112 protein-coding genes, 2 tRNA genes, 1 other RNA gene and 1 pseudogene (2 of these 116 cut by a window edge) are annotated in these 109,542 nt (G+C 72.4%); 69 read left to right on the forward strand and 47 right to left on the reverse strand.

What is annotated here, in order from left to right; genetic code table 11:
* On the reverse strand, positions 1-975 hold the 5' portion of the coding sequence (locus tag ACWD4U_RS06540) for a high frequency lysogenization protein HflD (RefSeq protein WP_363461071.1). Its footprint begins 681 nt before the window's first position; the window shows 975 of its 1,656 coding nt (coding positions 1-975); its start codon is at positions 973-975; its stop codon lies off the left edge, out of view.
* A 322-nt stretch (positions 976-1,297) separates the two neighbouring features.
* Here ACWD4U_RS06540 and ACWD4U_RS06545 point away from each other — a divergent pair, with 322 nt between their 5' ends.
* The 3 genes from ACWD4U_RS06545 to ACWD4U_RS06555 all read left to right on the forward strand — a co-directional run bounded on the left by ACWD4U_RS06545 (position 1,298) and on the right by ACWD4U_RS06555 (position 5,444).
* Positions 1,298-2,743, forward strand: a complete 1,446-nt coding sequence (locus ACWD4U_RS06545) for a DUF4331 domain-containing protein (RefSeq protein ID WP_363461069.1) — start codon at positions 1,298-1,300, stop codon at positions 2,741-2,743.
* A gap of 62 nt (positions 2,744-2,805) precedes the next feature.
* On the forward strand, positions 2,806-4,104 hold the full coding sequence (locus tag ACWD4U_RS06550) for a tetratricopeptide repeat protein (RefSeq protein ID WP_363461067.1): 1,299 nt from the start codon (positions 2,806-2,808) through the stop codon (positions 4,102-4,104).
* Between the two features lie 131 nt (positions 4,105-4,235).
* Positions 4,236-5,444 carry a PP2C family protein-serine/threonine phosphatase gene (locus tag ACWD4U_RS06555; protein ID WP_363461065.1) on the forward strand — a complete coding sequence of 403 codons (1,209 nt, stop codon included), beginning with the start codon at positions 4,236-4,238 and terminating at the stop codon, positions 5,442-5,444.
* 49 nt (positions 5,445-5,493) lie between these two features.
* Here the strand turns inward: ACWD4U_RS06555 and ACWD4U_RS06560 are convergent, their stop codons facing one another.
* The 4 genes from ACWD4U_RS06560 to ACWD4U_RS06575 form a co-directional block, all read right to left on the reverse strand.
* Positions 5,494-5,982, reverse strand: a complete 489-nt coding sequence (locus ACWD4U_RS06560) for a DUF5994 family protein (RefSeq protein ID WP_363461063.1) — start codon at positions 5,980-5,982, stop codon at positions 5,494-5,496.
* A 133-nt stretch (positions 5,983-6,115) separates the two neighbouring features.
* Positions 6,116-6,688 carry a DUF5994 family protein gene (locus ACWD4U_RS06565; protein WP_363461061.1) on the reverse strand — a complete coding sequence of 191 codons (573 nt, stop codon included), beginning with the start codon at positions 6,686-6,688 and terminating at the stop codon, positions 6,116-6,118.
* A gap of 246 nt (positions 6,689-6,934) precedes the next feature.
* Entirely contained in the window at positions 6,935-8,362 is a 1,428-nt protein-coding gene (locus ACWD4U_RS06570; RefSeq protein WP_363461059.1) for a DEAD/DEAH box helicase, read from the reverse strand.
* 93 nt (positions 8,363-8,455) lie between these two features.
* Positions 8,456-8,659 (reverse strand): cold-shock protein, encoded by a 204-nt coding sequence (locus ACWD4U_RS06575; protein WP_030918248.1) that lies wholly within the window; start codon positions 8,657-8,659, stop codon positions 8,456-8,458.
* A 448-nt stretch (positions 8,660-9,107) separates the two neighbouring features.
* Here ACWD4U_RS06575 and ACWD4U_RS06580 point away from each other — a divergent pair, with 448 nt between their 5' ends.
* On the forward strand, positions 9,108-9,329 hold the full coding sequence (locus tag ACWD4U_RS06580; protein WP_363461057.1) for a hypothetical protein: 222 nt from the start codon (positions 9,108-9,110) through the stop codon (positions 9,327-9,329).
* Between the two features lie 96 nt (positions 9,330-9,425).
* On the opposite strand, the gene ACWD4U_RS06585 is transcribed toward ACWD4U_RS06580, so the two are convergent.
* Positions 9,426-10,124 (reverse strand): GntR family transcriptional regulator, encoded by a 699-nt coding sequence (locus ACWD4U_RS06585; protein ID WP_363461056.1) that lies wholly within the window; start codon positions 10,122-10,124, stop codon positions 9,426-9,428.
* A 138-nt stretch (positions 10,125-10,262) separates the two neighbouring features.
* Between ACWD4U_RS06585 and ACWD4U_RS06590 the strand changes: the two genes are divergently transcribed.
* Complete coding sequence (locus ACWD4U_RS06590; protein ID WP_363461054.1) at positions 10,263-10,802, forward strand: YbhB/YbcL family Raf kinase inhibitor-like protein; 540 nt, start codon at positions 10,263-10,265, stop codon at positions 10,800-10,802.
* Between the two features lie 78 nt (positions 10,803-10,880).
* On the opposite strand, the gene ACWD4U_RS06595 is transcribed toward ACWD4U_RS06590, so the two are convergent.
* Positions 10,881-11,726, reverse strand: coding sequence for a helix-turn-helix transcriptional regulator (locus ACWD4U_RS06595; protein ID WP_363461052.1), 846 nt, complete (start codon positions 11,724-11,726; stop codon positions 10,881-10,883).
* Positions 11,727-11,913: 187 nt separating this feature from the next.
* Here ACWD4U_RS06595 and ACWD4U_RS06600 point away from each other — a divergent pair, with 187 nt between their 5' ends.
* Complete coding sequence (locus tag ACWD4U_RS06600) at positions 11,914-12,675, forward strand: SDR family oxidoreductase (protein WP_363461050.1); 762 nt, start codon at positions 11,914-11,916, stop codon at positions 12,673-12,675.
* A 51-nt stretch (positions 12,676-12,726) separates the two neighbouring features.
* Here ACWD4U_RS06600 and ACWD4U_RS06605 read toward each other — a convergent pair whose 3' ends face one another.
* The gene (locus tag ACWD4U_RS06605; RefSeq protein WP_363461048.1) at positions 12,727-13,692 is read right to left on the reverse strand and encodes an NADP-dependent oxidoreductase; all 966 of its coding nucleotides are present in this window, start codon (positions 13,690-13,692) and stop codon (positions 12,727-12,729) included.
* Between the two features lie 125 nt (positions 13,693-13,817).
* Here ACWD4U_RS06605 and ACWD4U_RS06610 point away from each other — a divergent pair, with 125 nt between their 5' ends.
* A complete protein-coding gene (locus tag ACWD4U_RS06610; protein ID WP_363461046.1) occupies positions 13,818-14,798 on the forward strand; it encodes a GlxA family transcriptional regulator in 981 nt (326 codons plus the stop codon).
* Between the two features lie 62 nt (positions 14,799-14,860).
* On the opposite strand, the gene ACWD4U_RS06615 is transcribed toward ACWD4U_RS06610, so the two are convergent.
* Positions 14,861-15,178: a DoxX family protein gene (locus tag ACWD4U_RS06615; RefSeq protein WP_363461044.1), complete on the reverse strand. Its 318-nt coding sequence runs from the start codon at positions 15,176-15,178 to the stop codon at positions 14,861-14,863.
* A 129-nt stretch (positions 15,179-15,307) separates the two neighbouring features.
* On the opposite strand from ACWD4U_RS06615, the gene ACWD4U_RS06620 reads away from it, so the two are divergent.
* Both ACWD4U_RS06620 and ACWD4U_RS06625 read left to right on the forward strand, forming a co-directional pair.
* A complete protein-coding gene (locus tag ACWD4U_RS06620) occupies positions 15,308-15,679 on the forward strand; it encodes a winged helix-turn-helix transcriptional regulator (RefSeq protein WP_363461042.1) in 372 nt (123 codons plus the stop codon).
* 287 nt (positions 15,680-15,966) lie between these two features.
* Positions 15,967-17,010 carry a zinc-dependent alcohol dehydrogenase family protein gene (locus tag ACWD4U_RS06625; RefSeq protein WP_363461040.1) on the forward strand — a complete coding sequence of 348 codons (1,044 nt, stop codon included), beginning with the start codon at positions 15,967-15,969 and terminating at the stop codon, positions 17,008-17,010.
* 219 nt (positions 17,011-17,229) lie between these two features.
* Here the strand turns inward: ACWD4U_RS06625 and ACWD4U_RS06630 are convergent.
* Positions 17,230-17,314 (reverse strand) — tRNA-Ser (locus ACWD4U_RS06630).
* A gap of 129 nt (positions 17,315-17,443) precedes the next feature.
* On the opposite strand from ACWD4U_RS06630, the gene ffs reads away from it, so the two are divergent.
* The 9 genes from ffs (at position 17,444) to ACWD4U_RS06675 (ending at position 25,953) form a co-directional block, all read left to right on the forward strand.
* An RNA gene (gene ffs / locus ACWD4U_RS06635) (signal recognition particle sRNA small type) lies at positions 17,444-17,540 on the forward strand.
* A 68-nt stretch (positions 17,541-17,608) separates the two neighbouring features.
* Positions 17,609-19,804 (forward strand): DNA polymerase III subunit gamma and tau, encoded by a 2,196-nt coding sequence (locus ACWD4U_RS06640; protein ID WP_363461038.1) that lies wholly within the window; start codon positions 17,609-17,611, stop codon positions 19,802-19,804.
* A gap of 106 nt (positions 19,805-19,910) precedes the next feature.
* Positions 19,911-20,249 carry a YbaB/EbfC family nucleoid-associated protein gene (locus tag ACWD4U_RS06645; protein WP_363461036.1) on the forward strand — a complete coding sequence of 113 codons (339 nt, stop codon included), beginning with the start codon at positions 19,911-19,913 and terminating at the stop codon, positions 20,247-20,249.
* A gap of 193 nt (positions 20,250-20,442) precedes the next feature.
* Positions 20,443-21,042: a recombination mediator RecR gene (gene recR / locus ACWD4U_RS06650; protein WP_363461077.1), complete on the forward strand. Its 600-nt coding sequence runs from the start codon at positions 20,443-20,445 to the stop codon at positions 21,040-21,042.
* The gene (locus ACWD4U_RS06655) at positions 21,035-21,778 is read left to right on the forward strand and encodes a DUF5063 domain-containing protein (protein ID WP_363461034.1); all 744 of its coding nucleotides are present in this window, start codon (positions 21,035-21,037) and stop codon (positions 21,776-21,778) included. Before recR ends, ACWD4U_RS06655 begins: the two co-directional genes overlap by 8 nt.
* 236 nt (positions 21,779-22,014) lie before the next feature.
* Positions 22,015-23,295: an aspartate kinase gene (locus tag ACWD4U_RS06660; protein ID WP_363461032.1), complete on the forward strand. Its 1,281-nt coding sequence runs from the start codon at positions 22,015-22,017 to the stop codon at positions 23,293-23,295.
* A gap of 242 nt (positions 23,296-23,537) precedes the next feature.
* Entirely contained in the window at positions 23,538-24,065 is a 528-nt protein-coding gene (locus ACWD4U_RS06665; protein WP_363461075.1) for a SigE family RNA polymerase sigma factor, read from the forward strand.
* Complete coding sequence (locus ACWD4U_RS06670) at positions 24,058-25,080, forward strand: hypothetical protein (protein WP_363461030.1); 1,023 nt, start codon at positions 24,058-24,060, stop codon at positions 25,078-25,080. The genes ACWD4U_RS06665 and ACWD4U_RS06670 overlap by 8 nt, the downstream gene beginning before the upstream one ends.
* Before the next feature lie 90 nt (positions 25,081-25,170).
* Positions 25,171-25,953, forward strand: coding sequence for an SURF1 family protein (locus tag ACWD4U_RS06675; protein ID WP_363461028.1), 783 nt, complete (start codon positions 25,171-25,173; stop codon positions 25,951-25,953).
* Positions 25,954-25,974: 21 nt separating this feature from the next.
* Here ACWD4U_RS06675 and ACWD4U_RS06680 read toward each other — a convergent pair whose 3' ends face one another.
* Together ACWD4U_RS06680 and ACWD4U_RS06685 are read right to left on the reverse strand one after the other, a co-directional pair.
* A complete protein-coding gene (locus ACWD4U_RS06680; protein WP_449787124.1) occupies positions 25,975-26,571 on the reverse strand; it encodes a hypothetical protein in 597 nt (198 codons plus the stop codon).
* A 31-nt stretch (positions 26,572-26,602) separates the two neighbouring features.
* Positions 26,603-28,426: a S9 family peptidase gene (locus ACWD4U_RS06685; RefSeq protein WP_363454433.1), complete on the reverse strand. Its 1,824-nt coding sequence runs from the start codon at positions 28,424-28,426 to the stop codon at positions 26,603-26,605.
* Between the two features lie 164 nt (positions 28,427-28,590).
* Here ACWD4U_RS06685 and ACWD4U_RS06690 point away from each other — a divergent pair, with 164 nt between their 5' ends.
* From ACWD4U_RS06690 to ACWD4U_RS06700, 3 genes are read left to right on the forward strand one after another with little or no spacing between them, the layout of a single operon-like run.
* On the forward strand, positions 28,591-29,154 hold the full coding sequence (locus ACWD4U_RS06690; protein WP_363454435.1) for a DUF6197 family protein: 564 nt from the start codon (positions 28,591-28,593) through the stop codon (positions 29,152-29,154).
* Between the two features lie 44 nt (positions 29,155-29,198).
* A complete protein-coding gene (locus ACWD4U_RS06695; protein ID WP_363454437.1) occupies positions 29,199-29,774 on the forward strand; it encodes a helix-turn-helix domain-containing protein in 576 nt (191 codons plus the stop codon).
* 52 nt (positions 29,775-29,826) lie between these two features.
* A complete protein-coding gene (locus ACWD4U_RS06700; RefSeq protein WP_363454439.1) occupies positions 29,827-30,360 on the forward strand; it encodes a GNAT family N-acetyltransferase in 534 nt (177 codons plus the stop codon).
* A 59-nt stretch (positions 30,361-30,419) separates the two neighbouring features.
* On the opposite strand, the gene ACWD4U_RS06705 is transcribed toward ACWD4U_RS06700, so the two are convergent.
* The gene (locus ACWD4U_RS06705; RefSeq protein WP_363454440.1) at positions 30,420-30,785 is read right to left on the reverse strand and encodes a YybH family protein; all 366 of its coding nucleotides are present in this window, start codon (positions 30,783-30,785) and stop codon (positions 30,420-30,422) included.
* 99 nt (positions 30,786-30,884) lie between these two features.
* On the opposite strand from ACWD4U_RS06705, the gene ACWD4U_RS06710 reads away from it, so the two are divergent.
* The 8 genes from ACWD4U_RS06710 to ACWD4U_RS06745 all read left to right on the forward strand — a co-directional run bounded on the left by ACWD4U_RS06710 (position 30,885) and on the right by ACWD4U_RS06745 (position 39,805).
* Positions 30,885-31,772, forward strand: coding sequence for a LysR family transcriptional regulator (locus tag ACWD4U_RS06710; protein ID WP_363454442.1), 888 nt, complete (start codon positions 30,885-30,887; stop codon positions 31,770-31,772).
* A gap of 153 nt (positions 31,773-31,925) precedes the next feature.
* Complete coding sequence (locus tag ACWD4U_RS06715; RefSeq protein ID WP_363454444.1) at positions 31,926-32,822, forward strand: ADP-ribosylglycohydrolase family protein; 897 nt, start codon at positions 31,926-31,928, stop codon at positions 32,820-32,822.
* 137 nt (positions 32,823-32,959) lie between these two features.
* Positions 32,960-34,435: an APC family permease gene (locus tag ACWD4U_RS06720; RefSeq protein ID WP_363454446.1), complete on the forward strand. Its 1,476-nt coding sequence runs from the start codon at positions 32,960-32,962 to the stop codon at positions 34,433-34,435.
* A complete protein-coding gene (locus ACWD4U_RS06725) occupies positions 34,432-34,869 on the forward strand; it encodes a hypothetical protein (RefSeq protein ID WP_363454448.1) in 438 nt (145 codons plus the stop codon). Before ACWD4U_RS06720 ends, ACWD4U_RS06725 begins: the two co-directional genes overlap by 4 nt.
* A 20-nt stretch (positions 34,870-34,889) precedes the next feature.
* On the forward strand, positions 34,890-36,248 hold the full coding sequence (locus ACWD4U_RS06730) for a dipeptidase (protein ID WP_363454450.1): 1,359 nt from the start codon (positions 34,890-34,892) through the stop codon (positions 36,246-36,248).
* A gap of 23 nt (positions 36,249-36,271) precedes the next feature.
* Positions 36,272-37,441, forward strand: a complete 1,170-nt coding sequence (locus ACWD4U_RS06735) for a M24 family metallopeptidase (RefSeq protein ID WP_363454452.1) — start codon at positions 36,272-36,274, stop codon at positions 37,439-37,441.
* Between the two features lie 210 nt (positions 37,442-37,651).
* The gene (locus tag ACWD4U_RS06740) at positions 37,652-39,178 is read left to right on the forward strand and encodes an alkaline phosphatase (protein WP_363454454.1); all 1,527 of its coding nucleotides are present in this window, start codon (positions 37,652-37,654) and stop codon (positions 39,176-39,178) included.
* A 108-nt stretch (positions 39,179-39,286) separates the two neighbouring features.
* A complete protein-coding gene (locus ACWD4U_RS06745; protein WP_363454456.1) occupies positions 39,287-39,805 on the forward strand; it encodes a hypothetical protein in 519 nt (172 codons plus the stop codon).
* A gap of 39 nt (positions 39,806-39,844) precedes the next feature.
* Here ACWD4U_RS06745 and ACWD4U_RS06750 read toward each other — a convergent pair whose 3' ends face one another.
* Positions 39,845-40,126 (reverse strand): hypothetical protein, encoded by a 282-nt coding sequence (locus ACWD4U_RS06750; RefSeq protein WP_363454458.1) that lies wholly within the window; start codon positions 40,124-40,126, stop codon positions 39,845-39,847.
* A 740-nt stretch (positions 40,127-40,866) separates the two neighbouring features.
* Here ACWD4U_RS06750 and ACWD4U_RS06755 point away from each other — a divergent pair.
* From ACWD4U_RS06755 to ACWD4U_RS06770, 4 genes are all read left to right on the forward strand, one after another.
* The gene (locus ACWD4U_RS06755; RefSeq protein WP_363454460.1) at positions 40,867-42,129 is read left to right on the forward strand and encodes a hypothetical protein; all 1,263 of its coding nucleotides are present in this window, start codon (positions 40,867-40,869) and stop codon (positions 42,127-42,129) included.
* Between the two features lie 2 nt (positions 42,130-42,131).
* Complete coding sequence (locus tag ACWD4U_RS06760; RefSeq protein WP_363454462.1) at positions 42,132-43,271, forward strand: DUF262 domain-containing protein; 1,140 nt, start codon at positions 42,132-42,134, stop codon at positions 43,269-43,271.
* 11 nt (positions 43,272-43,282) lie between these two features.
* A complete protein-coding gene (locus ACWD4U_RS06765; RefSeq protein ID WP_363454464.1) occupies positions 43,283-44,017 on the forward strand; it encodes an MAE_28990/MAE_18760 family HEPN-like nuclease in 735 nt (244 codons plus the stop codon).
* A gap of 460 nt (positions 44,018-44,477) precedes the next feature.
* On the forward strand, positions 44,478-45,041 hold the full coding sequence (locus tag ACWD4U_RS06770) for a hypothetical protein (protein WP_363454466.1): 564 nt from the start codon (positions 44,478-44,480) through the stop codon (positions 45,039-45,041).
* Positions 45,042-45,117: 76 nt separating this feature from the next.
* Here the strand turns inward: ACWD4U_RS06770 and ACWD4U_RS06775 are convergent, their stop codons facing one another.
* Both ACWD4U_RS06775 and ACWD4U_RS06780 read right to left on the reverse strand, forming a co-directional pair.
* A complete protein-coding gene (locus ACWD4U_RS06775; protein ID WP_363454468.1) occupies positions 45,118-45,876 on the reverse strand; it encodes a glycosyltransferase family 2 protein in 759 nt (252 codons plus the stop codon).
* A 2-nt stretch (positions 45,877-45,878) separates the two neighbouring features.
* Complete coding sequence (locus tag ACWD4U_RS06780; protein ID WP_363454470.1) at positions 45,879-46,667, reverse strand: GntR family transcriptional regulator; 789 nt, start codon at positions 46,665-46,667, stop codon at positions 45,879-45,881.
* Positions 46,668-46,869: 202 nt separating this feature from the next.
* Here ACWD4U_RS06780 and ACWD4U_RS06785 point away from each other — a divergent pair, with 202 nt between their 5' ends.
* From ACWD4U_RS06785 to ACWD4U_RS06840, 12 genes are all read left to right on the forward strand, one after another.
* Positions 46,870-47,223: an SCO3933 family regulatory protein gene (locus ACWD4U_RS06785; RefSeq protein WP_363454472.1), complete on the forward strand. Its 354-nt coding sequence runs from the start codon at positions 46,870-46,872 to the stop codon at positions 47,221-47,223.
* A 6-nt stretch (positions 47,224-47,229) separates the two neighbouring features.
* Complete coding sequence (locus ACWD4U_RS06790) at positions 47,230-48,639, forward strand: FtsK/SpoIIIE domain-containing protein (RefSeq protein WP_363454474.1); 1,410 nt, start codon at positions 47,230-47,232, stop codon at positions 48,637-48,639.
* A 76-nt stretch (positions 48,640-48,715) separates the two neighbouring features.
* The gene (locus ACWD4U_RS06795) at positions 48,716-48,916 is read left to right on the forward strand and encodes a hypothetical protein (RefSeq protein ID WP_363454476.1); all 201 of its coding nucleotides are present in this window, start codon (positions 48,716-48,718) and stop codon (positions 48,914-48,916) included.
* Between the two features lie 4 nt (positions 48,917-48,920).
* On the forward strand, positions 48,921-49,106 hold the full coding sequence (locus tag ACWD4U_RS06800) for a hypothetical protein (protein WP_363454478.1): 186 nt from the start codon (positions 48,921-48,923) through the stop codon (positions 49,104-49,106).
* Positions 49,107-49,110: 4 nt separating this feature from the next.
* Complete coding sequence (locus ACWD4U_RS06805; RefSeq protein ID WP_363454480.1) at positions 49,111-49,815, forward strand: DUF2637 domain-containing protein; 705 nt, start codon at positions 49,111-49,113, stop codon at positions 49,813-49,815.
* Positions 49,816-49,827: 12 nt separating this feature from the next.
* Positions 49,828-50,025: a hypothetical protein gene (locus ACWD4U_RS06810; RefSeq protein ID WP_363454482.1), complete on the forward strand. Its 198-nt coding sequence runs from the start codon at positions 49,828-49,830 to the stop codon at positions 50,023-50,025.
* A gap of 10 nt (positions 50,026-50,035) precedes the next feature.
* Positions 50,036-50,569 (forward strand): DUF6197 family protein, encoded by a 534-nt coding sequence (locus tag ACWD4U_RS06815; RefSeq protein ID WP_363454484.1) that lies wholly within the window; start codon positions 50,036-50,038, stop codon positions 50,567-50,569.
* Between the two features lie 76 nt (positions 50,570-50,645).
* Positions 50,646-51,185: a GGDEF domain-containing protein gene (locus ACWD4U_RS06820; protein WP_363454486.1), complete on the forward strand. Its 540-nt coding sequence runs from the start codon at positions 50,646-50,648 to the stop codon at positions 51,183-51,185.
* A 278-nt stretch (positions 51,186-51,463) separates the two neighbouring features.
* Positions 51,464-51,631 carry a hypothetical protein gene (locus tag ACWD4U_RS06825; protein ID WP_363454488.1) on the forward strand — a complete coding sequence of 56 codons (168 nt, stop codon included), beginning with the start codon at positions 51,464-51,466 and terminating at the stop codon, positions 51,629-51,631.
* A 61-nt stretch (positions 51,632-51,692) separates the two neighbouring features.
* Positions 51,693-53,033: a replication initiator gene (locus tag ACWD4U_RS06830; RefSeq protein ID WP_363454490.1), complete on the forward strand. Its 1,341-nt coding sequence runs from the start codon at positions 51,693-51,695 to the stop codon at positions 53,031-53,033.
* Complete coding sequence (locus ACWD4U_RS06835) at positions 53,026-53,208, forward strand: helix-turn-helix domain-containing protein (RefSeq protein ID WP_363454492.1); 183 nt, start codon at positions 53,026-53,028, stop codon at positions 53,206-53,208. Before ACWD4U_RS06830 ends, ACWD4U_RS06835 begins: the two co-directional genes overlap by 8 nt.
* Positions 53,208-54,374, forward strand: a complete 1,167-nt coding sequence (locus ACWD4U_RS06840; protein WP_363454494.1) for a tyrosine-type recombinase/integrase — start codon at positions 53,208-53,210, stop codon at positions 54,372-54,374. The genes ACWD4U_RS06835 and ACWD4U_RS06840 overlap by 1 nt, the downstream gene beginning before the upstream one ends.
* 77 nt (positions 54,375-54,451) lie before the next feature.
* Here ACWD4U_RS06840 and ACWD4U_RS06845 read toward each other — a convergent pair.
* From ACWD4U_RS06845 to ACWD4U_RS06860, 4 genes are all read right to left on the reverse strand, one after another.
* Positions 54,452-54,525 (reverse strand) — tRNA-Pro (locus tag ACWD4U_RS06845).
* 87 nt (positions 54,526-54,612) lie between these two features.
* A complete protein-coding gene (locus tag ACWD4U_RS06850) occupies positions 54,613-55,557 on the reverse strand; it encodes a metallophosphoesterase (protein WP_363454496.1) in 945 nt (314 codons plus the stop codon).
* A gap of 176 nt (positions 55,558-55,733) precedes the next feature.
* Entirely contained in the window at positions 55,734-56,336 is a 603-nt protein-coding gene (locus tag ACWD4U_RS06855) for an O-methyltransferase (protein WP_363454498.1), read from the reverse strand.
* A gap of 190 nt (positions 56,337-56,526) precedes the next feature.
* On the reverse strand, positions 56,527-57,714 hold the full coding sequence (locus tag ACWD4U_RS06860; RefSeq protein ID WP_363454500.1) for an LPXTG cell wall anchor domain-containing protein: 1,188 nt from the start codon (positions 57,712-57,714) through the stop codon (positions 56,527-56,529).
* A 225-nt stretch (positions 57,715-57,939) separates the two neighbouring features.
* Here ACWD4U_RS06860 and ACWD4U_RS06865 point away from each other — a divergent pair, with 225 nt between their 5' ends.
* On the forward strand, positions 57,940-58,395 hold the full coding sequence (locus tag ACWD4U_RS06865; RefSeq protein ID WP_363454502.1) for a GatB/YqeY domain-containing protein: 456 nt from the start codon (positions 57,940-57,942) through the stop codon (positions 58,393-58,395).
* Between the two features lie 113 nt (positions 58,396-58,508).
* Here ACWD4U_RS06865 and ACWD4U_RS06870 read toward each other — a convergent pair whose 3' ends face one another.
* Positions 58,509-60,737 (reverse strand): transglycosylase domain-containing protein, encoded by a 2,229-nt coding sequence (locus ACWD4U_RS06870; protein ID WP_363454504.1) that lies wholly within the window; start codon positions 60,735-60,737, stop codon positions 58,509-58,511.
* 400 nt (positions 60,738-61,137) lie between these two features.
* Here ACWD4U_RS06870 and ACWD4U_RS06875 point away from each other — a divergent pair, with 400 nt between their 5' ends.
* Positions 61,138-61,461, forward strand: coding sequence for a WhiB family transcriptional regulator (locus ACWD4U_RS06875; RefSeq protein WP_363454506.1), 324 nt, complete (start codon positions 61,138-61,140; stop codon positions 61,459-61,461).
* A 51-nt stretch (positions 61,462-61,512) separates the two neighbouring features.
* On the opposite strand, the gene ACWD4U_RS06880 is transcribed toward ACWD4U_RS06875, so the two are convergent.
* Entirely contained in the window at positions 61,513-62,658 is a 1,146-nt protein-coding gene (locus ACWD4U_RS06880; RefSeq protein ID WP_363454508.1) for an ArsA family ATPase, read from the reverse strand.
* Positions 62,655-63,665: an ArsA-related P-loop ATPase gene (locus tag ACWD4U_RS06885; protein WP_363454651.1), complete on the reverse strand. Its 1,011-nt coding sequence runs from the start codon at positions 63,663-63,665 to the stop codon at positions 62,655-62,657. The genes ACWD4U_RS06880 and ACWD4U_RS06885 overlap by 4 nt, the downstream gene beginning before the upstream one ends.
* 235 nt (positions 63,666-63,900) lie before the next feature.
* Between ACWD4U_RS06885 and ACWD4U_RS06890 the strand changes: the two genes are divergently transcribed.
* From ACWD4U_RS06890 to ACWD4U_RS06910, 5 genes are all read left to right on the forward strand, one after another.
* Positions 63,901-64,056, forward strand: coding sequence for a DUF4177 domain-containing protein (locus ACWD4U_RS06890; RefSeq protein WP_014136749.1), 156 nt, complete (start codon positions 63,901-63,903; stop codon positions 64,054-64,056).
* 2 nt (positions 64,057-64,058) lie between these two features.
* A complete protein-coding gene (locus ACWD4U_RS06895) occupies positions 64,059-64,523 on the forward strand; it encodes a RidA family protein (protein ID WP_363454510.1) in 465 nt (154 codons plus the stop codon).
* Positions 64,524-64,616: 93 nt separating this feature from the next.
* Positions 64,617-65,453 carry an NUDIX hydrolase gene (locus tag ACWD4U_RS06900; RefSeq protein WP_363454512.1) on the forward strand — a complete coding sequence of 279 codons (837 nt, stop codon included), beginning with the start codon at positions 64,617-64,619 and terminating at the stop codon, positions 65,451-65,453.
* An 86-nt stretch (positions 65,454-65,539) separates the two neighbouring features.
* Entirely contained in the window at positions 65,540-65,731 is a 192-nt protein-coding gene (locus ACWD4U_RS06905) for a hypothetical protein (protein ID WP_363454514.1), read from the forward strand.
* A gap of 28 nt (positions 65,732-65,759) precedes the next feature.
* Complete coding sequence (locus tag ACWD4U_RS06910) at positions 65,760-66,581, forward strand: MBL fold metallo-hydrolase (protein WP_363454516.1); 822 nt, start codon at positions 65,760-65,762, stop codon at positions 66,579-66,581.
* An 88-nt stretch (positions 66,582-66,669) separates the two neighbouring features.
* Here ACWD4U_RS06910 and ACWD4U_RS06915 read toward each other — a convergent pair whose 3' ends face one another.
* The 3 genes from ACWD4U_RS06915 to ACWD4U_RS06925 are packed head-to-tail and all read right to left on the reverse strand — an operon-like array spanning position 66,670 to position 70,832.
* Entirely contained in the window at positions 66,670-67,344 is a 675-nt protein-coding gene (locus tag ACWD4U_RS06915; RefSeq protein WP_073807417.1) for a Crp/Fnr family transcriptional regulator, read from the reverse strand.
* A 30-nt stretch (positions 67,345-67,374) separates the two neighbouring features.
* Positions 67,375-69,738 (reverse strand): MFS transporter, encoded by a 2,364-nt coding sequence (locus ACWD4U_RS06920; protein ID WP_363454518.1) that lies wholly within the window; start codon positions 69,736-69,738, stop codon positions 67,375-67,377.
* Positions 69,739-69,773: 35 nt separating this feature from the next.
* Entirely contained in the window at positions 69,774-70,832 is a 1,059-nt protein-coding gene (locus ACWD4U_RS06925) for an ROK family transcriptional regulator (RefSeq protein WP_363454520.1), read from the reverse strand.
* Positions 70,833-71,136: 304 nt separating this feature from the next.
* Here ACWD4U_RS06925 and ACWD4U_RS06930 point away from each other — a divergent pair, with 304 nt between their 5' ends.
* On the forward strand, positions 71,137-71,715 hold the full coding sequence (locus tag ACWD4U_RS06930) for a universal stress protein (protein WP_363454522.1): 579 nt from the start codon (positions 71,137-71,139) through the stop codon (positions 71,713-71,715).
* Between the two features lie 37 nt (positions 71,716-71,752).
* Positions 71,753-72,604 carry an NAD-dependent protein deacetylase gene (locus ACWD4U_RS06935; RefSeq protein ID WP_363454524.1) on the forward strand — a complete coding sequence of 284 codons (852 nt, stop codon included), beginning with the start codon at positions 71,753-71,755 and terminating at the stop codon, positions 72,602-72,604.
* Positions 72,605-72,712: 108 nt separating this feature from the next.
* On the opposite strand, the gene ACWD4U_RS06940 is transcribed toward ACWD4U_RS06935, so the two are convergent.
* The 3 genes from ACWD4U_RS06940 to serS form a co-directional block, all read right to left on the reverse strand.
* Positions 72,713-73,300, reverse strand: a complete 588-nt coding sequence (locus ACWD4U_RS06940) for a phosphatase PAP2 family protein (RefSeq protein ID WP_363454526.1) — start codon at positions 73,298-73,300, stop codon at positions 72,713-72,715.
* A complete protein-coding gene (locus ACWD4U_RS06945) occupies positions 73,297-74,607 on the reverse strand; it encodes a diacylglycerol/lipid kinase family protein (protein WP_363454528.1) in 1,311 nt (436 codons plus the stop codon). Before ACWD4U_RS06945 ends, ACWD4U_RS06940 begins: the two co-directional genes overlap by 4 nt.
* Before the next feature lie 102 nt (positions 74,608-74,709).
* Positions 74,710-76,002, reverse strand: coding sequence for a serine--tRNA ligase (gene serS / locus ACWD4U_RS06950; protein ID WP_363454530.1), 1,293 nt, complete (start codon positions 76,000-76,002; stop codon positions 74,710-74,712).
* Between the two features lie 174 nt (positions 76,003-76,176).
* On the opposite strand from serS, the gene ACWD4U_RS06955 reads away from it, so the two are divergent.
* Together ACWD4U_RS06955 and ACWD4U_RS06960 are read left to right on the forward strand one after the other, a co-directional pair.
* The gene (locus tag ACWD4U_RS06955) at positions 76,177-76,599 is read left to right on the forward strand and encodes an SRPBCC family protein (protein ID WP_363454532.1); all 423 of its coding nucleotides are present in this window, start codon (positions 76,177-76,179) and stop codon (positions 76,597-76,599) included.
* Entirely contained in the window at positions 76,599-77,075 is a 477-nt protein-coding gene (locus ACWD4U_RS06960; RefSeq protein ID WP_363454534.1) for a MarR family winged helix-turn-helix transcriptional regulator, read from the forward strand. The genes ACWD4U_RS06955 and ACWD4U_RS06960 overlap by 1 nt, the downstream gene beginning before the upstream one ends.
* 29 nt (positions 77,076-77,104) lie before the next feature.
* On the opposite strand, the gene ACWD4U_RS06965 is transcribed toward ACWD4U_RS06960, so the two are convergent.
* Positions 77,105-77,941 carry an alpha/beta fold hydrolase gene (locus ACWD4U_RS06965; protein WP_363454536.1) on the reverse strand — a complete coding sequence of 279 codons (837 nt, stop codon included), beginning with the start codon at positions 77,939-77,941 and terminating at the stop codon, positions 77,105-77,107.
* 31 nt (positions 77,942-77,972) lie between these two features.
* Complete coding sequence (locus tag ACWD4U_RS06970; protein ID WP_363454538.1) at positions 77,973-78,173, reverse strand: DUF4287 domain-containing protein; 201 nt, start codon at positions 78,171-78,173, stop codon at positions 77,973-77,975.
* A gap of 155 nt (positions 78,174-78,328) precedes the next feature.
* On the opposite strand from ACWD4U_RS06970, the gene ACWD4U_RS06975 reads away from it, so the two are divergent.
* The gene (locus ACWD4U_RS06975) at positions 78,329-79,243 is read left to right on the forward strand and encodes a hypothetical protein (RefSeq protein ID WP_363454540.1); all 915 of its coding nucleotides are present in this window, start codon (positions 78,329-78,331) and stop codon (positions 79,241-79,243) included.
* A gap of 75 nt (positions 79,244-79,318) precedes the next feature.
* Here ACWD4U_RS06975 and ACWD4U_RS06980 read toward each other — a convergent pair whose 3' ends face one another.
* The 6 genes from ACWD4U_RS06980 to ACWD4U_RS07005 all read right to left on the reverse strand — a co-directional run bounded on the left by ACWD4U_RS06980 (position 79,319) and on the right by ACWD4U_RS07005 (position 84,605).
* The gene (locus ACWD4U_RS06980; protein ID WP_363454542.1) at positions 79,319-80,107 is read right to left on the reverse strand and encodes an ABC transporter permease; all 789 of its coding nucleotides are present in this window, start codon (positions 80,105-80,107) and stop codon (positions 79,319-79,321) included.
* A complete protein-coding gene (locus ACWD4U_RS06985; RefSeq protein ID WP_449787125.1) occupies positions 80,104-81,105 on the reverse strand; it encodes an ATP-binding cassette domain-containing protein in 1,002 nt (333 codons plus the stop codon). Before ACWD4U_RS06985 ends, ACWD4U_RS06980 begins: the two co-directional genes overlap by 4 nt.
* A gap of 65 nt (positions 81,106-81,170) precedes the next feature.
* Entirely contained in the window at positions 81,171-82,016 is an 846-nt protein-coding gene (locus ACWD4U_RS06990) for a DUF4097 family beta strand repeat-containing protein (RefSeq protein WP_363454544.1), read from the reverse strand.
* An 82-nt stretch (positions 82,017-82,098) separates the two neighbouring features.
* Positions 82,099-82,614: a hypothetical protein gene (locus ACWD4U_RS06995; RefSeq protein WP_363454546.1), complete on the reverse strand. Its 516-nt coding sequence runs from the start codon at positions 82,612-82,614 to the stop codon at positions 82,099-82,101.
* Positions 82,615-82,803: 189 nt separating this feature from the next.
* Complete coding sequence (locus tag ACWD4U_RS07000; RefSeq protein WP_363454548.1) at positions 82,804-83,553, reverse strand: helix-turn-helix domain-containing protein; 750 nt, start codon at positions 83,551-83,553, stop codon at positions 82,804-82,806.
* Positions 83,554-83,594: 41 nt separating this feature from the next.
* Entirely contained in the window at positions 83,595-84,605 is a 1,011-nt protein-coding gene (locus ACWD4U_RS07005; RefSeq protein WP_363454550.1) for an ArsR/SmtB family transcription factor, read from the reverse strand.
* Positions 84,606-84,717: 112 nt separating this feature from the next.
* On the opposite strand from ACWD4U_RS07005, the gene ACWD4U_RS07010 reads away from it, so the two are divergent.
* Positions 84,718-85,557 (forward strand): isocitrate lyase/PEP mutase family protein, encoded by an 840-nt coding sequence (locus ACWD4U_RS07010; protein WP_363454552.1) that lies wholly within the window; start codon positions 84,718-84,720, stop codon positions 85,555-85,557.
* A gap of 51 nt (positions 85,558-85,608) precedes the next feature.
* Here the strand turns inward: ACWD4U_RS07010 and ACWD4U_RS07015 are convergent, their stop codons facing one another.
* Complete coding sequence (locus ACWD4U_RS07015) at positions 85,609-86,058, reverse strand: iron chaperone (protein WP_363454554.1); 450 nt, start codon at positions 86,056-86,058, stop codon at positions 85,609-85,611.
* Between the two features lie 145 nt (positions 86,059-86,203).
* Here ACWD4U_RS07015 and nth point away from each other — a divergent pair.
* Both nth and ACWD4U_RS07025 read left to right on the forward strand, forming a co-directional pair.
* Positions 86,204-86,998, forward strand: a pseudogene (gene nth, locus ACWD4U_RS07020) (endonuclease III); the annotation flags it as partial.
* 218 nt (positions 86,999-87,216) lie between these two features.
* On the forward strand, positions 87,217-87,912 hold the full coding sequence (locus tag ACWD4U_RS07025; protein ID WP_363454556.1) for an NUDIX hydrolase: 696 nt from the start codon (positions 87,217-87,219) through the stop codon (positions 87,910-87,912).
* 7 nt (positions 87,913-87,919) lie between these two features.
* Here ACWD4U_RS07025 and ACWD4U_RS07030 read toward each other — a convergent pair whose 3' ends face one another.
* Positions 87,920-88,720 (reverse strand): DUF4389 domain-containing protein, encoded by an 801-nt coding sequence (locus ACWD4U_RS07030; RefSeq protein WP_363454558.1) that lies wholly within the window; start codon positions 88,718-88,720, stop codon positions 87,920-87,922.
* Between the two features lie 132 nt (positions 88,721-88,852).
* Here ACWD4U_RS07030 and ACWD4U_RS07035 point away from each other — a divergent pair, with 132 nt between their 5' ends.
* Together ACWD4U_RS07035 and ACWD4U_RS07040 are read left to right on the forward strand one after the other, a co-directional pair.
* Positions 88,853-90,037: a MarP family serine protease gene (locus ACWD4U_RS07035; protein ID WP_363454560.1), complete on the forward strand. Its 1,185-nt coding sequence runs from the start codon at positions 88,853-88,855 to the stop codon at positions 90,035-90,037.
* Between the two features lie 125 nt (positions 90,038-90,162).
* Positions 90,163-90,861 carry a metal-dependent hydrolase gene (locus ACWD4U_RS07040; protein ID WP_363454562.1) on the forward strand — a complete coding sequence of 233 codons (699 nt, stop codon included), beginning with the start codon at positions 90,163-90,165 and terminating at the stop codon, positions 90,859-90,861.
* 63 nt (positions 90,862-90,924) lie between these two features.
* Here ACWD4U_RS07040 and ACWD4U_RS07045 read toward each other — a convergent pair whose 3' ends face one another.
* The 4 genes from ACWD4U_RS07045 to nhaA form a co-directional block, all read right to left on the reverse strand.
* Positions 90,925-91,128, reverse strand: a complete 204-nt coding sequence (locus tag ACWD4U_RS07045) for a hypothetical protein (protein WP_363454564.1) — start codon at positions 91,126-91,128, stop codon at positions 90,925-90,927.
* A 125-nt stretch (positions 91,129-91,253) separates the two neighbouring features.
* Positions 91,254-92,222 (reverse strand): alpha/beta fold hydrolase, encoded by a 969-nt coding sequence (locus tag ACWD4U_RS07050; RefSeq protein ID WP_363454566.1) that lies wholly within the window; start codon positions 92,220-92,222, stop codon positions 91,254-91,256.
* A 77-nt stretch (positions 92,223-92,299) separates the two neighbouring features.
* The gene (locus ACWD4U_RS07055) at positions 92,300-92,776 is read right to left on the reverse strand and encodes a phage holin family protein (protein ID WP_363454568.1); all 477 of its coding nucleotides are present in this window, start codon (positions 92,774-92,776) and stop codon (positions 92,300-92,302) included.
* Between the two features lie 100 nt (positions 92,777-92,876).
* Positions 92,877-94,169, reverse strand: coding sequence for a Na+/H+ antiporter NhaA (gene nhaA / locus ACWD4U_RS07060; RefSeq protein WP_363454570.1), 1,293 nt, complete (start codon positions 94,167-94,169; stop codon positions 92,877-92,879).
* Between the two features lie 336 nt (positions 94,170-94,505).
* On the opposite strand from nhaA, the gene ACWD4U_RS07065 reads away from it, so the two are divergent.
* Positions 94,506-95,594 (forward strand): serine hydrolase domain-containing protein, encoded by a 1,089-nt coding sequence (locus tag ACWD4U_RS07065; protein ID WP_363454572.1) that lies wholly within the window; start codon positions 94,506-94,508, stop codon positions 95,592-95,594.
* Positions 95,595-95,672: 78 nt separating this feature from the next.
* Here ACWD4U_RS07065 and acs read toward each other — a convergent pair whose 3' ends face one another.
* A complete protein-coding gene (gene acs / locus ACWD4U_RS07070) occupies positions 95,673-97,652 on the reverse strand; it encodes an acetate--CoA ligase (RefSeq protein WP_363454574.1) in 1,980 nt (659 codons plus the stop codon).
* A 287-nt stretch (positions 97,653-97,939) separates the two neighbouring features.
* Here acs and ACWD4U_RS07075 point away from each other — a divergent pair, with 287 nt between their 5' ends.
* Positions 97,940-98,491, forward strand: coding sequence for a C40 family peptidase (locus tag ACWD4U_RS07075; protein ID WP_363454576.1), 552 nt, complete (start codon positions 97,940-97,942; stop codon positions 98,489-98,491).
* A gap of 18 nt (positions 98,492-98,509) precedes the next feature.
* On the opposite strand, the gene ACWD4U_RS07080 is transcribed toward ACWD4U_RS07075, so the two are convergent.
* Positions 98,510-100,846: a SulP family inorganic anion transporter gene (locus ACWD4U_RS07080; RefSeq protein ID WP_363454578.1), complete on the reverse strand. Its 2,337-nt coding sequence runs from the start codon at positions 100,844-100,846 to the stop codon at positions 98,510-98,512.
* Positions 100,847-101,161: 315 nt separating this feature from the next.
* On the reverse strand, positions 101,162-102,148 hold the full coding sequence (locus ACWD4U_RS07085) for an ATP-binding protein (RefSeq protein WP_363454580.1): 987 nt from the start codon (positions 102,146-102,148) through the stop codon (positions 101,162-101,164).
* A gap of 188 nt (positions 102,149-102,336) precedes the next feature.
* On the opposite strand from ACWD4U_RS07085, the gene ACWD4U_RS07090 reads away from it, so the two are divergent.
* A complete protein-coding gene (locus tag ACWD4U_RS07090) occupies positions 102,337-103,218 on the forward strand; it encodes a Fic family protein (protein ID WP_363454582.1) in 882 nt (293 codons plus the stop codon).
* Between the two features lie 384 nt (positions 103,219-103,602).
* Here ACWD4U_RS07090 and ACWD4U_RS07095 read toward each other — a convergent pair whose 3' ends face one another.
* Complete coding sequence (locus ACWD4U_RS07095) at positions 103,603-104,442, reverse strand: HAD family hydrolase (protein WP_449787131.1); 840 nt, start codon at positions 104,440-104,442, stop codon at positions 103,603-103,605.
* Between the two features lie 640 nt (positions 104,443-105,082).
* On the opposite strand from ACWD4U_RS07095, the gene ssd reads away from it, so the two are divergent.
* The 4 genes from ssd to ACWD4U_RS07115 all read left to right on the forward strand — a co-directional run.
* Positions 105,083-106,180, forward strand: coding sequence for a septum site-determining protein Ssd (gene ssd, locus ACWD4U_RS07100; RefSeq protein ID WP_363454584.1), 1,098 nt, complete (start codon positions 105,083-105,085; stop codon positions 106,178-106,180).
* 307 nt (positions 106,181-106,487) lie between these two features.
* A complete protein-coding gene (locus ACWD4U_RS07105) occupies positions 106,488-107,822 on the forward strand; it encodes a TadA family conjugal transfer-associated ATPase (protein WP_449787132.1) in 1,335 nt (444 codons plus the stop codon).
* 94 nt (positions 107,823-107,916) lie between these two features.
* A complete protein-coding gene (locus ACWD4U_RS07110) occupies positions 107,917-108,993 on the forward strand; it encodes a type II secretion system F family protein (protein ID WP_363454586.1) in 1,077 nt (358 codons plus the stop codon).
* A gap of 94 nt (positions 108,994-109,087) precedes the next feature.
* Positions 109,088-109,542: the 5' portion of a type II secretion system F family protein gene (locus ACWD4U_RS07115; RefSeq protein ID WP_363454588.1), read on the forward strand. Its footprint extends 331 nt past the window's final position; 455 of the gene's 786 nt are visible here — the first part of the coding sequence; its start codon is at positions 109,088-109,090; its stop codon lies beyond the right edge, outside the window.

Below are 109,542 nucleotides of genomic sequence, written 5' to 3' on the forward strand. Positions count from 1 at the left end.
GCCGGCGAGTGCGGAGAACGTGGTCAGCAGCAGTCCGGTGACCAGGACGCCCGCGGTGTGCGTGACGGTGACGGTGGCGCCCACCGTGACGGCGTCGCGCGGGCGGCCCCGCTTCCCGGCGAGGTAGGCGGCCATGACGGTCTTGCCGTGGCCGGGCAGCAGGGCGTGGCCCGCGCCGAGGACGACCGAGAGCAGGACGGCGAGCAGACCCAGGGGCAGGGTCAGGTGCCGGGCGGTGCCGAGGGCGGCCAGCCGGGCGTCGAGCGCGGCCAGCCAGGCGTTCGCGCCGGTGGCGGTCGCACCCCAGGCGCGTGCGGCGGCTCCCGGACCTGCGCCGGGACGGGCGTGGAAGGCGGCGGTCGTGACGCCCGCGGGTGTGTCCAGCAAGTCCCGCGGGTAGTCGCGCAGTTCACGGCTGACGGACGCGGCCGGGACGTCGGAGCGGTCCACGGTGACGCCGTCACCCGCGGCGGTGATCTCGTTCCAGCCGACCCGCGACGGGTCCGCCCCGGTCTCGACGCGGAAGTCCGTGCCGTCCTGCGCGGGGTGCCGGTCGGTGTGCAGCCGGCATTCGAGGCGGCTGGTGCGCAGGCCCGCCGCGCCGTCCTGGTAGGTGAACGAGGCCGCGGTGACGGTCCACGGTGCGGGGTCGCCGCCGGCGGTGAGGCGGATCCGGTGGGCGGCATCCTCGCACTGACGGGTGGCGTGGGCGGCGCGTTCGCCGTCGTCGACGGTGCCGTCGCGGTCGGTGTCGGTGGCGTCCTGCGCCTGCAGGGTGGGGATCTCGGCCAGGTCGGTGACGGCGAGGGCGTCGACGCCCTCGGCGGCGACGGTGAGCCCGAGGTAGTGGTTGACCGAGAAGTTGCCGAGCGGGTGGGCCAGCGCGGCGGGGGCGGACAGCGCGGTCACGGCGAGGGCGGCGGCGAGGGCCGCGCCGGTTCGGGCGAGGGTGCGACGGGTTCGGCGGACTGCCACGCAAGGCCTCCGGGAGCGGAACGGCGGTGGGCGCGGGTGCCCCGTGCGGGCCGGCGGCGCGGCAGGGTTTCGGCGCTGGGCCCGCACACTGTCGCGGCCGGGCGATCACCGTGTCCACCGGCGCGGCCGGGCCACGCGGCCGGACGGGTGATCGAAGTGGGCCGTAAGGGTGGCCGGGCCCGACCGGCGCCCCGTCTGCGACGAACCGCGAACGACGGCGGAGGACAGTACGAGTCGGCCGACCGCCGGACGACACCCCCACCCACCGCATCCCGTACGGACACGGACCACCGTTCCGTGTCAAGGAAATCGGAGACTCCTGATGAGCCTTCTTGGCCGATCCGCCCGCCGCCGCCCGGCGGCCCGCGGGGCAGCGATCCTCACCGCCCTCGCCCTCGGCATGGCCGGCACCGCCCTGCTCGGCGCGGGCGCCGGCACCTCGTCGGCGTCCAGCCACCGCGAGGCCCCGCTGATCGCCGCCGACCCGCAGGTCGACAACACCGACGTGTACGCCTTCACCAGCCCGGACAACCCCGACACCGTCACGCTGATCGCCAACTGGCTGCCGTTCCAGGAGCCCAACGGCGGCCCGAACTTCTACCCCTGGGCGGACGGCGCGCACTACGACGTCAACATCGACTCCCAGGGCACCGGCCACCCGGACCTGACCTACCGGTGGACCTTCCACACCGAGGACCTCCGCGGCACCGACACCTTCCTCTACGACAACGGGCCGGTGAACAACCTCTCCGACCCGACCCTGCGCTTCCACCAGTACTACACGCTCCAGGAACTGCGGCCCGACTGCGAACCGGTCACCCTCGTCGAGCACGGCCAGGCCGCGCCGTCCGACACCGGCCGAGCCTCGATGCCCGACTACGGCCGGCTGCGCCAGCAGGCCACCGTCCAACTCCCGGGCGGCGGGCAGACCGTGGCCACCCAGGCCGCCGACCCGTTCTTCCTCGACCTGCGGGTCTTCGACCTGCTGTACGGCGGCAACCTCTCCGAGGTCGGCCAGAACACGCTGGCCGGATACAACGTCAACTCCGTTGCCCTGCAGATCCCCAAGACCCGCCTCGCCTACAAGGGCGACCCGAACCGCAACCCCGTCATCGGCATCTGGTCGAGCACCGAGAAGCAGACCCTGAAGCTCAGCCCCGGCAAAGCCGACCCGGCCGGCAAGTACGTGCAGGTCTCCCGCCTCGGCAACCCGCTGGTCAACGAGGTCGTCCTCCCGGCCGGGCTGAAGGACGCCTTCAACGCGCTGCCCCCGTCCGAGGACCACAACCAGCCCGCCGTCGTCGCCAAAGTCCTCGACCCCGAGGTGCCCAAGCTGGTCCAGGCGATCTACGGGCTGCCCGCGCCCGCCACGCCGCGCACCGACCTGCAGGAGATCTTCCTGACCGGCATCGCCAAGGCCGCGAACGGCCCGTTCGCCGTCGACCTGAACTCCCAGCTGATGAACCAGGACATCGACCCGAAGCGGTTCGTCCCCGCCGAGGAGCTGCGCCTCAACCTGACCACCCCGGTGACGCCGAACCCGGACCGCCTCGGCATCCTCAACGGCGACTTCCAGGGCTTCCCCAACGGCCGCCGCCTCACCGACGACGTCCTCGACATCGCGCTGCAGGTCGTCGAAGGCGCCACTCCGGGCCACCTGATCGCCGCACTCGCCGCCGGGGACAAGGTCGACACCACCGACAAGCCGTTCGGCGCGACCTTCCCCTACCTCGCCCTGCCCTACGACAAGGCCGTCAACCAGAAGTGACACCCCAGTGCGGCGGCCCGCCCCGGGGCCGCCGCCCGCTCCTCGCCCGAGGGAAACCCGCCGTGCGCCGCCTGCCCCTGCTGCTGACCGCCGCCGCCCTGTGCGCCGGCCTCGCCTACGCCGGCACCCTCACCGGCCGGCCGACGCCCGCCCGCGTGCCCACCGCACCGCACGCCGCACCGCCCGCGAGGTCCACCCTGAGCGCGGCGATCGACGCCGACCAGCGGCACCTGCGCTCCCGCCCGGAGGACGCCCCGGTCTGGGCGAGGCTCGGCGGCGAGTACGTCGAGCAGGCCCGGCTGACCGCGGACGCCTCGTACTACCCGAAGGCCGACGAAGCGCTGCACCGCTCGCTCACCCTCGCCCCCACGGACAACACCGACGCACTCACCGGCCTCGGCGCGCTCGCCAACGCCCGCCACCGCTTCGCCGACGCCGCCGACTACGCCCAGCGGGCCCTCACCGCCGCGCCGCTGCACTGGCCGGCCTGGGCCGTCCTCACCGACGCCCGCACCCAGCTCGGCGACGACACCGGCGCCACCGAAGCCGCCCAGCACCTCCTCGACCTCCACCCGGGCACCGCGTCCTTCACCCGCGCCGCCTACGACCTGGAGCAGCGCGGCCGCCCCGAGGACGCCCAGAACGCCCTGCGCCAGGCCCTCGCCGGCGCCTACGACCCCGCTGACCAGGCGTTCTGCCGGTACCAGATCGCCGAACTCGACCGGAACGCCGGCCGCCCGGCCGACGCCCTCGACGGCTACCGGCGCGCCCTGGCCGCCGACCCGGCGTACACCGCCGCCCTGGCCGGCCAGGCCCGCGCCGAAGCGGCGCTAGGCCGCACCGACGACGCCCTCGCGCACTACGCACAGGCCACGGCCAAGGTGCCCCTGCCCCAGTACCTCCTCGAACTCGGCGAACTCCAGGAGTCCCTCGGTCACCGCGAGCAGGCCCAGGAGCAGTACCGGCTGCTGCGCGCCGAGTCCGACCTGGCCGCCGCGAGCGGCGTCGTCGACGACCTGACCCTCGGTCAGTTCGAGGCCGACCACGGCGACCCCGCCGCGGCCGTCCGGCTGCTCCGGGCCGAATGGGACCGCCGCCACAACGTCCTGGTCGCCGACGCCCTCGCCTGGGCCCTGCACCGCACCGGCGCCGACCACGAGGCACTCGGCTACACCGACCTGGCGCTGGCCCACGGCTGGCACAACGCCCTGTTCCTCTACCACCGCGGCGCGATCGAACAAGCCCTCGGCCGCACCGCCGACGCCCGCACGCACCTGTCCCAAGCCCTCGCCACCGACCCGCAGTTCAACCCGCTCCAGGCCCCGGCGGCGCGCACCGCCCTCGCCGCGCGGACGCCCTGAGCGCCACCGGAACGAACCCGGCCGGTCACGGCCCGGGGGCGTGCCGGGCCGATCTCGGGCGTAATGGAGAGGACCGGCCCCCGCGACGGGCCGGGGACGGGCCCGGAGCGGTTCGGAGAGGCGGGCATGTGGTGAGCGGCGACGGCGGACGGCGACCCGCGACGGTGCCGGACCGGACGACGGCGCCCGGGGAACACCTGCTGGGCGTGCTGCTCGACCTGGCGGGGGAGTTCGCGCCGCCGCTGATCCCCCCGCTGGTCGTGGCGGCGGTGGCCGGGCTGGGCGGCCGGGAGCCGGCGTTGCTGCTGCAGGACTACGGCCAGCTGGTGCTGGTCCCGCTCCCCGGCGACGGCCTGGCCGAGGGTCCGCCGGTGCCGATCGCGGACTCCGCGGCGGGCGAGGCGTTCCTGCGCGGCGTCCCGGTGGAGGTGCCGCAGGCCGACGGGGTGCGGGTGTACCTGCCGCTGCTGGACATCGGTGCCGAGGCGGGGGTGCTGGCCCTCACCCTGGACGCGGTCGGTGACGACGCCCGGCTGCTGTTGCGGCGGCTGTCGGTCCTGGTGGCGGACCTGCTGATCACCAGGAGCGGCTACACCGACCTGGTCTTCCAGGCCCGGCGGCTGGAGCCGATGAGCGTGGCCGCCGAGATCCAGTGGTCGCTGCTGCCACCGCTGTCGATGTCCGTCCCCCGGGTCGCGGTGGCCGGCATCCTGGAGCCCGCCTACCAGGTGGCCGGCGACAGCTTCGACTACGCGCTCAACGGCGACGTGCTGCACGTGGCCACCCTCGACGCCATGGGCCACGGCCTGGACGCCGCCACCATGGCGACGGTGGCCATCGGCGCGTACCGGCACGCCCGCCGCGCCGACGTCGGACTCGCCGAGGTCTACGCCTTCATGGACCGGGCCATCGCCGAGCAGTTCGGCCCCGACCACTTCGTCACCGCGCAGATGATGCGGCTCGACACCGTGACCGGCCGCCTCCAATGGGTCAACGCCGGTCACCCGAAGCCGCTGCTGATCCGCGACCACGCGGTCGTCGAGCGGCTGGAGAGCGCCACCACGCTGCCGGTCGGCTTCGGCGGCGAGCAGCCGGTGATCAGCGAGCGGCAACTCCGGCACGGGGACCGGGTGCTGTGCTTCACCGACGGCCTGGTCGAGGAACGGGGCGCGAGCGGCGAGCAGTTCGGCGAGGAGCAGCTGATCGACTGGGTCAACCGCATCGAGCGCGCCCGCTCGGGCGTGCGGGCCACGGTGCGCGCCCTCTCGCACGCGCTGAAGGCCCGCCGGGGCGGGCGTACCAGCGACGACGCCACGCTGTTCCTGATCGAGTGGCGCTGAGCGGCCCGAGGACCGCTCGCCCGGGCCGCCGGTCCGGCGTCAACTCACGTCATCCGAGCAGGAGTTCCTCCGCCGACGCGCGGTTGCCGGTCGCGGAGGCCCCGGCCATCGCGGCCGCGGCCGTCCCGGGTGAGGTGTCCGGCGGCACCACCAGGAGCAGGAAGTGGTCCTGGAAACCCCGGGTGACCCTGATCGTGGCGGCGCTGCCGTCGAACCAGTTGATCCTGATCATGACGCCGTTGACCGCGACGGAGCGGGGCACGCCGTCCCAGGCCAGGGCGTCCAGGCCCACCCGGACGATCCGGCCCAGGTGGGCGCCCAACGCGGTGACCAGGTCGGGAAGTTCGGTCACGATCCGGGTCGAGCGGGGCCACCACGCGCCGTCGAAGACACCCTCCCTGAACATCGTCGGCTCCAGCGCCAGGCGCGGCAGCAGGGGAACTCCGGGCACCGACCACCGGCCGGGGGAGGAGGGAACGGGAAGGGGGATCGACGTCACGGCGGGCCGCCCGTCCGGTCCCGTTGAGGGACCACTCATGACCCAGGGCGACGCCGGCGCGGATGCCGGTGTGCGAAATGTCCTCGGTTGTACGTCCCACGGTACTCCGCACACTCCGTATTCGGGTGCGTACCCGCGACTCGCTGCGTACCGGAGCTGACGCTCCGTCCGCCTACCGGGCCGCCGTCCAGTACGCGGCCCGCTGCTGCGCGGAAGCCGCTCGCCGACCGGCCCCGGGGACGCCGTCGAAGCGCGCGGCCGCCGCCGACAACGAGCCGGAGCGTACCCGCGGACCCTCCCTGCGGCGGACCGGCTCGCCGGCGAGCAACTCGCTCGCGGTCCTGGTGTTCCGCGGGTCGGACGCCTCGGCCATGAGCCTGGCCGTGTCGATCACGTCCGTCTGCGGCGGGACGACCATGAGGTCCAACCGCCGACGGTACGAGCAGAGCATGATCACGTGCTTGTCCTGCTCGGTCGTGTACCAGCCCGCGTGGATGACGTGGCCCGCGACCGGAATCCGCCGCGGGATGATCGGCCACTGCGCGGGATTCACGGTGATCCGCGTGACCCGGCCCCATCGCTCGTCCATCTCGGCTGCCAGCGAAGGGAGTTCGAGGAGGAGATCACCGGACCGGGGCCACCAGGCGCCGTCCAGTCGGCCCGGCTTCACCCCCGCGGGCGCGAGCAGGAGGCGCAGGGCGAGGCCGGTCGTGGTCGGTGCATCGCGATCGACGATCGCATTCATGGTCGAAGACCCGTCTCCGAGCCCGGCCTTGCCGGATCCGGGATAGCCGTTCGCCGGAGACGACGCCAGTGTCCGGTGCCGGCATGCGGAACGTCTCCGGTGGCTTCCACACTACTCCCGACCTGACCGGGGCCGGTCCCTCGCGTGCTCGCCGCCGACCGGCACTTCGTTCCCCGGATCCACCGGCCCGCACCTCACTGACCGTCAGCTCGCCGAGAGACACCGCCGGTCGTCGGTCGTTCGCGACTATCCGTTGTACGACCGGCGCGAGGTGCCGTGCGAGGCGTCAGCGGTCTGCCGGGTGCGGGCGGTGGAGCCGGGGCTGCCGGACCGGTTCCGGCCGGTCGGCCGGCTGTGGCGCGGGCGCTCGACGACGGGGTCGGGGACCACCACGGGCACGCCGGTGGGCACCCGGGCGCCGGTGATCCGGGCCAGTTCCGCACTGCCGGCGACGACCCTGGTGGTGACGGGGGTGATGCCGGCCGTGCTCATCATCCGGTCCATCCCGCGCCGCTGGTTGGGGAGGACCAGGGTGACGACGGTGCCGGACTCGCCGGCCCGGGCGGTGCGTCCGCCGCGGTGCAGGTAGTCCTTGTGGTCGGCGGGCGGGTCGAGGTTGACCACCAGGTCGAGGCCGTCGACGTGGATGCCGCGGGCGGCGACGTCGGTCGCGACGAGCGCGGCCACCTGCCCGGTGCGGAACTGCTCCAGGGTGCGGGTGCGCTGCGGCTGGGACTTGCCGCCGTGCAGGGCCGCGGCCTTCACCCCGTTCGCCAGCAGCTTCTCGACCAGGCGGTCCGCGCCGTGCTTGGTGTCGATGAACATGATCACCCTGCCGTCCCGGGAGGCGATGTGGGTGATCGTGGCGTTCTTGTCCGCGTTCTGCACGTGCAGCACGTGGTGCTCCATGGTGCTGACCGCTCCCGCCGACGGATCCACCGCGTGCGTGACCGGGTCCTGCAGGAAACGCCGCACCAGGCGGTCGACGTTGCGGTCCAGCGTGGCGGAGAACAGCATCGTCTGGCCGCCGTCGGCGACCTGTTCGAGGAACTCGGTGACCGTCGGCAGGAAGCCCATGTCGGCCATCTGGTCGGCCTCGTCGAGGACGGTCACCTCGACCCGGTCCAGTCGGCAGAGCCGACGCTCGATCAGGTCCGTGAGCCGGCCGGGCGTGGCCACCACGACCTCCGCCCCGCGGTTCAGCATCTGCGCCTGCCGGCGGACCGGCATCCCGCCGACCACCGTGGCCATCCGTACGCCCGTCGTCTGGGCGTACGGGGTGAGTGCCTCGGTGACCTGCTGCGCGAGCTCGCGGGTGGGGACCAGGATCAGCGCCAACGGGCAGCGCGGCTCGGCCTCCCGCCCGGCGGTGCGGGCCAGCACGGGGAGACCGAACGCGAGGGTCTTGCCGGAGCCGGTGCGGCCCCGCCCCAGCACGTCGCGGCCCGCCAGCGAGCTCGGCAGCGTCGCCGCCTGGATCGGGAACGGCGAGGTGACGCCCTTCCGACCCAGCATCGACAGCAGTTCCTTCGGCAGGTCCAGTTCCTCGAAGGACTCGACGGCCGGCAGCGCGGGCACGGTGCTCACCGGTACGGCGAACTCCCGTCCGGAGCCGTCGACCGGAGCGGACCGGGAGCCGGTGTTCTGGTGCGGCGAGCGACTGGAACGGTTCATGGGAAAGCCTTCCAAAAGCCGAGGGGCCCGCACCGGGCGATATACACGCGGTGCGGGCCCCTCGCTGCCAGGCGATTGCCGCGGCAGTGCGAACTACAGCGGGCGGATGTTCTCGGCCTGCGGGCCCTTCTGGCCCTGCGTGACGTCGAACTCGACCTTCTGGCCCTCGAGCAGCTCGCGGAAGCCGTTGGCGTTGATGTTCGAGTAGTGGGCGAAGACGTCCGGGCCGCCACCCTCCTGCTCGATGAAGCCGAAGCCCTTTTCCGCGTTGAACCACTTCACGGTGCCATTAGCCATGTAAGAAATCTCCTTCAAGGGACTTTCCGGCGGCCGCACGTTGCGAACGCCGAGTCACCGCGATGAGAACCCGCCCGGAAAACACCCGGAAAACAAAAATGCGCCCGCGATACAAGAGCAGGCGCACACAAAGTTAATGGGAACCACTACTGCAACTACGCTCGACTGTAGCAGCCCCGAGCCCGCAGCGGGCGGAAATCTCCCCCCGAGTTTTTGGCGGGTTTTCGCCGGTGGTATCGGTTTCAAGTCGCCTTGTCGGTCAACGGGCCTTTCATGAAGGGCAGTTGATCGGGTTGTATGCCCTGCTCCGGTCCGCCGGTCGACCCGCGGCGGTCCTCCGGGCCCGCGCCCCGAGGGTGCCGTTCGACACACCCGGCATTTCGGACTCCACGGAATTCGGGCGCTCCGGACGTCCCCACCCCGCTCCCCGCGGCGCATACTGGCCCGGATGAGAAAACCTGAGCCAGTCCGTCGGCACCTGCCCACCAGTCCCTTCAAAGCCAGGACCGAAGCACCGCGCAAGCACTTCGCCGTCGGCGACCGCGTCACCCATGACTCCTACGGCCTCGGCCGGGTCATCGGCGTCGAGGGCGACACCGCGGTACTGGTCGACTTCGGATCACGACAGGAGCGCATCATCCAGCCGTACACCGGGATGTTCAACCTCTGACCCGCCCACCGCAGACCGCCCGCCCACCGCAGGCCGCCCTCGCCGAACTCCCCGCCGCCCACGACGCCAGGCGGCCACCGGCTCGGCGACGGGCGGTCACGTCTGTCCGGTCTCGGGCGAGGAGTCGGCCAGCCCGGCTGCGGTCAGCGTGAGGTGCCGGACCAGCGCCGCGGCCGCCGTGTCGGCGTCGCGGGCCAGTGCCGCCTCCTCCAGCAGACGGTGCTCCTGGGCACCGTCGCGGTCGGGGACGCGCTGCGCCGACCAGCGGCGGGCGAGCTCGCTCGCGGTCCACATCCGGTCGAAGGTCTCCAGCAGGACGGGGTTGCCGCACCCCTCCAACAGGGTCCGGTGGAAGACCCGGTGCGCCTCGGACCACGCGGCGCTGTAGTACTCGCCATCCTCGGGGACGTACGCGGGAGTGCGGGCCAGGCGGTGGTGGGCCGCTCGTACGCGCGCCTCCCAGTCGATGTCGCCGCGCGCGATGGACATCCGCAGCATGGCCGGTTCGATGGTCCGCCGCGCCTCCCCGATCTCCTGCCAGCGGCGGTCGGAGAAGGCCGGCACGGCGAAGCCGCGGTTGGGCAGCCGGTCGGCGAGGCCCTCGCCCACCACCCGCAGGAGCGCCTCCCGCACGACGGCCAGGCTGACGCCCTGTCGCTTGGCGAGCTCCTGCGGTTTGAGGGCGACGCCCGGGCCGTAGTCCCCGCGCATGATCGCGTCCCGAAGGCTCGCGTAGACCTGCTCGGAGAGCATCTGCTTCCCCGCCGAGGTGGGGGTGTGGGCCGCCTGAGTCATGGCCCTCAGCATAGACGGCCGAGCAGATAATCGATTATCAGTGATATCGTCGATCACATGAACAGTCGAGGGCGACAGGTGCTCCGCGCCTCCTCGGCTGACCGCACCACCACCCCACAGCCCGAAAGGAACGACGCTTTGAGTGCCAACGACCCCTTTGCGCGTCTCCCCGAGGCGGCCTCCTTCACCGTCACCAGCGGCACCGTCACCGACGGCGGCGCGTGGTCGCCCGAGCAGTTCTCCGGCATCTTCGGCGTCCCGGGCGGGAAGGACGTCTCCCCGCAGCTGTCCTGGAGCGGCGCGCCTGACGGCACCAAGGGCTACGCCGTCACCGTCTACGACCCCGACGCCCCGACCGGCTCCGGTTTCTGGCACTGGGCGGTCGCCGACATCCCCGCCACCGTCACCGAACTGCCCGAGGGCGCCGGCGACGACACCGGCTCGGGCCTGCCCGAGGGGGCCTTCCAGCTTCCCAACGACGCCCGCGCCGCCCGCTACATCGGCGCCGCCCCGCCGCCCGGGCACGGCCCGCACCGCTACTTCGTCGTCGTGCACGCCCTCGACGTCGAGTCCATCGGCGTGGCGGCCGACGCCACCCCGGCCGTGCTCGGCTTCACCATGGCCGGCCACACCCTCGGCCGCGCGGTCCTCACCGCCACCGCCGAGACCCCCGCCTGACCGGCGGCATGTCCCCGCTCAGAGACCCCGTCAGCCTCACCGCCGCCCACGTCTTCGTGGACGAGCGCTGACACCCACTCAAGGAGACAACGACGCCGTGTCGGTGGACCCGGGGAGCGAGAGTGCGGCGAGGAGCCGCAGCTTCTCGTCGCTGTCGCTGTCCTTGTCGGGGTAGTAGACGACGAGGATGACGTCCTCGATGGCGAGTTTGTCGCGGTGGAGGCGCAGGTCACCGACGACGGGGTGGTGGACCGTGGTGGTGCCTCCGTCGAGGGTGCGGACGTCGTGGCGGGCCCACAGGGTACGGAACCGCTGACTGGACAGGGCGAGTTCGCCGACGAGTTCGACGAACCGGGGGTTGTCGGTGTCCTCGCCGATCGTGGTGCGGAGGGCGGCGACGAAATCGGCGGTGGCTCTGGCCCAGTCCTGGTGGAAGGCCTGTTCCTCGGGATCGAGGAGGAGGGAACGCAGCCGGTTCTGGCCGGGCCGCAGGCGCGGCGAGAGCGCGACCGCCATGCGGTTGGAGGCCAGCACGTCGAACGCGCGCCCTTCGACGAACGCGGGGATCTCGAGGTGGGCGAGCAGCTCGTGCACCCGCGCCGGTACGTGCTCGGGCCGCCTGCGGCGCGGCGCCCTGGGGCGTGCCGCCGTGAGGCCGAGCAGGTACGTCCGTTCGACGTCGTCGAGGTGCAGGACGCGCGCGAGGGATTCGAGGACCTGCGGTGAGGGGTTCCGGTCGCGGCCGCGTTCCAGACGGAGGTAGTAGTCCGGACTGATGCCGGCGAGCAGGGCGACTTCCTCACGGCGCAGGCCGGGCACGCGGCGGTTGCCCCCCGGCGGCAGTCCTGCCTGCGCCGGGGAGACCAGCTCGCGCCGGGCGCGGAGGTAGCCGCCGAGCCGGTTGCCGGATTCGTCGTCCTTCATGCCGACACCGTAATCCGGTGCGGGTGTCCCAGCGGGGGCCCTGGCAGGACCAGGGAAGACGGGAGCCCTGCCCCGTCCGGCGGATGTCGCCAAGACTGCGAGAGCACCGTTCCGACAGGGACGGAGACCATCACTGGCCGCGCCGTGGGCTTGCACCGACGGCGCCCTGGAGTGAAGGGAAGATCCCGTGGATCTCTCCAACCGCACCGTTCTCGTCGTCGGCGGAACCTCGGGTATCGGGCGGGAGCTGGCCCGGCGGTTCGCTGCGGCGGGCAGCACCGTGGCCGTCGGCGGCCGCAGCCCGGAGGCGCTCTCGGACCTCGCCGCGGAAGGCTTCACGACGATCGGCATCGACGTCACCGACGGCGCCTCCGTCGCCTCTGCCCGGGACACCGTGCTCGCCCGGTACCCCGAGCTGGACACCGTGGTGACGATGTCGGGCGTCATGCTCCTGGAGGACCTGCGCGACCCCGCGCACTTCGCGACGGCAGCAACGACGATCGACACCAACCTGCTCGGCACGATCCGGGTCGTCGACGCCTTCACCCCGCACCTGGTGCGGCGAGGTCAGGGCACCTTCATCACCGTCACCTCGGGCATCGCCTTCCTGCCGTTCCCTCCCATGCCCAGCTACGCCGCGTCGAAGGCCGCGGTGCACGCGTACTCCGAGGCACTGCGCGCCCAGCTCGACGGCACCGGTGTCGGCGTCGTCGAGCTCGTCCCCCCGGCCGTCGCCACGGCGGGCCAGGAGAAGGTGAACCCGCACGCGCTGCCGCTCGACGACTTCGCCACCGAGGTCATGCAGCTGCTCTCGCAGGACCCCACCCCGCACGAAGTCCTCGTGCGGGGCGTCCTCGGGCACCGCTGGGCCGAGCGCGACGGCACCTACGCCGACCTCGTCGCCCAGCGCTCCCGGGCCCTGGCCATGCTCCCCGGCCGCCGGGGCTGACACCGTATGTCGTCGTGCGCGGCGTGACCCCCAACTCCCAGGAGAGGAAGTTCAGTCGGCAACGGTGAGGACGATCTTGCCGCGGGTGCGGCCGGCTCCGAGCCGGTCGTGGGCCGCGCCGGCCTGGTCGAGCGGGAAGGTCTCCTCGACCTCGACGGTGACCTCGCCGGCGTCGATCAGGCCCGCGATCGTCGCCAGTGCCGGACCGTCCGGCTCGACCAGGTACGGGGTGACCCGCACGCCGGCCGCTGCGGCGGCCGCGGCCAGTTCCGGGGAGACGCCGGCCGGGACGGCGACCAGCAGGCCGCCCGGGCGCAGGACCTTCAGCGAGCGGGTGCTGGTGTTGTCGTGGGCGTCGCCCACCAGGTCGATGACCACGTCGACGTCGGCGACGGCGTGCTCGAAGCGGGTGGCGGTGTAGTCGACGGTCTCGTCGGCGCCGAGTTCCTTGAGCCAGGGGTGGCGGGCGGCGCTGGCGGTGGCGATCACGTGGGCGCCCAGGTGGCGGGCGAACTGGACCGCGAAGTGGCCGACCCCGCCGGCGGCGGCCGTGATCAGGACGCGCTGGCCGGCCTGCACGTGGGCGGTGTCGACCACGGTCTGCCAGGCGGTCAGCGCCGCCAGCGGCACGGCGGCGGCGTGCGCGTGGTCGAGGGTGGCCGGCTTGCGGGCCCACTGGCGGGCCGGTGCGGTCACGTACTCGGCGTAGCCGCCGGCGGCGCGCGGGAACCACGGCATGCCGTAGACCTCGTCGCCGACCTCCAGCGTGGTCACGCCGAAGCCGACCTCCTCCACCACCCCGGACACGTCCCAGCCCAGGATCAGCGGAAACGTCTGCAGTCCCGCCATTCCCTGGCCCTCGCGGGTCTTCCAGTCCACCGGGTTGACGCCCGCGGCGTGCACCCGTACCAGCACCTCGGTCGGCAGCGGCTCGGGGCGCGCGACCTGCTCGACGGTCAGCACCTCCGGCCCGCCGAACTCCGTGATGGTGACCGCCTTCATGGTGTTCCCGCTCATGTCGCCCACTCCTTTCGTCCCACACCTCATTGCACCGGGACCGTTCTCCCGACGGAAGAAAGACTCGCGGTCGGCGGCGCGGGCGAGTGAGTGGCCGGGAGGCCACCTGTCGTACCATTCCGGCCATGCCACATCGTGTCGTCGTTCTCGCCCTCGACGGAGTCCTGCCGCTGGACCTGGGCATCCCCGCCCGGGTGTTCAACGAGGCCCGTGCGCCGGACGGGAGCCCGCTGTACTCCGTCAGCACCTGCTCCCTCGGCGGCCGGCCGGTGCGCACGCACGAGGACTACCGGATCGTCGTCGACCACGACGAGTCGGCCCTGGAGACCGCCGACACCGTCGTCCTCGCCACGCAAGAACCCGGCGAGCACCTGCTCGCGACCGGCGCGCTCCCCGCGGAACTCGCCGCGGCGCTGGACCGGATCGGGCCGCGGACCCGCATCGTCAGCCTGTGCACCTCGGCCTTCCTCCTCGCGGCGGCCGGCCTGCTGGACGGCCAGCGGGCCACCACGCACTGGACGCTGTGCGACGCGCTGGCGCGGCTGTTCCCCGACGTCGACGTCGATCCGGACGTGCTGTTCGTCGACAACGGACGCATCCTCACCTCCGCCGGCGGAGCGGCCGGCATCGACCTGTGCCTGCACCTGGTCCGCCTGGACCACGGAGCGGCGGTGGCCTCGGCCGCCGCGCGGCGCTGCGTCGTGGCGCCGTGGCGCGAGGGCGGGCAGGCCCAGTTCATCGAGCACCCGGTTCCGCAGGACACCGACCGTTCCACCTCGGCGACCCGGCAGTGGGCGCTGAACCGGCTCGCCGAGCCGATCGGACTGGAGGACATGGCCCGGCACGCGCACATGAGCGTGCGCACCTTCACTCGCCGGTTCCGCGGCGAGGTGGGCAGCAGCCCGTTGCAGTGGCTGGCGCAGCGGCGGCTGGCGCACGCGCGCCTGCTGCTGGAGTCCACCGACCTGGCCGTCGCACGGATCGCCACCGCCTGCGGCTTCGGCGACCCGGTCGCCCTGCGCAAGCACTTCCACAAGCACCTGGGCCTGTCACCACTGGCCTACCGTCGCGCCCACAGCGCACCGGAGCCGATGACGGCACGGTGACCACGCGGCCGAGCGACCGCCGTTCCAGGCCGCCGTCGCTCGGTCCGCGTGGTCACGGCGGATCAGAGGGTGGCAGCGCGCAGCACGATCAGGGCGACGGAGACCACGGTGAGGACCGCCGCCGGAGGCGCGCCCTTCCGGTCGCCGACTCGCAGGTGCGAGGCGACCGCCCCGGCGAAGTAGCCCGTCAGGCCGATCGCGGCCGCGATTCCGACGGGTCCCCACCAGAGTCCGGCGATCGCGCCGACCGCGCCCGCGATCTGAGCGCCGATCAGGAGAGCCATCATGCTCTGCGGCACTCCGAGCGTGGACATCTGCTCGGTGATGTGTCGCGTCCGCAGGGACTTGGCCCCGGCCGAGACCAGGAGAACCGCCGACATGAGCACGGTGAGAAAGGCAAGGGAGGCGAACACGGCTGAAACCTCAATCATGCGAGATGCGAGCAAGGGACGTGCGCACCTCGACGACGATAGGCGGCCGATAGGTACCTTCAGGTAACCTTCGAGGCCATGAGCCAGCGACCCGGAATCGCCTTCCTCGCCGACTGCCCCGCCCTCCTGGCCATGGAGATCATCGCCAGCAAATGGTCCATGGTCACCCTCTTCGCACTGACCGAAGGCCCGCTGCGCCACGGCGAGTTGGTCGACCTGAGCGGCGGCATCTCCCGCAAGGTCCTGACCCAGACGCTGCGCCGACTCCAAGCCAACGGCCTCGTCGAACGGCACGCGTACGCCGAGGCACCACCACGCGTCGAGTACAGCCTGACCGCCCTCGGGCGAACCCTCGAGGAGCCCATCAGAATGCTCACCGCCTGGGCCCGCGAGAACGGCGAAGCCGTCGTCACCTTCCGCGAATCAGCCGCCACGGCCGCAGCCACGTAGGCGGGGTGGGCGACCCCGGTGAACACCCCTCCTGTTGACGAGAACCTGAACCGTTTCTGACGGGGTCACTCGTGGCTCCGTTGATGGCGAAGTGCAGCCGCCACTCGTCACCGATCGGTGGCGGCGGAACATCGTCTCCGCACTCGCGGTGCAGCGGCTGAAGTGAGAGCGCTCGGACACCCTGACTTGCGAACTGCGCCGCCATGCCTATGCGTGACTGATTCCCCGGCGTCGTGATCTCCATAGTGTTCCTGTCGAGGCCACAACCCACGGACAGGACAGGAACGATGACGGATCTGCAGAGCTGGACCGGTACCGCCTACCACCTCGACCGCCCGCAGGACGGCCTCGACGGACTGGCCGTCCGGGAACAGCGGCTCGCGGAGCCCGGACCTCACCAGGTGCTGATACGGGTGCGTGCGGCCTCGCTCAACCGCCGGGACCTGATGCTGCTCGCCGGGACCTACCCGGTTCCGGCGACACCCGGCATCGTCCCGCTCAGCGACGGTGCCGGCGAGGTCGTGGCGGTCGGCAAGGGCGTGCAGCGCGCCGCCGTGGGTGACCGGGTGGCCGTGACCTACTTCCCCCGCTGGATCGACGGCCCGATGACGCTGCCGCTGGTCGGCGAACAGTACGGGGCCAACCTGAACGGAATGCTGGCCGAGTACCAGGTGGTCGACGAGGAGTCGGTGGTGCAGATCCCGGCCCACCTCTCCTACGAGGAGGCGGCGACGCTTCCGTGCGCCGCTGTTCTGGCCTGGTCGGGGCTGACGACCGGGCCGCGTCCGATGGGCGAGGGTGACACCGTTCTGGTCGTCGGTGCGGGCGCGGTGGCCTTGTTCGGCGTGCAGCTTGCCGCCGCCCTGGGCGGCCGTGTCATCGTCGTGGCCTCCGGCGAGGAGAAGGGCAAGCGGCTGAAGGAGCTCGGCGCTGCCGAGGTGCTGGACCGGCGGGTGACGCCCGACTGGCAGCTCGCGGTCGGCGAGCTCACCGCCGGCCGCGGCGCCGATCTCGTCCTGGAGGCCGTCGGGGCGCCCAGCATCGCCAAGTCCATCCAGTCGGTCGGCTTCAACGGCCAGATCTCGGTGACCGGAGCCTTCCCCGCAGGCGGAACGGTGATCGACCCCGAAGTGTTCAACGGCCGCTACTTCTCCTTGCAGCGGCTGGCGGTGGGCAGTCGGACCAGCTTCGAGCGCCTGAACGCGACTCTTGCCGACCATGCCCTCCACCCGGTGGTCGACCGCGTCTTCACCTTCGACGAGGCAGTCAAGGCCTACGAGCACCTCAGCACCGGCAGCCCCTTCGGCAAGGTAGTGATCAGCATCCCCTGACCCGGGCCCAGGGCCGCAGTTGCACCCCTGCCGGGGCCTGTCTTGAGCGGGGGTGCGCCGCGATCAGAGGGTGCCTACGCCAAGAAGCTCGCGAGGAGGCCCAGTTGTCGCAGTTCCGCCGCCCCCATGCCTGACCACCAGAAATGCAGTCATCAAGACACGACGAAGGCCCCGACCGGAATCCGGTCGGGGCCTTTCGTTTGCCCTGGCGGACAGATGCGGAGGATACGAGATTCGAACTCGTGAGGGGTTGCCCCCAACACGCTTTCCAAGCGTGCGCCCTAGGCCTCTAGGCGAATCCTCCGTGGGAGAGCTTAGTACATGTCGGGGGGTGGTTGCGAACCGCTGTGTCGCAGGTGGGTGGGCGGGGAGACCTGCGGATCGGAGATGGGGGTGGGTGGGGGGAGTGGGGGATGGGATCCGCTACTCTTGGGGCAGCCCCTCGTGTGGCGTTATCTCTCTGAACCCCCCCAGGGCCGGAAGGCAGCAAGGGTAGGAGGGCTCTGGCGGGTGCGCGAGGGGTCCTTGCGTTCCCGGGGACGGACGGGTGAGTGGTCGGGCGTCCCGTTTGTCTGTTGGTCCCGATATCGTCGGTGGCGTGTCCCTAGCCCTGTACCGCCGCTATCGCCCCGAGACCTTCGCGGAGGTCATCGGGCAGGAGCACGTGACCGCCCCGCTCCAGCAGGCTCTGCGCAACAACCGCGTCAACCATGCGTACCTGTTCAGCGGGCCGCGCGGTTGCGGCAAGACGACCAGTGCCCGGATCCTGGCCCGCTGCCTCAACTGCGAGCAGGGGCCGACCCCGGAGCCGTGCGGGGAGTGCCAGTCCTGTCGGGACCTGGCGACCGGTGGCCCCGGCTCGATCGACGTGATCGAGATCGACGCCGCCTCGCACGGTGGTGTGGACGACGCGCGTGAGCTGCGCGAGCGGGCGTTCTTCGCGCCGGTGCACAGCCGCTACAAGATCTTCATCCTGGACGAGGCGCACATGGTGACCTCGGCCGGCTTCAACGCGCTGCTCAAGGTGGTCGAGGAACCGCCGGAGCACCTGAAGTTCATCTTCGCCACCACCGAGCCGGAGAAGGTGATCGGGACCATCCGCTCCCGCACCCACCACTACCCGTTCCGCCTGGTACCGCCCGGGACGCTGCGCGACTACCTCGCGCAGGTCTGCGGACGCGAGCAGATCCAGGTCGAGGACTCGGTGTTCCCGCTGGTGGTGCGGGCCGGCGCCGGTTCGGTGCGTGACTCGATGTCGGTGATGGACCAGCTGCTGGCCGGCGCCGCCGAGGGCGGTGTGACCTACCAGATGGCCACCGCCCTGCTCGGGTACACCGACTCCGCGCTGCTGGACGAGGTGGTGGACGCCTTCGCCGCACAGGACGGCGCGACGGTCTTCCAGGTGGTGGACCGGGTGGTCGAGGGCGGCCACGACCCGCGGCGCTTCGTCACCGACCTGCTGGAGCGGCTCCGCGACCTGGTGATCCTGGCCACCGTGCCGGACGCGGGGGAGAAGGGCCTGATCGACGCTCCCGCCGACCGGGTCGCGGTGATGCAGGCCCAGGCCGACCGCTTCGGTCCGGCCGAGCTCAGCCGCGCCGCCGACATCGTCAACTCCGGCCTCACCGAGATGCGCGGCAACGCCGCCCCCCGGCTCCAACTGGAGCTGATCTGCGCCCGGGTCATGCTGCCCGGCGCGTACGGCGACGAGTTGTCGATGCAGGCCCGGCTGGACAAGCTGGAGCGGCGCGCATCGACGGGCGGCTTCGCCGCGCCGGTGGCGTTCCAACCGGCCCCGGCAGCAGTCCCGACCACAGCCACGGCAGCAGCTCCGGTCGCCGCGCCGATGCCGCAGGAGGCGCCGGTCGTCCAGCCCGCGCCCACCGCGCAGGCACCGGCACCCGCCCCCGAGCCCGCCGGTCCCGCCCCCGGCGCCTGGCCGATCCCGCGCAGCTTCCCGCCCGCGGGAGAGCAGCCGGCACCGCAGCAGCAACCCCCGGCCCAGGCCCCGGCTCCCGCTCCGGCGCCGCAGCCGGTCGCGCCACAACCGGTCGCCCCGCAGCCGGTAGCCCAGTCGTCCGCCCAGCCCTCGGCCGCGGCGCAGCAGGGCGCGGCGCAGATCCGGCAGATGTGGCCGCAGATCCTGGAGGCGGTGAAGAACCGCCGCCGGTTCACCTGGATCCTGCTCAGCCAGAACGGCCAGGTGGCGGGCTTCGACGGCAGCACCCTGCAGGTGTCGTTCGTGAACGCGGGCGCCCGGGACAGTTTCGTCGGCAGCCACAGCGACGAGGTGCTGCGGCAGGCGCTGTCGGACGCCCTGGGCGTGGACTGGCGGGTGGACTGCATCGTCGACCCGTCCGGCGGCACCTCGGGCGGCGTCGCCACCGGCGCGGCCCCCACCGGCAACCCCACCGGCAACCCGGGCGGAAACCCGGGCGGCACCGCAGGCTGGTCCACCCCGCCCCGAGCGCCCCAGCCGGTCGCGCCGCAGCCCGCCCCCGTCCAGCAGAGCGCACCGCAGCCCACAGCTCCCCCGGCGTACCAGCCGGTGCCGTCCGCGCCCCCCGCGCCCCCCGGCCCCGCCACGCAGTCGGCCACCAGTCCCTCTCAGCCAGCCGCGCAGCCGGGTGCCCCGGCCGCCGCGGTGCCGGCCGCACCGATGGTGGCGCCGGAGGACGACATCCCGGAGGAGGACGACCCGGATCTCGACGAGGAGGCGTTCTCCGCGCAGGAGTTGATCGTCCGTGAGCTGGGGGCGACGGTGCTGGAGGAGATCCACCACCGGCCGAACTGACGCTGCGCGGACGGCGGGCCGCGTAGGCTCGGGGACGAGGTGCCAGCGCCGGTGCCACGGGTGGTCCGGTGCTGGCGTGAGACGCCGACGGACCGAGGAGAGTTCCGTGTTTCCTGGTGGTGGCCAGCCGAACATGCAGCAGCTGCTGAAGCAGGCGCAGAAGATGCAGGAGGAGCTCGGCCGGGCTCAGAAGGAGCTGGCCGAGACGAAGGTGAGCGGGTCGGCGGGCGGTGGCCTGGTGGAGGCGACGGTGACCGGGGCCGGCGAGCTGGTGGCGCTGACCATCGCCCCGGCGGCGGTGGACCCGGACGACACGGAGACCCTGGCCGACCTGGTGCTGGCGGCGGTGCGCGACGCCAACGCGGCGGCGCAGAAGCTGCAGGCGGAGCGGATGGGCCCGCTCACCCAGGGTCTCGGCGGCGGCATCCCGGGCCTGCCGTTCTGATCCGTGCCACCCGTCGGGCGGGCGACCAGGGCTCGACCAGCCTGAACGTCACCTGACAACTGATTGTGTGATTTATGAGCTAGTCGGGCGTCGGCCGGTGTGTCCGGCGCCCGATTCGTTGGATGATGGCACCGGTGCATGGCAGCGGTACACGGCACCGGGGTGCGAGCCCCGGTCGAAGGAAGGCGTGGCGGTGTACGAGGGCGTGGTGCAGGACCTGATCGACGAGCTGGGCAGGCTGCCCGGAGTCGGTCCGAAGAGCGCCCAGCGGATCGCCTTCCACATCCTGCAGGCCGATCCGGTGGACGTCCGCCGGCTCGCGTACGCGCTGCAGCAGGTGAAGGAGAAGGTCCGGTTCTGCGTGGTCTGCGGCAACGTCGCGGAGGCCGAGCAGTGCCGGGTCTGCCAGGACCCGCGCCGGGACCTCGCGGTGATCTGCGTGGTGGAGGAGCCCAAGGACGTGGTGGCGATCGAGCGCACCCGCGAGTTCCGCGGCCGCTACCACGTGCTGGGCGGGGCGATCAGCCCGATCGAGGGGGTCGGTCCGGACGACCTGCGGATCCGTGAGCTGATGACCAGGCTCGCGGACGGCACGGTCACCGAGCTGATCCTGGCCACCGACCCCAACCTGGAGGGGGAGGCGACCGCGACCTACCTGGCCCGGCTGTGCAAGCCGATGGGCCTCAAGGTCACCCGGCTGGCGAGCGGCCTGCCCGTCGGCGGGGACTTGGAGTACGCCGACGAGGTCACCCTCGGCCGGGCGTTCGAAGGGAGACGACTGCTCGATGTCTGACCGAACCGACACCGCTGACCCAGCCGGTACCGCACACCCCTCCGGTACCGCCCACCCTGCCGGTACCGCGCACCCCTCCGGTACCGCCGACGCCGCGGACCGCACCCACACCCTCACCGACACGGACGCGCCGGACGACTTCGCGGTCCAGATCGCCGACTCGGTGGAGAGCTTCGTGCTCGCCGTCACCGAGGTGGCCAAGGGGGACGAGCCGGGCAGCGCGATCTCGCTGCTGCTGCTGGAGGTGTCGCAGCTGCTGCTGGCGGGCGGTCGGCTCGGTGCGATCGAGGACGTCCTGCCGGAGGACCGGTTCGAGCCGGACGCCGGCCCGGAGCCGGACGGCGTGGAGCTGCGCGAGCGGCTCGCCGAGCTGCTCGCCCCGATCGACGTCTACCACGAGGTCTTCGACCCGTACGGCCCGCCGGAGAAGCCCAGCGCGTTCCGGATCTCGGACGACCTGGCCGGTGTGGTCAGCGAGTTGAACCACGGTCTGACGCACTACCGGGAGGGCCGGATCTCCGAGGCGCTGTGGTGGTGGCAGTTCTCGTACCTGTCCAACTGGGGTTCGACCTGCTCCGCGGTGCTGCGGGCGCTGCAGTCGCTGATCGCGCACGTGCGGCTGGACTCGCCGCTGGGCGCGGTGCCGGACGGCGCGGACACCGACGACGACGGGCTGACCGACGAGCAGCTGGAGCAGCAGGCGGGCGACCTGATGGCGGCCGAGCTGGGGCTGTAGGGCCGGAGGGCGACGGTGTGACGCATCCGTCACCGGCGGGCCGGAGGCGAAAGTTCCGATACCGCCGGGGCGGCGTCGGCGGCGATTCTTCGGAACGGGTGGCCGCGGTCCGCAGACCTGCCGGTCGGCGGTGACCAGGGTTCGATATTCGCATCTCACCATGTGGAAAGCGCCGGCCGGGGCAGACCCGCTCGTTAGACTGACCGCGACCTACCACCCCAAGTCGAGGAGCCCCCGTGGGCCTTGTCGTGCAGAAGTACGGCGGCTCATCCGTCGCGGATGCCGAGGGCATCAAGCGCGTCGCCCGCCGAATCGTGGACACCCGGAAGGCCGGCCATGAGGTCGTCGTCGTGGTCTCCGCGATGGGTGACACCACGGACGAGCTCATCGAACTCGCGGAACAGGTGACGCCTATTCCGTCCGGCCGTGAGTTCGACATGCTGCTGACCGCCGGAGAGCGCATCTCCATGGCGCTGCTGGCGATGGCGATCCGGACGCTGGGCTTCGACGCCCAGTCGTTCACCGGCAGCCAGGCCGGCGTGATCACCGACTCGACGCACAACAAGGCGCGCATCATCGACGTGACGCCGGGCCGGATCCGCAACGCCCTGGACGAGGGCAACATCGCGATCGTGGCCGGCTTCCAGGGCGTGTCGCAGGTCTCCAAGGACATCACCACGCTGGGCCGCGGCGGCTCCGACACCACCGCGGTGGCGCTGGCGGCGGCGCTCGGCGCCGAGGTCTGCGAGATCTACACCGACGTGGACGGCGTGTTCACCGCCGACCCGCGGGTGGTCAAGAAGGCCCGCAAGATCGACTGGATCGCCTTCGAGGACATGCTGGAGCTGGCCTCGTCCGGCTCCAAGGTGCTCCTGGACCGCTGTGTGGAGTACGCACGGCGCTACAACATCCCGATTCACGTACGCTCGTCGTTCTCCGGTCTGCCGGGGACGATCGTCAGTGGTACCAACCCGAACAAGCCCGAAGGGGGCGAGATGGAGCAGGCCATCATCTCCGGAGTCGCCCACGACACGTCGGAGGCCAAGATCACGGTCGTCGGCGTCCCGGACAAGCCGGGCGAGGCGGCCCGGATCTTCCGTGCGATCGCGGACGCCGAGGTCAACATCGACATGGTGGTGCAGAACGTCTCCGCCGCCGCCACCGGCCTCACCGACATCTCCTTCACCCTTCCGCACACCGAGGGCCAGAAGGCCATCGACGCGCTGAACCGGGTCAAGGACGGCATCGGCTACGAGTCGCTGCGCTACGACGACGCGATCGGCAAGATCTCGCTGGTCGGCGCCGGCATGCGGTCCAACCCGGGCGTCACCGCGACGTTCTTCGAGGCGCTCTCCGAGGCGGGCGTCAACATCGAGCTGATCTCCACCTCGGAGATCCGGATCTCGGTGGTCACCCGCGCCGAGGACGTGCCGGAGGCGGTCCGCGCCGTGCACACCGCCTTCGGCCTGGACAGCGACAGCGCCGAGGCGATCGTCTACGGCGGCACCGGACGCTGAGCGTCCCTCAGCGGGGGTTGTGTGCGGGACGGGTGAAGCGGACCCGGACCGTCCGCGAGGTCTGCCAGAATCCCCCTTCGGAGCGAGCACGCTCCGGAGGGGGATTCCCGGCTTGCGGAAGAATGCCCCTGCGGTGAGGGCAACCAGGACAGGGGATCGTGTGTCCAACCAGCGTGACGAACGTGACGGGGGCAGCGGTGGCCATCACCCTGCCCGGGGCGGCCCGGCGGGTCGGTAGTCGGATGGGTCTTGCTGCGGCGGCGGCAGACGCGACCGGGGCCAGCGTCGACCAGCTCACCGACACCTACCGGGCCCATTACCGTTCCCTGTTGAGGTTGGCCGCACTGCTGCTGGACGACCTCTCCTCCTGCGAGGACGTGGTCCAGGAGGCGTTCATCCGGGTGCACGCCGCCCGGCGCCGGGTCCGTGATCCGGAGAAGACCCTCGCCTACCTGCGGCAGACCGTGGTCAACCTCTCCCGCTCCACGCTGCGCCGACGCCTGCTCGGCCTGCGCCTGCTGCCCAAGCCGATGCCTGACATGGCCAGTGCAGAAGAAGGGGCCTACGATGCGCTGGAGCGCGACCAACTGAAGGCCGCGCTACGGGGGTTGCAACGCCGTCAGCGGGAGGTGCTGGTGCTGCGCTACTACGCGGACCTGACCGAGGCTCAGGTCGCCGAGCTGCTCGGCATCTCCATCGGCTCGGTCAAGGCGTACGGCTCCCGCGGACTCGCGGCGCTGCGGGTCCAGATGGAGACCGGCGATGAGTGAGCCGGGCCTGACCGAGGACCAGCTGCGCGAACGGTTCCACCGGGCGGTCGCCGCGGTGCAGCCCGATCCCGCGGCGCTGCCCCGGCTGCGGGCCGCGGTGCCGCGCCGCCGGGTCAGACGGCGCCGCGCGTGGAGCGGCGCGGCCGTGCTGGCCGCCGCGGTGATCACGCTGCCGGTGGTGCACGCCGCGCAGCCGTTCAACCTCTCCGGGGACTCCACCGGCGGCTCGGTCGGCGCCGCCGACCACGACCGCCCCCCGCACCCCGGCGGCATCCGCTCCGACGCCCCGCACCGGCCCTCGCCCGGACCGCAGACCGGGCACGGCGGCGGCACCGACCCGTCCGCCTCGCCCGCCGCCTCCGGCACCCCCACGGGACTGCCCGTCACCCTGCCCGCCTGCACCCGTACCGACCTCGGCCGGGCCGACGCCCGGCAGGCCGCCGCCGAACCCGACACCGGGCGGCTGTACGGCTGGTTCCAGCTGACCAACACCGGCGGACGGCTCTGCCGGGTCGCCGACCCCGGGGTGTTCACCGTCGGCGGCGCCGCCGGCGTCCAGCTCACCGCGCACATCGCCGGCGACCCGGCCGCCTCGCTGCCCGACCCGGCCGTCCTCCCCGCCGAGCTGCTGCTCGCCCCCGGGGACTCCTACCTGGTGCGGTTCGCCTGGGTGCCGCAGCGCTGCGCCGCCGCCTCGCCCGCGCCCAGCGGCCCGAGCGGCCCGCTGCCCTCCGCGGCCGCCAGCACCGCCGCCGCCCAGCCCGCCGCCGACCCCGCCCCCGGGTCCAGCCTGGCCCCCGGCGTCGACCCCAGCCCCAGCGCCAGCCCGACACCCAGCGCCAGCCCCAGTCCCAGCCCGGCCGCCACCGGCTTCGCCCTCGGCTACGCGCCGGACACCGCCTCCGGCCCCGCCGCCACCACCGCCCTGCGCGGCGACTGCGGCGGCACCGTCTACCGCTCCGGCCCCGAGCGCACCCCCGCCGGCCCGACCGCCTCGGCCACCCCCGCACCCTGACGTCCGCTCGGCTCCGACGGCCGGGCGACGCCCGTCCCGGGCCGGGACCCGGCGGTCCCGGGCGTTGTCAGGAGTGGTTACCGTGGTGGGGTGTACCGGTTCCTGCTCAGCCCGCGGTGGCTCGTCGGCACGGTCGTCGCGGTGGCGGCGATCGTGGTCTGCCTGATGCTGGGCTCCTGGCAGCTGGGCCGGTTCGAGTCGCGGGTGTCCACCCACAAGGAGAACGCCACGGCCACGGCCGCCGCCGCGCAGGCCGCCGCGGAGCCGCTGGCGACCGTGCTGCCGGGCGGCGCGGCGAAGGTCGGGACGGACACGGTGGGCCGGGCGGTGAGCGTCACCGGCGAGTACGACGGGGCGCACCAACTGCTGGTACCGGGCCGGGTCGTCGACGGCCGGTCGGGCTACTACGTGCTGACCCCGCTGCGCACCGGTGACGGCCGGGCGGTCGCGGTGGTGCGCGGCTGGGCGGCGGGGGAGCCGGGGACGGCTCCGGCGGCGCCGACCGGGCAGGTCAGCGTCCAGGGGCGGTTGCAGGCCCCGGAGACCAGCGGCAGCGGCGGCGCGGTGGCGGGCGGCCTGCCCGCCGGGCAGCTGGGCACGATCAGCCCGGCGACGCTGGTCAACGTGCTGCCGTACCCGCTGTACGACGGCTGGGTCGCGGCGGACCAGGTGCCGGCCGGGCTGACCGCGGTGCCCACGGTGCAGCCGGAGGGCGGCGACGGGCTGAGCCTGCGGGCGTTCCAGAACCTCGGCTACACCCTGGAGTGGTTCGTCTTCGCGGGCTTCGTGGTCTTCATGTGGTTCCGGCTGGTGCGCCGCGAGGCGGAGGCCGCCCAGGACCGGGCCCTCGGACTGGACCCGGTCCTGGACTGACCGCGCTGACGGCCCGTCAGCTCACTTCTTCGGCGACGGCGAGGCCGCGCCGGCCGGCGACACCGCCGGGGCCGGCGACTTCGCGCCCGGCGCCGGACTCGCGCAGGCACTGGCCGAGGGCAGCGGCGGGGCGGCCGCGGCCGAGGCCCCGGTGCGGGCCGGCGCCGGCGTCCCGGTGGGTGCCACCGCCGGCCGGCCGCACGGGCCGGCCTCGTCGAAGGAACCGAAGCCCGGCGCGGGCGAGGGGTTGCCGCACTCGTCGACGTAGTCGTCGTTGCGGGTCGAGCCGACGGTGCGGTGGTGGTAGTGGCGCACCACCGTGTGGCTGCTCCCGGAGGAGTGCGAGCCGCTGCTTCCGGAGCTGCCGGAGCTGCCGGAGCTGTGCGACCCGCTGCTGCCCGATCCGCTGGAGCCCTTCGAACTGCGGCTGCCGCTCTTGCTCTTGGCGAGCAGTTGCATCGACAGCCCGGAGCCCGGGTCCGCGCCGAGGTCCGCCCGGGAGTCCGCGCCGGTCGCCTGCGCGCAGCCGCCCGCACCGTCGTCGGACGACGAGCAGCCGGCGGTGGCGAGCAGCACGGCGCACACCGCCGCCGCGGCGAACACGGCGCGTCCGAGCATCAGTTGTCCCCCCTGCCGGCCGGGCCGCCGGTCACCGTACGGTGCCGGGCGCGAGGTGCCGCCGGACGAAGTCGATCTCCAAGCGGAGCTGCTTGATCCGCTCGTCGACGACCAGCGAACCGTGCCCGGCATCGTAGCGGTAGACCTCGTGGACCTTGCCGAGTTCCTCCAGCCGCCGGACGTAGTTGTCGATCTGCCGGATCGGGCAGCGCGGGTCGTTGAGGCCGGCGCTGATGTACACGGGCGCCTTGACCTGCTCGACGTAGCTCAGCGGGGAGGAGGCGTGCCAGCGCTCGGGGACGTCCTCGGGGGTGCCGCCGAACAGGGTGCGGTCCAGCGACTTCAGCGCCTCCATCTCGTCGTCGTAGGCGGTCAGGTAGTCGGCGACCGGGACGGCGGCCAGGCCGAGGGTCCAGTGGTCGGGCTGGGTGCCGAGGCCGAGCAGGGTGAGGTAGCCGCCCCAGGAGCCGCCGGAGAGCACCAGCCGGTCGGGGTCGGCGAGTCCGCTGTCGACCGCCCAGGCGCGGACCGCGCCGATGTCCTCCAGCTCGATCAGGCCGACCCGTTCGCTGAGCGCGTCGGTCCAGGCCTGCCCGTAGCCGGTGGAGCCGCGGTAGTTGACCCGGACCACCGCGAAGCCGTGGTCCAGCCAGGCGGCCGGCCCGGCGGCGAAGGAGTCGCTGTCGTGGTGGGTCGGGCCGCCGTGCACCTCGAAGACGGTCGGGTACGGGCCCGGGCCGGTCGGCCGCTGGACCAGCGCGTGCACCCGGCCGCCGGGGCCGTCCACCCAGACGTCCTCCACCGGCACCGAGCCGGGCGGCACCGGGCCGGCCGCGCGCAGCACCACCGCGCCGGAGGTGGAGCGGACCGCGGACGGCTCGGCGGCGGAGGACCAGAGGAACTCCACGGTGCCGTCGGGACGGGCGGTGGCGCCCGAGACGGTGCCGCGCGGGGTGTCCAGGCGGACCAGCTCGCCGGAGGCCAGCTCGTAGGAGAACAGCTCGCTGCGGGCCTCGTACTCGTGCTCGATCAGCAGGGCGCGGGCGTCCGGCCGCCACTGCGCGGACAGGTCGCCGGGGAACTCCCGGCCCGACTCGTCGCGCAGCCGCAGCTCGGTCTCGGTGCCGGCGGCGACGTCCCACAGCATCGGCTCCCAGCGGCCGCTGCGCTGGTGCGCGACCAGCAGCCGGGTGTCGCCGGGCGCGGGCGCGAAGCCCAGGCAGGCCACGCCGCGCGGCTCGTCCCGGCCGGTGACCTCGTCCAGCTCGGCGACGGTGGCCCCGTCGGCGGTGCGCAGCACCCGGATCGCGGAGTGCATCGCGTCGCCGTGCTCGGTGTGGTCGACGGCCAGCAGGGTGCCGTCGTGCGACAGGTCGCCGACGCCGCCGTACTCGGCGTGGTGGTAGACCACCTCGGGCTCGGCCGCACCGGGGCGGTGCAGGTAGAGGGTGGTGCCCTCGTCGTCGGTGGAGGTGCCGACCACCACGGTGCCGTCCCGGCCGAGGGCCAGGCCCGCCGAGTACGCGGCGGGCACCCCGGGGGCGGCCTCCTGGTCGGGGCCGCCGGTGAAGGGCTGGCGGCGCCACACGCCGAACTCGTCACCGTCGGTGTCGTCGAACCACCAGATCCACTCGCCGTCCGGGCTCAGCTCGGCGTCGGTCGTGCCGTTGGGGCGGTCGGTCACCCGCCGGTGCTCGTCGGTCGCGCGGTCCCACGCGTACACCTCGTAGGTGCCGGTGGCGTTGGACACGTACAGCGCCCGGTCGGGTGCCTCGTCCGCCCAGTCCGGCAGCGAGACCCGCGCTGCCCGAAACCGCTGCTCCCACGCCGGAACGCCGTTCGTCTGCTCGTTCATGCACTCATCCAACCCGATGCGCGGGGGTGATCGGAACGGCGGTGACGGCGCTGAAACCGGAGCGCGGAGGACGGTGCGAGCACGGAGCAGATGCGGTGCGGCTCCTGACGAACTATCAACGAAAGCGGTACAAATACGGACATAACGACGCGAGGAGTCTCACCGTGGCCGCCCCCACCCCCCTGCTCGACCGGCTCGACGCCCCCGCCCTCGCCCAGGAGCTGGGCCTGGTCGAGGAGATCGAGCGGTACCTGGCCGGCCTCCCCGCGCCCGCCCGCCTCCCCCTGCTGCCGCTCGCCGAGCCGGGCGTCCACGGCGGCCGGTACGGCAGCGTCCGGCAGCCGTGGAACTTCGGCTTCCCGCTGCCCCGCCGCACCCTGCTCGACCACCTGGCCCGCCGCGCCGCCCGTCCGGTCGAGGTCACGGTCGCCGGGCACCTGCGACTGACCTCCCGCTACCTCGCCGAGGCCGGCTGGGTGCAGGGGGCGATGTGGGACGCCGCCGGCCGGGTCTGCCTGCTCGGCGCCCAGACCGCCGTGCTCGCCCACGGCTACGGCACCGCCCGCACCGTCCGCCGCGCGCGGGTCCAGGTCATGGAGATCCTGCACGCCACCGGCCGCCCGGTCCCGTCGCCGGACGTCTACAACGACCGCCCCGGCACCCGCCAGTCCGACGTCCACGCACTGCTGGAGACCGCCCGGGCGCGCGCCGAGTCGCTCGGCATCTGAGACCCGCTTCCAGTCCGTCCCAGATCCGGGATACCCTCCCGGTTGTGAGACACGACGACGAACCCGGCGAGGAGGACCGGCGCCTGGCCGCCCGCCTCGCCGAACTGCGGGCCGAACGCGGCTGGTCGCTCGACGAACTCGCCCAGCGCAGCGGCGTCAGCCGCTCCACCCTGTCCCGGCTGGAGCGGGCCGAGATCAGCCCGACCGCCGCCCAGCTCGGCCGACTCTGTGCCGCGTACGGCCGCACCATGTCCCGGCTGCTCGCCGAGGTCGAGGCCGAGCCGCCGCAACTGCTGCGCGCCGCCGAGCAGCCGGTGTGGCACGACCCGGCCACCGGCTTCGTCCGCCGCTCGCTCTCCCCGCCGCACTCCGGCCTGCGCGCCGAACTGGTCGAGGGCACCCTCCCGCCCGGCGCCGACATCGCCTACGACGCGCCGCCCGTTCCCGGCCTGGAACAGCACCTGTGGCTGATGTCCGGCGCACTCGACCTCACCCTGGACGGCGCCGTGCACCGCCTCACCCCCGGCGACTGCCTGCGCTTCCGGCTCTGGGGCGCCTCCCGCTTCCACAGCCCCGGCCCGGAACCGGCCCGCTACGTGCTCGCCGTCGTCCTGCCCTGAGCTGCCCTGACCCGACCGCCCCCGCCCCCGCCCCGTGACTGAGGAGCCCCGCGTGCCCGCCGTCGAGATCGTGCCACTCACCGCCACCGGCCTGGACGCCCACCGCGACGGGCTCGCCGAACTGCTGCTGGACGCGATAGCCGACGGCGCCTCGGTCGGCTTCCTCGCCGCCACCAGCCCCGCGCAGGCCGCCGCCTGGTGGGCGGAGCAGCGTCCGGCCGTGGCGGACGGCAGCCGGTTGCTGTGGATCGCCCGCGACGGAGCGGGGCGGGCGCTCGGCACGGTCGCCCTGGTCCGGGAGACCAAGCCGAACGGCCGGCACCGCGCCGAGCTGGTCAAACTGCTGGTGCACCGGGACGCCCGCGGCGCGGGCCTCGGCCGCCGCCTGCTGGCCACCGCCGAACAGGCCGCCCGCGACAGCGCCGCCACCCTCCTGCTGCTGGACACCCAGACCGGCAGCCCCGCCGAACACCTCTACCGCACCGCCGGCTGGACCCCGTACGGCATCGTCCCCGGCCACGCCGCCACCCCCGACGGGGAGCGCGCCGCGACCACCTTCTTCTACAAGGAGCTCGACGGCGCGTAGGCGGCCGACGGTGCGTCAGGTGGCGGCTTTGCGGTGCGGTGCGGTGCGCCAGGCGGCGGCTAGGCGGTCGGGTGGACGAACTCCGGCTGGTCCAGCAGGCGCAGCCAGCTGCCGTCCGGCTGCCGGCGGACCACCTGGGCGCGGGCGCCGGCGCCGTCGCGCGGCGGGGTGGAGGTCAGCGCGACGCCGTCGGCGGCCAGGGTGGGCAGCGGCGGCTCCGGGGTGAACTGCGGGCGGGTGGCCAGCACCTGCTCCCAGAGCGCCTGGATCGCGGCCCGACCCACCGTCAGCTGCCCCGGTGGGAAGGCCATCACGGCGTTCTCCTCGTAGAGCGCGGCCACCCCGGCGGCGTCCCCGGCGTTCGAGCGCTCCACGAACAGCCGGGTGAGGTCCTCGGGGTGCATCGCCTTCGGGTACTCGGTCATCACTGCCTCCTGTGGCGTTCCGTCTCGATGCCGCCAGCCTCCCGCCGGCCTGATCAGAAGTCCAACAGCTGATTCTGCTCAGTACTAGAATCTGTAGTCATGGAGCTGAGGCAGCTGGAGTACTTCGTCGCGGTCGCCGAGGAACGCAACTTCACCCGCGCCGCCGAGCGGGTGCACATCAGCCAGTCCGGGGTCAGCGCCCAGATCCGCCAGTTGGAGCGCGAGCTCGGAGCGGAGCTGTTCGACCGTTCCGCCCGCACCGTCACCCTGACAGTGGCCGGCAAGGCCGCGCTGGAGCACGCCCGTGCGGCGCTGGCGGCCTCCCGCGCGGTCGGACAGGCGGTCGGCGAGGTCACCGACCTGATCCGCGGCCGCCTGACCGTCGGGATGGTGCTCGGCTGCACCGTCACCCCGTTCTTCGACGCGCTGGCGGCCTTCCACCGCGCCCACCCGGGCGTCGAACTCGCCCTGCAGGAAGCCGACTCCGAGCAGCTCACCGAGGCCGTCCGGACCGGCGCCCTGGACCTGGCCCTGATCGGCTGCGCCGGCACCACCCCCGACGGGCTGGACGCCCACACCGTGATCAGCGAACGGCTGGTCGCCGCCGTCCCGCCCGGCCACCCGCTCGCCGCCGCGGGCCGCGCCGACCTCGCCGAGCTGCTCGCCCACCCGCTGATCTGCATGCCCGTCGGCACCGGCCTGCGCGGCGTCCTCGACCAGGCCTGCGCCGCCCGGGGCCTGACCCCGCGGATCGCCCTGCAGGCCGGCGCCGCCGAGGCCATCGCCGACCTCGCCGCCCGCGGCCTCGGCGTCGCCCTGCTCAGCCGCTCGATGGCCGCCGCCTTCCCGCAGCTGACGCCCGTCCCGCTGACCGACGTCACCACTCCCGCCCTGCTCACCCTGGTCAACCGCCCGTCCCCGCCCCCCGCCCTGCGCGCCCTGCTCACCGCCCTGCGCCACGCCTTCGCCCGTCCGCCCGCCGCCTGACGCAACGTCGACCCGCGCCTACGCCCGTTCACCCACCGCCTGACGCACCGTCGAGCCGCGTCATCGCCCGTTTGTCGCTTGTCGCCTGACGCGCCGTCGACCGCCCCGAAATCCCCTCGCCCCGCGCCCGCCGCCCGGGCACCATGAACGGCGATGACCCCTGACCACACCGCCGCCCACGCCAGCCTGACCGGACTCGCCACCGCCGACGCCCTCGGCGCCCAGCACTTCGTCCCCGCTCACCTCCCCGCCCTGCGCGAGCGTCGCCTCCCGCCCGCGCCGTGGCCCTGGACCGACGACACCGAGATGGCCTGCGCGCTGCTCGCCGCCCTCCCCGCCGACCGGGCCGACCTCGACCAGGACGCGCTGGCCCGCTCGTTCGCCGAGCGCCACGACTTCGACCGCGGCTACGGCCCGGCGATGAACCGGCTGCTGCGGCAGGTCCGGGAGGGCGGCGACTGGCGCACACTCGCCGCCGGCCTCTTCGACGGCCAGGGCTCGTGGGGCAACGGCGCCGCGATGCGGGTCGCCCCGCTCGGCGCGTACTACGCAGCCGACCCCGCCCTCGCCGCCCACCAGGCGGCCCGATCCGCCGAGGTCACCCACACCCACCCGCTCGCCGTCGCCGGCGCGGTGGCCGTCGCGGTCGCCGCCGCCCTGGCGACCGTCCCGGGGCTGACCGGCCGCGAACTGCTCGCCGGCACCGTCGAGCTGACCCCGCCGGGCCGACTGCGCGAGACCCTCCGCGAGGCCCGGATGCTGCTCGACCAGCCGTACCCCGGACTCGCCGCCCACCGCCTCGGCAACGGCCGCCAGGTCAGCGCCCTGGACACCGTCCCCTGGGCCCTGTGGTGCGCCGCCCGCCACCTCGACGACTACCCCGCCGCCCTGTGGACCTGCGCGGCGGCCGGCGGCGACGTCGACACCACCTGCGCGATCACCGGCGGCGTGGTCGCCGCCCGCACCGGCCCGGCCGGCATCCCCACCCCCTGGCGCACCGCCACCGAGCCCCTCCCCATCTGGCTCCCCACCCGTCCGGAGCCTTGCTGAGTGTCCGTCAGTCGGATGCGTTGGGCCGTTCCGGTGAGAGTGCGGCGCGAGGTGACGGGTTATCGGATGCGCCGTGCACGCCCCGGCCGGAGTGTGGAGGGGCGGCCCCGGTGGGCGGGGCGCGGAGGAGGCGGTGCATGAGCGCGGCAGACGTACCGAGCCCGAGCGGAGCGGCGGCTTCGACGAGGACGAGGGTGAAGGCGGTGTCGACGCCCAGGATGACCTGGGTGACGCTGGCGCTGATGACGACCAGTTCGGTGGCCAGCCTGCGGGCCGCCCCGACCATGGCGGTGTACGGCCTGGCCTGTGTGTTCCTGTACATCGTCCCGGCCATCGTGTTCCTGCTGCCGACCGCGCTGGTCTCCGCGGAACTGGCGTCCGGCTGGAACGGCGGCGTCTACAACTGGGTCGCCCAGGGGCTGTCCAAGCCGCTCGGCTTCCTGGCCGTGTGGTGCCAGTTCGCGATGACGATCTTCTACTACCCGAGCCTGCTGGCGTACGTGGCCAGCACCATCGCCTACGTGATCAACCCCGCGCTGGCCAGCAACGGCCTCTACACCGCCATCGTGATCATGGTGCTGTACTGGACCGGCGTGTGGGTCTCCGCCCGCGGCACCGGCGCGGTCGCGGGCCTGGCCTCCTGGGGCCTGGTCATCGGGACGCTGATCCCCGGCGCCCTGCTGGTGGTGCTCGGCATGGTCTTCCTCGGCCAGGGCAACCCCTCGGCCGCCCCGATGACCGCCTCCCACCTGCTGCCCGCCTGGACCGGCCTGGCCAGCCTGGTGCTGATCGTCAACAACTTCCTCAGCTACTCCGGCATGGAGATGAACGCGGTGCACGTCTCCTCGCTGAAGAACCCGGCCAAGGAGTTCCCGCGCTCGATGTTCCTGGCGGTCGGCCTGGTGCTGCTGATCTTCATCCTGCCGGCGCTGGCGATCAGCTGGGTGGTCCCGGCCGACCAGCTCTCCCTGACCGCGGGCGTGATGCAGGCCTTCGACGCGTTCTTCCAGTACTTCCACATCGGCTGGCTCACCCCGCTGATCGCGGTCGGCCTGGTCGCCGCCTCGCTCGGCGGCATGCTGACCTGGCTGGCCGGCCCGTCCAAGGGCCTGCTGCTGATCTCCCGTCAGGAGGGCTACCTGCCGCCCTCGCTGCAGAAGCTCAACAGCCACGGCGTCCAGCAGAACATCCTGGTCGCCCAGGGCGTGGTCACCACCGTCATCGCGCTGATGTACGCGCTGATCCCGAACGTCTCCAGCGTCTACTGGATCTTCTCGGTGATCACGACGCAGGTGTACCTGATCGTCTACCTGCTGATGTTCCTGGCCGCGATGCGGCTGCGGAGGCTCCAGCCCGACCACCCGCGCGGGTACCGCGCCCCCCTGCTCGGGGTGCTGTGCGTGGTCGGCCTGCTCGCCTCCGCGGCGGCGATGGTGATCGGCTTCGTCCCGTCCTCGCAGTTCGGCGGCGGCAGCGTGTGGGCCTACGTCGGCATCGTCGGCGGCGGCCTGCTGCTGCTCGGCGTGGTGATCCCGTTCGGCTTCCTGAAGGCCAGCAAGCCCTCGTGGCGCGACCCCGCGTACGCCGCGGAGCAGCAGGAGGAGACGGCATGACCGGCACCCGGATGGCCTCCGAGCACAGGTGGATCTACCTCGGCGCGATCGTGCTGCTGGTCGCCATGGTGGTGATCGGCCTGATCACCTACACCCAGCAGAAGGCCACCAACGAGGCGTACAAGAAGGCCGGGCAGTTCAGCGACAAGCTGGTCGCCGCCGGCTACCCCGCGCCCGACCAGAAGCAGATCGCCAACACCCTCGGCACCAACGGCGGCGCGGTCTGCGAGGACCCCGCCAGCGCGCTGAAGACCGGCCTGCAGCGGGTACAGCTGTCCAACGGGGCGGGCGGGCCCGGGCAGCGCCCGATCATCGCCAGCGCCCGCGCGATCGAGGCGGAGGCCCTGCTGCTCAGCGTCTACTGCCCCGACCAGCTGCAGAAGTACCAGGACAAGATCGACGATTTCAAGACCGACGACACGGTCAAGAACTGACGGCCAGTCGAGGAGCGCCGATGACCACCGACACCGAACTCGCCGCCCGGATCGCGTCCCTGATGCCCCGGGCCAAGGCCGACCTGACCGAACTGGTCGCCATCCCCTCGGTCGCCGACCCGCGCCAGTACCCGCCGGAGAAGTGCCGGGAGGCCGCCGAGTGGGTGGCCGCCGCCTTCACCGACGCCGGACTGCGCGACGTCCGGCTCGCCGAGACCCCCGACGGCAGCCACGCCGTCCTCGGCCACCGCCCGCCGCCGCCGGGCGCGCCCACCGTCCTGCTGTACTGCCACTACGACGTGCAGCCGCCGCTCGACGACGCCGCCTGGACCACCCCGCCGTTCCAGCTCACCGAGCGCGACGGCCGCTGGTACGGGCGCGGCACCGCCGACTGCAAGGGCAACATCGTCATGCACCTCACCGCGCTGCGGGCGCTCGGCGACGACCTCCCGGTCGGCGTCAAGCTGGTCGCCGAGGGCTCCGAGGAGCAGGGCACCGGCGGCCTGGAGGCGTACGTCCCGCAGCACGCCGAGGACCTGCACGCCGACGCCCTGCTGATCTGCGACACCGGCAACGCCGCGGTCGGCGTCCCCACCGCCACCACCTCGCTGCGCGGCCTCGCCAACGTGGTGGTCACCGTCGCCACGCTTGCCTCCGACATGCACTCCGGCATGTTCGGCGGCCCCGCCCCCGACGCCCTCGCCGCACTCATCCGGATCCTCGACTCGCTGCGCGACGAGGACGGCGGCACCCGGATCGACGGCCTCGCCGCGGACGGCGTCTGGCAGGGCGTCGGCTACGACGAACCGCAGTTCCGCTCCGACGCGGGCGTCCTCGACGGGGTCTCGCTCACCGGCTCCGGCAGCATCGCCGACCGCCTCTGGGCCCGCCCCGCCGTCACCGTGCTCGGCATCGACTGCGCCCCCGTGGTCGGCTCCGCCGCCGCCATCCCCGGCACCGCCCGGGCCCGGGTCAGCCTCCGGGTGCCGCCCGGCACCGACCCAGGCGCCGCCCAGGCCGCCCTCACCGCCCACCTGGAGAAGGCCGCCCCCTGGGGAGCCAGGGTCACCGTCGAACCCGAGTCCAAGGGCGCGCCGTTCCGGGCCGCCACCGACGGACGCGCCTACGCCGCCCTCGACCGGGCCGCCCAGGACGTCTACGGCAAACCGCTGTCCTTCCTCGGCCAGGGCGGCTCCATCCCGCTGTGCAACGTCCTCGCCGGGGCCTACCCCGAGGCCGAGATCATCCTGATGGGCGTGGAGGAGCCGCGCTGCCTCATCCACGCGCCCAACGAGAGCGTCGACCCGACCGAGATCCAGCACATGGCCGAGGTCGAAGCACGCTTCCTGCTCCACTACGCCGCCGCCGCGGGCCGCTGACCGTCCCTCCGGGAGACCACCGCATGCCTTCGCCCTCCTCCGCCCCCTCCTCCTCCGCTGCCCCCGCCGAGCCCACGCCCGCACCGTTCACCGCCGCCGACTACACCGCCCGGATGGCCCGCGCCACCCGCGCCGCCGCCGAGGCGGGCCTCTCCGGACTGGTCGTCACCCCCGGCCCCGACCTGGTCTACCTGACGGGCTACCAGCCCACCGCGATCACCGAACGGCTCACCGCGCTCGTCCTCGCCGCCGACACCGAACCGCTGCTCCTGGTACCGAAACTGGAACGCCCCGACGCCGAGCAGGCACCCGGGGCGTCCGTCGTCCGGATCACCGACTGGACCGACGGCGCCGACCCCTACCAGGCCCTCGCCCCCGCCCTCAGCGTCCCCGGCCGCTACGGCATCTCCGACAACGCCTGGGCGATGCACCTGCTCGGCCTGCAGGCCGCCCTCCCCGGCAGCAGCTACGCCTCGCTCACCGCCTGCCTGCCCATGCTGCGCGCCGTCAAGGACGCCGACGAACTCGCCCGCCTCACCGCCGCCGGACTCGCCGCCGACCTCGCCTACGGCGAGATCCTCGCCGTGCCGTTCGCCGGCCGCACCGAGAACCAGGTCGCCGCCGACCTCGCCGCGCTCCTGCTCAAGCACGGGCACAGCCAGGTCGACTTCACCGTCGTCGGCTCCGGCCCCAACGGCGCCAACCCCCACCACGAGGCCGGCGACCGGGTCATCCAGCCCGGCGACACCGTCGTCCTCGACTTCGGCGGCCTCAAGCACGGCTACGGCTCCGACACCACCCGTACCGTCTACGTCGGCACCGAGCCGCCCGCGGAGGTCCTCGCCGTCCACGACCTCGTCCGCCGCGCCCAGCAGGCCGCCTTCGACGCCGTCGCCCCCGGCCTCACCTGCCAGGACATCGACCGGGTCGCGCGCGACGTCATCACCGAGGGCGGCTACGGCGAGTACTTCATCCACCGCACCGGACACGGCATCGGCCTCACCACCCACGAACCCCCGTACATGGTCGAGGGCGAGACCCAGCCCCTGGTCCCCGGCATGTGCTTCTCCATCGAACCCGGCATCTACCTCCCGGGCCGCTTCGGCATCCGCATCGAGGACATCGTCACCGTCACCGAGACCGGCGGCCTCCGCCTCAACGGCACCCCCCACGAGCTCGCCTTCGTGACCTGAGCCGTCGTCAGACCCGTTCCACTCCAGGGCCCCACCGGTCGACACCGGTGGGGCCCTGCGGCTGGATGCCAGCGTTCGAACGTACGCAACCCCGTGGCCGAAAAGCATTCATCTCATCGCTTTACCTTCTCATTGCCCGGTGCTTACGGTCCCCGGGTGCGTACGCGGCGCACCCGAGCCGGTGCGCCGACGCGTCGAGGAGACGTTCCTATGCAGCGCAAGGCCCTGAAGGCCGCGGCAGTGCTCGCCGTCGCGAGCTCGCTGATCGGCGGCTCCGCGGTCGCCGCCTACTCCGACCAGGAGCACGGCGAGCGCGACAACGCCGAGATCCGCAACGTCATCTACCTGCTCGGCGACGGCATGGGCCGCACCCACGTCACCGCCGGCCGCGAGCGGTACTACGGCGCCGCCGGCAAGCTCACCATGGAGCGCCTGCCGTTCGTCGGCCAGGTCTCCACCTACGCGGTCGAGAAGGGCAGCGACAAGCCGTCCCTGGTGACCGACTCGGCGAGCTCCTCCACCGCCTGGTCCTCCGGCGTGAAGACGTACAACGCGGCGCTCGGCGTCGACGCGTACGAGAAGAAGGTCGTCACCCTCATGGAGCAGGCCAAGGCGGCCGGCCTCTCCACGGGCAACGTCTCCACCGCCGAGATCACCGACGCCACCCCGGCCGGCATGTTCAGCCACGCGCTGCTCCGCGGCTGCCAGGGCCCGACCTACTCGGACGCCGCCTGCCTGCCGAAGAACGCCGACGGCAGCTACGAGGCCAAGCCGGCCGACGCCACCCTGATCACCCCGATCGCCGAGCAGATCGCCCGCAACGGCACGGCCGACGTGATCCTCGGCGGCGGCCTGGCCCGCTTCGAGCCGGATGACCAGAAGGCGCTGCAGGCCCAGGGCTACCAGGTGCTCGGCAGCTTCGGCGACCCGGCGCTGACCGCGCAGACCGCCGCCAGCCAGAAGGTCGCCACCAAGGCCGACCTGGACGCCGCCAGCGGCAAGAAGGTCGTCGGCCTGTTCAACCGCGGCAACCTGACCGTCGAGGCCGCGAAGTCCGCGCTGCCCGCCGGTGCCGCCGAGAAGGCCGAGCCGACCCTCTCCGACATGACCGGCAAGGCGATCGACCTGCTCGCGAAGAAGAACAAGAAGGGCTTCTTCCTGCAGGTCGAGGGCGCGCAGATCGACAAGCGCTCGCACGCCAATGACGCCAACCAGACCCTGGGCGAGATCAAGGCGTTCGACGACGCCGTCGCCAAGGCCGTCGACTTCGCCAAGAAGGACGGCCACACCCTGGTGATCGTCACCGCCGACCACGAGTGCGCCGGCTTCAACATCATCGAGAAGGGCTCCTTCACCAACGCCGAGGCCGCCGCCCCGCCGGCCAACAGCGACGCCGGCAACACCGCGAACAACAGCTCGCCGGCGCGCTCCTCCTCGGCCAACGTCAAGGACCCGTCCCGCTCCAGCGGCATCGTCAACGGCGCCGGCTCCAAGGACCCGAAGAACTTCGCCCCCGCGACCTTCCGCACCCCGGACGACGCGGCCGGCATCACCGACGGCAGCCCCGAGGCCAGCCTCTGGCTGACCTACCTGTCCGGCAACCACACCGGCGCCGACGTCCCGATCTTCGCCTACGGCCCCGGCGGCCAGCGCTTCGCCGCCAGCCAGGACAACACCGAGCTGTACGGGAAGATGTACAGCGCCCTGTTCGGCAAGAAGCCGCACGGCCGGGACTGACCCTCCGCCGTCCGCCGGGCCCGGGGGTGCCACGCCCCGGGCCCGGCCCCGCTTCCTCTCTTTCTCTTTCCCCTTTCCCGCTCACCGCCCGGCAGAAGGCGCACCCCCATGACCTCCCGCACCCGCATCGCCGCCGCCCTCGGCACCCTCGCGCTCGCCGCCGCCCTGCTCACCGGCTGCAGCGGCACCGAGGACACGCCCGAACCGGCCACCCCCTCGGTCAGCCCGGTCGCGCTTCCCGCCCCGCGTCAGGCCCCGGCGCCCGCCGTCGCGCTGGCCACGCCGGTCGCGGCCGGTGAAGTCCGCCTCGACAACGGCCCGTTCACCGACCGCGTCAAGCTCACCGGCCTCAGCCTCACCGGCGCCCCCGCCGTCACCGGCCACCTGACCATCACGTCCGACGTCAGCGACGTGCTCGCCCTCGAAGTCCACGCCGCCTACTACGACGCCACCGGCCACCTCCTCGGCACCGGCACCTTCCAGTACCAGGAAGAAGAAGCCGCCACCGGCCAACACACCGGCCCCCGCGCCACCGGCGAAGGCATCGACATCACCATCCCCGCCGACCACCTCACCGGCACCCCCACCGGCGCCGTCCTCACCATCCCCGTCCTCGTCAACGAGTAACAGCTCTCCGTCCGTGACGCCGACGAACATGACGGGACCTCACTCGCCCTGCGGGACCCGCTCGAAGCCCTCGGTCCACGCGTCATCGTCCAGCCGGTACGGCACGATCACGAAGCAGTCGGGCTCATCCCCGAAGCCCGGCAGCAGGGCCGCGCGACGCCGACGCTCCTCGGCCTTCTCCCGAGTCGAGTAGATACCGAGGAGCTTCACGTCATCCCCGTCCTGCTCGTCGATGTGAAGACTTCCGTCCGCGTGCACAGTGGCTCCGCGAGGGCCAGCCTCATTCTGGTGGCCCACATGCCACAGCGGATAGACGGTCACGGCCGAACGCTATCGGCCAGCGCTCAAGCCCGGTATGGCTTGCGCAGGGCAGTGATCCGCTCAGACACAGTCCCGCGAAGCCCATGTCCTCGCCCCCATTGCCTGAGTGGCAGTCACCCAGTCGGGCAGACAGAAACGAGGAAGGGCCCTATCGGATCTCTCCGATAGGGCCCTCACCTGCTACTACGAAGTCGGGGTAGCGGGATTTGAACCCACGGCCTCTTCGTCCCGAAGCAACTCGGGCACCCACTCGGCCTGGGGCTGGAGTGTCACTGACCTGCGTGGACAGTCCCTGAGTGTCCGTGGTTGTCCGCCTAGGTACGTGCCGGTTGTAGCGCAGTTAGACACTCAGCATGCATCAGCGCTTCCCATGGCGATCGAGGCCACTGGCACTGGCTCGGGTGCTAAGCCCGGCAGGTACTGAGGCCGCCTGCACGGTGAAGACGGGACCGCGTCTGCCTCATCACGCTCAAGAGTGATGCCTCGCGGGCTGGGGAGCTGCCTTCAAGAGGATCTCGGGTTCCAACCCAGTGTCGATCGACCCCGTGCTTGCAGCCCTCCCTTGCGGCGCTTGAGCCTTCACTCGATCGCGCGTGGCGGCATCCCGGCATGGCGACCGCTAGAATCCCCTACCCAAATGCCTTGCATTATCGATCTTCTCACTGTACAATCATCGCCGCTACCTCTGTCCCGTGCGATAGCATGTCTTCCTGCATATCGAAGAGGCTGGAAGAAGAAGAGTGGACGATCTCGCCCGTGGTCGTGTCCGTGCGACACAGGACACCTTCCAGATCCCCGAGATCCAGAAAGTCCTGACGCCCAAGCGCCCCGCCGTTGAGACAGCTGGCCTCGCAGACATATTTCCGTATTATGCCGGCTTCTCATTCGACTGGGCTCGGGACCTCCTCGCCAAGGATCAGGCAAACGCTAGCACGCCAATAACAGTCCTTGATCCTTGGAACGGAAGCGGAACCACAACCCTAGCGGCCCAAAGCCTGGGATTTCGATCGGTTGGAATTGATCGCAACCCAATTGCTAATATTGTGGCTAGGTTGCGCTGTGGGATAATGTCAAGCGACAGTATTAAAGAGGCTCCATCGGCAGGCCCTGGGGAGTCCTCGGAAGGGGATCCCCTTCGCGCATGGTTTACCGATCAGACTTCTGCTCGCATTCGACAGTGGGTGGATATTGCCAGCGATGGGAACGGGGCATTCAGTCCGCCCTATATCGTATCCCTATTCAGGGTTGTACGCTCTCTGACCAAGAAGTTTGAGGGGAGTAATCCCACATGGGTGAAGAGGGCAAAGGGGCCCGATGATCTCATCGGCCTCGATTCTGACTATCTTGACGATCTAATTCAGGCGGAGTATCGCTTCCTGGTAGGTAGAATCGAAACCTGGCCTGTTCAGACGACAGATAGCCTTCACATTACGGCTTCTGCTACGCGCATGCCTATTGCCAGTTCAACGGTAGACGTGATTCTGACATCGCCGCCCTACTTGACCCGTATTGACTATGCAGTGGCCTACGCTCGCGAACTTGCCGTGCTTGGTATCGACATTGCACGGGATCGAAGCCTACGTTCCGAACTTATGGGGACAACGCTAATTCGCAAGGATGTCGGCTTCTCCATTTCCAGTGTCGGGCCAACAGCGCAACTGCTTTTGTCGCAAGTGCAAGGTCACAAGAGCAAGGCTTCTTCAGGCTACTATCTGAAGCAGGCCCAGCAGTATCTCTCGGACTTGTGCTCTGGACTAGATGAGATCAGCCGCGTCTCTAGGCCAGGTGCGTCGATTCACCTGGTGGTGCAGGATTCCTACTACAAGGATGTCCCAGTCCCGCTGGCTGACATCTGCATAGAGGAAGGCACTCTTCGGGGATGGTCACTCGAAGCCTGCGACAGATTTCCGGTGCGGAGATCTCTCACGGCGCTTAACACGTCTGCCCGGGCATACAAGAAGAGCGATGTAGCGGAGTCAGTAATTTCCTTCAGAAAGGATTGAACGTGGCCGAGGCAGCCAGCTCTCCGGACGAGTTGATCCAGGCTGTAGATCAAAAGATCACAGCCGTCCGAACGCAGAGTATTGACTTCTCTTTCAACGAGCTGGCGGACATGTATGAGTCCGAAGAGCTAATTATTGACCCCGAGTTTCAGCGAATGTTTCGCTGGACCGAAGGTGCTCAAGCTCGGTTCATCGAGTCGCTGCTTCTAGAACTCCCCGTTCCCCCTATTTTTCTGATCGAACGAGATGATCGCGTCTATGAGCTCATCGATGGGCTCCAGCGAATCTCGTCTTTTCTGCACTTTAGAGGCGAGCTGGAAGTTGACGGCGAAAAGCTCCCCCCGCTTGTGCTCTCCGATTGCGACATTGTGCCTGAGCTGAATGGCAGGACACATGCGAACCTGCCACGGGCGCTTGGGATCAAGCTGAAGCGGAGCTACATCCGCGCGGAAATCCTGCGCAAGGAGAGCGATCCTCGGCTTCGATACTACATGTTCAAAAGGCTCAATACTGGCGGCGAGGAGCTTTCCAAGCAGGAAGTCAGGAACGCGACGATTCGCCTTCTTTCGAATGAATTCAACCAGTACATTATTGAGCTATCGCGAAACAGTGACTTCATGTTCTGTTCCGAGACCCTGACAGAGAATGCGCGGCGCGAAAAGTTCGACCAGGAGTTGGTCCTAAGATTTTTTGCCTTCAAGAATGCTGGCTCAACATATAGGCATGACATTGCCGACTTCCTTACTGACTACATGGAAGACATTTCGGACCCGTCCTCCACTAGTCAATTTGACTATGTTCGCGAGCGAGAAGTCTTTGAGAAAACCTTCAAGGTAATTCGCGTAATTGCTGACGTGATGGAAATTGGCCCGAGGGTAATGGGGACGGTCTCTCGGACCGGAGACCCGCGTTGGCAGTTCTCGGTCTACCATTACGAGGGAATCGTACTGGGTATTCAGAGGGTCCTTGATCGGCTTGATCCGTCAGATTCAACTCAAATGGCGCGCATTGCAGAAGTAGTGAGGGGCGGGAAGTCCGATCCAGACTTTCTGCGCGCCACGGGCGGTGGAAAGAATGACCGCAATTCGCTGCGCGCGCGCATCTCATACTTTGCTGACAGGTTCTCGGGAGTACTCGATTGAACCTTTCCGAGATGCGTGCCGAGCTCGAAGAGGATATGGCTTGGCGCTTGGATGAGATTCGCCATCTCGGGAACCGCCTATTGCTTGAGCATGACCCTGAGGATTGGCCAGTCTTTTCTCTTAGGGCTATTCTTGTAATGCAATATGCCCACCTGGAGGGGTTCACCAGGAACGCACTCTCTCTCTATGTTGCTGCTATCAACGCGAAGCGCCTGCCCGCGGAAGACTTGCAGCCTGAGCTTTTGGCGGCTGCCCTCGCTGTTGAGTTTGATAACTTGCGCAAATCGTCAGGTGGCGAGGGCCTGGAAGGCGAGGGGAGGTTGACCACTCGTGCTCGTCATCAAACTGCCTTCGTTCAACGAATCCAAGAGCTGAGCAAAGGTTCTCTTTCAATCGCCGCCGAGGTTGCAGTGTCCATGGAGATGAACCTAGGGTCTGATGTCCTGAAGCGTTCTCTAGTCGCTCTTGGAATTCCCGTGACCCGAGTTGCAAGAGATCAGTACACTTCTATCGATTTTGTTAAGCGGGTGCGGAATGATATCGCACATGGAAGCCGAAAGGAGAATATCCCGAAAGGAATGTTTGACGCACATCTGAAAAAGTGCGAGACGTTCATGGGTGATCTTGCACGGGTTCTGACGCAGGCAGTTGCCGAGGAGTGGTACCGAATCGCTCGCCCAACTGTTCCTGAGATGCGTGGTGGCTTGACTGAAGGAGTCTCGCCGAGTACGGGAGTCGACGGATAACGCATTGAGGGCGGCGTAGCGGTTTTGGCCGGTGTCCTGTCTGGTCTGGGTCCGAGCATGATCGGGGGGCCGTAAGCTTGCCCGCGATCTCGGGCAGGCTCCTCGCCTGCCCGCAATCTGGCCGAGTGGCCCCCCGTTCTTGCTCGGTGCGGGTCCCGGTCCTGGCAGGTGGGTAAAACCGTGGAGCCGCCCGCCCCAGCCATGACGGCGCGTTGGGCCGCAACCACTCACGATCGTCCGTCCGCCTTGCGCGGCCGGCCGCCGCCTCGCCCGGGCGAAGACAAGCGCGGGGGCGAGCGGATGGGCCGCGCCCTGGCGCGAAGCGCCCTTGAACCCGTAGAGAAGAGTTTTACGCACCCCCTCCCCACCACCCCCTGAACCTCCCATGCCACCTGTTGACCTGGCCCGACCGTCCGTATGCTCGGCTGGTTCGGCTGACGGCATGTCACATCGGGGGATCATGGATACGGTCACGCAGCTCGTCACCATCGCGGCCGTGGTTCTGGGTGGACTCACCACCTACGCGACCAATCAGCTCATGGAGCGGGGCAAGCGCCGGGACTCACTCCGGGTTCGCTGGGACGAGAAGAAGCTTGATGCCTACGTCGAGTACGTGGGGAGTGTCCGGGCCTGCGTTTACGCGGCGGTGCTGGCCTTTGAGGTGACGCACTCCATCCGCGAGATGCCACGTACAGAGCACGAGCTGCTGATGGACCTTACGGAGGCTGAGGGCCGTCGGGCTCTCGCCTTCGAGCGGCTGATGATGCTCGCTGGCGACCAGGTGATCGAGTCGGCCCATGCAGTGAACACCGCAGCCGCCGCGATCGACTGGCGCGCCCGCCGGCTGGTTGATGGCCCAGTGGAGGAATGGCGGGCCCTCCACATCGAGATCTTCCGCGCGATCAACGTCTTCCATGAGGTGGGACGCGCCGACCTTGGCGTCACCGGCGGCTTTGTTGGCGACCAGCACACCGCGCGGGGGCTCACCCTCCCTCGACAGCAGGAGAGTTCAGCCGACGAGTGACCGGCAGCAGCCATGCGAACGGCCCCGGCAGCAGGGTCATCCCCTCTGCTGGGGCCGCGTCGTGCCGTGGGTCCGATCAGGCCGCGTCGAAGCGCCAAGAGTTCAGCGCGGCCAGCGCCTCCGCCCGGGCCTGGATCACTGCCATCCGGGCCTCCCACTCGGTCTCCAGCACGTGCGCTGCCTGGCTGGTGCTCTGTCCCGGCCACTTCCGGTAGAGCAGACCGGTCTCCGCCGTGAACCACCCGCGGCTGACCGCGTCGAGCGCCATCAGCAGTCCGGTGTCCTCCGATGCAGGGAGCGCCATCCACCCACCAAGCGCCAGCACCAGCTCGCGCCGCGCGCAGAGGGTGGCCGGGTGGACCTGTGCCCGGTAGTTGTGGGCCTTCCAGTGCCGGAGAACCTCGCCGCGCTCGATCGGGCCTTCGGGCGGGTCCTGGTCGAAGCCCACCGTGCTGCCGTCCGGAAGAAGGTCGAGCACCCGCGAGGTCGTCCACGCCACGTCCGGCCGGCTAGTGAGCACCGCGAGGTCTCGGGCGAGGGCGCCGGGGGTCAGCATGTCGTCGGCGTCCAACACCTTGACGAACTCGCCTGTGGCGCGGGCCAGGCTGATCGTGCGGGCCATGCCGGCGCGTCCATGGCGGCCCTGACCGAAGCTGATCCGGGAGTCGTCCGGAACGTGGGGCGCTACGTCGTCAGTCTGGCCGTCCTCCTGGATGACCCACTGCCAGTCCCAGCCCGCGGGCAACTCCTGTTCCAACAGCGACTTGTAAGCGTCGGCGAGGAACTTCGCCGCCGGCCCGTGCACTGCCGTGATGACGCTCACGGTGTTGGCCATGCTCACCACCTGTCCAGCTTGGTCGTGTAGACCATCTCGGTGCGGTCGCCCGGAAGGATCACGTCGGAGACCTCCACCACGCGGTCCGTGGTGTCGATGCAAGTCTTCCGGAGGAGGACCACCGACACACCGACCGGCAGGCCGAGTTCCTCGTTCTCCTCGGGCGTTGGCGGACGGGCGCGGAAGGTCTCGACGATGCGGTCCAGCTCGATTCCGAGTGTGAAGAGTTGGTTCTGCGTACCCCCGGGCCAAGGCTCCAGGTCAGCGCGGAGTAGGTCTGGGTTCTGCGAGACCAAGTCACGGACCAGGTAGGACCGGGAGATGTTGAACGGGTGCCGGTCCTGGCTGTAGCGGGTTCGGTAGGTCCGCTCCAGCAGCAGGGTGCCCTCGGGTACACCGAACAGCGTGGCCAGGTCGGCGGGCGCCGGGACTTCCTGGAAGTCAGCGTGGAACACCAGATCGTCCACGGCCAGGCCGGTGTCATGTTCGGTCGCGCCGGTGCTCTTACGGACGGCCTCCGGCTGGCGGGCCCGGTCCTTCTCCCACTGGTGCCGCTCGTTGCTCCGGGTGGCCCGCTTCGGCTGCCGGCGGACGAAGGTCCCGCGGCCCTGCTGCTTCTCGACCAGGCCCTCGGCCTGAAGCACACCGACGCCCTGACGGATCGTGGGCACGCTCACGTCGTAGTGAATCGCCAGTTGGGTCTCTGCTGGCAGCCGATCGCCCGGTGCCAGGACTCCGTCAGCGATCTGTCGCCGCAAATCGGTGGAAATCCGCTCGTACTGGTTGGCCATGGAGCCGGTCACCGCCCTGTCGTGGTCTCCCGAACATCTTAAGTCCTCAAGAGGAGTTGACGACTAGCTGATGCGCCGTCATAGTTCATTGCAACTCCTCAAGAGGACTTAAGGACTAGAGGAGCTGATGACCTTCGGCCCTGCCATGGGGCCGATCGGCGTCCGGGGCCGCATGCCCCGGCTCAGCGAAGGAGTTCGGAAGATGCGTCTCATCCCCGTGGACACCACCGGCGCTCTGGTGATGGTCGCCCAGGAGCCCCGGCCGAAGCTGAAGGACCGGCGGACCGGCGAGATGGCGATGGACACCGAGACCGGTGCCCCGCTGATGACCCTCGACGTCACGTTCGTCGCCAACGGCCAGGCCGAGATCCTGTCGCTGACCGTCCCGCAGCCCGGCATCCCGGACGGTCTCATCCCCGGCACCCTGGTGGCGCTCACCAAGCTGATCGCCCGGCCGTGGGAGAACGAGTTCAACGGCCAGAAGCGCTCCGGCATCGCCTTCCGCGCCGACGCGGTCACCGCCACGATGCCGGCGTTCGTCGGCGCGAAGGGCTGATGACCGGTGTCCGCGCTGACCACGACGCTCCTGGAGCTGGGTGTCCCGGCCGCCGCCGCGACCGGAGCCGCGCTCTACGCGAAGGTGAAGCACCCGCGCGCGTACTGGTCCACGGTCGGCCTCCCGCTGACCCTCGCCCGGATACACCGCGACTACGACGCCGTGATGGAGTCCTGCGGCCTGACGGTCGAGCCCTCGTTCTGGCGCGCGATGGCGGCACAGGCGACCAACCGGGAGAGCAAGCCCGCCGTCCCGAAGATCAAGGGCATCCGGGGCTCGGCGACCGGCCTCCGGATACGGCTGCGGCTGGCCCGTGGGCAGGAGACCGAGGACGTGGCCAACGCCGCCCAGCGGCTGCGGCACGCGTGGGGTGTCCACGCCGTGTACGTCTCCGAGGTCAAGCCCGGGATCGTGGACCTGAAGATCGTCGGGTACGACGTGCTTCGGCAGGTGCGCATGCCGCGCCGTACCGGCGTCAAGTCCGGTGACCTGCTGCGGGTTCCGGTAGCCCTGCGCTCGGACGGGACCGCCCACGTCCGGGACTACCTGGAGGTGCCGCACGGGCTGACCCTGGGCGCGAGTCAGTCCGGCAAGTCGATGCTGACCCGGAACCTGATCCACGGGCTGGCGAATCAGCCGGTCGCGCTGGTCGGCATCGACTGCAAGGGCGGCATCGAGCAGCGCCCGTTCGCGGCTCGCCTCTCGGCGCTGGCGATCAGTCAGGAGGAAGCCCTCGGGCTGCTGCTGGCCCTGTTGATCGAGATGGACGACCGGTACGACCTGATCCGCGCGTACCAGGGCATGCCCGGCTCGGTGCCGGCGGAGGAGATGACCGCCGACATATGGGGGTTGCCGGAGAAGGTCCGCCCGGTGCCGATCGTGGTGCTGGTGGACGAGATCGCCGAACTGTTCCTCGTGGCCAGCAAAGCGGACGAACCGCGCCGGAACCAGATCGTCACCGCGTTGATCCGGCTGGCCCAACTCGCCCGTGCCGCAGGCATCTTCTTGGAGATCAACGGCCAGCGCTTCGGGGCCGACCTCGGCAAGGGCGCGACCATGCTCCGCTCCCAGCTCACCGGCCGCACCGTCCACCGCGTCAACGACCTGGAGAGCGCGCGGATGGGCCTCGGGGACATCTCCGAAGCGGCGATGACCGCGGCTACCCGGATCAGCCCGACCATGCCCGGCGTGGCCGTCGCCGGCGACACCTCCGGCCGCTGGTACGAGATCCGCACGCCGTACCGCTCGCTCGGCGAAGTCGCCGACCGCTGCGCCAAGTTCGCACACCTGACGCCCGACCTGCACCGCCTGGCGGCCTTCCGCCCGCAGGTGGCCGCGCCCTCCACGGCCTCGGTCGAGATCCCGCCGATGCCGTCCGCGCCGCCGATCTACGTCTCGGCCCCCGCCGCCGAGTAGCCCCGAACTCCTGGGTCGGCGCGACCGCTTCGCGCCAAGTCCCTATCCCGTCACGCCCTGATCGAGAGGAACTCCCATGGCCCGCAAGCCCTCCATTGCCGAGATCGGTGCCTACCTGGCCCGCGTCCGTGCCGGCGGGGACGCCGGACCGCTCCTGGCCGACAAGGCCGACCTGCTGGAGCGGATCGCCTCGAACAACCCACACGACAGTGACATGGCTGAGGTCGCCCGGGACGCCCGCCGCGCCGCCGACGAGCACCAGCGCCGCAGCCGGTAGCGCCATGGCCATCACGAAGCCCACCGTCCAGGACTGCCCGGCCTGCGATGGCACCGGCCAGACCACCGTCGCGGTCGTCGCCGGTCGCGGCCAGCGTCGCCGGAAGGTCGCCGACCAGGAAGCCACCTGCCTGGACTGCCTGGGCACCGGTAGCGTCCCGGAGCTGCTCGACCAGTCCATGGGGAGCTGACGTCATGCGCCGTCTGCCCAAGCTGGACGCGGTCCTGCTGCAAGCCGTGATCGCCGCTGCGCTCTCGTTCGCCCACCTGCACGACCTGGCCGAAGCCGCCGGGCAGACCGGCTGGAAGGCGTGGGCCTACCCGGTCTCGGTCGATCTGCTGCTCGTCGCCGCGTGGCGTCGACTGCGCTCCCGGGTTTCCGTCCGGCTCGCCTGGGTCTGGTTCGTGATCGCGCTGGCCGCCTCGCTCGGGGCCAACATCGGCACAGCCGGACTCCTGAACCTCGGGGACACCCCGACCTGGCTCCGGATCATCGTCGCCGGGTGGCCCGCCGCCGCGTTCCTCGGCGGAACCCTGCTGGTCCACACCGCAGCGCACGCCCCGGCTGAAGCTCCTGTGGAGTTCGAGACCGGGGAGGAGCTTCCGCCGGTGTACGTCGCGGTGCCGGAGACCAAGCCTGAGCCAGCGGCGATCGAGGAACCCGAGCTGGTACCCGCGCTGCCCGCTCCGCCCGTGCCCTCGACCCCGGCGGCGCCGCTGGCCAACCCGCCCGGCCCGGCCACAGCAACGCCCGTCCCGGCGTTCCTGCTCGACCACGCCCGCAAGCTCGCCGACGACCACCGCGCGCGGACCGGCAACCAGATCGACGCCGCAACCCTGCGCGCCCGGCTCGGAATCAAGGACCCGCTCGCCTCGGCGCTCGCTGCCGAACTGACCTGAGAGAAGACCGCCATGACGCTCTCGCTCCCGCTCGTCGCCGTTCTCGCCGCCATCGGCTGGCTGATCGTCCGTCACCACCGCCTCCGCTGGTGGGCCGTGATCTCGCTGCTGCTGCTCGGCTTCTACCTCGCCAGCTCGCCGGCCGCGCCGCTGATCGACAACACCACCCGCGACGGCGTGCAGGTCGTCAACCGCACCGGAAGCAAGTGAGGGCCGCCTGATGCTCGCCACCCTGCAGCCCGAAACGCTGATCCTCTCGGCCGACGGGTCGGCCCTGGTCGCGGAGATCGAGGCGTACTTGGCCTCGCTCCCGGCCCCCGCTCGGCTGACCGTCCCGTACGTCTGCCCGCTCGGCTCGATCGTCCAGCGCTGGAACGCGGGCTTCCCTCATCCGCGGCTGACCGTCCTGGACCGGATCGCGCACCGTCCGGCCCGTCCCGTCGACGTCACCGTGGCGGACCACCTGCGGCTCACCTCCCGCTACCTCGCCGAAGTCGGCTGGGTCCAGGGCGCGCTGTGGGACTCCGCCGGCCGCGTCTGCCTCCTCGGTGCCCAGGCCGCCGTCCTCGCACACGGCTACGGCACGCCTTACATCGTCAGCCGAGCCCGCAACCAGGTCATGGAAGTCCTCCGCGCCACCGGACTGGTCGTCAGCTCCCCGGACATGTTCAACGACGCCCCGACGACCCGCCAGGCGGACGTTCACCGCCTGCTCGACCGAGCTTCCGCCCGCGCGCTTTCCCTCGGCATCTGATTCCCCCCGGGGCGAAAGCAAGCCGCCAAGCATCCCGTCGCCCCGGGGACCTCAACCTGCACCGGAAGGACCCGCAATGGACCTCGCCCCGCTCCTCGCCGCCGGCGTCCCGCTCGCGGGCTGGGCCGCACACGGCACCCTCCTCGCCCGCCGCCTGGCGACCGCCCGCCGCGACCCGCTCACCGGTCTGCTCACCCGCGATGGCTTCACCGCCCGCGCCGAGCGGCTGATCCGCTCCCACCCCGAGCGCACCACCGTGTTGCTGATCGACCTGGACGAGTTCAAGGCCATCAACGACACCCACGGCCACGCCGCTGGGGATGCCGTCCTCGCAGCCACCGCCCGCCGCCTCGACACCTGGTGCGGTACGGACGGCCTTGCCGCCCGCCTCGGCGGAGACGAGTTCGCTGCCGTCGTTCTGGACGCCGCCGACCGGGTCCCGGACCTCCGTGGCCTGCTCCAAAGGCCCGTCGCGTTCGGAACCTCGCTGCTGGCCGTCGGCGCGTCCGTCGGCACCTCGCACCCGGCCACGCTGCTGCTCACCGAGGCGCTGTCGGCGGCCGACCGCCAGATGTACGCCTCCAAGCCCGGCGCCCGAACCTCGCGCCGCCGCTGAACACAACCGGTCCCCGGCACGGCAGCAAGCCGCCAAGCATCCCGCCGCGCCGGGGACCTCAACCCGAACCGAACCGAAGTCCGCGAAGGAGACCACCATCATGACGCAGCGCCCCCGCCCGACACGCCTAATCTGCCGCAACTGCGACGGCTTCGGCCGCGCCGCGACCACCACCGGCCACCGCCACCGCGACGGCTCCCGCGCCACCGCCCCCGTCAACTGCCCCATCTGCGGCGGCCGAGGCACCGTCGCCCGCGTCCTTGCCTCGGCGGTCTGACATGGCGCTCCTCGACTGGCGCGACTCCCGTCACTGGGACAACAAGCCCGCCCCCTGCGGCGTCTGCGACAAGCCCACCAACCTCCGCTCCGACCGCGGCAAGCCCGCCCACAAGGTCTGCGCCGAGACCTGGACCGAGCAGCACCCCAAGCCCACCGAACAGCGCTGACCGCACGGCCCCGGAGCCAGCAACTGACGGCTCCGGGGCCTCAGTTCGAAAGGAGGAGATCATGCTCACCCTCACGGAACCGCCCGTTGCCGATCTGACCGCGCTGGCGTCGCTGGGCACCATGCCGGCGCTCGTGCGGCAGCTCTCCGGGCTCGCCGGGTGCACCTCGCCGATCCGGCTCGCTGGTTGGCGGACCGAGGTCAACGAGACGACCGGCCAGGTGCTGCACCACCTGGAGTCGTCACAGCTACCCGCGGGCGATCTGCTGGTGCGGTGCGGCAACCGACGGACGACCCGCTGTGCCTCGTGTGCCGAGACCTACCGGCGGGACACCTACCACCTGATCACCGCCGGGCTGGTCGGCGGCAAGGGCATCCCGGACACCGTGGCCGTGCACCCCCGGGTGTTCGCCACCTTCACCGCTCCGTCGTTCGGCCCGGTGCACAACCGGCCCGCTGCCGGCCGCTGTAAGTGCGGGACCGCGCACGCCGCTGATGATGCGCTACTCGGCTCGCCCCTCGACCCCGAGACGTACGACTACGACGCCGCGGTGCTGTGGAACGCGCACGCCGGGAAGCTCTGGGCCCGGTTCTCGATTCACCTGCGCCGAGAGGTCGCCAAGCGGGCGGGCCTGTCGCAGCGTCAGTTCCGAGAGCACGCCCGGGTCTCGTTCGGGAAGGTCGCCGAGTACCAGAAGCGCGGGGCGATCCACTTCCACGCGGTGATCCGGCTCGACGGCCCCGAGGGTGCCGACACTTCCCCGCCAGCCTGGGCCTCGGCCGAACTCCTCACCGACGCGATCCGTGCCGCCGCTGCCCGCACCGAGATCCCCGGCCCGACTGTCAACGGCCGTATGCACCGATTCGCTTGGGGTAGGCAGCTCGACGTTCGCACGATCCGCAACGCTGACTTCAACGGCCCAGTCCCGATCTCCGATCGCGCCGTCGCGGCCTACATCGCCAAGTACGCCACCAAGGGCGCGGAGACCGCCACGGGCACCCTCGATCGGCCCATCCGGCTGCTCGCCGAGGTCGCTCACCTGGAGATCCCGGAGCACGCCCGCCGGCTGATCCGGACCTGCTGGACGCTCGGCGCGAACCCGGGCCTGGGGGACCTTCGGCTCCGCGCGTGGGCTCACATGCTCGGCTTCCGGGGCCACTTCTCGACCAAGACCCGCAAGTACTCGACCACCCTCGGGGAGCTCCGCGCCGCCCGCACCGCCTGGCGCCGCGCGCAGACCCTCCAGCTCCTCCACGGCCCCGACGCACCCGCCACCGATGAGACCACTCTCGTGCTCGCGCACTGGGCGTTCGCCGGCCGTGGCCTCACTCGCGGCGAAGCCTGGCTGGCCACCGCGATCCAACCCGCCCCCGGAACGGAAGGAGAACCGACGAATGGCTGATGACGACCTGCTGACCGTGCCGGAGGTGATGGCTCGCCTCAAGCTGGGCCGCTCCGCGGTTTACGACCTGATCCGTTCCAAGCGGCTGCATTCGATCACCATCGGAAGGGCGCGCCGGGTCCCGTACGGCTCCTATCGGGCCTTCGTCGCCTCGCGGTCCGAGGTGATCGGCTGATGGCGACTCGCCGCAGCCGCGGGGACGGCGGGCTCCACTGGGACGAGAAGCGTCAGCGCTGGATCGCCAGCGCCAGCCTCGGGTTCGACCCGAGCGGGAAGCGCATCATGAAGCGGGGGAGCGGCAAGACCAAGACCGAGGCCAAGAACAAGCTCAAAGAGGTCCTGCGGGACCACGAGGACGGCCTCGCCATCGCGCCCACCAACTACACGGTGGCCAACGCGGTGAACGACTGGCTGACGTACGGGCTGGCCGGCCGCGACGACAAGACCGTCGAGACCTGCACCATCCTGTGCCGGACCCACGTCATCCCGGCGCTCGGCGCCCGCAAGCTCCGGGACCTCAGTGCCGAAGACGTGGACCGCTGGCTGGCGGTCAAGGCCAAGACGCTGAGCACCCGCACGCTTCAGGCCCTGCACTCCTGCCTCAACCGGGCGGTGAAGCGCGCGATGGCCCGCGACAAGGTGAAGCGCAACGTGGTGGAGCTGTGCGCCGTGCCCACAGGACAGGCCGGGCGCCCGTCAAAGGCGCTGACGCTCGCTCAGGCCGAGGCTGTGCTGAAGGCGGCGGAGAAGACCGGGATGTACGCCTACATCGTGGTGTCCCTGCTGACCGGTGCGCGCACCGAGGAGCTGCGGGCGCTGACCTGGGACCACGCCTTCCTGAAGGGCATCCCGAAGGCTGATCCGCCGATCCCGCCGCACATCGCGGTGTGGCGCTCGGTCCGCGCCGGCGGGGACACCAAGACCCGGAAGTCCCGGCGGACCCTCGCGCTCCCGGCCCGCTGTGTCGAAGCGCTGCTCGACCACTGGGTGGACCAGGGCTGGGACCGGCTCGCGGCCGGCGACAAGTGGCAGGAGAACGGCCTGGTCTTCCACTCCGCCGTGGGCACCGAGCTGGACCCGTCGCACGTCCGCCGCGCGTTCCGCACCGCCATTGCCACAGCCGAGGGGATCAACGCTGCCGAGTGGACGCCCCGCGAACTCCGGCACAGCTTCGTGTCGATCCTGTCCGACAAGGGCGTCCCGCTGGAGGAGATCTCCCGGCTCGTCGGCCACTCCTCCACCAGCGTGACGGAGGAGGTCTACCGAAAGCAGATCCGCCCGGTGATCCAGACGGGTGCGACGGTCATGGACGACGTCTTCGGGCACGCAGCTGAGGGATAGTCACTCAGTTAGACACGCAGAACGAGGAAGGGCCCTACCGGATCTCTCCGGCAGGGCCCTTACCTGCACTTACGAAGTCGGGGTAGCGGGATTTGAACCCACGGCCTCTTCGTCCCGAACGAAGCGCGCTACCAAGCTGCGCTATACCCCGGTCCTGCGATGTTGCCTTCCGTCTCCGGCGCAACGAGTAGAACTCTACAGGAGGCGGGGCCAGAGACGAAATCCGGTTTAGGGCTGGTCAGCGAGGGGCGGGGGTGAGGGTGAGGAGGGTGGCTTCGGGGGGGCAGGCGAAGCGGATGGGGGTGTAGCGGTTGGTGCCGCAGCCGGCGGAGACGTGGAGGTAGGAGCGGTGGCCGGCGGTGGTGTGGGTGGAGAGGCCCTTGACGCGGTCGGTGTCGAGGTCGCAGTTGGTGACCAGGGCGCCGTAGAAGGGGATGCAGAGCTGGCCGCCGTGGGTGTGGCCGGCCAGGATCAGGGGGTAGGCGTCGGCGGTGAAGGCGTCGAGGGTGCGCAGGTAGGGGGCGTGGACGACGGCGAGGGAGAGGTCGGCGTCGGGGGAGGGGCCGCCGGCGACCATGGGGTAGCGGTCGTGGCGGATGTGCGGGTCGTCGAGGCCGGTGAACTCGACGTCGAGGCCGGCGAGGGTGAGGCGGCCGCGCGCGTTGTTGAGGTTGAGCCAGCCGGCCTCGTCGAAGCCGTCGCGGAGCTTCTGCCAGGGGTTGTGGACGGCGCCGGTGATGCCGCGGCGGCCGGAGCCGTCGGGGTTGTTGAGGCCGTGGACGCCGGTGCGCAGCGCGGTGAGGTAGCGGGTGGGGCTCTTGCGGGCGGGCCCGTAGTAGTCGTTGGAGCCGAAGACGTAGACGCCGGGGAACTCCATCAGCGGGCCGAGCGCGTCCAGCACGGCGGGGACGCCGAGCGGGTCGGAGAGGTTGTCGCCGGTGTTGACCACCAGGTCGGGTTCGAGCGCGGCGAGGCTCTTCAGCCAGCGCTGTTTCTTCTCCTGCCCCACGACCATGTGGATGTCGGACACCTGGAGGATCCGGATCGGCCGCGCACCGGCGGGCAGGATCGGGACCTCGACCCGGCGCAGGCGGAACGAGCGGACCTCGTACCCGGCGGCGTAGACGAGACAGGCGGCGCCGGTGGCGGCGATACCGAGCGGGACGGAGTACAGCGGTCGCATCGGTCCATCGTCGCAGACCGGGGCAACGGACCGAACGGGCGGTCGCCCCGGTGGGCGTGGCAGGCCGAACGCCGAACGGGCGCTGGGCAGTCAGCGCGGCCGGCGGACCGCGACGGCGGCGGACAGGTCGCCTTCAGCGCGGCCGGCGGACCGCGGCGGCGGCGGACAGGTCGCCTTCAGCGCGGCCGGCGGACCGCGACGACGGCGGACAGGTCGCCGGCCAGCGGGAGGTCGACGGCGCGCAGGGCGGGGTGGTCGAGCCAGTGCAGGCGGGCGGTGTCGGGTCGGCCCTGGAACTGCGGCGGCCAGCTCTCGCACGGGCTGAAGTCGTCGACCACCAGGACGCCGCCCGGGGTCAGCAGCCGTTCCGGGTCGGCGCCGCGGTCGGTCTTGGCCTGGCCGCCGCCGTCCAGGACCAGCAGGTCGTACGGGGCGTGCTGGTGGAGGGCGGTCCAGTCGCCGGTCAGGACGGTGACCTCGGGGTGGGTGGCGAAGAGCTGCGCGGCGGCGGTGGCGCGGACCGGGTCGCGTTCGACGCTGAGCAGCCGGACCCCGGGCCGGGCGGCGGAGGCGAGCCAGGCCAGGCCGACGCCGAGGCCGGTGCCGCTCTCGCCGATGCGGACCCGGGCGCCGCCGGCCAGTACGTGCAGCAGGCGGCCCTGTTCGGGGCGGCAGGAGTACGGGAAGCCGTGCGCCCGGGCCAGGGTGACGGCCTGTCGGACCAACGGCGGGAAGCCGTCCAGCCGTTCGCCGTACGCGTCGGTGCCGTGAGCTGACATGGCGTCAGTCTGCCAGCCGGGCGCGACGGCTGGACGGTCGCCCCCGGCGGGGACGCCGGCTTCGGGCTCCACCGGGACGGCCGGACGGTCGGCCCCCGGCGGGGACGCCGGCTTCGGGCTCCACCGGGACGACTGGATGGTCGCCCCCGGCGGGGACACCGGCTCCGGGTTCCACCGGGGCGGCCTCGCCTCAGGCGGTGTGACGGCGGCGGCGCGCGAGCAGCCAGAGGACTGCTCCGCCGGCCGCGACCAGGAGGCCGCCGAGCCCGGCGACCAGCCCGGTGCCGCTGGAGCCGGTCTCGGCCAGCCGGTCTGACGAGCCGTCGGACGAACCGTCGGAGGAGTCACCGGACGAGCCGTCGGTGGACCCCGTGGAGCCGCCCGTCCCGGCGGTGGCAGTGGCGGTCGGCGTCGGCGTGGGAGCAGGCGTCGGCGTGGCGGTGGTCGCCGCGGTGAGGGTGAGGCTGCGGCCGGCCTGGCACATGGTGGTGCCGTTGAAGGGGTTCTCGTGGCTCTCGTCGACGATCAGGCAGGCGTTGAGCTTGGTGCTGCCGACAGGGGTGTCGGCGGCGTACGAGACCCGCAGGTGGGGGATGCGGTCGGTGTGCGCCGCGAACGTGAGGTCGGGTTCGTCGACCCGGACGGCGACGTAGTCCGCGTCGGCGACGTGCTCGGCCTTCAGGGTCACCCAGCCCTGACCGGGGACCTGCTTCTGCACGGTGGCGTGCGGGTCGACCCAGAGCACGTCGTTGACGTTGGTGTACTCGGCCGGGGTGCCGTTGCTGATCTTCCAGTCGAACTCCACCGGCGCACCGCCGACCACCGCGCTCGCGGGGACGTTCTGCAGCTCGCTGTCGATGGAGACCATGCCGAGGTCGTTGCGCTGCTCGGCGAGCGGCTGGGTGGCGCCGGGCTCGGTGAGCGTGGACTTCAGCGCCACGTGCTGGAAGCCGCCGTTGCTCGCGCCGTGGTGGGGCAGGCCCATGGGAGCGCCGATCCGGAGCTGGACGGTGGTGGTGCCGGGGGCGGCGGTGATCGTCTGGCTGCCGGTGAAGACGCCGTCGGCGAAGGTCAGCGGGACGGACTTCCACTGCCCGTCGGCCGGATCCCGGTAGCCGATGGCGAGGTCGTACTTCGAGGCGCCCGGGCCGGTCTCGGCGGCGAGCCGCAGGGCCAGCTGACGGGCGGTCGGGCCCGGGTTCGTGACGGTCTCCACCAGCGGCAGCGGACCGCCGGCGAAGGCCAGTGCGGCCGGGGCCTGGACGGCCAGCGTCGGCGCCGGGGCGTCGGCGGCGACGGCGGTGGTGGCGGTGCCGGTGGCGAGCAGTCCGGCGAGCAGCAGGGCGGCGAGAGCGGCCGGGCGGTGGCGTGCGGGCATGGCGAAGTCCCCCCAGGACAAGGTGAGTTGACGAGTGCGGAAGGTCGGAGACGGGCAGGTCGCGGGTGATGCTGCGCGGCCCCCGTCCGGCCTCTCACCGGTATGGACGTTCATCGCGGCCCGCGGTTGCGTCCGGGTGCGAAGAATTTTCCGCGGACTTCGGGAAGTGGCGGCGGCGCGGTAAAGAAGCGGCGTTCGGGCCGGTCAGGTGCCAGAATCGGCGGCATGACGACGCTCAAGGCGCAGCTGCAGGAGGATCTCACGGCTGCCATCAAGGCACGGGACGAGCTCCGCTCGTCCACTCTCCGGCTCACCCTGGCCGCGGTCACCGGCGCGGAGGTGGCGGGCAAGGAGAAGCGCGAACTGTCCGACGCCGAGGTGCTGCAGGTGATCGGCAAGGAGGCGAAGAAGCGCCGCGAGGCCGCCGAGGCGTTCGACGGCGCCGGCCGGGCCGAGCAGGCGGAGCGGGAGCGCGCCGAGGGCGTGGTGCTGGACGGCTACCTCCCGGCGCAGCTCAGCGACGAGGAGCTGACCGCGATCGTGGCCGCCGCGGTGGCCGAGTCCGGGGCGAGCGGGCCGCAGGGCATGGGCGCCGTGATGAAGCTGGTCCGGCCTAAGGTCGAGGGCAAGGCGGAGGGCGGCCGGGTGGCGGCCGCGGTGAAGGCGGCCCTGGCGGGCTGAGCCCGGCGGCGCCGGAGCACCGGAACCGCCGGCATCAGAAGCGGCACCAGAATCGCCGAAAGCCGCCTGCGGTGGGGGAGTTCCCCGCCGCAGGCGGCTTTCGTGCGGGTGTGTCAGTGGTGGCCGGGCTTGCCGGTGTTGCCGCCGTTGATGGCGCCCGGCGGGAGGGTGATGCCGCCGTTGATCAGGCCGCCGTTGTTGTTGCCGCCGAGCAGGCCGCCCTGGGCGTTGTCGCCGGAGGGCGGGGTGGCGGTGTCGGACGGGTTGGGGCTCGGCGTTGCGACCGGGATGTTGACGGTCTGGAACTGGGACTTGGGGGTGTTGTCCAGGGCGTCGTTCATGGCCTGCTGCCAGATCGGGCCGGGGCCGTCGGCGCCGTAGACCGCGTTGCGGTAGTGGCCGCCGATGGTGATGTTCTTCATCGAGACGTTGCCGCCGACGCCGCCGAGCCAGACCGAGGTGGCCAGGTCGGGGGTGTAGCCGGTGAACCAGGCGGCGTACCGGTTGTCGGTGGTACCGGTCTTGCCGGCGATCTGGCGGCCGTCGTCGAGGCCGAGGGCGGAGCCGGTGCCCTTCTCGGTCACGCCGAGCAGCAGGGTGTTGACGCCGTCCGCGGTGGTCTCGGACATCGCCTGGGTGCAGTTGGCCTTGGGCACGTCGATCTTCTTGCCGTCGGTGTTGACCACCGAGGTGAGCGCGATCGGGGTGCAGTACTTGCCGCGCGCGGCGAACGCGGCGTAGACGCTGGCCATGGTGAGCGGGCTGACCTCCTGGGTGCCGAGCACCATGGAGGGGACCTGGAGCAGCGGCTTGCCGTTGGCCAGGGTCTTGATGCCCAGCTTGTCGGCCATCTGCTTCATCGGGCAGAGGCCGACCTGCTCCTCCAGCTGCACGAAGTAGGTGTTGACCGACTTCTGCATGGCGATCTGCATGCTGAACGGGCCGACCTCGCCGGTGCCCTCGTTCTGGACGCTGACCCCCTTCTCGTTCCACGTGCCGTCGCAGGTGGTCATCTTGGGGTAGTCCATCTTGTACGGCGAGGGGAACTCCTGGGTGATCGGCACCCCGGACTCCAGCGCCGCCGCGGCCAGGATGGGCTTGAAGGTCGAGCCGGGCGAGAAGCCGTTGCCGCCGCCCATCGCGGCGTCCACGTTGAGGTTCAGCACGGTCTGGTTCTTGTTGTTGTCCAGGCCGTACGGGCGGGTCTGGGCCATCGCCAGGATCTCGCCGGTGCCGGGCTTGATCATGGTGCCGGCCGCGGACACCGGGTCGGTCACGAAGACCTTCTTGGTGACCGCGTTGTACATCGCGTTCTGCTTCTCCGGGTCGATCGTGGTGTAGATCTTCAGACCGCCCTGGGACCACAGCTTCTGCCGGTCCGCGGCGGTCTTGCCGAACGCCGGGTCCTGCTTGAGCACGTGGCGCACGTAGTCGCAGAAGTAGCCCATGCCGGACTGCGCGGTGATGCAGCCGTTCTGCGGCTCGGAGTACTTGATGCCGAGCGGCGCGGCGAGCGCGGCCTTCGCGTCGTCGGCGGTGATGTGCTTGTACTCCAGCAGCTTGTTGATCACCGTGTTGCGGCGCGTCTGCGCGGCCTGCGGGTGGGCGATCGGGTCGTACGCCGAGGGGTTCTGCACCAGGCCGGCCAGCGTCGCGGCCTCGGGGATGGTCAGGTCCTTGGCGCTCTTGCTGAAGTAGCGGTTGGCCGCCGCCTCGATGCCGTACGCCTGGTGGCCGTAGAACGTGATGTTCAGGTAGTTGGTGAGGATCTGGTCCTTGCTCAGGTCCTCTTCCAGCTTGATGGCGTACTTCAGCTCCTGGATCTTGCGGCCCAGGGACTTGCGGGTGGCCTCCAGGAACGCCTGCTGGTCGTCGCCGGCCTGTTCGACGAAGACGTTCTTCACGTACTGCTGGGTCAGCGTCGACGCGCCCTGCGACGCGGAGCCGGACTCGGCGTTCTTGGTGACCGCGCGCAGCACGCCCTTGAGGTCGACCGCGCCGTGCTCGTAGAAGCGGTTGTCCTCGATGTCCACCTGGGCCTGGCGCATGATCGGCGCCATCTGCTCCTTGGTGAGGATGGTGCGGTCCCGGTCGTACACCTTGGCGATCAGGCCGCCCTTGGCGTCGTAGATGGTGGACGCCTGGGAGAGGGTCGGCGTCTTGAAGTCGTCCGGGATGTTGTCGAACGAATCGGCGGTGTCCTTGGCGGTCAGTCCGAACGCGCCGACGGCCGGGAGGGCCATGCCGGCGACCAGGACGCCGGCCAGCACGGCGCTGCCCAGGAACTTGATGCCGAGCCCTGCCAGGTCGAGCGGGGAGCCCGCGGATCGCGAAGGTGCCATGGGGAGAACCCTACGTCGGCGAATCCCGTACAGGGGGGCAGGTGTTCGCCTACGCTTGTCACAGAACTGCGACAGCTTCGCTCTGTTCATCGTCATCACTCTTGTGAGTGATGAGCTTTGTCCGATTCGGGATGATTTGCGATGGATCTTGGCGGGCGATCTCCCGGCTGTCGTGGCGCACCGTGACGAAAGTGACCAAACGGTCCCGGGCAAGGCCTGCGACCTGCAATCACTCCAACGAGTGAGCTGACGGACACCCATAGTCCGATCGGGTCATTTCAGATTGGGCCCACAGGGGCTGTTGCGTCGTGCCGTTCTTCCGTAACGTCCTCAACTGGCAGCGGTGAATATGCCGTTGCCGCCGTGGGGGAGCCCCGAATCGGGAGAGGACGGCGCCGGCATGGGCTGGGTGGACGACTGGAGCGCACAGGCGGCTTGCCGCACGAGCGATCCGGATGAACTGTTCGTACAGGGGGCGGCGCAGAATCGCGCCAAGGCGGTGTGCAGCGGATGCCCGGTGCGCACCGAATGCCTCGCTGACGCACTCGACAACCGCGTCGAGTTCGGCGTCTGGGGTGGGATGACCGAGCGTGAGCGCCGGGCGCTGCTGCGCCGCCGGCCGACCGTGGTCTCCTGGCGCAGGCTGCTGGAGACGGCGCGCACCGAGTACGAGGAGTCACTGGCGACCGGGGTGGTCCTGCGGGACTACGCCCAGGCCGGCTGACCCTTCGTCAGGAGCCGGGAAACCGGACGGTTCTGACGCAGCATCGGCGGCTCAATCGGTGGGGGAGCCGAGGCGGTCGCCGATGGCCCGCAGTCCGTCCAGGTCGTGCACGTCCCCGGGCAGGGCGGGCACCTCGACGATCGGCACGTCCGGGTAGACCGAGACGAAGCGGTCCCGGGTGCGCCGTTCCCTCGTCATGATCTGCATGCGTTCGGCGTGCAGCCGCAGCAGTCCGGCGGCCAGCGTCTCGGCGGCGACGGTGGCGGAGTGCGAGCCGTTCTCCTCGAGTGCCTCGGCGGCGGCCAGCGCGCGCTCCGCGGTGAGCTGCGGGGCGCCGGTGGAGTGGACCCGGTTGAGCACCAGCCCGGCCAGCGGCATGGCGTCGGCGGCCAGCCGGTCGACGAAGTACGCGGCCTCGCGCAGCGCGTCCCGTTCGGGCGCGGCGACCACCAGGAACGCGGTGCCCTCGGCCTTGAGCAGCTGGTAGGTGCGGTCCGCGCGCTCCCGGAAGCCGCCGAACATGGAGTCCATCGCGGTGACGAAGGTCTGCACGTCGGTGAGGAGCTGGGCACCGAAGATCTTGCCGAGGGTCCCGGTGAGCAGGCCCATGCCGACGTTGAGGAACTTCATCGCGGAGCGCCCGCCGACCTTCGCCGGGGCGGTGAGCAGCCGGATCACCCGGCCGTCCAGGAAGGACCCGAGGCGGCTCGGGGCGTCCAGGAAGTCCAGCGCGGAGCGGGACGGCGGCGTGTCGACGACGATCAGGTCCCAGCGGTCCTCGGCGCGGAGCTGGCCCAGCTTCTCCATCGCCATGTACTCCTGGGTGCCCGCGAAACCGGCCGAGAGCGACTGGTAGAACGGGTTCTCCATGATCGTCCTGGCCCGCTCGGGCTCGGCGTGGTTGAGCACGACCTCGTCGAAGGTCCGCTTCATGTCGAGCATCATGGCCTGGAGCTCGCCCTCGCCCGTGGTGCCCTTCACCACCCGCGGGGTGTTGTCCAACTCGGTCAGGCCCATCGACTGGGCCAGGCGCCGCGCCGGGTCGATGGTCAGCACCACGACGCGGCGGCCGCGTTCGGCGGCGCGCAGGCCGATCGCCGCGGCGGTGGTGGTCTTGCCGACCCCGCCGGAGCCGCAGCAGACCACGATCCGGGTGCCCGGGTCGTCGATCAGCGCATCGATGTCCAGGCCGGTCATGCCGCCCCCTGCCGCTTCAGCTCGCCCGCCAGCCGGTACAGCCCGGCCAGTTCCATGCCCTCCCCGAGCAGCGGCAACTCGTAGGTCGGCAGCCGCAGTTGCTGCAGGTCGGCGCGTTGGACGCGTTCCAGTTCGACGCGTTCGGCGTGCTCCCGGGCCTGCTCCAGCAGCGGGTCGAGCAGCGGCTCGACGTTGGCCCGGACGGTCTCCGGCTTGCGCGAGCGCCCGCCCAGGCCCGCCTCGCCGAGGGCCAGCGCGACGTCCTCGCGGTGGTCGGCGTGCGCCGCCTCGACCGCCGCCGCGTCCAGTATCGGCGGGCGCACCATGTTCACCAGCACCCCGCCGACCGGCAGCCCGGCCTCCCGCAGATCGGTGATCCCGTCCACCGTCTCCTGCACCGGCATCTCCTCCAGCAGCGTCGTGAAGTGCACCGCCGTCTCCGGGGAGCGCAGCACCCGCATCACGGCCTGCGCCTGGGTGTGGATCGGGCCGAACCGGGCCAGGCCCGCCACCTCGGAGTTGACGTTCAGGAAACGGGTGAGCCGGCCGGTCGGCGGGGCGTCCATCACCACCGCGTCGTACAGCAGCCGCCCGTCCGGGCCCTTGCGGCGGGCCGCCTCGCAGGCCTTGCCGGTGAGCAGCACGTCCCGCACGCCGGGGGCGACGGTGGTGGCGAAGTCCACGAAGCCGACCTTCTGCAGGGCCTTCCCGGCCCGGCCCAGCTTGTAGAACATCTCCAGGTACTCCAGCAGCGCCAGCTCGGTGTCGATCGCCAGCGCGTGCACCTCGCCGTGGCCCTTGCCGGGCAGGCCGAGCTGACTGGGCGTCACGGTGGCGACCCGGCGTTCCTGGTAGGGCAGCGCCGCGATCTGGAACAGCTCGGCGATGCCCTGCCGGCCCTCCACCTCGATCAGCAGGGTCCGCCCGCCCTCGGCGGCCAGCGCCAGGGCCAGCGCGGCGGCCAGCGTGGTCTTCCCGGTGCCGCCCTTCCCACTGACCACGTGCAGCCTGACGCCCTCCCAGTCCGGCTCCCGCTCCGCCTCCTGCGCGGTCGGCCTGGCCGTGCCGGGGGTGCTCGCCACGCTCGCTCTCCGTCCGTCGGTCCGCCGGCACCGTGCGGGTGCCCTCACCGCGAGGGTAACGAGCGAGCGGTCCCGATGCCCGGAGCATCCCGGCCGCCCCCGGCAATCATGCCCCCTTTGTGTCCCACCTCACACGGCCCGGGCGGCTAGAGTCACCCCCATGACCAAGTGGGAATACGTCACCGTGCCGCTCCTCGTGCACGCCACCAAGCAGATCCTCGACACCTGGGGCCAGGACGGCTGGGAGCTCGTCCAGGTCGTGCCCGGCCCGAACCCGGAGCAGCTGGTCGCGTACCTGAAGCGGGAGAAGGAGTAGCCATGGGCCAGGTCGAGCAGAAGCTCGCCGACCTCGGGCTGACCCTGCCCGAGGTCGCCGCACCGGTCGCCGCGTACGTTCCGGCGCTGCGCACCGGCCACTACGTGATGACCTCCGGTCAGCTGCCGGTCGTCGCCGGGAAGCTCCAGCGGACCGGAAAGGTCGGCGCCGAGGTCACCGCCGAGGAGGCCAAGGAACTCGCGCAGATCTGCGCGCTCAACGCGCTGGCCGCCGTGAAGTCGGTGGTCGGCGACCTGGACAAGGTCGAGCAGGTCGTCAAGGTGGTCGGCTTCGTCGCCTCCGCCCCCGACTTCACCGGCCAGCCCGGCGTCGTCAACGGCACCAGCGAGCTGCTGGGCCAGGTCTTCGGCGACAAGGGCGTGCACGCCCGCAGCGCCGTCGGCGTGGCGGTGCTGCCGCTGGACGCGCCCGTCGAGGTCGAGCTGATGGTCCGCGTCCGCGACTGACCAGACGCACCCGACCGGGGCCCGCTGCCGACCACGGCGCGGGCCCCGCTGCGTTCGCCGCCCCGTCGAGCGGGGGCGTTAACATCCGTGAACATGCCGCAGATGCCCGCTCCCTGGCCCACCCGGATCCGCGCCCTGGCCGCCGGCCGGGTGCAGCCCCCCGCCCCCCGCCCGTCCGCCACCGTGGTGCTGCTGCGCGACGGCGCGACCGGCCCGGAGGCGTACCTGCTGCGCCGACGCACCTCGATGGCGTTCGCGGGCGGGCTGTACGCCTACCCCGGCGGCGGCGTCGACCCGCGCGACGGCGACGCGCCCTGGGCCGGCCCGAGCGCCGCCGCGTGGGCCGAGCGGCTCGGCGTGGACGAGGACACCGCCCGGGCCGTGGTCTGCGCGGCGCTGCGCGAGACCTTCGAGGAGGCCGGCGTGCTGCTGGCCGGGCCGGACGCCCACTCGCTGGTCGAGCCGCGCGACTGGTCCGCCGAGCGGGCCGCCCTGGAGGCCCACGAGCTGTCGTTCGGGGACTTCCTGGCGCAGCGTCAGCTGGTGCTGCGCACCGACCTGCTGGCGGCCTGGGCCCGCTGGGTGACCCCCGAGTTCGAGGAACGCCGCTTCGACACCTGGTTCTTCGTCGCCGCGCTGCCCGCCGGACAGCACGCCGCCGACACCGTCGGCGAGGCCGACCGGGTGGCCTGGCTGCGACCCGCCGACGCGGTGGCGGGCTTCGAGCAGGGCCGGTTCGGGATGATGCCGCCGACCATCACGGTGCTGCGCGAGCTGCTGCCCGCGGACAGCGTCGCCGCGGCCCTCACGGCCGCCGCCGGACGGGACGTGGCACCCGTCCTGGGCCACGCCGAGGTCGCCGGGGAACGGATCACCATCCGCTGGCCCGGGTATGACGAACTCACTATCGACGGCGAGTTTCCTGCATGAGAAGCTCCCACCGAGGGCCTGCCGGCCCTCCCTGAGACACCCGCAACCTGCGGGAACACGTACCGACGCCCGGAAGGAGACCTCCGATGACCCACAACGACGTGGCTCGCCGGACACCCGTCACGCCCGCCCGCACCGTCACCCCGCGCGCCGCCGCCTGCGACGAACCGGCGCCCCGGGAGACCACCCGCCTGCTGCACCGCGAGCTGCCTGCCCGGGCCACGGTTCGCTCGCTGCCGCTGCGCCGCCTCAGCCGAGCCGAGGTGGACGCCGGGTGAGCGGACCCCACGACCTCGGAGCCACCGGGTGACCACTCTGCTGCCGGGCGACCCCGCCGAGACCATCGGCGGGGCCGCCACCCCCCGTGCGTACTGCCTCCTCGCGCCCAACCCGAGCGTGATGTCCCTGGACGGCACCAACACCTGGCTGCTGTCCGAACCGGGCTCCGACCTCGCCGTCGTGGTCGACCCCGGTCCGCTCGACGAGGGCCACCTGCGCCGGGTGGTCGCCACCGCCGAGGAGCAGGGCAAGCGGATCGTCCTCACCGTGATCACCCACGGGCACCCCGACCACACCGACGGGGTCGAGCGCTTCGCCGAACTCACCGGCTCCCGGGTCCGCGCCCTCGACCCCGAACACCCCCTCGGCGTGGACGGCCTGCACGGCGGCGAACGGCTCGACGTCGGCGGCCTCGACCTCCGGGTGATCGCCACCCCCGGCCACACCGCCGACTCGCTCACCCTCCACCTGCCGGCCGACGGCGCCCTGCTCACCGGCGACACCGTGCTCGGCCGCGGCACCACCGTCGTCGCCCACCCCGACGGGCGGCTCGGCGACTACCTCGACTCCCTGCGCCACCTGCACGTGCTCGCCTCCGAGCACGGCGTCCGCACGATCCTGCCCGGCCACGGCCCCGTCCTGGCCGACGCGCTCGGCGCCGTCGAGTACTACCTGGCGCACCGGGCCAGCCGCCTCGCCCAGGTCGAGACCGCGGTCGAGTCGGGCTGCCGCACGCCGGAGGAGGTCGTCGCGCGGGTCTACGCCGACGTCGACCGCGCGGTGTGGCCCGCGGCGGAGCTGTCGGTGCGGGCGCAGCTGACGTACCTGGAAGAGCACGGGCTGATCTAGCGGGAACCGGGACGCCAAAGATCCGCCCGGGAGAGCACATCACTCCCTGGGCGGATCTCGTTGCGGCTCGCGTCCGGCGCGTCGCGGCTCAGCGCGAGCGGCGGGAGAGGCGTTCGACGTCGAGGAGGACGACCGCGCGGGCCTCCAGCTTGAGCCAGCCGCGGCCGGCGAAGTCGGCGAGGGCCTTGTTGACCGTCTCGCGGGAGGCGCCGACCAGCTGGGCGAGCTCCTCCTGGGTCAGGTCGTGGGCGACGTGGATGCCCTCCTCGGACTGCACGCCGAAGCGGCGGGAGAGGTCCAGCAGGGCCTTGGCGACGCGGCCGGGCACGTCGGAGAAGACCAGGTCGGACATCACGTCGTTGGTGCGGCGCAGCCGGCGGGCGATGGCGCGCAGCAGCGCGATGGAGACCTCGGGCCGCGCGTGCAGCAGCGGGAGCAGGTCGCCGTGGCCCAGGCCGAGCAGCTTGACCTCGGTGAGGGCGGTGGCGGTGGCGGTGCGCGGGCCCGGGTCGAACAGCGACAGTTCGCCGATCATCTCGCTGGGGCCGAGCACCGCGAGCATGTTCTCGCGGCCGTCCGGGGAGGCGCGGTGCAGCTTCACCTTGCCCTCGACCACGACGTACAGCCGGTCGCCCGGGTCGCCCTCGTGGAACAGCGACTCGCCGCGAGCGAGCGTCACCTCGGTCATGGAAGCGCGGAGCTCGGCAGCCTGGTCGTCGTCGAGTGCCGCGAAGAGCGCCGCGCGCCGCAGAACGTCGTCCACGAGCTTCCTCCTGCTGGTGTCTGGGCAGATCTACTCACAAGGATGACGCATGTCGCTCCGATCATATGAGGAGGGGGTGTGCCCGGGGGCCGAGTACGCGGCCATTCGCGCACTTCGGGTGACGGCCCGCCGGCCCCGCGACCCGGCCGGATCGCCTCCGGCAGGCCGCTGATCGCGGCCCCCGCGCAGTGGGTACAGCGCGAAGCAGGCGGCCGCGAGGAGCAGGATCGCCGGCGGGACGGCACCCAGCAGCAGCCGGATTCCGCTGAGCGCGGACGCCGGCTGGACGTCGGCCCCCGAGCGGTAGCCGCCCGCGGCGAGCACCAGGGAGAGCACCGCGGCCTGCAACGAGACCGACCAGCGGACGATGAAGCCGTTCATGCCCATGTACATGCCTTCGCGGCGCGCGGCGGTCCTGGTCTCGTCGTCGTCGATCACCTCGGCGAGCATGATCTCCAGCAGCACCAGCATCCCGGCGATGCCGAGGCCGACCAGCGCGGCGGTGAGCACCGCTCCCAGCAGCGTGCCGACCAGCAGGAACGGGGTGAGGCCGAGGGCCAGCACGCCGGTCGCGGCGAGCACCGCCCGGCGCGGGCCGAGCCGGACGGTGAGCCGCCCCCAGCCCCACACCGCGGGAACGGCGGTGGCGAAGATCGCGCCGAGCACCAGCGTGTTCGCGGAGTCCGGCTCGTGCAGCACGTACTTGGTGAAGAACGGCAGCCCGGCCTGCATCAGCGCGATGGTCAGTTGCACCAGGAAGCTGCCCACCGCGTACGTCAGGAACGCCCGGTTGGCCAGCGTGTAGCGGACGGCGGTGAGGAACCCGAACGCCTCGCGGGGCTGCTCCGGGCGCTCCACCGAGCCGCGCAGCGAGACCAGGAAGCAGCCGGTGGCGATCAGGCCGAACGCCGCGCCCATCGCGGGCCAGCCGATCGAGCCGTACAGCAGCGGGGCGGCGGCGACGCCGAGCACCATGCCGCCGATGCCGAGCGCCTGCCGGGACGGGGCGGCCCTGGCGCGCTCGCCGGTGGTGGGGAAGAGCTCCGGGAAGAGCGCGACGTAGTTGAGCACCACCAGGACGGTCAGCAGGTCGTAGACCAGCACCACGGCCAGGAAGTACCAGAACCGGGCGGTCGCCCCGTCCACCAGCGGCGTCCACACCAGCGTCTGCGCGGCCGCCAGCGGGACGGTGCCGAGCGCGATGTACGGCAGCCGGCGGCCCCAGCGGGTGCGGGTGCGGTCGGAGAGGTGGCCGATCAACGGGTTGAGCACCGCGTTGGCGACGCCGTGCAGCACCATCGCCAGGCCGATCAGCCCGGACGGGACACCGAGCCGGTCCACGTAGTAGTACGTCGCGTAGGTGGCGAACGCCTGGCTGAGCAGCTGCACGCCGAGGTTGCCGGTGGCGTAGCGCAGCGGGCTGCGGGTGCGGCGGGCACCGAGCAGACGGTCGATCATCCGGCGCTGCCCGCGGGGTGCGCGCCAAGGTGATGGAGCGTCAGGGAGCGCTGGACCTCGCGCAGTTCGCGCCAGCCGGTCCGGACGATGCCCTCCTCGGCGAGCACCGCCCGCACCTCGGGGTCGGTGAACAGCCGCAGTGCCGCGCTTGGCGTGGTGCGGCATGATCGCGCGCAGCTCCGCGGTGTCCTCGAAGGGGTGCACGAAGACCTCGTTGACGCCCGGCCGCAGCCCGCGCAGCAGGCCGATCATCTCGGCCCGGACGTCCTCGTACGCATGGCCCTCGCCGAGCTGGAAGGTGCCGGTCCACAGGTGGTCGAGGATCACCACGCCCGCCCGGTCGGCGAGTTCCGCCTTCGCGGCGACCAGCTCGTCGAACTCCGGCGGCAGTCCCATCCCCGCCGCCGAGCGGGGCAGCCGGAACGGCAGGCCGTACTCGGCGCACAGCGGCAGCACCTGCTCCAGGAAGTCCCGGCCGGTGGCCAGGCCGTAGACGCTGCCCATGTGGTTGTCGGCGTGCGTCGGGTCGAGGCCGAGGGCGATCGCCCGGTCCAGCTGGGCGCGCAGTTCGGCGGTGAGCTGTCCGGCGTCGGCGGTGCGCTCGACGGTGGCGCAGTCGCGCGGGAAGTAGCCGTGCTCGTCGACCAGCGAGGAGCTGTCGCCGGTGCGGGCGACCGGTCCCCACCGGTAGCCCTCCCACTCGCTGGTCAGGGTCAGGTGCACGCCCACGTCCCAGCCGTGCGCGGCGGCCGTGGCGATCGCCTCCGGTGCCCACGGGCACGGCAGCATCACGGTGGCGGAGTCGATCGCGCCGGCTGCCAGCAGGCCGGAGATACCGGTGTTGGCGGAGCGGCACATGCCGTAGTCGTCGGCGTTGACGATCAGCAGGCGGGTGTCGGGGGAGTGGCCGAGGCGTTCGGCGACGCTGGGCGGCATGCGGGGTCCCGGGGGTGTGGGGGGAGTGGAAACGGTTACTGACACGCAGTCAGGAAAGCGTTTTCACGGACCTGTTCGCGGGCCAGCAGGCAGGCCCCGTCCAGGTCCGCGTCCGGGCCGAGCTCGGAGGCGCGCACGTCGATCCGCAGCGGGCCGGCGATCTCCGCGAGCCGGCGGCGCACCAGCGCGGCGAGCGGCTCGTTCCCGGCCCCGGCCGGACCGCCGAGGACGAACAGCCCCGGCTCGACGACCAGCGTGACGGCACCGATCACCTGCGCGGCGCGACCGACGAAGTCGCTGATCTCGGCGCCGGTCGAGTCCGAGGTCAGCCCCGGGACCGCCGCCCCGAGCGGCAGGCCCGCCTGCGGGAGGAAGCCCACCTCGCCGGCACCGCCCGCGATGCCGCGGTGCAGCCGCCCGTCCAGCACCAGTCCGGCGCCGAGACCCGGCCCGATCCGCAGCAGCGCGAAGTCCTTGGTGCCGCGGCCCTCGCCGAGCCGCAGTTCGGCGACGGCGGCGAGGTTGGCGTCGTTCTCCAGCGTGAACGGCAACGGGAACGACCGCTCCAGCCCCTCGACCAGCCCCGCGCCGTCGCGCGGCAGGCCACGGCCGACCCGGATCGTCCGCCCGTCCCGCCCGACGATCGCCGGGACGCCGACCACCGCCGCATCGACCGCGTGAAGCGGCATCCCCGCCTGCTTGGCGCACCGGGCCGCGGCCGTCGTCACGGCGGACGCCACGTCGAGCGTGGCCGGTGCGGTGGCCGTCGCCAGCACGCTGCCGGTCAGGTCGATCAACCGCGCCTCGACGGTGGTCGGGCTGACCCGCACCCCCAGCGCGTGCCCCGCCCCGGGGTCGACGCCGTACAGCGTGGCCGCCGGCCCACGACGCGAGGTGTCGAGGCCCAGCTCCCGGACCGCCCCGCGCTCCACCAGCCGTTCCAACGCCTGCGCGACGGTGGTCTTCGACAACCCGGACGCCCGCACCAACTCCGGCCGCGCAACCGGCCCGTCCCGCTCGACCAGTTCGAGCACGGCACGCGCATTGATCGACCACAGCAGGTTCTGCTGACCGGCCAGCGGCTTGTCGGACATGTCTCGGCGACACCTTCGGGGGAGAGGGATGAGTAGGTCGGAAACTTTCCTACCACGGCGCGGGGTGACGGCGACAGGGGGAGGCTGAGGTGATGGCTGCCATGGCGGGCCTCCTTCTCCTTCACTCCCGGTGAACGCCGGTTCCGGCGGGCCGGGCGTCAGGGTGGCGTTGGTATCCAGGGCGGCGGCGTCAGGGAAGCGTCAACGCGGGGCCGGGGCCTCGGCGGATCGGATCTGCTGGCGGTGCGGCGCGGACCCCGGCGACCGGAAGGCCGGGGTCCGGCCGCCTCGGACGGAGGACGGGATGGAGCAGCAGCCGCGCGCGGGCCGAAACGGGCTGCGGGTCGTGGTCGGAGTCAGCGGATCGCTCGGCAGCCTGGGCGCCCTGCACCGCGCGGTCGCCGAGGCCCGGCGGCTCGACGCGGAGGTGCTGGCGCTGCACGCCTGGGAGCCCCCGGGCGGGGAGTTCGGCTACCGCCGCTCGCCGTGCCCGCCGCTGCTCTCGGCCGTCCGTGCCGCCGCGGCGCAGACCCTCGCCGAGGCGATGGCCGAGGCGTTCGGCGGCGCGGACCCCGGCGTGCCGGTCACCGCCACCACCGTGCGGGGCCCGGCAGGCCCGTCCCTGGTCGCCGCCGCGGACCGCCCCGGCGACCTGCTGGTCCTCGGCCCGTCCGGCTCGTGGTTCCGGCGGGGCCTGCGGGCCTCGGTCGGGCAGTCCTGCGTGCGGCCGGCGCACTGTCCGGTGCTGATCGTCCCCCGCTCCGAACTCCAGGTCGCCTTCGACGAGTTGAGCGGCCACCCGTTCGCGGCCCGGGCACTGGAGGCGGAGCTGCGCGAACTCACCCGCCCGGTGGCCTCCGCCCGGCGATCCACCGCGCAATGACCGACCGGCCGACGTGACCCCCCGCCCTTGGCGGACAATGGACCACATGACTGCGGCGGATGACAGCGGACTCGTGGCGGTGGCGGAGCTGGTCGCGGCCGGCGGTGTGGTGGTGCTGAGCGGCGCCGGACTGTCGACCGAGTCCGGGATCCCGGACTACCGCGGGCCGAACGGGGTGCGGCGCCACCGCGCGCCGATGACGTACCAGGAGTTCGTGGCACAGGCGGAGGCCAGGCGGCGCTACTGGGCGCGCAGCCACGCCGGCCGGGCGGTGATCTCGCGGGCCCGACCGAACGCCGGCCACCGCGCGGTGGCCGAGCTGCGCGCCTCCGGCCACCTCTCCGCGGTGATCACCCAGAACGTCGACGGCCTGCACCGCGCGGCGGGCACCGCGGACGCGGTCGAGCTGCACGGCGGCCTGGACCGGGTGATCTGCCTGGACTGCCGCCGGACCACCACCCGCACCGAACTCGACGAGCGCCTCGCCGCACTCAACCCGCACTTCCAGGACGCCGGCTCCCGGGTGAACCCGGACGGCGACGTCGAACTCCCGGACGACCTGGTGGCCGGTTTCACGGTCGCCGAGTGCACCACGTGCGGCGGGGTCCTCAAGCCGGACGTGGTGTTCTTCGGCGAGAGCGTCCCCAAGGAGCGGGTCGATCTCTGCTACCGCCTGGTGGACGACAGCCGGGCGCTGCTGGTCCTGGGCTCCTCGCTGGCCGTCCTGTCCGGCCTGCGCTTCGTCCGCCACGCGGCGAAGACCGGCAAGCCGGTGGCCATCGTCAACCAGGGCCCGACCCGCGGCGACGAGCTGGCCGGCGTCCGGGTGGACCGCCCGCTGGGCGAGGCCCTCACCGAACTCGCGACGCGGATCGAAACGGCGCGGTAGGCGAGGTAGGCGTGGACTGCGGCACGGTGGGCGCGTCGCGCCGCGCCCGGCACCGGTCACGTCGGCACCGCGCCCGGCACCCGCCGCGTCGCGAACCCTGACGGACGGTCAGCAGTGCCGTCCGCCGAGCCAGTGCGCGTCGACGCCCGCGACCACGCTGCCCGCCACCGTGCCCAGCAGCGCGCCCGCGACCACGTCGCCCGGGTAGTGCACCCCGGTGTGCACCCGTGAGTACCCCACCGACAGCGCCAGCAGGCCCAGCGGCGCCGCTGCCCACGGCAGCCGGGACGCCACCCCGGTGGCGAAGGCGAACGCCGAGGCGGTGTGGCCGGAGGGGAAGGAGGCCGACTCCGGCATCGGCACGTGCCGGCTCTCCGGCACCCTGCCCGCCTCCCGGTCCGGGCGCGGGCGGCGGGCCAGCGACTTGCCGAGCAGGTTCGCCGCCGCCGAGGCCACCGCCACCGACCCCAGCCCGACCAGCGCCGCCCGGCGCGGCGCGCCCGGTGCCAGGGCGAGGGCGCAGGCCGCCGCGATCGACAACTTGGAGTTGTCGGCCGCCGTCGACAGGCGCCGCAGCCCCTGGTCCAGCGCCGGTGTCGGGGTCGCCGCCACCGCGACGTACACCGCCTCGTCCACCGCCGCCAGGTCCGCGACCACCTGCCGACCGGCCAGCGCCCAGCGCGTCACCGCCCTCATCGGGCACCGCCGTCGGTCTCGGTCCGGCCCGCCGCGAGCTGGGCCAGCCGGCTCCACCGCACCGTCGGCACCGCCTGCACCGGGCCCGGCCGGTGCCGCGGGACCCGTACCCGCAGCGCCGCCGGGCGGATCACGCAGCGCACCGGCACCGCCAGCTCCAACGCCTCGCCGTCCACCGCCACCGGAATGCTCGCCGTATCCGCCGTCACCAGCACCTCCCGACCCGTCAGCACCGTCACCGCCTCCGCATTCGTACCGCGCAACGCCAGGTCCGCGGCCTGCGCCGCGCCGTCGACCCGCACGCCCAGCACACCCAGCAGTCCGCGGTCCATCCGCGAACGCCGCCCGGGATCCAGCAAGTCCCCTGCGTCGTAGGGGTTGTTGCTGACCAGCACCGCCTGCGGCTGCTCCAGCCGCCGCTCCCCGGCCGAGGCGGTCAGCCGGGCGCCCGCGTAGCCGACCAGCAGGTCCGGCAGCATGGCCAGGACGGTCGTCGCCTTGGCGTCCCGGTACTCGGGGCGCTGGACGATCTCCGCGTACGTGCCGAACGACACGTTGTTGACGAACGCCCGGCCCGACACCTCGCCGAGGTCGACCCGTACCTCCACTCCGTCGGTCAGCGCGTCCAGGCAGCGGCCGGGGTCGGTGCGGTCCAGGCCCAGGTCCATCGCGAAGTGGTTGCGGGTGCCCGCCGACACCACCAGGAACGGCAGCCCGTGCCGGGCCGCGACCTGGGCCACCAGCGCCTGGGTGCCGTCGCCGCCGGCCACCCCGAGCAGGTCCGCGCCCTCGGCGACGGCCCGTTCGGCGAGTTCCACCACGTCCTGCCACGCCGTCGGGTCGAGCAGCACCACCTCGGCGCCCAACTCCCGTGCCCGTTCGGCCAGGTGGAAGCGCTCCACCTTCCCGCCGCCGGACTTCGGGTTCATGATGAGCACCGGCTTGCGGGGCGCGTCGACCGTCCGCTCCGGCATCTGCTGCTCACCGCGCGCCTTGCGCAGCGCCGCCCGGGCGAAGGCCAACCCCACCGCCCACAGCGCCACCGCGCCCAGCACCCACGGCCAGGTCCCGCCGCCCACGTACAGCGCCACCGCGCCCGCCGGGGCTGCCACCGCCAGTGCCGCGCCCAGCCAGCGCACCGGGCCGCGCCGCGACAGCGCCCACCACATCCCGGCCGCCATCAGTGCCAGCGCCACCACCCCGACCGCGACCACCAGCGCGCCCCGCAACCCCGCCCCGGCGGCCAGCACCGCCACCGCCGCCACCCCGCACCCGACGGCGACCCTCGCCAGCGCCACTTCACCCATCTCCCGACGGTAACGCGGCGTCAGGCCGCCCGCCCCTCAGGAACGCAGAACGATCAGCCACCGCCAGGGCCCCTGATGGTGGCTGATCGTCCGTGGTGCTGCTTACTCCTGCGGCGTGCCGTCGGCGGCGATCCGCGCGAAGCCGAGGTACTTGTGCAGCGCCTTCGGCAGCAGCACCGAGCCGTCGGCCTGCTGGTGCTGCTCCAGGACGGCGGCGATGGTGCGGCCCAGCGGCAGGCCGGAGCCGTTGACGGTGGCGGCGGGGGTGGGCTTGCCGTTCTCGTCGCGGGTGCGGATGCCGGCCCGGCGCCCCTGGAAGGTGCCGAAGTCGGAGACCGAGGAGACCTCGCGGTAGGTGTCCTGGCTGGGCAGCCACACCTCCAGGTCGTAGGTCAGCCGCGCGGAGAACCCGGTGTCACCGGCCGCCAGGGCGACCACGCGGTACGCGAGTTCCAGCGCCTGCAGGCAGGCCTCGGCGTGCGAGACCATCAGCAGCATCTGCTCGTTCGCCTGCTCGGGCGCGCAGATCCGCACCATCTCCACCTTGGAGAACTGGTGGAGCCGGATCAGGCCGCGGGTGTCGCGCCCGTACGAGCCCGCCTCGGAGCGGAAGCACGGGGTGTGCGCGGTCAGCGCCAGCGGCAGCTCGGCGGGCGGGACGATCTCGTCCGCGTACAGGTTGGTCAGCGGCACCTCGGCGGTCGGGATCAGGTACAGGTCCCGGTCGGCGGTGCCGGTGCGGAACAGGTCCTCCTCGAACTTCGGCAGCTGGCCGGTGCCGGTCATGGTCCGCCGGTTCACCAGGTACGGCACCGCGTGCTCGACGTAGCCGTGCTGACGGGTGTGCAGGTCCAGCAGCAGCGAGACCACCGCGCGCTCCAGGGCGGCGCCGACGCCGCGCAGCACGCTGAACCGCGAGCCCGACAGCTTGGTGGCGCGGCCGAAGTCCAGGATGCCCATCGCCTCGCCGAGGTCGACGTGGTCCTTGGGGGCGAAGTCGAAGGCCGGCGGGGTGCCGACCTTGCGCAGCTCGAGGGCGTCCGCGTCGGAGTTGCCGTCCGGGGCCTCGTCCGCGGGCAGGTTCGGGATGGTCAGCAGCAGCTCCGTCAACTCCTGCTGGACCTGCTCCAGTTCGGCCTCGTTCTGCTGGACCTGCTCCTTCAGCGCGCGGGCGCTCTCCTTCAGCTCGGAGACGTCCCCGCCCGACTTGGCGGTGCGCTGCACCTCCTGGGCGACCTGCTTGGAACGGGCCCGCAGCTCGTCGCCGGCCTGGATCCCGCCGTTGCGGCGGGACTGCAGCTCCTGCAGCGCGGACAGGTCCAACTGGTAGCCGCGGCGCGCCAGAAGCCGGACGGCTTCGTCCCCCAGGTCGATCAGGACGCGGGCATCATGCATCGGGGATCTGCTCCTTGGTACAGCCAGGTAGGTGCCCCGACCGTAGCAGGGCCGCAGACCGCGTCGCAGCGCCTTTCACCCCGGTTCGGAGTCCTCGACGGCGCACGGTTGCGAGATGATCCGCACGGAGATAGTCTCTGCATAGACAATCTCAGTGGCGAAGGGGAGCCGACCATGTGGGAGCACGAGTACAGCGCCGAGACCGCCGCCGCGCCGCAGGACGTCTGGGCGGTGCTCAGCGACCTGAACGGCTGGGCGAGTTGGGACACCTCGATGGAGTCGGTCGTGCTGCAGGGCGCGTTCGAGGTCGGGGCGAAGGTGGTGATGACCCCGACCGGCCAGGAGCCGATCGAGTCGGTGATCGTCCGGATCGAGGAGAACGTCGCGTACGCCGACCAGACCGAGTTCGGCGGCGTCACCCTGCGCTTCGCCCACACGCTGACCGCGCTGCCCGGCGGCGGCACCAGGGTCCTGCACCGGCTGGAGATCACCGGCCCGGAGGCCGGGCAGATCGCCCCCGAGCTCGGCCCGCAGATCACCGAGGACTTCCCGGAGGCGATGGCCGGCCTGCTGGCCCGGGCGGAGGGCGCCGCCTGATGGACGGTCTGGTCGACGGCCCCGGCCGCAGCCCCGGCTTCTGGCTCTGGCACACCACCCTGCGCTGGCAGCGCGAGATCGCGGCGGCCCTCGCCCCGCACGACCTGACGCACGCCCAGTTCGTGCTGCTGTCCTGCGCCTGGTGGCTGAACGAGCAGGGCGCCGCCCCCAACCAGCAGGAGCTGTCCCGGCAGGCCGGGACGGACGTCCGGACCACCTCGCAGGTGGTCCGGAAGCTGGAGGCCAAGGGCCTGCTGCACCGGGCGACGGACCCGGACGACACCCGGGCCCGCCGCCTGCGGATCACCCCGCGCGGGGTCGAGCTCGCCCGCGCGGCGATCCCCGCCGTCGAGGCGGTCGACCGGGCCTTCTTCGCCCCGGCCGGCCACCCCGCCGGCGATCTCCCGGCGCTGGACGGCAGCGCCCTGAGCAGCCTGTTCCGACGCCTCACCGAGGCGCCGGAGCGGGAGGTCTGACCGTCGTTCGGAAACCGCGGCGGCGCCGCTCAGCCCTGGGCGAAGAACTCCGCCGCGGCCTTCGCCAGCACGGCCGGCTGCACGTCGTGGGTCTGCCCCGCCAGCGTGCGGTACCCGGCGCCGGGTACCGCGGCGGCGGCCGCCCGGACGCCCGCCCGCATCGTCGCGGAGGCCAGCTCGCCGTCCACCAGCAGGACCGGCAGGGCGAGTTCGGCCAGCCGCGCGGTCGGCACGTCGGCGCCCTCGCGCCCGTCCAGCACCTCCACGTCGTTGGCCAGCGACGGGCCCACCTGCTCGAACACCTCCCAGAGCGGCGACTCCCGGAACTGGGCGAGCATCCCGGCGGGCGTGCCGACGAAGGTCATGAAGCGCGCCACCGCGTCCCCGGGCCGCCCGGCGGCGAGGTCCTGCTCCATCCCGGCCACGTACTCCTTGAACCGGCCGCGCTGCCCGTCGTCGGTGCTGAACGGCGGCTCGTACGCGACCACCCGGGTCACTCCGATGCCCGCGCCGGCCGCCGCCAGCGCGAGCGCCGCGCCGGAGGACAGGCCGACCAGCGCCGCGCTGCCGCCCGCCGCGGCGATCACCGCCGCCAGGTCCGCCACCTCCCGCTCCCGGCCCCCGCCCGCCGGGCCCCCCGAGGCCGCGGGCCCGCCACCCGGCTCGCTCTCGCCGCGACCGCGCCGGTCGTACGTGAACACCCGGTACCCGTCGGCGAGTTGCCGGGCGATCCCGGCCGCCGGGCCGAACCCGCGGTAGCACAGCGCACCGTCCACGACCACCACGGCCGGTCCGCTGCCGGTGGCCGTGTACGCGATCCGGGTGCCGTCGGCGGAGGTGACGCTGCTGCTGGTGGTGCCGGTCATCTCGGAACTCCCCAACGAAGGCGAAAGGTCGTCAGTTCTGCTCGGCCAGCGTGGCCGCGACCAGCGCGTTGGCGTGGCCGTGGCCGAGGCCGTGCTCGGTCTTCAGCCAGCCGACCAGCTCCATGTGCCTGGTCAGCGGCGACTCGCGGATCACCTGCTGCCACTCGGCGATCGGGCGCCCGTACTTCTGCTCGATCGAGGGGAAGTAGCTGGCCGGTCCCTTGACGCTCATCTGTCTGCTCCATCCGTGCGGTGTGCTGCCGTCACAGGATCGGACGGGGCGGGCGGGCCGAACTCATCGGTGGCGGCGGAGTTTCTTTCCCAGCCTCCGCGGCGACGGCCGATTCGTTCAAGACCGCACCGTGCTGAGCCGCCTACCGTCGAGGCATGGCATGGATCGACGACAGCATCATCGAGCGCGCCGCCGGCTTCCTCTGGACGGGCGGCCGGGTCCTGGAGCAGCGCCGCTTCGCCCTGCACTTCGACGGCGGCGACCCCGCGGGCCTCCTCGCCGCCCTGGACGCCTACCGCACCCCGGACGGCGGCTACGCCTTCGGCCTGGAACCCGACGTCCGCGGCCCCGCCCCGCAACCGCTGGCCGCCATCGCCGCCGCCCGCACCCTCGCCGAGGCCGGCGCGCTGCCCGGCGACCAGCGCGCCCGCGGGCTCTGCGACTGGCTGACCGGCGTCACCACCCCCGACGGCGGGGTGCCCGCCGTCCTGCCCAGCCTCCGCCCGTACCCCCACCCGCCGTTCCTGCCGATCGCCGACGACCCTCCCGCCGACCTGCTCGCCACCGGCCAGATCGCCGGCCCGCTGCTGCGCCACGGCGTCGACCACCCGTGGGTGCGCACCGCCGACGCCTTCTGCCGCCGCGCCGTCGAGCAACTGGAGCAGACCCACCCGTACGAACTGATCGCCGCCGTCAGCTACCTGGACGGCGCGCCCGACCGCGCGTGGGCCCGCCGCCAGGCCGCCCGGCTCGGCGCGGCGGTGCGCGAACAGGGGCTGGTCCTGCTCGACCCGGCGCACCCCGAGCAGGTCCGCCCGGCGCCCGGCTACGCCCCCGGCGAGTACCACCTGCCGCACGACTACGCGCCGCGCCCGGATAGCCTGGCCCGCGCCTGGTTCACCGACGCGGAACTCGAACGCGGCCTCGCCCACCTCGCCGCCGCCCAGCAGCCGGACGGCGGCTGGCCGATCAACTGGGCCCGCTGGTCCGCCGCCACCGAGTCGGAGGCCCGCCCGGGCGTCACCCTCGGCGCGCTGCTGACCCTGCGGGCGTACGACGAGACGGGCTGACGCACCGTCAATCGACGCGCGAGGGCGGCGCACCGGGTGCGCCGCCCTCGACCGCTCGCGGGAGCCGTGGAGCCGTCACTTCGGGTCGCGGTTGTACACCGCCTTCGACCAGCGGTAGCCGAGCGCGGTCAGGGCCACGCACCAGGCCAGCGCGATCCACCAGTTGTTGCCGATCGCGGTGCCGAGGAGCAGTCCGCGCAGGGTTTCGATGGCGGGGGTGAAGGGCTGGTACTGGGCGATCGGCTGGAACCAGCCCGGCATCGAGTGCAGCGGCACGAAGGCCGAGGACAGCAGCGGCAGGACCATCAGCGGCAGCGCGTTGTTGCTCGCCGCCTCCGCGTTCGGGCTGACCAGGCCCATGCCGACGGCGATCCAGGTGAGCGCCAGGGAGACCAGGGTCAGCAGTCCGAACGCCGCCAGCCACTCCAGCGCGGTCGCGTCCTTGGACCGGAACCCGATCGCCACCCCGACCGCGCCGACCAGCAGCACGCTCGCCATGCACTGGATGACGCTGCCGACGACGTGTCCGATCAGCACCGAGCCGCGGTGGATGGCCATGGTGCGGAAGCGGGCGATGATGCCCTCGGTCATGTCCATCGCGACCGAGACCGCGCTGCCGATCGTGGTGCCGCCGATGGTCAGCAGCAGGATGCCCGGCAGCAGGTAGTCGAGGTACGCGGACCGGTCCGCCCCGCCGCCGATCCCGGCGCTCATGGTGTCGCCGAAGATGTAGACGAAGAGCAGTAGCAGCATCACCGGGGTGAGCAGCAGGTTCAGCGTCATCGACGGGTAGCGGCGGGCGTGCAGCAGGTTGCGGCGCAGCATCGTCGACGAGTCGCGCACGGCGAGCGACAGGGAGCTCATCGGGCATTCTCCTTGGGCAGGTCCGACGTGGCGGCGCCGCCGGTGAGGGCGAAGAAGACGTCGTCGAGGTCGGGGGTGTGGACGGTGAGTTCGTCGGCTTCGATGTGGGCGGTGTGGAGGCGGTCGAGGAGGGTGCGCAGGTCGTGTTGGCTGCCGTCGCTGGGGAGTTGGAGGGCGAGGGCGTCGTGGTCGGGGGCTGCGTCGGGGAGGGCGGTGGCGGCGTGGCGGTAGGCGGTGGGGTCGGTGAAGCGGAGGCGGACGTGGCCGCCGGGGATGAGGCGCTTGAGTTCGTCGGCGGTGCCTTCGGCGACGATGTGGCCGTGGTTGAGGACGGCGATGCGGTCGGCGAGTTGGTCGGCTTCCTCGAGGTACTGGGTGGTGAGCAGGACGGTGACGCCGTCGCGGACGAGGTCGCGGATGATCTGCCACATGGCGTGGCGGGCGCGGGGGTCGAGTCCGGTGGTGGGTTCGTCGAGGAAGATGATGCGGGGGCTGCCGACCAGGGTCATGGCGATGTCGAGGCGGCGTTTCATGCCGCCGGAGTAGGACGCGGCGGGCTTCTGGGCGGCGTCTAGGAGGTCGAGGCGGGTGAGGAGTTCGGTGGTGACGCGGCGGCCCTCGGTCTTGGGGAGGTGGTGCAGGTCGGCCATCAGGAGCATGTTCTCCTCGCCGGTGATCAGGCCGTCGACGGCGGAGAACTGGCCGGTGACGCCGATCGCGGCGCGGACCCGCTGCGGTGCCTTCGCCACGTCGTGGCCGGCCACCTGGGCCTGGCCCTCGTCGGCGGAGATCAGGGTGGAGAGGATCTTGACGGCGGTGGTCTTGCCGGCACCGTTCGGGCCCAGCAGGGCGAAGATCGTCCCGGCGGGGACGGCCAGGTCGATGCCGTCCAGGACGGTCTTGTCGCCGTAGGACTTGCGCAGCCCGACGGCGGAGATGGCGGCGGGCGGCTGCGGATCGACACTCGTCCTGGGTGTGGGCATGACATAAGAAGGCATGGAACCCTCCCGTTGAAGGCTGAAGTGGCTGGTGGGGGTGGGGCGGTGCGGTTGCTGACCGGTCGTCAGCCGCGGGCCCGGAGGACGTCGATGTTGCCGTAGCGGGTGCGCGCGTGGATCCGTACGGTCTCCTCGGGCTGCTCCGGCGCCTCGGTGGAGCTGAGCATGTTGCGGACCTGCCCGTTGGCCGAGTGGACGTCCAGCCAGGCGGCGGTGCCGCGCCGGATGCCGACCTCGATGGCGCCGTAGGAGGTCTCCAACTGGACCTCGCCGCGCGCCACTTCGCCGACCCGCAGGGTGCCGTGCGCGGTGGCCGCGAAGACCGAGTCCTCGGCCAGCCGGATGTCGATGTCGCCGTTGGCGCCGCTCACCCGCAGCTCGCCGCCCGCGGCGCCGACGACGGTGGTGCCGTGCGAGTTCTTCAGGACGGCCGAGCCGCCGACCTCGCCGACCCGCAGGCTGCCGGAGCTGGTGGTGATCTCCGCCGAGCCCTCGACCCGCTCCACGGTGATCGAGCCGTGCGAGGCGATCAGGCTCAGCGGCCCGGTGGTGTCCAGCCGGACGTCGCCGGAGCTGGTCTTCACCCGGACCTCGCCGAGCCGCCCCTCGCCGAGCACCTGCGTCCACGCGCCGGTCAGCTCGACGCCGGAGCCCGTGGGCAGTCCGACCGTCACGTCGACCACGCCCGGACGGCGCAGCGAGGTGCGCGACTTGGGGGTCCTGATGATCAGTACGTTGCCCGCGAGGCCGACCTCGGTCTGCTGGGCGGCCCGCACGTCCTGGTCCTTCTTCGGGTCGCGGGGCTGGACGTCGACGGTGGCGTCGAAGCGGTCGGCGGCGGTGAAGCGGATGGAGCCGGCCTCCACGTGGGAGACGACGGAGATCGGTCCGGAGGTGTCGAAAGAAGGCATGGCTGTCCCGTCCTCTTGGGTCTTCGGGGCGTCCCCGCAGGTGGGGAGCGGTGGAGTGAAGGTGAGGTGCTGCGGGGTGCGGCTAGCGCACCCAGCCGGTGATGCTCTGTCCGACGGTCTGGGTCGTCCCCGCCGCCTGCGGCCGTCCGCCGGAGTCGACCGCGGCCGACACCGCCCGGACCAGCCACGCGTTGACCGACAGCCCCTCGCGGTTCGCGGACTCCTCGGCCCGCGCCTTGAGCTGGGCCGGAAGCCGCAGGTTGACCCGGGCGGTGCCACCCTCGTCGCCCTCGACGGCTGCCTGGGCCTTGGCCGTCTCGACCTGCGTGGCCGGCACCGCGGGGGCGCTGTCGGTGTGCGGCAGCGTCACCACGAAGTCGGGGTTCAGTCCGCGCAGCCGTACGTCGACCGAGCCGGGCGCGAGTTCCCGGGTGATCTCGTCCATCGCCGCGGAGAGCACGTTGAGCATGGTCAGCCGGGTGGCCGACTCCAGCGGAGCGGTCAGCCGTTCGGCCAGCTCGCGTGCTTCGTCCCCGCCGGCTTCGGCGGCCACCGCGAGTTCACGGCGGAGGGTGTCGACATACGGGGTGAGGTCCATGACGCCATCATGGCACCACGGTGATGCCATGCGCAAGCGTGAATGGTGTCATTGTGGTGCCAGGCGTGACGCTAGGGCTTCGACCTGCGGAAACGTGCTGTCGAAGGGTTGCTGTAGGGGAGTGTCTGGCGCGGCGGGGTGGCTTCGAGGGGGCAGAGTGGTGCCATGTGGTGCCACGTGGCACCAGGGTCAGCCGATCCCGCGCTCCGGCCGTCGGCCGAGCAGCGTCGTCGGCGGTACCCCGGCCAGTCGGCGGACCTCCCTGGTGAAGTGCGCCTGGTCGGCGTACCCGGCGGCCGCCGCCGCCTCGGCGAGCGGGCGGCCGTCCCGGCGCGCGGCGGCCAGGGCCCGCTGGAAGCGCAGGACGCCGTGCAGGGTGCTCGGCCCGTAGCCCACCGCGTCGGTCAGGCGCCGGCGCAGCTGTCGCTCGGAGAGCCCGAGGTGTTCGGCGAGCCGGGGGAGCGGGGCCGGTCGGGGCCGGCCCAGTGCGGCGACCGCCTGCTCCACCAGGGGATCGGGTGGGCGGCCGGGCCGCAGCTCGGCGGCGAAGGCGTCCAGCAGCTCCGCGGCGGCCGTCGCGGTGCCCGCCGTGCCGAGTCGCTCGGTCAGCAACTCGGCCGTCCCCGGGGCGAGTTCGGCCAGCGGCACCTGCAGGTCGCACAGCTCCCGGGCGGGCGTGCGGCCGAGCAGCAGGGCGGCCGCGCCGGGTCGCAGCCGCAGCCCGGCCATCCGCGTCCCGCCGGGCACCGGCACCGTCCGCGGGACCCGGTCCGGGCCGACCACCTGCACCTGCGCGCCGTCCCACAGCAGGTCGAGGCACCCGTCCGGCACGATCAACTGCCGGTGCGCCGCCCCCGCGTCGCTCTCCCGCACCCAGACGCACGCCACCTGCCGCCGCGGCGCGACGGCCGGCGCCCACTGCCGGTACCGGGAACCCACCCCACCAGTCTGCCCGAGCCCGCCGTCCGGAAGAGCCCGCGCTAACCGGCGCCGTCCAGCCACCCGTCGGCGACGCCGGTGCGGGCGTACAGCACGGAGCGGCCGGCCCGGTGCGAGCTGACCAGTCCGGCGGTGCGCAGCGCGGTCAGGTGCTGGGAGACGGCGGCGGGGGACAGGCCGCAGCGGCGGGCCAGGTCGGTGGTGGAGGCGGGGGAGTCCAGCTCGGTGAGCAGCTGCGCGCGGGAGCGGCCGACCACCTGGGCGAGCCCGTCGCCGCGCGGGTGCGGACGGCGCTCCCAGACGGTGGCCGCGGCCAGCGCGGGGTAGCAGAGCTGGGTGGGAGCACCTCCCGCGGGAGCCGGGTCCGGCCCGACCGACCTGGTCAGCACCCTGGGCCAGGCGAAGACCGACGGGATCAGCAGCAGCCCCGCGCCGGTGGCGATCCGGGTGACCGCGCAGTGCCGCTCCGACAGGTGCAGCGTCTCGCCGTCCCAGCGGACGGTGCCGTGCAGCTCGCCGAGCATCCCGGCGCTGCCCTGCTCGGCGACCTGCCGCGCCCGCTGGAAGACGTCCGCCTCCAGCACCGTGCGGATCCGCGCCCAGTACGGGGCCAGCGCCAGCTCCCAGTACGCCTCGATCTCGGCGGCCACCCGGCGCAGCGCCTCGTCCGGCTCGCGTTCCAGCGCCCGCAGCCGGGCCGGCAGGGCGCCCTCGCGGTCCGCCCGCAGGCAGTCCAGGTCGTGCCGGACCAGCGCCGGGTCGGTGGCCCGAATCGCCGTCAGCTCCTCGTCCAGGAGCGCGAGATGCCCGGTCGGCGCGGGGTTGAGGAAGTCCGGCAGGTGACCGCTGGGCGGGATCATCGCGGCCAGCCAGCCGCGGTCCAGCCCGGCCGCGGCGAGCCGGGGCCGGACCTGCGCCGCCCACGACCGGTGCGGGGTCGGCACCGGGGAGGCCGCCAGCGCCCGGAAGCTGGTCACCACCTCCCACATCGGCGAGACCGCGAACCTGGTCCGGGCCAGGTCGCCCACCGACAGCGCCAGCCGTGTCCGCATCCGCCGCACCCCCTTCAGGATTCGGCCCGAGCTTAATCAATCGGAACACCCGCTCGGACTCCGGCAGCATTCAGGACGACCGGAGAACCACTGAGGGAAGAGCGGTGTCCTGATGTCCCTGCCCACCACCCCCCGCACCGACCACGCCCGCCTGCTGCGCAAGCTGAGCGCCAACGCGGTCCTGGTGCTGCCCAACGCCTGGGACGCCGGCAGCGCCGCGGTGATCGCCGCCGCCGGGGCCGCCGCGATCGCCACCACCAGCGGCGGCGTCTCCTGGTCGGCCGGCCGGGGCGACGGCCAGCGGCTCACCCGCGCCGAGTCGGTCGAGGCGGTGCGCCGGATCGCCGCCGCGGTCGACGTCCCGGTCACCGCCGACATCGAGGGCGGCTACGGCCCGGCGCCCGAGGACGTGGCCGCCACCGTCCGCGCCGTGGTCGAGGCGGGCGCGGTCGGCGTCAACCTGGAGGACTCCACCGCGCCCGGCGGCCCGCTGTTCGACCCCGCCGCGCAGGCCGAGCGGCTGCGCGCCGCCCGCGCCGCGGCCGCCGCGGCGGGCCTGCCCGAGCTGGTGCTGAACGCCCGCACCGACGTCTTCCTGTTCGGCATCGGCGACGCCGCCGACCGGCCGGCCGAGGTGCTGCGCCGCGCCGAGGCGTACGCGGCGGCCGGCGCCGACTCGCTGTTCGTCCCCGGCCTGCTCGACCTGCCGCAGCTCGCCGACCTCACCGCCCGCTCGCCGCTGCCGGTGAACGCGATGGCCGTCCCGGGCGGCCCGACCGTCGCCGAGCTCGCCGCCGCCGGGGTGCGCCGGATCAGCCTGGGCACCGCGCTCGCGCAGGCCGCGTACACCGCCGCGCACCGCGCCGCCGCGGAACTGCTCGGCCCCGGCAGCCTGCACACCCTGGACGGCGCGCTGGACTTCGGCACGCTGAACGCCCTGTTCCGGGACTGAGGAACAGGGCGTCCGGAGGGCGGCGACCGACGCGCGGCCGTCAGCGGCCGGTCAGCTGACGGCCCGCTTGACCAGCTCGCTGATCCGCTCCGCCTCGGCCTCGCGGAGGTCGGCGATGGCGAAGTACACCGGCCACATCTCGCCGTCGTCCAGCCGGGCGCTGTCACTGAACCCGATCATCGCGTAGCGGGCCTTGAACTTGGCCGCGCTCTGGAAGAAGCAGACCGGCTTGCCGTCCGCGTTGTTGTACGCGGGCATGCCGTACCAGGTCTTCGGGGCCAGCTCCGGCGCGACGCTGGTGACGATCTGGTGGAAGCGCTCGGCCAGCACCCGGTCCTCGTGCGGCATCTCGGCGATCTTCTCCAGCAGGTCCTTCTCCGCCTCGGCGGCCTTCGCCGCCGCCGACACCCGCTTGGACTCCGCCTTCAGCTCCCGGGCCCGCTCCTTCATGGCCGCGCGCTCGTCCGCCGTGAAACCCTCGTGCTTCTGACTCTCCGTCATCGCCGGTCCTCCCGTTTCCGTTCGCTGGTGACGTGTCTCATCGTAGGAAGGATCAACTCCGGCGGCTTCTCGGAAACTGATCGGTCGATTCGTCACCCGCCTCAAGGTGGCCCGGGGGCCGTCCCGGGCGGCGTAGCCTTCGTCCATGGCAGAGAGCAAGGTCACGAAGCCCCGGCCGGCGGCCAAGCCCAGCAAGCCCGAGTCCGCGCTGGCGACGGTGCGGCGGGCCCGGCGGATCAACCGGGCACTGGCGGAGCTGTACCCGTACGCGCACCCGGAGTTGGACTTCCGGAACCCGTTCGAGCTGGTGGTGGCCACGGTGCTGTCGGCGCAGACCACCGACCTGCGGGTGAACCAGACCACCCCGGCGCTGTTCGCCGCGTACCCGACCCCGGAGGACCTCGCCGCCGCCGTCCCGGAGGAGCTCGAGGAGATCATTCGCCCGACCGGCTTCTTCCGCGCCAAGGCCAGGTCGCTGATCGGCCTGGCCATCGCGCTGCGCGACCGCTACGACGGCGAGGTCCCGGGCCGCCTGGAGGACCTGGTCACGCTGCCCGGGGTGGGCCGCAAGACCGCCAACGTGGTGCTCGGCAACGCCTTCGGGGTGCCCGGCATCACCGTCGACACCCACTTCGGTCGCCTCGCCCGCCGCTTCGGCTGGACCACCGAGGAGGACCCGGAGAAGGTCGAGGCCGCGGTCGGCGCGATCTTCCCGAAGTCCGAGTGGACGATGCTCTCGCACCGGATGATCTTCCACGGCCGCCGGGTCTGCCACGCCCGCAAACCCGCGTGCGGCGCCTGCGCGATCGCCCCGCTCTGCCCGTCCTACGGCACCGGTGAGACCGACCCGGAGAAGGCGCAGAAGCTGCTCAAGTACGAGCTGGCCGGCCAGCCCGGCCAGCGGCTGCGCCCCCCGGCGGACTTCCCGGGCGAGGCCGCCGCCCGGGCCGAACTCACCGCCGGGCACCCGCTCCCCGACACCACCCCGGCCCCGTCGCCCGAGCCGGCCGCCGGGAAGTCCGACTCCGGGACGTCCGTCGCCGGGAAGTCCGTCGCAGGGAAGTCCGACTCCGGGACGTCCGTCGCCGGGAACTCCGCCGCCGCGGAAGCCGTCAGCAAGAAGGCAAGCCCGAAGAAGCGCACCGCCGGAGGCCCCGCATGACGTCCCCCGCCCTCGTTCGCGACGGCCTGCCCGACTGGCTGCTGCCGGTCCGCGCCGCCGCCGAGCAGGCCCACCCGGAGCAGCTCAGCCGCTTCCTGCCGCCGGCCTCCGGGGGTCGCCCGTCCGCGGTGCTGATGCTGTTCGGCGAGGGCCCGACCGGCCCGGACCTGCTGCTGACCGAGCGGGCCAGGTCGCTGCGCTCGCACGCCGGCCAGCCGTCCTTCCCGGGCGGCGCGCTCGACCCGGAGGACGGCGACCCGGCCGGCACCGGCCCGCTCGCCGCGGCGCTGCGCGAGGCCGCCGAGGAGACCGGCCTGGACCCGACCGGGGTGCAGCTGTTCGCGCAGTTGCCCGCGCTGTACATCCCGGTGAGCGGTTTCGTGGTGACCCCGGTGCTCGGCTGGTGGCGCCGCGAGTCGCCGGTCGCGGTGGTGGACCCGGCGGAGACCGGCGCGGTGTTCCGAGTGCCACTGGCCGAGCTCACGGACCCGGCCAACCGCTCCCGGCTGCGCCACCCGTCCGGCCACATCGGCCCGGCCTTCCAGGTCGGCGGCCACCTGGTGTGGGGCTTCACCGCCGGGGTGATCGACCGGGTGCTGCACTACAGCGGCCTGGAGCTGCCCTGGGACCGCTCCCGGATCACCACCCTGGACGACGAGGCCGCCGCACTGGCCCGCCCGCGCCGGGACTGACGCGTAGTCAGGGCCCGACCCGCAGCGGACCGCTCGTGGTGACCGTGTCGGTGTCGTTGTCGGAGTCGCTGCTCCAGCTCCCGCTGAACGAGCTGGTCGCCCAGGAGGCCAGCCCGAGCACCAGGAAGATCACCAGCAGCGCTTTCGCGCCCCCGCCCAGCACCAGCGGCCGGGTCGCGGAGCGCTTCGGCTCCGCGTCCAGCGGGTCGCCGAAGACCTGCTTGGGGTAGGCCGAGGTGAGCATCAGCAGGTACGCCTGGAAGCGCATCCGGAACCGCAGCACCGCCGCGCTGGCCTCGAACAGCGCCTGCGGCTGCCGGCCGAGGATCAGCACCACCAGCCAGCAGATGAACGACACCATCCACCACCCGGCAAGCAGCAGGCCCTGGACGATCGCGGCGGGGATGGCCAGCAGCAGCCGGAAGAAGACCGCCAGCCGGTTCAGCGGCCCCCCGGGGCGCAGCTCGATCCGTACCGGGTAGTCGGCCGCCTCGAAGCGGAACGGCGGGTAGCGGTCGACCATCAGCAGCACCGAGGCGAGGACCCGGGTCTCGTACCCGAGGTACCCGCCGAGGTAGTCGGCGGCGAAGGCGGGCAGCCGGCCGGTGAACAGCGCGCCGAACCAGCCGATCACCACCACCACGAAGGCCACCAGCGACAGCAGCCAGACCACGATGAACTGCGGGATCAGCAGCAGCAGGCGCAGCAGCACGGTGATCCGGTTCTGCGGCTCGGGCGGCGGAGCGTCGAGGGCGGGAAGCCATTCGGTGCGGTCCTCGACCGGCACTTCCCACCTGGGCTGTTCCATCGCACGCTCCTGATCTGTCGGATGGTCAGACAGTCGCAACGATTCGTGGCCCGCTGCCCGCCGAGCTGACCCGATCGGGCGACGGGCAGGAGCCGGTGTCCCCCGCCCGGTGGGACGTGGGAGGGTATCCGGGTGAACGTCCTGGATCTGCTGCTGATCGCCGCCGCACTGGGCTTCGCCGTCTCCGGCTATCGGCAGGGGTTCGTGGTCGGCGTGCTCTCGGTGCTCGGCTTCCTCGGCGGCGGCCTGATCGCGGTGCAACTGCTGCCGCTGCTGCTGCGCCACCTGTCGCCGGGCACCACCGCCTCGGTGGTGGCGGTGGTCGTGGTGATCGTGCTGGCCGCGATCGGGCAGGCGATCACCACGCACTTCGGCTGGAAGCTGCGCGGCCGGATCGGGCAGGGCCGGGTGAAGACCCTGGACGCGATCGGCGGCTCGCTGGTCAACGTGGTCTCCATGCTGCTGGTGGCCTGGCTGATCGGCTCCGCGCTGGCCGGCACCTCGCTGCCGACCGTCTCCAAGCAGGTCCGCACCTCCAAGGTGCTCGGCTCGGTGCAGTCCGCGCTGCCCTCCGACGCACCGAACTGGTTCTCCGACTTCAGCAAGGAACTCGCCCGCAACGGCTTCCCGCAGGTCTTCAACCCCTTCGAGCACGAGCCGATCACCGAGGTGGAGGCCCCCGATCCGGCGCTGGCCAACAGCCCGGCGGTGGTGAGGGCCAAGCAGTCGCTGGTGAAGGTGGTCGGCACCGCCACCGCCTGCGGCAAGACCCTGGAGGGCTCCGGCTTCGTCTTCGCCCCGCACCGGGTGATGACCAACGCCCACGTGGTCGGCGGCGTCGACGAGCCCACCGTGCAGATCGGCGGCACCGGCCAGCTCTACGACGCCACCGTGGTCCGCTACGACTGGCAGCGCGACATCGCGGTGCTGGACGTCCCCAAGCTGAACGCCCCGGCGCTCGCCTTCGCCGGCGAGGCCAAGACCAACGACTCCGCGATCGTCGCGGGCTTCCCGGAGAACGGCTCGTTCAACGTCCAGCCCGCCCGCATCCGCGGCCGCATACAGGCCAACGGCCCGGACATCTACCACCGCGGCCAGGTGGTCCGCGACGTCTACTCGGTGCGCTCGCTGGTCCGCCAGGGCAACAGCGGCGGCCCGCTGCTCAGCCCCGACGGCCAGGTCTACGGCGTCGTCTTCGCCAAGTCGCTGGACAGCTCCGACACCGGGTACGTGCTCACCGCCGCCGAGGTCAAGGAGGACGTCGCCCAGGGCGCCGCCGCCGGTGCCAAGGTCGGCACCGAGGGCTGCGCACTGTGACCGACCGGCTGCCGAACAGCCCCTGACGGACCGTCGGTCGCTCCTGATAGCGTCGGCCGCGCTCACCCGAACGGTCGAACCCGGCCGCTGGCGGCGGAGCCCCGACGGGAGGTCAGACAGACGTCATGATGGGTCACTCGCACGCGGTCAGCGGAGCGCTGCTGTTCGCGGCCACCGCGCCGTTCGTCCCACCGCTGCTGGGCATGCACCTGCACCCGGCGGACGTCCTGATGGGCACCGTGCTGTGCGCCGGGGCGGCGCTGCTGCCGGACCTGGACCACCACGACGGCACCATCGCCAACTTCCTCGGCCCGATCTCCAAGATCCTGTGCCGCTTCGTCGCCTGGGTCTCCGGCGGCCACCGACACGCCACCCACTCGCTGCTGTTCGTCGCGCTGATGGGCGGCGGCAGCTGGCTGGGCATCACCCTCATCGGCCGCTGGTTCACCATCGGCCTGACGTTCTTCCTGCTGGCCATGGCGCTGCGCGCGCTGCGCCTGCACCCGCCGGGCGACGGTCCGACCGCGGTGACGGTGATGGGCCTGGCCGCGCTCGGCACCTTCGGCATGCTGCGCTACCTGCCCAGCGCCCCGGGCTGGCTGCCCTACGCGGTGGCTCTGGGCACCCTGGCGCACCTGCTCGGCGACTGCCTCACCAAGCAGGGCTCGCCGCTGCTGTGGCCGCACAAGGAGCGCTACGAGCTGGTCCTGATCAAGCGCACCGGCAACGACGTGGAGACCAAGATCCTGGTCCCGGTGATGACGCTGGCGACCTTCGCGCTGCTGCTCTGGTCGACCGCGATCTCGCCCGCCGTGCTCACCTGAGCCGGCCGACCGCCGCGGCCGCGCCGGGCGGGCCCTCGGGCCCCCGGCGCGGCCGTCGCGCGTTCAGCCCTCCCGGCGCAGCCGCGCACCCACCCAGCGGGCGCGCCGCCCGATGATCTTCGGGATGCCGAGCCGGTAGCCCCCGCCGCGCGGTGTCCGCTCGTCCGGCTCCGACGGCCACTGGGGCTGCGGGAGGTGCGGTTGCGAGCTGCTGCTGCCGCGGCTGCGTCGGCGCGGCTGGGCTTCCCGATCGGGCATCCAGGTCATACCGGATGGATTCCCTTCGGCCAGCCGGAGTAACCGCCCGAACGCCATGCGACTGGCTTATGCGTTTGTCATATGAATGCGGTCAACTCTGTCGCCCCACCCGGCACTTCCGACCTGACGCGGACTCAGTCCTTGTGCTCCCGGACCCACCCGATCAGCTCCGCCGTGAACTCCTCCGGCACCTCCTCGTGCGGGAAGTGCCCCACCCCGGGCAGCAGCCGCCACCGGTACGGCGCGGAGACGTACTCGCCCGCCCCCAGCGCGGTGTGCGAGAGCAGCACCGGATCGGCGGCGCCCTGCACGTGCAGGGTGGGCGCGGTGATCGGCTTCTTCATCCGCCGGGCGAACTGGATGCCGTCCGGCCGGGCCATCGAGCGCAGCAGCCAGCGGTACGGCTCGATCGAGCAGTGCGCGGTGCTGGGCACCTGGATCGCCTTGCGGTAGGCGGCGATCGCCTCCTCGGGCAGCACCGTCGGCCCGGTCCAGGCCCGCAGGTACTCGCCGACCAGCGCGCCGTCCTCGGCGACCAGCCGGCGCTCCGGGATCCACGGCCGCTGGAAGCCCAGCACGTGGTCGAAGGCGGCGATCTGCCGACGGTCGGTCAGCAGCGCCCGGCGCAGGTGCCGCGGGTGGGCGGCGGAGACCACGGTCAGGCTCTGGATCACCGACGGGCGCATCACTGCGGCCACCCAGGCCAGCGTGCCGCCGGTGGCGTGCCCGACCAGGTGGGCGCGGCGCTCGCCGAGCGAGCGGATCACACCGGTGATGTCGAGCGCCAGGTTGCCCGGGTCGTAGCCGCGCGGGGTGCGGTCGCTGCCGCCCATCCCGCGCAGGTCCAGGGCGACCGCCCGGAACCCCGCCTCGGCCAGCGCGGTCAACTGGTGGCGCCAGGCCCACCAGTACTCCGGCCAGCCGTGCACCAGCAGCACCAGCGGCCCCTCGCCGAGTTCGGCGATGTGGAACCGGGCCCCGTTGGCCGCCAGGTCGCGGTGCGTCCACGGACCGGCCGAACGGACGCTCCACGCCGCCTCGGAGGCGGGCCGGACGGGCACGGACGGGGCGGCGTCACCGACGGGTTTCTGGTCCAACGACATACCCGCAGCCTGTCATACCCCTGCCGTTCACACGCGCCCGGCACTCGCGTAATACAGCAACCGTTACCCGGCGGTCGTCACCGGATGCGGCCCAGCGCCCGGTCGATCTCCTCCTTGGTGGCCGGCCGCGGCTTGGCGTTCTTCAGCACCTCGGCGGTGGCCTGGGCGCCGGCGATGGTGCGCTCCGGCTTCCTGATCTTCTTGAAGTACCGGATCATCAGGAACGCCAGCAGCGCCGCGATCAGCACGTACGCGCCGCCGACGATGGCGAACGACCAGCCGGTGGTGATGCCGAGCGCCTGCAGGCCCCAGGCGAAGGCGAAGGAGAACATCGGGATGGAGGCCAGCGCCACCACCCCGGCCACCACGCCGGCCGCGGTGCCGACGCCGCCGCGCACCACGTCCGCCTTGATCTCCGCCTTGGCGAGCGCGATCTCGTCGTGCACCAGGGCGGACAGGTCGGCGGAGGCGGCGGCGAACAGCTCGCCGACGGTCCGCTCGCCCTCGTGCGGCATCCGGCCGTCACCGTTCGGGTGTGCGGCTCCTGCGGCCATCGGCGGTCTCCATTTCGCGGGCTGGTGAGGGTCTGTCAGCTCAGCATCATGCCCCTACCGGTCAGTCGGACACCACTCCGGGTCCCGGGCCGACGGCGTGTCACCTGAGCTGTTGGTACACATCGGGGATGCCGTCGCCGTCCGAGTCGCGGTCCTCGTCCTCGCAGAGCTGCCGGTAGTGGCGGTTGCGCCGCTTCAGCAGCACCGTGCCGGCCACCGCGCAGAACAGCGAGCCGACCAGCACCGCCTCCTTGCACAGCGCGGCCAGGTGCTCGTCGTGCGGGAAGGCCAGGTCGCTGATCAGCAGCGAGACGGTGAAGCCGATGCCCGCCAGGGTGGCCAGCGCGAACAGGTCGGACCAGGTCAGCTGCGGGTTCAGGGTGGCCCGGGTGTAGCGGGCGGCCAGCCAGGTGCCGCCGAAGATGCCCACCGACTTGCCGACCAGCAGGCCGATCACGATGCCCAGCGGCGCCGGCTCGGTGAACACCTGGCCCAGCACCTGCGCCGACACCGGCACCCCCGCCGCGAACAGCGCGAACACCGGCACCGCGAAGCCCGCCGAGAGCGGGCGCACCAGGTGCTCGATGTGCTCGCCGGGGGACACGCTCTCACCCTCCTCGCGGTGGCAGCGCAGGATCAGCCCCATCGCCACGCCGGCCACCGTGGCGTGCACCCCGCTCTCGTGCATCAGTGCCCAGATCACCAGCGCCAGCGGCACGAACAGGTACCAGCCGTGCACCCCGCGGCGGTGCAGGAACCAGAACAGCACCAGCCCGGCCAGCGCCAGCCCGAGCGCCCAGAACTCGATCCCGGACGAGTAGAACACCGCGATGATCAGGATCGCGATCAGGTCGTCCACCACCGCCAGGGTCAGCAGGAACGCCCGCAGCGCGGACGGCAGGTGACTGCCCACCACGGCCAGCACGCCCAGCGCGAAGGCGATGTCGGTGGCGGTCGGAATGGCCCAGCCCGCCGGATGCCCGGACGAGCCCGCGTTGATCACCGTGAACAGCAGCGCCGGCAGCGCCACCCCGCAGACCGCCGCCACCACCGGAAGCGCCGCGGCACTCGGCGTGCGCAGCTCCCCGGCCACGAACTCGCGCTTCAGCTCGATCCCGGCCACGAAGAAGAAGATCGTCAGCAGTCCGTCCTGCGCCCACGCCTCCAGCGACAGGTCCAGGTGCAGAGGCCCGCTCGGTCCGACGGTGAAGTCGCGGACCGCCTCGTAGGCGTGCGGCCAGACGTTCGCCCACACCAGGGCGACCAGCGCGGCGGTCAGCAGCAGCACGCCGCCGACGGTCTCGGTCCGCAGGGCGTCGGTGATGAAACGGCGCTCCGGCAGCGAGAGCAGTCCGAGGAACTGGCGGCGCTCGTCGGTGGGCGGCGTGGCCACGGTGGGAACCTCCTGAGGCGGCGTACGGACACACGGGTGGTGCAGTGCCGACCAGACTTCCCGGCGCGCCTCGGACCTTGATGGTTCCTTGACATCCTACGAGGTGCGACAAGAGGTGATCCAGTTTGTCGCATTTTATGGCGACTCATCCGTCGGCTCGGTGAACGCTGACCCGGATGGGTTCGGCCGGATGCGGACGATCCCCGGCATTCCTATCGTCGGGCCCAGAAGCGGGCCGCCTGCCGGGCGGTCCGCCCGCTCTTGGAGGAGCTCATGCCCAGTCAGGAAGCCGAACCCATACCGGTGCAAGCCGTGGGTCCGCAGACGAGAGGAGCCGTGGGCGGCGACATCGCCCAGCCCCCGTTAGCCGAACCCGGGGACCTCGCCCCCGACCTCGACCGGCTGCTGCGCCCGCTGTTCGTCGGTGCCGTCCCCGACGGCGGCGTGGCCGTCGCGGTGATCCGCGGCACCGAGCGCTCGGTGGCCTGCCGCGGCTACGCCGACCGGGCCGGCGACCGTCCGATCCGCGCCGACACCCGCTTCGAACTCGGCTCGGTCACCAAGACCTTCACCGCGCTGCTGCTCGCCGACATGGTCGCCCGCGGCGAGGTCGGCTACGACGACCCGATCGACCGCTACCTGCCCGCCGACACGCTGCCCGGCTACCCCCACGACCGGCCGATCACCCTGCTGCACCTCGCCACCCACACCTCCGGACTGCCCCGCCTCCCGGTCGGCCTCGCCCCCGCCGCGGTGCCCCGCTGGTTCACCAGCCCGTACGCCACCTTCAGCGCCGCCCACCTGCTGCGCGCCCTGCCCCGCACCCCGGTCCGCGGCACCCCCGGCGCGCAGGTCCGGTACTCCAGCCTCGGCGCCGGACTCCTCGGCCTGGTGCTGGAACGGGCCGCCGGACAGCGCTACCACGAGCTGCTGGCGGGCCGGGTGTGCGAGCCGCTCGGCCTGATCGACACCTCGTGCGGCGGCGGGCGCGACCGGTCCACCGGTTACCGGCGCGGCCGCCGGGTGCCGTCGTTCAAGGTCCCGGCGCTGCCCGGCGCCGCCGCGCTGCGTTCCACCGCCGACGACATGCTGCGCTACCTGCAGGCCCACCTGGCGGTCGACGCGGTGCCGATCCCCGCGCGCAGCGGCGCCGCCGCCAGCCTGCGCACCGCGCTCCGCGAGGTCTGCCTGCCCCGGGTCGCCCGGCGCGGCTTCGGCCAGCGGATCTGCCTGACCTGGCAGCAGCGCCGGGCCGACCAGGACGACCTGGTCTTCCACACCGGCTCCACCGGCGGCGGCGCGGCCTTCGTCGGCTTCGACCGGGCCGCGCAGACCGGCTTGGTGGTGCTGGCCAGTGCCCCGGCCGCGGGCCGCCGCCGGTTCGCGGCCACCGCGTACGAGACGCTGCGCGCGCTGGCCGGCTGATCCGCCGGCGGGCGCCGAAACGGGCCGGGCCCGCTCCGCGACGTGCGGAGCGGGCCCGGCCGGTGGTCTGACGGCGGATCAGTCCTCGGAGCCGGCGGCCGGGAGCTGGGCCTGGATCAGGTTCATCACCGAGGAGTCGGCGAGGGTGGTGGTGTCACCGACCTCGCGGCCCTCCGCGATGTCGCGCAGCAGGCGGCGCATGATCTTGCCGGAGCGGGTCTTCGGCAGCTCGGAGACCACCTTGATCTGCTTGGGCTTGGCGATCGGGCCGAGGGTCTTGCCGACGTGGTTGCGCAGGTCTGCGATCAGCTCCGGGCTGTCGGTCGCGGTGCCGCGCAGGATGACGAAGGCGACGATGGCCTGGCCGGTGGTGGCGTCGGTGGCGCCGACGACCGCGGACTCGGCGACCGCCGGGTGGCCGACCAGGGCCGACTCGACCTCGGTGGTGGAGATGTTGTGGCCCGAGACGAGCATGACGTCGTCGACCCGGCCGAGCAGCCAGATGTCGCCGTCCTCGTCCTTCTTCGCACCGTCACCGGCGAAGTAGCGGCCCTCGAATCGCGACCAGTAGGTGTCGATGTAGCGCTGGTCGTCGCCCCAGATGGTGCGGAGCATGGACGGCCACGGCTCGGTCAGCACGAGGTAGCCGCCGGAGCCGTTCGGGACCTCGCGGGCCTCGTCGTCGACGACGGTGGCCGAGATGCCCGGCAGCGCGCGCTGGGCGGAGCCCGGCTTGGTCTCGGTGACGCCCGGCAGCGGGCTGATCATCATGGCGCCGGTCTCGGTCTGCCACCAGGTGTCGACGATCGGGGTCTTGCCCGCGCCGATGTGCTCGCGGTACCAGACCCACGCCTCGGGGTTGATCGGCTCGCCGACCGAGCCGAGGATGCGCAGGCTCGACAGGTCGAACTGCGCGGGGATGTCGTCGCCCCACTTCATGAAGGTGCGGATCGCGGTGGGCGCGGTGTACAGGATGGTGACGCCGTACTTCTGGATGATCTCCCAGAAGCGGCCCTGGTGCGGGGTGTCCGGGGTGCCCTCGTAGATGACCTGGGTGGCGCCGTTGGAGAGCGGGCCGTAGGTGATGTACGAGTGGCCGGTGACCCAGCCGATGTCGGCGGTGCACCAGTAGACGTCGGTCTCCGGCTTCAGGTCGAACACCGCGTGGTGGGTGTAGGAGGCCTGGGTGAGGTAGCCGCCGGAGGTGTGCAGGATGCCCTTGGGCTTCCCGGTGGTGCCGGAGGTGTAGAGGATGAACAGCGGCTGCTCGGCGTCGTGGGCCTCGGGGGTGTGCTCGACCGACTGGGCGTCGACGATGTCGTGCCACCACACGTCGCGGCCCTCGGTCCACTCGACGTCCTCGCCGGTGCGGCGCACGACGAGGACCTTCTCGACGCCGTCGACCTTGGTGAGCGCCTCGTCGATGGCGGGCTTGAGCGCGGAGGGCTTGCCGCGGCGGTAGCCGCCGTCGGCGGTGATGACCAGCTTGGCGTCGGCGTCCTCGATGCGGGAGGCCACCGCGTCGGCGGAGAAGCCGCCGAAGACCACGGAGTGGGCGGCGCCGATGCGGGCGCAGGCCAGCATCGAGATGACCGCTTCGGGGATCATCGGCAGGTAGACGGCGACCCGGTCGCCCTTGGCCACGCCGAGCTCGGTCAGGGCGTTGGCGGCCTTGGAGACCTCGTCCTTGAGCTGCGCGTACGTGATGGCGCGGCTGTCGCCGGGCTCGCCCTCGAAGTGGATGGCGACGCGGTCGCCGTTGCCGGCCTCGACGTGCCGGTCGACGCAGTTGTACGCCACGTTGAGCTTGCCGTCGGCGAACCACTTCGCGAACGGCGGGTTCGACCAGTCCAGGGTCTCGGTCGGCTCGACCGCCCAGGTCAGCCGGCGGGCCTGCTCGGCCCAGAAGGCCAGCCGGTCCTCGGAGGCCTGGTCATAGGCGGCGGCGGTGACGTTGGCGGAGGCGGCGAGCTCCGCGGGCGGGGCGAAACGCCGCTCCTCCTTGAGCAGATTGGCCAGGCTCTCGTTGCTCAACGCGCGCTCCTCATCGAGTCTCATGTGCCGGGGAACCCCGTGCGGAGGGATTGTCCCGTGTGTCCCAGCGAACACCTCACCAGGCCAGAGGTCCGGTTGACAAGAGGCACCCCGAAATTGGTGTAGACCTTTGACCGACGCGGGACGACGTCCCAGGTAGACGCCTCCGGCGCCCGCGCGGACGCGCGCCGGAGCATCCGGCCTCCCCCGCTCCGGTCAATCAGGCACGGTGGCTTGACGGCCCCTCGCCCGGGTACTCCACTGACAGTGCACGCGCCCTCACCGAACGCGACAGTGACGGGGGTACCGCCATGACCGCCTCCCCTCCCTCCCCGCCCGGACCCGGTGACTTCGCCGTGGTCCGGATGGCCGGCCGCACCGGCCGCCTGATTCGGATCGCCCAGTGGCTCAACGGCGACGGCTTCGCCGACTACGAACACGCCTTCGTCCACGTCGGCGACGGACAGCTCGTCGAGGCCCAGCCCGGCGGCGCCGAACTGCGCCCGCTCAGCGTCTACGACGGCTACCCGACGCTCTGGTCCACCGGACGGATCGCGCTCACCGACGAGCAGCGCACCGCGATCGTCGCCGCCGCCCGCCACTACATCGGCACCCCCTACAGCGCCGCCGACTACTTCGCCCTCGCCGCCGCCCGCCTCGGCCGACCGATAGCCCCCCTGCTGCGCCGCTACGTCGCCGACAGCCGCCACATGATCTGCTCCCAACTCGTCGACCAGTGCTACCAGGACGCCGGCGTCCACCTCTTCACCGACCACCGCTGGCCGGGCTACGTCACCCCGGCCGACCTGGCGAACCTGCTCAAGGGCCAGGGCGCCGGACCACGGCCCGACGCCCCGTTCTGATGCGGTGCGGTTGCGGGCCTAGGCGGCCAGCTCCTGCTCCGGGCCGTGCTCCAGGTCCACGCCCACCGGCGCGAAGCGCCCGGTGTCGCGGTCCAGTACGTACGCCTGGGCCGTCGCGAAGTCGAAGTACATGCCGACCAGGCGCAGCGAGCCCTCGGCGACCCGGCGCTCCACCGCCGGGTTGGCGAGCAGCTGGTCCAACTGCTGCACCACGTTGGTGATGCACAGCTGCTCCACCTCGTCGACGGCCGCCCGGCCGGCGAACTCGGCCGGCGCGCGCCGCAGCCGGGCCAGCGAGCCGCGGCCGTTGCGCAGCCAGCGGGCCAGCGCGGTGGGCGGCCCGGGCTGGTCGGTGACGCCGTCCAGCAGGGCCTTCATCGCGCCGCAGCCGGAGTGCCCGCAGATCGTGATCGACGCGACCTCCAGCACCTCCACCGCGTACTGCACCGCGGCGGCCACCGAGTCGTCGGCGGCGCCGGGCTCGTACGGCGCGGGCACCAGGTTGCCGACGTTGCGGACGGTGAACAGATCGCCCGGGCCGGAGCTGGTGATCATGCTGGTGACCATCCGGGAGTCCGCGCAGGTGAGGAAGAGCTGCGAGGGCGTCTGGCCGTCCCGGGCGAGGCGGGCGAGTTCGTGGCGCACCAGCGGGGCGGTGTGCTGCTGGAAGCCGCGGACGCCGTCCAGCAGGCGCAGGTGCGGATCGTCCTCGGACTGCTCGATGCAGTGGTGGCCGACCCAGGGCGTCCAGGCGCGGCAGCGGTGCGGGCCGGGGGAGCTGCCCGCGCGGACGGTGCCGTCCGGGTCCAGCACCTCCTGGGACCGGCGGTCCGTCAGCATCGCGACCTGCGCGCCGGTGGCCTGCTGGCCGGAGCGCCAGGCGTGCAGCGCCTCGAAGGCCGCGTGGTCCAGGAACGAGCCGTCGTGACGGACCGTCACCCGCGCCCCGCCGGGGATCCGGGCCAGCGCCCGGGTCAGCTTGGGCACCGCGGCGAAGGTCAGCGGCCCGTGGGTGCGGACGGTGAACGAGCCGTCGGCCTCGCCCAGCACGTCGACGTGGGCCCGGGTCAGCCGGTACAGCGCCAGCAGGACGGCGACCGAGCCGCCCAGCAGCACCCCGAGCGGGACGCCCAGCAGCACCACGCCGAGCACCGTCGCCAGGTAGACCGGGAACTCGCGGTGCCGGTGCACCCGCCGGATGTGCGCGAAGCTCACCATCTGCACGCCGACCACCAGCACCAGCGCGGCCAGCGCGGCCAGCGGGATCCGGCGCAGCCCGGCGGTCAGCGCGAGCGCCGCGACCAGTACCCAGCAGCCGTGCAGCACCGCCGACATCCGGGTGGCCGCACCGGCCTGCACGTTGGCGGTGCTGCGGACCGCGCCGCCGGCCACCGGCAGCCCGCCGAGCAGGCCGGAGAGCAGGTTGGAGGCGCCCTGGGCGCGCAGCTCGCGGTCCAGGTCGCCGCTCCGGCGGGTCATCCGGTCGACCGCGACCGAGGAGAGCAGCGACTCCACCCCGGCGACCGCGGTGACCGTGAGCACCAGGCCGAGCAGCACCGCCCAGTGGCCGGAGAGCACCCCGGTGGAGGGCATCGAGAAGAACTGGTGCTGCTCCCAGACCGGGAGCTCGACCCGGGCCAGCCGCAGCTCGCCGAGGAGCGACAGCGTGGTGGCGGCGGCCACCGCGACCAGCGCGGCGGGCAGCCGGGCAAGCCGGGCGCCGACCCGGCCCGCCGTGCCGGGCAGCCGGCCGAGCCGGGGCCAGCCGTAGAGCACCGCGAGGGCGAGCAGGCCGACCGCCAGGGCGGGCGGGTGCGGCCCGGCCAGCTCGCCGGGCAGCGAGCGCAGGTCGGCCAGCGCCGAACTGTGCGGCGTGCCGCCGAGGATGACGTGCAGTTGGGCGATGGCGATGGTCAGGCCGACGCCGGCCAGCATGCCGTGCACCACCGCCGGTGAGACGGCGAGCGCGGAGCGGGCCACCCGCAGCGAGCCGAGCAGCAGCTGGAGCAGGCCGGCGGCGACCGTCACCAGGCAGGCGACCTGCCAGCCGTACTGGGCGATCACCCCGGCGGTGACCACGGTCAGCGCCGCGGACGGCCCGCTGACCTGCAGCGGCGTGCCGCCGAGGAGGCCGGCCACCAGGCCGCCGACGGCCGCGGCGACCAGCCCGGCGGTCAGCGGGGCGCCGGTGGCCAGCGCGATGCCCAGCGAGAACGGCACCGCGATCAGGAAGACCGCGAGCGAGGCGGGCAGGTCGTGCGCCAGTACGGTGCGGGCCCGGCCCTGCGGGGCGGGCGGCGGAGCGTGGTCGGTGGTGTCCGAGGCGATGGGGGCGCTGGAGATGTCGAGGGTCATGGTCTTCCCGTCTCTTCCGGGGGAGCGAACGCAGTCAGGTCCGGCGGTGTGACGCGGGGTCGGATCGGCTGTCGTGGGTCTCAGCGGGTGTGGCGGGATGGTGGTGGCACGCGGCGGCGATGGCCTGCGGCGGCCCTTGACCATCAAGAGTTGGTAAACCGAGAGTAATGAAACCTTTGCACGGCGTGCATCTTCACGGGAAGCGCAAAAGGGACGGTTCACCACATCGGGTGGCACTCGAACCGTCGGGGAATTCCTGCCCGGACGGCGAAGGGCCGGCCCGCCCCGAGGGATGGACCGGCCCCTGACGCCCGCTCAGACCGCGGCGGCCTCCGCGACCTCGCCGCCCAGCACGTAGTCCGCGTCCACCTGGGTGGCCAGGTCGATGCCGACCTTGGCGTTGCCCCAGCTCTCCGCGTTGCGCAAGTGGAAGCGGACCGCCTGTCGGCTGTACCGGCGCGGGTCGCGCAGCTCGTGGGAGGCGTCGGCGGCGGCCTTCAGCTGGGCCAGCACGTCCCGGTTCGCGGGCTCCAGCGCGCGCAGCGGCGGCTCGTCCCCGCGCTCCAGCCGGCGCACCCAGTCCGAGTGCCCGAAGGCGGTGAACAGGTCCTCGCCGACCTCGCGGCGCAGGAAGTCCAGGTCGTCCTGGGTCTGCACCTTGTTGCCGATCACCCGCAGGTGGACGTCGAAGTCCTGCGCGTACTCCTTGTACTGGCGGTACACCGAGACGCCCTTGCGGGTCGGTTCGGCGACCAGGAAGGTCAGGTCGAAGCGGGTGAACAGGCCGGAGGCGAACGAGTCGGAGCCGGCCGTCATGTCGGTCACCAGGTACTCGTCGCGGCCGTCCAGCAGGTGGTTGAGCAGCAGCTCCACCGCGCCGACCTTGGAGTGGTAGCAGGCCACCCCGAGGTCCTCCTCGGTGAACGCGCCGGTCGCCAGCAGCCGGACCGAGCCCTCGTCCAGCGCCACCGGCCGGGCGCAGGCCGCGTACACCGGGTTCTCCTCGACGATCCGCAGCAGGCGGGAGCCGGGGCCGGGCGGGGTGGTCTTGATCATCTCCTCGCCGGAGCGGATCAGCGGGTTGCCGCCGCGCAGGTACTCCTTGATCTCCGGCAGGTGCGCGCCGAGCGAGGGGAGCGCGGCGGCCTGGTCGTCCGTCAGTCCGAGTGCCGGGCCCAGGTGTTGGTTGATGTCGGCGTCGACGGCGACCACCGGGCATCCGGCGGCGGCCAGATGGCGGATGAACAGTGCGGACAGGGTGGTCTTGCCGCTGCCGCCCTTGCCGACGAAGGCGATCTTCATCTCTGAGTCTCCGGCTCTGTGGCTCTGTCGCTGCGGTGGACGCTTGTTGGAAACCGTTATCGTCACCGATTAGTGCACATGCTAGCGGCGGTTTGGGGTGCCGCACATGGGGGACTGGCGGATTGCCACGAAAGGGTGACCCGTGGGTTGCCTCCCAGCCGCCCCGGGGATTCATTACTCTCGGGTAGGTGACCACAGGAACTGATCCGCTCGCCCCGCTCGCCCAGCTCGCCGGGGTCCCCGAAGCCGTCGCCGAGGTGCGCAAGGCCGTGGACCGCCTCTACGGGCACCGGGTGATGCGCCGCCGGGCCGGCGAGGTGACCTCGGAGTCCGCGCTGCGCGGCGCCCGGGCCTCCGCCGCCCTGGAGGGCGCCGACTGGCCGCTCGAAGAGGTCCGCCGCCGCACCGACTTCGGCGCCGACCCCGAGGCCCGCGCCGTCGGCGCCGCCCTGCGGATCTCCGCCGAGGCCGGCCAGCTGCTCAACGTCTGGCGCACCTCCCCGCTCCAGGTGCTGGCCCGCCTCCACCTGCTCGCGGTCGGCGACGCCGACCCCTCGGCCGGCCGCCCCCGCCGCGACGGCGAGGCCGCCGCGCCGCTGTTCCCCGTCGAGATCGCCGCCACCGAGGGCAAGGCGCCCGACGGACCGGTCGGCGAACTGCCCCCGCCGCCCCCGGCCGACGAGGCCGCCGCCCGACTCGACCAACTGGCCGCACTGCTGGCCGGCCGCACCGAGAACGCCACCGGCGGCGCGCCCGCCCTGGTGGTCGCCGCCGTGGTGCACGGCGAACTGCTCGCGCTGCGCCCGTTCGGCGCCCACAACGGCCTGGTCGCCCGGGCCGCCCAGCGGATCGTGCTGATCGCCGAGGGCCTCGACCCGAAGGCGATCTGCCCCGCCGAGGTCGGATTCGCCGAACTCGGCACCGCCGCCTACCGCGAGGCCCTGCTCGGCTACCTGAGCGGCACCCCCGAGGGCATGGCCCGCTGGATCGTCCACTGCGGCGCCGCACTCGGCCTCGGCGTCCGGGAGAGCACCGCGGTGTGCGAGGCGATGCAGCGCGGCATGGTCTGATCTCCGCCCCGCGCGGCGCGGTCCGAACCCGCCTGCCCCGGAACGCAGTTGCGGCGACGCCTGATCCTGCCGGGCGTCGCCGCTGGTACGGATACCTGGTTACCAAAGCATGCACCGTTAGTGCCCATCAGGCGGGGTCCTGTGCCCGTTCGCCTGGTGCGGCGGCCCGACAGCGGGTCGGCTGCATGTGGGTGCCCGATTGTCCGTACTTCGGTCCGTGGGCCTGAACTGCGTTATCGGAGCGACCCCGTAGGGTCCTGACCGGGTCTCGCGGGCCGTAACCCATTTCTACCGCAGATCGGGGCAAAGAGGAACCCGAAAGGGGTGACTTTCGGGTTCTCTGCTGCGGTTTGTCCGATTTGGCGAACCGTCCGGCGCCCCTGCCTATGCCACCGGGCGCCGACGGCGCGCGCTGTACCAGAGCACCCCGGCGGTCAGCACCGCCGCGCCGACCGCCACCGCCAGCAGCGCCGAGCGGCTCGGCGCGTGGAACTCCGGGAGCCGGCGCTGGAGTTCGACCGGGCGGCTGAACACCAGCACCGGCCAGTCGCGCGCCGTCGCCTCCTTGCGCAGCGCCCGGTCCGGGTTCACCGCGGCCGGGTGGCCGACCGCCTCCAGCATCGGCAGGTCGGTCGAGGAGTCGCTGTACGCATAGCAGTTGGCGAGGTCGTAGCCCTCGCGCCCGGCCAACTCCCGGATCGCCGCCGCCTTGTTCTCGGCGTAGGCGTAGTACTCGATCTCGCCGGTGTAGCGGCCGTCCTCGACGTGCAGCCGGGTGGCGATCACGTGGTCCGCGCCGAGCAGCTGGCCGATCGGCTCGACCACCTCGGAGCCCGAGCTGCTGACGATCACCACGTCCCGCCCGGCCGCGTGGTGCTGCTCGATCAGCGAGGCGGCCTCGTCGTAGATGATCGGGTCGATCATGCCGTGCAGGGTCTCCGCGACGATCTCCCGCACCTGCTGGACGTTCCAGCCGCGGGTGAGGGCCGAGAGGTAGGCCCGCATCTTCTCCATCTGGTCGTGGTCGGCCCCGCCCACCAGGAAGACGAACTGGGCGTAGGCGCTCTTCAGCACCGCACGACGGTTGATCAGGCCGCCCTGGTAGAACGGCCGGCTGAAGGCCAGTGCGCTCGACTTGGCGATGATGGTCTTGTCGAGGTCGAAGAAGGCGGCGGTCCGGGGCACCCCGAACCCGGGGTGCGGGGCCTCGGCGGGGTCCGTCACGGGCCCGGAGGAGTTCGCCCCGGCGGCGTTCGCACCGTGGTCGGCGGTGTCGGCGTTCTCGGTGGTGTCCACGGGAACCGAGGATAGAGGGCCGGGCAAAACAGGCCGCCATTCGGCGTACTCGCGGGCGTGCGGGTTTGTGTTTCTGGCCGGTCGGGTACACCATGGAAGTCACGGATCGTTCGCGCGACCGTGCTAACCCGGTCCGGCTCCTCCCCCCCGAGTCGGGCCGTGGATAGACGACCCCCGCTCTCCCCCCCGGCGGGGGTCGTCGCATGTCCGGGGCCGTTTTCTAAGGCACTTGGGGTGCTCCGAGGGCGTTCCGCGGGGGCTTGACGGGGGTGTTCGGACGGTGTCCCGGCGATGTTCGCCGGGCTTTTGCGCGCCCTGGTTCGGTAACGCTGGGTAGTTGTCCGAGTGTCATATCGGCATACCCCTCGCGTCAATTCAGAAGCGCTTTGCCCCCCGTCCGAGTGATCACGGTTATCCACAAGGCCGGGTTATCCACAGCCATTGCGAACTCGGCAGACGCATTCCGCGCCGTCCCGCACCGTGGTGTCCGCGCCGCCGAACCGGCTCCTTCCGGACCGGTCCGGACCGACGCGTCGTCAACACCCGTCCGCACCACGGGGAGGCCGCCATGTCCGCGCCCGTCACCGATCCGCACGCCGCCCAGCCGCAGCCCGCAGGGCCGCTCGTGCTCACCGCCGACCCGCAGCTCGCCGAGCAGCTCAGCCGGCTGTGCGCCGCCGCCGGAGCCGAACCGCGGCTGCTCGGCGGCGCGCCGCCGCCCGCCCGGCTGTGGGAGGACGCCACGCTGGTGCTGGTCGGCGACGACCTCGCCGAGCAGTGCGCCGGACTGGCCCGCCGACCCGGCGTGCTGCTGCTCGGCCTCGACCTCGACGACGGGGAGATCTGGGTCCGCGCCGTCCAACTCGGCGCGGAGCACGTGCTCTTCCTGCCGGACGCGCAGTCCTGGCTGCTCGACCGGATCGCCGACGCCACCGAAGGGGTCGGCCCGCCCGCGCTCACCGTCGCCGTGCTCGGCGGCCGCGGCGGGGCCGGCGCCTCCACCCTCGCCTGCGCCCTCGCGGTCTGCGCCGCGCGGGCCGGACACCAGACCATGCTGATCGACGGCGACCCGCTCGGCGGCGGACTCGACGTGCTGCTCGGCGCCGAACAGGCCGCCGGCCTGCGCTGGCCCGACCTGGCCGCCTCGCGCGGCCGGATCAGCGGCACCGAGCTGGCCAAGGCGCTGCCCGATCCGCACCGGCTCAGCGCGCTCTCCTGGGACCGCTCCGACACCCTGGCGATCCCCGCCGAGGCCATGCGCAGCGTGCTGGCGGCCGCCCGCAGACGCGGCGGGCTGGTCGTCCTCGACCTGCCCAGACAGCTCGACCCGGCCGCCGCACAGGCCCTCGAACAGGCCGACACCGGACTGCTCGTGGTGCCCGCCGAACTGCGCGCGATGGCCGCCGCCGACCGGGTCGCCGCGGCGGTCCGGATGCGGCTGACCGACCTGAGAGCCGTGGTCCGGGTGCCCGGACCCTCCGGACTCACCGCCGCCGACGTCGCCCGCGGCCTGGAGCTGCGGCTGGCCGGCGAGCTGACCCCCGAACCCGGCCTCGCCCTCGACGCCGAACGCGGCAGCCCGCCCGGGCTGCGCGAGCGCGGCCCGCTGGCCCGCTTCTGCGGCCGATTCCTGACCGAAGCCATGCCGCCCGTCGTGGCGGCCTGAGAGGAGCCTCCCGATGACCGACCGTCTGCGCTCCACCGATCCCCGTGCGGTCCACCCGCGCACCGCCGATCCCCGGGCCGCTGATCTGCGCGCCACCGAGGTGCGGCCCGCCGAGACGCGACCTGCTGGGCGGGCTGCTGGGCGGGCTGCCGTGGGGCCGCACCGTCGGCTGCCCGTCCCGCGGGCCCGGGCGCTGCTCGGGGCTCCGCCCGACCTGCCGGAGGCCTCCGCGGCCGGGGAAGGGGTGACCGAACCGTTCGCGGCGCCGGCGACCGTCCCGCTGGTCCGCCGCTCGGCGGCCCGCCAACTGGCCGACGCGCCGATCGCGGACGGGACGGCCGACCTGGTCGACGCCGTCCGGATCCGGCTCGCCGAGGCCGGTGCCCAGCCCACCGCAGGGTCGGTCGCCGCCGCGCTGCGCGCCGCCCGGCCACCGCTCGGCGGGGACGACGTACTGGACGCCGTCCGCAGCCTGCGCGCCGAGATCGTCGGCGCCGGACCGCTCGACCCGCTGCTCGCCGAGCCGGGCGTCACCGACGTCCTGGTCAACGGTCCGGGCGAGGTCTGGGTGGACCGCGGGAACGGCCTGGAGCGTGCCCCGCAGGTGCGCTTCCCGACCGCCGACGCCGTCCGTCGGCTCGCCCACCGGCTGGCCACCGCCGCCGGGCGGCGGTTGGACGACGCCCGCCCCTGGGTGGACGCCCGCCTCCCCGACGGCACCCGGCTGCACGCCGTCCTCCCGCCGATCGCCGCCGACTGCACCCACATCTCGCTGCGCACCAGCCGCAGCCGACCGTTCACCCTGGCCGAACTCGTCGCCGCCGAGGCCCTGCCCTGGGCGGGGGCCGAACTGCTGGCAGCGGTGCTGCGGGCCAGGCTGTCGCTGCTGGTCTCCGGCGGCACCGGCACCGGCAAGACCACCCTGCTGGCCGCGCTGCTCGGACTCGTCCCGCCGAGCGAGCGCATCGTGCTCGCCGAGGACTCCGCCGAACTGCGCCCGGACCACCCGCACGTGGTCCGCCTGCAGTCCCGCCCGCCCAACCAGGAGTCGCTGGGCGAGCTGACGCTCCGGGACCTGGTCCGCCAGGCCCTGCGAATGCGGCCCGACCGCCTGGTGGTCGGCGAAGTCCGCGGCCCCGAGGTGGTCGACCTGCTGGCGGCCCTCAACACCGGCCACGAGGGCGGCTGCGGCACGGTGCACGCCAACACCGCCGCCGACGTCCCCGCGCGCCTGGAGGCCCTCGGCTCGCTCGCCGGGCTCGACCGCCACTCCCTGCACAGCCAGCTGCGGGCCGGGCTGGACGCGGTCGTCCACCTCACCCGCGACTCCACCGACGGCCGCCGCCGGGTCGCCGCCCTGCACCTGCTGGTCGGCGCGCGCGACGGACTGACCGCCACCCTCGCCGCCGTCACCTTCGACCGGGCCGGCCGCTGCCGACCCGGACCTGGCTGGGCCCGACTGCGCGAACTATGCGCAGAGCGGGGCGTGGTGCTCCCCGCGGACCCGGAGTCGCTCGACCCCCGGGTGGAGGCCCTCGGCGAGGGGTCGGTCGAGGCCGTCGGCGAGGGGTTCGTGGAGGCGTCCGGGGAGGCGGACGTCGGGGCGGGTTCTGGTGACGAGGCGAGCGGAGGTCCGACATGAGCCTGCGTCAGATCGAAGCGGTGTGGGTGTTCGGGCTGTGCGTGATCGGACTGCTGGCGTGGCGGTTGCTGCGGTCCGGGGCCAGGAGGATGTGATGACCGAGGTGTGGGGGCGGCCGTATGCGGTCGCCTGCGCGGTGACGCTGCTCGGCGTCGCCACCGGGCTGGGTGCGGGCCTGTTCGGCACGGCCTGGCTGGCCGTGGTGCGGCGTCGGGCACGTGGGAGCAGACGGCTGCGCCGGGTCCTGGACGGCACGGGCGGCCGCGGCACCGGCGGGATGCTGGCCCGGGTCCGGAGGCGCTGGCAGCGGCGCCGACCGAGCTGGCTGGTGCCCGAACTCCTGCTGCTCCCAGCCGGCTTCGCGGCCGGGCGGTGGACCGGGTCGGCGGTCCCGGTGCTGGGCGCCGCCTGCGCGGTGGTGCCGCTGCGCCGCTGGCGGCTGCGCCGGAGTGGTGCGCGGGACGCGAGACGGCGGGCCGCGGCGGTGATCGACCTCTGCGCCGGTCTGGCCGCAGAACTGCGCAGTGGCGCGACCCCCGAACAGGCCCTGCACGCCGTCCTGTCACGCGGCGCGCCGGACTGGCACCGGCGCCTGGGCGCGGAGCCCGCCGCCAGGCTGGCCGCCGGCCGCTACGGAGCGGACATCCCGGGAGCCTTCCGGCTGGTCGCCGAACTGCCGGGCGGGGGCGGGGCGGCAGCGATGGCGGCCTGCTGGCAGGTCAGTACGGAGAGCGGGACGGGCCTGGCCCTCGGGCTGGAACAGGTCGCCGACGCGCTTCGGGCCGAGCGGGCCCTCGGCGAGGAGATCGCCGGCGAGCTCGCCGGTCCGCGCACCACGGTGGTGGTGCTGGCCGCGCTGCCCGCCGTGGGTATGGCCCTCGGCTCGGCCCTCGGCGCCCACCCGCTCCACGTCCTCCTGCACACCCCTGCCGGCCTGCTCAGCCTGCTCGCCGGCGCCCTGCTGGAGGCCGCCGGTATCGCCTGGACGGCCAGGATCGTCCGCGGGGCGGAGGACGCGCCGACGCGACCGTCCGCCACCGGTCGAGGGGTCGGCGGCTGCGGGGTGTCCCGGGTGCGCGGTGACCCGTGGCTGGCGGCCGTGCCGGCGCTGACGCCGCAGCAGGCGGCGGTGCGGGCGGCGGCCGGGAGCCGGGTGGATTGGTGGCGATGAGCGTTCGGGCGACGGTTCGGCGGTGCCGCACGAGTCGCTGGACGCCGCGCAGGTAATCGACATTGACGATCCGTCAGATCTGGAAGGAGGCGAGATGCGAGTGATGGCGGTGGTGGTCCCGGTGGCCGCGGTCGGGCTGGTCGGCGAGGTGGTGGCTGCCGCGCGGTGGCGGGCGGTGCGGCGCAGGACCGGGCGGTGCGTGCCGGGTGTGCGACGGGTGCGCCGGAAGGGCGCGGTCGAGGCGGTGATGCGGCGCTCGCTGGGGCGGGTGACGGGCGATCGGCCGATCGCGGTGCTGCTCGGGCTCGGTGCGGGAGCGCTGGTCGGCGGCTCGGCGGGCGTGGCGGCGGGGGTGCTCGTCGGGTGGGTGGCCTGGCGGGTGCTGCCGAGGGTGCGCTCGCCGACGGAGCGGCGGCAGGCGGAGGAACGGGACTGGCTGGTCCGCCAGTTGCCGCTGACGGCGGACCTGCTGGCGGCCTGCCTCGGGTCGAGCGGTTCACCGGCCCGGGCGGCCCTGGCCGTCGCGGACAGCGTGCCGGCGCCGATGCG

It is taken from the genome of Kitasatospora sp. NPDC002522 (assembly GCF_053595195.1).

Excerpts from the sequence above, each read along its gene's own strand:
- ACWD4U_RS06545 (WP_363461069.1), top strand. The coding sequence starts at position 1,298 with ATGAGCCTTCTTGGCCGATCCGCCCGCCGCCGCCCGGCGGCCCGCGGG.
- ACWD4U_RS06560 (WP_363461063.1), bottom strand. The coding sequence starts at position 5,982 with ATGAGTGGTCCCTCAACGGGACCGGACGGGCGGCCCGCCGTGACGTCG.
- ACWD4U_RS06565 (WP_363461061.1), bottom strand. The coding sequence starts at position 6,688 with ATGAATGCGATCGTCGATCGCGATGCACCGACCACGACCGGCCTCGCC.
- ACWD4U_RS06570 (WP_363461059.1), bottom strand. The coding sequence starts at position 8,362 with ATGAACCGTTCCAGTCGCTCGCCGCACCAGAACACCGGCTCCCGGTCC.
- ACWD4U_RS06575 (WP_030918248.1), bottom strand. The coding sequence starts at position 8,659 with ATGGCTAATGGCACCGTGAAGTGGTTCAACGCGGAAAAGGGCTTCGGC.
- ACWD4U_RS06580 (WP_363461057.1), top strand. The coding sequence starts at position 9,108 with ATGAGAAAACCTGAGCCAGTCCGTCGGCACCTGCCCACCAGTCCCTTC.
- ACWD4U_RS06585 (WP_363461056.1), bottom strand. The coding sequence starts at position 10,124 with ATGACTCAGGCGGCCCACACCCCCACCTCGGCGGGGAAGCAGATGCTC.
- ACWD4U_RS06595 (WP_363461052.1), bottom strand. The coding sequence starts at position 11,726 with ATGAAGGACGACGAATCCGGCAACCGGCTCGGCGGCTACCTCCGCGCC.
- ACWD4U_RS06605 (WP_363461048.1), bottom strand. The coding sequence starts at position 13,692 with ATGAGCGGGAACACCATGAAGGCGGTCACCATCACGGAGTTCGGCGGG.
- ACWD4U_RS06610 (WP_363461046.1), top strand. The coding sequence starts at position 13,818 with ATGCCACATCGTGTCGTCGTTCTCGCCCTCGACGGAGTCCTGCCGCTG.
- ACWD4U_RS06615 (WP_363461044.1), bottom strand. The coding sequence starts at position 15,178 with ATGTCGGCGGTTCTCCTGGTCTCGGCCGGGGCCAAGTCCCTGCGGACG.
- ACWD4U_RS06620 (WP_363461042.1), top strand. The coding sequence starts at position 15,308 with ATGAGCCAGCGACCCGGAATCGCCTTCCTCGCCGACTGCCCCGCCCTC.
- ACWD4U_RS06625 (WP_363461040.1), top strand. The coding sequence starts at position 15,967 with ATGACGGATCTGCAGAGCTGGACCGGTACCGCCTACCACCTCGACCGC.
- ACWD4U_RS06655 (WP_363461034.1), top strand. The coding sequence starts at position 21,035 with ATGTCTGACCGAACCGACACCGCTGACCCAGCCGGTACCGCACACCCC.
- ACWD4U_RS06665 (WP_363461075.1), top strand. The coding sequence starts at position 23,538 with ATGGGTCTTGCTGCGGCGGCGGCAGACGCGACCGGGGCCAGCGTCGAC.
- ACWD4U_RS06670 (WP_363461030.1), top strand. The coding sequence starts at position 24,058 with ATGAGTGAGCCGGGCCTGACCGAGGACCAGCTGCGCGAACGGTTCCAC.
- ACWD4U_RS06680 (WP_449787124.1), bottom strand. The coding sequence starts at position 26,571 with ATGCTCGGACGCGCCGTGTTCGCCGCGGCGGCGGTGTGCGCCGTGCTG.
- ACWD4U_RS06685 (WP_363454433.1), bottom strand. The coding sequence starts at position 28,426 with ATGAACGAGCAGACGAACGGCGTTCCGGCGTGGGAGCAGCGGTTTCGG.
- ACWD4U_RS06705 (WP_363454440.1), bottom strand. The coding sequence starts at position 30,785 with ATGACCGAGTACCCGAAGGCGATGCACCCCGAGGACCTCACCCGGCTG.
- ACWD4U_RS06710 (WP_363454442.1), top strand. The coding sequence starts at position 30,885 with ATGGAGCTGAGGCAGCTGGAGTACTTCGTCGCGGTCGCCGAGGAACGC.
- ACWD4U_RS06715 (WP_363454444.1), top strand. The coding sequence starts at position 31,926 with ATGACCCCTGACCACACCGCCGCCCACGCCAGCCTGACCGGACTCGCC.
- ACWD4U_RS06720 (WP_363454446.1), top strand. The coding sequence starts at position 32,960 with ATGAGCGCGGCAGACGTACCGAGCCCGAGCGGAGCGGCGGCTTCGACG.
- ACWD4U_RS06725 (WP_363454448.1), top strand. The coding sequence starts at position 34,432 with ATGACCGGCACCCGGATGGCCTCCGAGCACAGGTGGATCTACCTCGGC.
- ACWD4U_RS06730 (WP_363454450.1), top strand. The coding sequence starts at position 34,890 with ATGACCACCGACACCGAACTCGCCGCCCGGATCGCGTCCCTGATGCCC.
- ACWD4U_RS06735 (WP_363454452.1), top strand. The coding sequence starts at position 36,272 with ATGCCTTCGCCCTCCTCCGCCCCCTCCTCCTCCGCTGCCCCCGCCGAG.
- ACWD4U_RS06740 (WP_363454454.1), top strand. The coding sequence starts at position 37,652 with ATGCAGCGCAAGGCCCTGAAGGCCGCGGCAGTGCTCGCCGTCGCGAGC.
- ACWD4U_RS06745 (WP_363454456.1), top strand. The coding sequence starts at position 39,287 with ATGACCTCCCGCACCCGCATCGCCGCCGCCCTCGGCACCCTCGCGCTC.
- ACWD4U_RS06765 (WP_363454464.1), top strand. The coding sequence starts at position 43,283 with ATGCGTGCCGAGCTCGAAGAGGATATGGCTTGGCGCTTGGATGAGATT.
- ACWD4U_RS06770 (WP_363454466.1), top strand. The coding sequence starts at position 44,478 with ATGGATACGGTCACGCAGCTCGTCACCATCGCGGCCGTGGTTCTGGGT.
- ACWD4U_RS06775 (WP_363454468.1), bottom strand. The coding sequence starts at position 45,876 with ATGGCCAACACCGTGAGCGTCATCACGGCAGTGCACGGGCCGGCGGCG.
- ACWD4U_RS06780 (WP_363454470.1), bottom strand. The coding sequence starts at position 46,667 with ATGGCCAACCAGTACGAGCGGATTTCCACCGATTTGCGGCGACAGATC.
- ACWD4U_RS06785 (WP_363454472.1), top strand. The coding sequence starts at position 46,870 with ATGCGTCTCATCCCCGTGGACACCACCGGCGCTCTGGTGATGGTCGCC.
- ACWD4U_RS06795 (WP_363454476.1), top strand. The coding sequence starts at position 48,716 with ATGGCCCGCAAGCCCTCCATTGCCGAGATCGGTGCCTACCTGGCCCGC.
- ACWD4U_RS06800 (WP_363454478.1), top strand. The coding sequence starts at position 48,921 with ATGGCCATCACGAAGCCCACCGTCCAGGACTGCCCGGCCTGCGATGGC.
- ACWD4U_RS06805 (WP_363454480.1), top strand. The coding sequence starts at position 49,111 with ATGCGCCGTCTGCCCAAGCTGGACGCGGTCCTGCTGCAAGCCGTGATC.
- ACWD4U_RS06810 (WP_363454482.1), top strand. The coding sequence starts at position 49,828 with ATGACGCTCTCGCTCCCGCTCGTCGCCGTTCTCGCCGCCATCGGCTGG.
- ACWD4U_RS06815 (WP_363454484.1), top strand. The coding sequence starts at position 50,036 with ATGCTCGCCACCCTGCAGCCCGAAACGCTGATCCTCTCGGCCGACGGG.
- ACWD4U_RS06820 (WP_363454486.1), top strand. The coding sequence starts at position 50,646 with ATGGACCTCGCCCCGCTCCTCGCCGCCGGCGTCCCGCTCGCGGGCTGG.
- ACWD4U_RS06825 (WP_363454488.1), top strand. The coding sequence starts at position 51,464 with ATGGCGCTCCTCGACTGGCGCGACTCCCGTCACTGGGACAACAAGCCC.
- ACWD4U_RS06830 (WP_363454490.1), top strand. The coding sequence starts at position 51,693 with ATGCTCACCCTCACGGAACCGCCCGTTGCCGATCTGACCGCGCTGGCG.
- ACWD4U_RS06835 (WP_363454492.1), top strand. The coding sequence starts at position 53,026 with ATGGCTGATGACGACCTGCTGACCGTGCCGGAGGTGATGGCTCGCCTC.
- ACWD4U_RS06840 (WP_363454494.1), top strand. The coding sequence starts at position 53,208 with ATGGCGACTCGCCGCAGCCGCGGGGACGGCGGGCTCCACTGGGACGAG.
- ACWD4U_RS06850 (WP_363454496.1), bottom strand. The coding sequence starts at position 55,557 with ATGCGACCGCTGTACTCCGTCCCGCTCGGTATCGCCGCCACCGGCGCC.
- ACWD4U_RS06855 (WP_363454498.1), bottom strand. The coding sequence starts at position 56,336 with ATGTCAGCTCACGGCACCGACGCGTACGGCGAACGGCTGGACGGCTTC.
- ACWD4U_RS06860 (WP_363454500.1), bottom strand. The coding sequence starts at position 57,714 with ATGCCCGCACGCCACCGCCCGGCCGCTCTCGCCGCCCTGCTGCTCGCC.
- ACWD4U_RS06865 (WP_363454502.1), top strand. The coding sequence starts at position 57,940 with ATGACGACGCTCAAGGCGCAGCTGCAGGAGGATCTCACGGCTGCCATC.
- ACWD4U_RS06870 (WP_363454504.1), bottom strand. The coding sequence starts at position 60,737 with ATGGCACCTTCGCGATCCGCGGGCTCCCCGCTCGACCTGGCAGGGCTC.
- ACWD4U_RS06875 (WP_363454506.1), top strand. The coding sequence starts at position 61,138 with ATGGGCTGGGTGGACGACTGGAGCGCACAGGCGGCTTGCCGCACGAGC.
- ACWD4U_RS06880 (WP_363454508.1), bottom strand. The coding sequence starts at position 62,658 with ATGACCGGCCTGGACATCGATGCGCTGATCGACGACCCGGGCACCCGG.
- ACWD4U_RS06890 (WP_014136749.1), top strand. The coding sequence starts at position 63,901 with ATGACCAAGTGGGAATACGTCACCGTGCCGCTCCTCGTGCACGCCACC.
- ACWD4U_RS06895 (WP_363454510.1), top strand. The coding sequence starts at position 64,059 with ATGGGCCAGGTCGAGCAGAAGCTCGCCGACCTCGGGCTGACCCTGCCC.
- ACWD4U_RS06900 (WP_363454512.1), top strand. The coding sequence starts at position 64,617 with ATGCCGCAGATGCCCGCTCCCTGGCCCACCCGGATCCGCGCCCTGGCC.
- ACWD4U_RS06905 (WP_363454514.1), top strand. The coding sequence starts at position 65,540 with ATGACCCACAACGACGTGGCTCGCCGGACACCCGTCACGCCCGCCCGC.
- ACWD4U_RS06920 (WP_363454518.1), bottom strand. The coding sequence starts at position 69,738 with ATGCCGCCCAGCGTCGCCGAACGCCTCGGCCACTCCCCCGACACCCGC.
- ACWD4U_RS06925 (WP_363454520.1), bottom strand. The coding sequence starts at position 70,832 with ATGTCCGACAAGCCGCTGGCCGGTCAGCAGAACCTGCTGTGGTCGATC.
- ACWD4U_RS06930 (WP_363454522.1), top strand. The coding sequence starts at position 71,137 with ATGGAGCAGCAGCCGCGCGCGGGCCGAAACGGGCTGCGGGTCGTGGTC.
- ACWD4U_RS06935 (WP_363454524.1), top strand. The coding sequence starts at position 71,753 with ATGGACCACATGACTGCGGCGGATGACAGCGGACTCGTGGCGGTGGCG.
- ACWD4U_RS06940 (WP_363454526.1), bottom strand. The coding sequence starts at position 73,300 with ATGAGGGCGGTGACGCGCTGGGCGCTGGCCGGTCGGCAGGTGGTCGCG.
- ACWD4U_RS06945 (WP_363454528.1), bottom strand. The coding sequence starts at position 74,607 with ATGGGTGAAGTGGCGCTGGCGAGGGTCGCCGTCGGGTGCGGGGTGGCG.
- serS (WP_363454530.1), bottom strand. The coding sequence starts at position 76,002 with ATGCATGATGCCCGCGTCCTGATCGACCTGGGGGACGAAGCCGTCCGG.
- ACWD4U_RS06955 (WP_363454532.1), top strand. The coding sequence starts at position 76,177 with ATGTGGGAGCACGAGTACAGCGCCGAGACCGCCGCCGCGCCGCAGGAC.
- ACWD4U_RS06960 (WP_363454534.1), top strand. The coding sequence starts at position 76,599 with ATGGACGGTCTGGTCGACGGCCCCGGCCGCAGCCCCGGCTTCTGGCTC.
- ACWD4U_RS06965 (WP_363454536.1), bottom strand. The coding sequence starts at position 77,941 with ATGACCGGCACCACCAGCAGCAGCGTCACCTCCGCCGACGGCACCCGG.
- ACWD4U_RS06970 (WP_363454538.1), bottom strand. The coding sequence starts at position 78,173 with ATGAGCGTCAAGGGACCGGCCAGCTACTTCCCCTCGATCGAGCAGAAG.
- ACWD4U_RS06975 (WP_363454540.1), top strand. The coding sequence starts at position 78,329 with ATGGCATGGATCGACGACAGCATCATCGAGCGCGCCGCCGGCTTCCTC.
- ACWD4U_RS06980 (WP_363454542.1), bottom strand. The coding sequence starts at position 80,107 with ATGAGCTCCCTGTCGCTCGCCGTGCGCGACTCGTCGACGATGCTGCGC.
- ACWD4U_RS06985 (WP_449787125.1), bottom strand. The coding sequence starts at position 81,105 with ATGCCTTCTTATGTCATGCCCACACCCAGGACGAGTGTCGATCCGCAG.
- ACWD4U_RS06990 (WP_363454544.1), bottom strand. The coding sequence starts at position 82,016 with ATGCCTTCTTTCGACACCTCCGGACCGATCTCCGTCGTCTCCCACGTG.
- ACWD4U_RS06995 (WP_363454546.1), bottom strand. The coding sequence starts at position 82,614 with ATGGACCTCACCCCGTATGTCGACACCCTCCGCCGTGAACTCGCGGTG.
- ACWD4U_RS07005 (WP_363454550.1), bottom strand. The coding sequence starts at position 84,605 with ATGCGGACACGGCTGGCGCTGTCGGTGGGCGACCTGGCCCGGACCAGG.
- ACWD4U_RS07010 (WP_363454552.1), top strand. The coding sequence starts at position 84,718 with ATGTCCCTGCCCACCACCCCCCGCACCGACCACGCCCGCCTGCTGCGC.
- ACWD4U_RS07015 (WP_363454554.1), bottom strand. The coding sequence starts at position 86,058 with ATGACGGAGAGTCAGAAGCACGAGGGTTTCACGGCGGACGAGCGCGCG.
- ACWD4U_RS07025 (WP_363454556.1), top strand. The coding sequence starts at position 87,217 with ATGACGTCCCCCGCCCTCGTTCGCGACGGCCTGCCCGACTGGCTGCTG.
- ACWD4U_RS07030 (WP_363454558.1), bottom strand. The coding sequence starts at position 88,720 with ATGGAACAGCCCAGGTGGGAAGTGCCGGTCGAGGACCGCACCGAATGG.
- ACWD4U_RS07040 (WP_363454562.1), top strand. The coding sequence starts at position 90,163 with ATGATGGGTCACTCGCACGCGGTCAGCGGAGCGCTGCTGTTCGCGGCC.
- ACWD4U_RS07045 (WP_363454564.1), bottom strand. The coding sequence starts at position 91,128 with ATGACCTGGATGCCCGATCGGGAAGCCCAGCCGCGCCGACGCAGCCGC.
- ACWD4U_RS07050 (WP_363454566.1), bottom strand. The coding sequence starts at position 92,222 with ATGTCGTTGGACCAGAAACCCGTCGGTGACGCCGCCCCGTCCGTGCCC.
- ACWD4U_RS07055 (WP_363454568.1), bottom strand. The coding sequence starts at position 92,776 with ATGGCCGCAGGAGCCGCACACCCGAACGGTGACGGCCGGATGCCGCAC.
- acs (WP_363454574.1), bottom strand. The coding sequence starts at position 97,652 with ATGAGACTCGATGAGGAGCGCGCGTTGAGCAACGAGAGCCTGGCCAAT.
- ACWD4U_RS07075 (WP_363454576.1), top strand. The coding sequence starts at position 97,940 with ATGACCGCCTCCCCTCCCTCCCCGCCCGGACCCGGTGACTTCGCCGTG.
- ACWD4U_RS07080 (WP_363454578.1), bottom strand. The coding sequence starts at position 100,846 with ATGACCCTCGACATCTCCAGCGCCCCCATCGCCTCGGACACCACCGAC.
- ACWD4U_RS07085 (WP_363454580.1), bottom strand. The coding sequence starts at position 102,148 with ATGAAGATCGCCTTCGTCGGCAAGGGCGGCAGCGGCAAGACCACCCTG.
- ssd (WP_363454584.1), top strand. The coding sequence starts at position 105,083 with ATGTCCGCGCCCGTCACCGATCCGCACGCCGCCCAGCCGCAGCCCGCA.
- ACWD4U_RS07110 (WP_363454586.1), top strand. The coding sequence starts at position 107,917 with ATGACCGAGGTGTGGGGGCGGCCGTATGCGGTCGCCTGCGCGGTGACG.